We start from the raw sequence: 92073 nt of genomic DNA, 5'->3' as shown, positions 1-92073 counted from the left end.
GCCAGCTCGAGGGCATCAACAACAAGATAAAGGTAATGAAACGGATGGCCTATGGCTATCGCGACTCGGAATTCTTCTTCCTGAAGATCAAAGCAGCGTTTCCCGGCAATCCGTGAAGAACCAAAAAAATGCCCGCTGGGAGGCGGGCAAAATCCAATTCTTTTGAAGAGTTGGAGGAGACAAGTGCAATCATGCGGGAAATTACGCTGCAATGCAAATTTCCATTTGCAATATGCTATATACGCGGAATTAATATCTCGGGGGAGTAGCAGGCGCGATGAGCGTGATGGGGATCGTGATTACCTGGGACGTAATTGGCCGTGCGGCGTGGCGGCGCGACACTGGATCCACTTCAACGCAACACTTACTTCAAAGGAGCACGCCATGAACTCGATCCAGACTTCCCGTTTCCTGAAAAACGCCTTCATCGCCGACGCCGTCGCCAGCGGGGCCATCGGCGCCTTGCACCTGGCCCGCCCGCAAGCGGTCACTGGATTGTTGAACTTGCCGGAAGCGCTGCTGCAAGGCACGGGCCTGTTCATGGTGGTGTACGTGCTGATGCTGGCAGGGCTGGCGGCCAGCCGCACGTTGTGGCGTCCGCTGGCGCTGTTCGTCGTGGTGGGCAATGTGCTGTGGGCGCTGGCCAGCATCGATATTCTCGTGCTGGGCATGGTGGCGCCTTCCGCCCTGGGCGAAGCTTACGTGGTGGTGCAAGCCATCGCGACGTTGGGCTTCGCGTGGCTGCAATATATCGGCGTGAAAAAGTCGCTGCCGGTGGCGGGTGCGGCCGCTTCGATGCGCACAGTGTGAGAATGTGTTACTTTTCTGGCCAAGTTGCCTTGCTACAATCCGCCACCGCAATTCACGAGGATTTCCATGCAAAAGCAACTTGCCGCCATCGCCACCCTTGCCACCGTTGCCGCCGGCCTGGCGGCGATGGGCGCAGCCCAAGCACAACTGCCGGTGGGTAATGCCGGCGCCCAGTATCAAGCCCTGACCGATACGCTGGTCGATCCGGCGGCCGCCGCCGACCAGTATGTCGATGCCGCCCAGCAGACCATGGCGGCCGAATCCGGTTTGCTGGCGGCTGCGGGATTGCAACCGGAAGCGGAAGCCGTCGGGGCTGCCGGGCGTGGCCTGCAACAACTCGCTACACGTGCGGAACTGGAAGAAGCTTTGAAGCGCCAGGCCGACGCCGCCCAGTTGTTGATCCGGCGACTTGGCGGCGCGCAGCCGCTCGCCGCCGACGCCCGCACACGGTTTGGCCAGGATGTGTTTGCGCTGGCGCAGGGGATTGCCACCAGTGCGGAAATTTCGAAAAGCCTGTCGGCCAACCGCAGGAAAATCGACATGTTGAAAGGTCCCGTCGTGATTCGCGCGGCCTACCTGTCCAAGGCATTGCCGGAACATGTCCGCGGTTTGCAGCAGGCATTGAAAGCGGCGGCCAGTTACGCCGCCGCCAATGGCATCGTGCTGCCGCCGGAAGTGGCGGCAGCGGCGGGTTAAGCTTATTTCTGCACGGTCAGCGTGTAGTTGCCGGCGCCGCTGTACGAGTACACGGTGATGCGGTAATACGCGTTGGCCGCCGTATACGTGATCGACTCGGTCGACGTCGGCGTGGTCGATGACGCGACTTGCTGCCATGCGCTGCCATTCCATTTTTCCAGCTTCAGTTCAAAGTCTGCATTCGACGGGCCGGTCAGGTTGATGCGCAGGGTGCCGCCCGCATACAGGAAGTACGGCGACGGCTGGATCACGGACGCGCCGCTGGCCAGGTAACCGGTGTACACATCCCCGGTGGCGCCCACGTCAAACGAAATGGTTTGCGCGGCCGGACTGATATTGGTCACCGACAGGCCCGACGCGTAGCCGTTCCACCATTTCGAATTGGTGCCTTTGCTGGTCAGCGCATTCGGCAGGGTATCGGTGAAGGCGCGCGTGGCGACGCCGTCGTACAGGTCGGTGGCGTCGCTGCGGTTGACCCGGTTTTCCGGATCGCGCCGGCCGTCCGCATGTTCCATCTGGACGTACGGGTGCCATTCGTTGGAATTGTCGCCGGCCGGATCCACGTGCCACACGGCCAGGCCCTGGCCCGGCTGGTACAGGTTCTGGCCGCTCTGGTGGATGGCTTCCAGGTAGAACGCTTCCTGCTGGTTGGCGGGATTGGACCAGCGGTACAGCGCGTGCGAACCGGATGTGTGGCTCAGGCGGCCCTTCGGTGCGGAAGCATTGATGGCGGGATTGAGTTCAGTGACGGTATCCCAGCCGACCAGGTAGCGGAAGAAGCCGACCGGCGGCGTCGGACGGAACTTGCTTTGCGCGCCGATGCCGCCAAAGCCCATCAGGCAATAGCTGGCGACGGAGCCCTCGGACGAGCCATCGTAGTCATACAGGTCGGGCCAGCCCATGATCAGGTGGCCGGACTCGTGCGAGAAGGTGCCGATCGCCATGCTGTTGCCCATGTTGGTGATCTGGTAGCTGCCCGTGCACACATTGTTGGAGCAGAACTGGTTGCTGAGCCAGCCCATGTGCGGCCACAGACCCTTCGACCACGCGCTGTCCGATTCCCCGGCATAAAAGAAGTTCAGGCCGCGGATGCGGTTATTGGCGTCCACGGACAACGTGGAAAAGTCGAAGCCCTGCGTGGTTTTCAGCCAGTTCAGCGCTTCGGAAATCAATTCCTGCGACCGTACGGACGAACTGAGGCTGCTGTCGGCGTAATACGATTTGTTGTATTTCGCGCGGTAGTAGCGGGTGACGGTATTGGTGTAATCGAGCTTGTTGCCGGACACGGTCTGGAAGTAGCCGCGCACCGATTGCGCGTTGCCGAAGCCGGTGTACGGTACGTCGTTGAGGAAGGAATTGACTTGCGCCTGCGTGATGGTGCCAGCCAGGTCGGGGAAGTCGATAATCACGGTCAAGCCTTTGACCGTGCCGGAAACGGCGGCCAGCGCCGGCGCGGCAGCCAGCTTCGACGTCGTCACAGCGGGCGGTTCCGGCGCCTTGCCATGCATTTGCTGGTATTTCTCTTTCGCCTTGCGTGCGCGCGCCTCGGTGCCCAGGCCTTGCTGCTGTTTATTGGCGGTGGCGAAGCTGCGTAATTTCGCGTTGGTGGCCAGCACGCCCGTCGACACCAGGTCGTCGCCTGCCGCGTTTACTTCCGCGTAGCACAGGCCCTTCTTTTTTGCGTCGTAGACCACCAGCGAACCGTCGTCGGTGCGCTGTTCGGCGTAGTAGTCATTGCCGTCCAGGTGCACGCGCAGCTTTTCGCCGTTCGGCTGCTTGTATTCAAAGACGTGGTCCTGGTATGGCATGCCCGCGTGCGCGAACAGGCTGGCCAGCAGCAGGGTGAGGCCGGCCGCGGCGCGGCGGCCTTGCAGTGCGAATGTCATGGGTGTCTCCGGTTGTTGTTGTGTTGGAACCGGAGAGCTTATGCAGCTTTGAACAGGCGGTCTTGATGGATTTGCACAGTGTGCGCCACCAAATCGGCACAACTGCCGCGTGGCTTAAAACTCTTCCCATTCGTCTTCGGGCGCGCCGGCAGCCCTGGCGGCCTTGGCGGGCTTCGCCGTGCCGGGCGCGGCGGCCGGCGCTTTTGCCGCGGGCTTTGCTGCGGGACGGGGCAGGGCGGTGACGGCGCGTGGCGCTTTCAGTTGTGCGGCGGGCTGTGCATCGACTTGTGTCATATCGAGCTTGAATGCCGCCACGGCTTCGGCCAGGCTGGCCGCCTGGTCTTGCAGCGACTGGGCTGCGGCAGCGGCTTGTTCGACCAGCGCCGCGTTTTGCTGCGTGGCGTCGTCCATCTGCGTGATGGCGTCGTTGATTTGGCCGATGCCCTCGCTTTGTTCGCGGCTGGCCTCACTAATCTCACCCATGATATCGGCCACGCGGCGCACGGACGTGACGATGTGCTGCATGGTCTCGCCGGCGCTGTCGACCAGCCTGCCGCCGGCATCGACCTTGGCGACGGAATCATTGATCAATTCCTTGATTTCCTTCGCGGCTGCCGCCGAGCGTTGCGCCAGGGTGCGCACTTCCGACGCCACCACGGCAAAGCCGCGCCCCTGTTCGCCCGCGCGGGCCGCTTCCACGGCCGCGTTCAGCGCCAGGATATTGGTCTGGAACGCGATGCCGTCGATGACGGAAATGATGTCGACAATTTTGCCCGAGCTGTCCTGGATGGCGGCCATGGTCTGCACCACTTCACCCACCACGTTGCCGCCCTGCGTCGCATAGTCGGATGCCGCCGTCACCAGCTGGTTGGCCTGGCGCGCATTGTCCGCGTTCTGGCGCACGGTGGCGGTCAATTCTTCCATGGTGGATGCGGTTTCTTCCAGGCTGCCCGCCTGCGATTCCGTGCGGGCCGACAAATCCATGTTGCCGGACGCGATTTCACTGCTGGCGTGGGCAATGGTGTCGGCGCCGATGCGGATCTTGCCGATGGTCTGGTTCAGCGACGCGGCAAAGCGGTTGAAGGCGGCGGCCAGCGCGCCGATTTCATCGTTGGATTCGACTTTCATGCGGCGCGTCAGGTCGCCGTTGCCGTCGGCGATTTCCCCCAGCATGGCGGCGGCGCGGGCCACGGGCGCGGCAATCGCGCGGCTGACGGCATACACCACCAGCAGGCCGATGGCGACGCCTGCAATGCCGGCCGCCACGGCGGCCAGGGCGGAGCGGCGGATCAGCGCGCCGACGGCTTCCGATTCCGGCACCTCGGCCACCACGTACAAATCCAGCTCCGGCACAAATGACGCCGCCACGATTTGCGTACCGTTCGCTCCTTTGTATGTGGTACTGCTGTACTTGCCGCCTTTCAGCAGGGAGGCGCTGGTTTCCCTGGTAAAGCCGGGCAGGTCGGTCAAGCCATGTTTGCCGTCGACCAGGTCTTTCTGGCGGTGCGCCAGCAGGGTGCCGTCGGGACGGGCCAGGTAGACATAGCCGGACGGGCCGATTTTATAGCTGTTGATGCGTTCGGCCAGCGCATCGACCGATAACGCCAGGCCGGCGATGCCCTGCTTGCCGCCGCCGCCATCGAAGCGCACGTTGATGAACAATTTGTAACTGCCGTCGGTGACGTCGCGGTCGATACGCAAGGTGTAGGGCTTGCCTTCCTTCAGGAAGTCGTTGAACCAGCCGGCCTCCGGGGCGCTGCGGTCCAGCGTGCGTGACAGGCCTGTTTCCGTAAAATACTTGCCGGTGGCGCCGGAGACCCAGAAGATCTTGTTGGCTTTCAGGCGCGCTTTCATTGACCCGGCATATTGTTGCCAGGCTTCGAGCCCGGTGTCCGGCAAGTCCGCCTTTTCCCACGCCAGCACGTAATCGTTGCCGGCGATATCCTGGGCGGACGCCAGCGGCTGCGCGATTTCACGCAGCAGGTCGTTGCGGATTTCCCCCACCACGGCAGGCAATTCCTGCTGCACCACGCGGTCGGCAATGCCGCCGGCCGTGACCCAGGTACTGAGGCCGCAGGCGACCAGCAGGGTAAACACCAGGCACGCGGCCATGCTCAGCATGAGTTTCTTCTGGATGGACAATTGCTGAAAAACGTTCACGATCGATCCTCGCGCATTCGAATGATTTGTCTTGAATTGTTGTGGTCAGAACAGGTGGTGCACACCCAGCCGCAGCGCGTGCTGGCGCTGTCCCGATGCATAGCCAAGGCCATTGATGGCGGCCACCGCGCCGTTGCCATGGGCTTGCTGCATTATCGCCATCGCATAGATTTCCGTGCGCCGCGAAAGCGAATACACATAATTAAGGCCGGCCTGCCGCCAGCGCATGCCGGCCATGTGCGACGATGCCAGCGATGTGTTCAGCGACGCCGCCGCGCCCACGCGCACATTGACGCCCAGTTCCGGCGTCGACATCGCCACTTCGCCGGCCGCCGTCTGGATGCGCGAGCGCAGCCAGGCGCCGTGCACCAGTACCCCGTCCAGCGCATAGCTGGCGCCCAGGCCCGTATTGCGCACGTTGTTTGCCTGCAGCGGTGTGAAAACGGGGACGGACGCCGTGCCGGCGATCAGGGTCTGCCCCAGCAGCGTGCGGATGCCCAGCGACTGCCCGAGGTTCAGCACCTTGTTGTTGGCGCTGGTCCATCCGGCGCCGAGCCGGATCGGGCCGTTGGCATAACTGGCGTTGACACCCCATGCGCGGTTGCGGCTGGCGTCGCCCGGTTGTTCGCCCAGCGCGTAGCCGGCGCCCAGCTTCAGGCCATTGAAATCGGGACTGGTATATTTGATACCATTGTCGAGGCCGCCGACGTTGGCGGTTTCATCGAAGTTCCCAGGGTGGAATGCATTGAAACTGGCAAACAGGACGCCGTTGCTCAGCTTGCCCACGGCGTCGAACATCATGTTGCTGTGGTGGCCCAGCGCTACCGTCCCAAGGCTGCCCGACAAGCCCACAAACGCGAGGCGGTTGAACAGTACGCCGCTGCGCGGTTGCACGCCGGTACTGGTGCCAAAGCCGCCTTCCAGCTGGACGATGGCTTGCATGCCGCCGCCCAGGTCTTCGCTGGCGCGCATGCCGAAACGGTCCGCCTGGTAGATCCCGTCATCGACCAGGGTCACGGCATGGCCCCGCACATTCGAAACGTGGGTGGGGCCGGCGTCGAGGCTGCCATAAACCGTTACAGACGTGTTTTGCGCCGGTGTCTGCGCCTGGGCGCTGCCCAGCAATTGAAACAAGGCCCATCCACCCACGCAAAGTTGTCGCCGCATTGGTCGCTCCGTCACAATTCAACGCGCTAATCTAGCGTGTTTCGGCCGGCGCCGCGTTTCACATTGTTGCGCACGCAGGAAAAAACAACAGTCGGCAGGCCGTGTGCTGCCACATTGGCAAGGACCACGCTGGCACTTTGACCACGGCTGTGGTTGCCGATATATTGAGGCCGTCCCGCACCTGTTTTCATTGCCCACGATGCCGAAGAAATCCGCCCCAGTTTTGCTGGCCGCCATGCTGGCCGCACCCGCCCTGTATGCCGCCGATAGCCCCCATGCCATCCAGGGCATCCGCGTCGGCGACAACAAGTACAAGGTCATCAGCATTTCCAACATGAAGTGTGCGGATGCGCGCAAGCAGACCTTGCCGTATGAACCGCGCAGTGAAGTCGATGCGCTGGTGTGCACGTGGCAGTCGTCCGGCAAGGCGTACATCGTGCTCAACACCATTGCACCGGAAAGCCTGGCCGTGAAGTTCTACGCGCCGGCCGTGCGTGTCGGCGAAATCACCGCCAGTTACGCGCCGGGCGTAACGTACGACCAGTTGCGCAACGAATTCAACGCCAAGCCGTTTTCCGAAGTCAGACCCGGCAAGGGGCAGTTTGGCGAAGCCTACTGGATCGACGGCGAATTGCTGACACGGCTCGCGTGCAGCAAGACCGGGTGCGGCGTCACGTCGGGCAGCAATTACGCGAAAGCCAAATTGATGACGGACGAGCGGCTCAAGGTCGAGAAGGCGGCGAAGGCCGCGAAGGCGGCTGCCGAAGAAAAAGCTGTCGCCGGCACAAAGGCAACGGCGAAATAATCGCGTTACGGGAAGCCGTACCGGCGGCCGTGCATGGCCGTCAAAAACTGTGCTGCATGCCGATGGCGGCCGTGCGCCGCGTATCGGCGCCGTCGGGCGCGTAGGCGGCCTGCGATACTGCGCTGGAACCCCAGTAGCCGCGCCAGCCGCCGGTCCAGTGGTTCCAGTCGATGCTGAAGATCAGTGCGGTGCGGCGCGACAGGTCGTACGACAGCACCGCGTAGGCGGCGCGCTGCGTGCCGCCCTCGCGCGCGGAAAACAGCGTGGCGTCGGGGCTGCGCGCATAAAACACGGCGCTGCGCAGCCGCCATAGCGGCGAGATCGCGGCCAGCGGCAAGGTCAGTCCCAGCAGCGCGAAGCGGACTTCGTGGTTGGCGGGGGCGGGGATGCCGGCAAAGCTGAAATCCATGTTGAACAGCGCCTGGCCGGCCGTGCCGGCCACGAAACCCTTGTCGCGCCGGGCCGCCAGCACAGCCGCGTGGAGCAGCGTGCCGTCCGGTGCGAAGTCCGGCGCCTGCCAGGCGATACCGGCCGTGCAGGCGCTGGCCCGCAAGCCATTGCCGTCGTGGGCCACCTGGCAGGCAGCCATCGCCACGCGCGGCGCGTCCATGTAGCCGGCCGTCACAGCCGTCAAATCTCCCCGGTTGCCGGCGCGCTCGCCCATCGACACCATGGCCCCCGCAAACCAGGGACCGGTTTCATAGCGGTAGCGCACGGCATTGTCGAAGCGGGCGCCGGTCCAGATGCCGGGCCAGACGGTTTCCACCTGGCCCGCGCCTTTCAGCGGATCGACGCGCACCAGCGTTTCCACGGCGCCGCCGATGATTTGCAGCCGTCCCGCATCGATTTTTCCCCAGTGGCCATCGAGGCCCAGCGAGGCTTCGCGCCCGAACAGGCCGCCATGGCGCACGGCGCCCGTGTCGGGAAAGAAGCCGGTGTCCAGCCGGAAGCGCACCTGCATGCCGTCGCCCAGCGCTTCCTGGCCACGGAAGCTGATGAACATGGGCGACATGTTGGTCGGCGTCATTTCCAACTTGCCACGCCCGGCCGGGTCGGTATGGGTGGAACCGCGGATGGCGGCGGCGATGCCGCCCTGCATACTGAGCTGGGCGTGGCTGCTGGCGGCGCACAGCATCAGCGCGGTGCAGGCAACCGGTGAGCGGAGCAGGGTGGATTTCATGGCGCATGAAAAGTTGTCCGGCGTCACACCACTGTAGCACCTGGCTAATGCTGCTCATATGCAAGTCTCGGCACCGCGGGCGGTTTTTCGAGGATCAGTGCGCGCTGGCAACGTTATGTATTGCCGTATATACCGAATTGCCGGCCGTGAATCGCGGCCGGCAAGGCGGGCAGTCCGTTCATCCCCTGGCGGGACGCAGCTTGTAGCCGACGCCCAGCACGGCCAGCCAGGCAGGGATCAGGTAGACGGAAATGCGCAAATCCGGCGTCAGGTACATGATGACGAGGATCGCCGCCAGGAAGGCCAGGCACAGGTAATTGGTCAGCGGGTAGCCCAGGCTGCGGAAGGCTGTCACCTGGCCGGCCGCGGCTTTTTGCTGGCGGAAGCGCAGGTGGATCCAGCTGATCATGCCCCAGTTGATGATCAGCGCGGATACGACCAGGCCCATCAGCAGGCCGAACGCTTCGCCGGGCAGGAAGTAATTGACCACCACGCAAATGCCGGTCGACGCGGCCGACACGCCCAGCGCCGCCAGCGGCACGCCGCGGTGGTTGACTTTCAACAGCGCGCGCGGCGCGTTGCCTTGCCTGGCCAGGCCGAACAGCATGCGGCTGTTGCAATAGACGCCGCTGTTATACACGGACAGCGCCGCCGTCAGCACCACGATATTGAGCAGGTTGGCCACGATGTCGGCATTGAGTGCATGGAAGATCAGCACGAACGGGCTGCCGCCGGTGACGACTTTCTGCCATGGATACAAGGACAGCAGCACGCCCAGCGCGCCCACATAAAAAATCAGGATGCGGTAAATGGCCTGGTTGGTGGCTTTCGGGATCGTCACGGAGGGATTGTCCGCTTCCGCCGCCGTGATGCCGACCAGTTCCAGTCCGCCAAACGAAAACATGATGACGGCCATGGCCATGACCAGGCCGGACACGCCGTTCGGGAAAAAGCCGCCGTGCTGCCACAGGTTGGCCACCGACGCTTCCGGGCCGGCCGTTCCGGACGCCAACAGGTAGCCGCCATAGCCGATCATGCCGACAATGGCCACCACCTTGATGATGGCAAACCAGAATTCCATTTCACCGAACGCTTTCACGTTCAGCAGACTGATGGAATTGATGATGACAAAGAAGGCCAGCGCCGACGCCCACGTCGGCACGCCGGGCCACCAGTACTGGACATAGATGCCGACCGCCGTCAGTTCCGCCATCGACACCAGGATGTACAGCACCCAGTAATTCCATCCCGACATGAAACCGGCCAGGTTGCCGCAATATTTGTCGGCAAAGTACGAGAACGAACCGGCCACCGGCTCATCGACCACCATTTCGCCCAATTGGCGCATGATGAGGAAGGCAATCGCACCCGCCACCGCGTAACCCAGCAGCACGGACGGACCGGCCATCTTGATGGTTTGCGCAATGCCGAGGAACAGCCCGGTGCCGATCGCGCCGCCCAGTGCGATCAGCTGGATATGCCGGGTTTTCAAACCCCGTTTCAATTCATGATTCCCGTCCTGCATCTTCAGTGTTTCCTATCGTTGTCTGTCATTGGTTATTGTTGGTATTGGGCGGTGCCAGCGCCGTGATAATAAAAGAAAAAGCCCACCGGCGGTGGGCTTAGTTGACAGGAATGCAGCGGTCAGCGGGCGGGATCGGGAATCTGTTGTTTGCGCTCCTCCATTTGCCGCCCCAGTGCCACCAGGTCCAGCCTGGATTTACGCACTTTCGGGAACAACTGCTCTTCCTCTTCCTGCACGTGGTGGTCGATCTGTTCGGACAACACGGTGACCTTGGCGTCATACAGGTCGTCGCCCGCATCCATCGACAGCAACTGGGCAATCAATTGTTTGGCGGACGCGTGTTCGACGACGGCTTCATCGATGTCGTCTTCGAATTCCTTGCCCAGCGAACGCACCGCCGGGTAAAACAATTCTTCCTCGACCATCGTGTGCTTGGTCAGTTCGTTGCAGATTTCATCGACCAGCTTCTTTTTACTGACCATGGCGCGGTCGCCCAGGCCGTCGAATTGTTCGAACAAATCCTTCACGTGTTCATGGTCTTCCATCAGCACGGTGATGGCGTCGGTCGGTTGCGGTTCGGTGGCAAGGGCTTTCGGAATGGCTTTATTCTTGCCGGTTTGGGTACGCATGTTGGACTCCTCGGTGGTTGGACGGTGCAGGCATTCAGTTTGGCGGCAGCGGCCGCCGGACTCGGTGCGCCATCTAACGCACTGGCTGTCTTGCTGCGTGCGACAGTTGTCGCATATTCTTATTGCGGGTGTGCGACACGTGTCGTATCATGGCGTCTATCGTCGCAACAGGAGGTTCCATGACACCGTCCGTTACAGAATTGAGTTTATTGAAGTGCCTGTGGAAACAGCAGCCGCTGAGCGCCCGTGAAATCCACGAACGCGTCGAAGAGGAATTGGGCTGGTCGTATTCGTCGACCCGCAAGACCCTGGAGCGCATGCTGGAAAAAGGCATGGTCGCGCAGCAAACGCTGCATGGCGTGCAGGTGTATACGGCCGCGCTGGACAAGGTCGGCACGCTGGCGGCGTTTGCCCATGATTTCGGCAAGCGCGTGATGGAAATGGATGCGCCGTTGCCCGTCAATATGTTCACGGGCAGCAAGCTGGTGGACCAGCGGGAACTGGCGGAACTGGAGCAACTGTTGCAGGACTGGCCTGCGGACAAGGCGTGACCATGTATACGTTCATCGATACGCTGATGCCGTTCGCGCTGGCCTTCCTGCAAGCCAGCCTGACCTGCGTGGCAGCGGCGGCGGTATTGGCGGGCGTGCTGGCGCTGGTGCGGCTCCGCTGGCCCGGCGTGGCGTCGCAGCGCCTCGTGTGGCTGCTGGCTTTGGCGACGGTGGCCGGCGCTTTCGTACTGGCGCTATGGCCGGCCCCGGCCGGGCTGCGCATGCTGCCGTCGATAGAAATTGCGCGCCCGGCGGCCGTGGTGGCCGATACGCTGCCGGATGCCGTGGTTTTCGGCGCGGACGACGGCGGACTGACGCTGGACGCCGTGCCCGCGCCGGGCTGGCTGCTGGCGCTGTCCGCCGTATGGCTGCTGTGCTATGGGACCGGCCTGGGACTGGCGCTGCTGCGCTGGTCGCGTGCGCATGCGGCTTTGCAGGGTTTGCTGGCCACCGCCATGCCGCTCGATGCGCGCGCATTGGCCAGCCATCCGGGCTTCCGGGAGGCCGCAGGCCCTGCGCCTGCCGTGCTGGAGTCGGCCGCGCCGGTGTCTCCCATGCTGGCAGGGCTGGTGCGCCCGGTATTGCTGTTACCGCGCCATTTGCGCACGTTCGATCCGGGCCAGCAGCAACTGATCGTGGCGCACGAACTGGCGCACTGGCAGCGGCGCGACCACTGGTGGCTGCACGCGAGCCTGCTGCTGCAAACCGTGTTCTGGTTTAACCCGGCGCTGAAGGCGCTGGCCGCTGGCTTGTCCCATGCGCAGGAACTGGGGTGCGACCGTCAGGTGCTGGCGTGCCGCCCGGTTGCCGTCCGGCGCGACTATGCGGCCGCGCTGGTGGCGCAACTGAAAGTGCAGCAGGGCGCCACCATGGCCCTGTCCGCACCGTTCGGTGGCGCAGGCGCCGCCGCACTGGCCGAGCGCATCGGGCAATTGCGGCTGCCGGACCTGGGTGGGGCGACCCGGCTGGCAAGCGCGGGCAAGGCCGCGCTGGTGCTGTGCTGCGCGGCGGTGATCGGCGCGGCCCTGCTGTTGCAGCCGGCGTTTGCGTGGCGGGCGCCGGCGCTGTCGGTGGCGGCCGGCACGGCGGCGGCAAGCACGCTGCCCGTATGGCAGGCGCCGCTGTCCCGGATCAAAGTCAACAGCCCGTATGGCGAGCGCCCGGGCAAGCCGACGCCGCAAGCCAGCCCGTTCCACCGTGGCGTGGACTTGTCGGCCCGGCGCGGCACGCCATTGCTGGCGCCGGCCGACGGCATCGTGTCGGAATCCACCGACCTGTACCAGGGGCAGGCCAAGTTCGGCAAGGTCATCGTGATCGACCATGGCGGCGGCTTGCGCTCGATGTATGCGCACCTGGATCAGCGCACCGTCAGCGCGGGCGACGCCGTCACCGCCGGTCAGGCCATCGGCAAGACCGGCAACACCGGCAAGACCACCGGACCGCACCTGCATGTTGAAGTGTCGCAGGATGGCCGCCACATCGATCCGCAGCGGCTGATCGCCGCGCTGCGCGCTCCCTGACTTTCCGGCCCCGGCCTATGCCGGGGCAAACAATCCCAACACAGTGCCAGCCATGCCCGTCCGGGCAGGCCGCCGCACGCCTGATCAAACAAGGACCTCCATGCAATACCGTGCCATGGCGGCGGTGATACTGCTCGCCTTTAACTTTCCCACCGTTGCGCAAGAGGTGCAGCGCATCGAAGTCACCGGTTCCCACGAAGCCCGGCGGCGCGACGATACGGCCGGCGCCAGCATGGTCAGCCGCGAAGAATTGCTGCGCCACGGCGACCGCTCGCTGGCCGATGCGCTGCGCCGGGTGCCTGGCATTACCGTTGCCGACGGCGGCGGCAAGGGCAGCGAGATCCGCATGCGCGGGCTGGGCAAGGGTTATACCAGTGTGTTGCTGAATGGCGCGCCGCTGCCGGCCGGCTTTTCCATCGATGCACTGACGCCGGCCATGATCGAACGGGTGGAAATCATCCGCACGGCATCGGCCGAACTGGCCGCGCAGGGCATCGCCGGCACCGTCAATATCATCTTGCGCAAGCAGGGCGGGCGCGTGCGCAACGATGTCCGGATCGGCGCGGACCGCGTGCATGGCGTCGTGGCGCCGTCCGGCAGCTGGCAATGGGCCGGATCGGAAGAGGGCGTCGACTGGTCGCTGAACGGCGCCATGACGCGCACGGCGCAGCGCGAGGCCGGCGCGGCGGACGATGCCGCAACGGACGAGGCCGGCATGCCGCGCCTGCAGCGGCACGAGTCGACCTTGGCGGACAACCGCACCCGCTCCACCAGCCTCGCGCCGCGCATCACGTGGAAGCGTCCCGGTGGCAGCGTGGCATGGCAGGGCTTTGTCAACCTGGCCCGGCGCACCAACGGCTACCGCGCCGACGAAACCACGGTGCTGGGAACGCCCACCGATTATCCGTCCAGCGGCAGCTGGCTCGATATCCACGGCGTGATGCTGCGCAGCGACACCACGTGGCAGCAGGAGCTGGCCGAAGGGGTGAAGGGGCAGCTGCGCATCGCGTTGCAGCACTACCCGCGCCGCAGCGACTTCGCTTTTTATCCGAGCCGGGACGGCATGCCGCAGGCCGATGTGCGGCGCGTCCGCTCGGATATCCGTGAAAGCACGTTGACGGCCGGCGGCAAGGTGGAAGTGACGGCCGCGCCCGGGCACAGCGTAACGGCGGGCTGGGATGGCGAAACCGTGGTGCGGTCGCAAACGCGGGGCGAAACCGATTTTGCGGCGGGCACCGTCACGGATGACCGCTACCGGGGCCATATCGGCCGCGTGGCCGTGTTCGCGCAGGATGACTGGACGATATCGGATGGGTTGTCGCTGTCGGCCGGGCTGCGGTGGGAAGCGCTGCGTACCGCCGTCACCCCGCGTGGTGGCGTGCCCGTGGTACAGCGCTCCGCCATGGCGAGCCCCTTGCTGCAAAGCCTGTATCAATGGTCAGCCACGCGGCGTGTACGCGCCGGCCTGTCGCGCACGTACAAGTCGCCCGCCATGCTGGACCTGATTCCGCGCCGTTACACGATCGATAACGGCAACAGCCAGACCAATCCCGATACCCAGGGTAACCCCCGCCTGCGGCCGGAACTGGCCTGGGGACTGGACGTGGCGGTGGAACAGGATGTCGGCGGCGACGGCATGGCGTCGGCCAGCGTATACCGGCGCCGTATCGGCCAGGTCAACGTGCCGCTGCTGTTCGAGGACGGTGGGCGCTGGGTGCGCTCGCCCGCTAACCAAGGACGCGCCGATGCCTGGGGCGCGGCGCTGGAATTCAAGGCTGCGCTGTCGCCGCAATGGACGGTGCGCGCCAACGGGGCGGTTGACCGGTCGCGGGTCGCGGCCGTGCCGGGGCCGGACAACCGGCTGGTGCGCCAGACGCCCCGCAGCGCCGGCGCGGGCATCGATTACCGCTATTCGGATGCGGTAACACTGGGCGCGGACCTGGCGTGGCAGGATGGTGGCTGGGCGCGTGAATCCGCTCTGTACGCGGTCGAGACGGCGTCCGTGCGCAAGCTCGATGCCTATGCCGCGTGGCGGCTCGATGCCGATACGCGGCTGAAAATCAGCGGCGCCAACCTGCTGCACCGGGATGCGCTGTCGGGCGCCGCGTACCGCGACGGCGCCGGCGCCCGGCTGCTGTCGGAGCGCACGCGGGGCAGCGCCACCTTGCGTTTCAGCCTGGAACGGCGCTGGTAGTTTATGCCTGCGCCGTATATGAGCGTTATTCGTATGCGCATATCTGTGCAGGGGAAAGCATGCGATGATCTGGCATCGCCATCCCGGTAACAAGGAGACAAGAATGACTACAACCGATCCTCAGTCCAAGCCACGTGCGCTCTTGCGCCGCATGTTCGACGCCGCTGTCGCCGCTGCGCAGCCGTCGCTGTGCCTCCCGCCGCACCTGCCGGCCCCGCCAAAGGGCCGTACGCTGGTGATCGGCGCCGGCAAGGCGTCCGCCGAGATGGCGCGCGTGGTCGAGCAGCACTGGAAGGGCGACCTGACTGGGCTGGTCGTGACGCGCTACGATTACGGCGTCCCGTGCGAGCGCATTGAAATCGTCGAAGCTGCGCACCCGGTGCCGGACCAGGCCGGCCTCGATGCGGCCGAGCGCATGCTGAAACTGGTGGCGGGCCTGACCGCCGACGACCTGGTGATTTGCCTGATTTCCGGCGGCGGCTCGTCGCTGCTGCCGTTACCGGGCGAAGGCCTGGACCTGGCCACCAAGCAGGACATCAACCGCGCGCTGCTGAAAAGCGGCGCCACGATTTCCGAGATGAATTGCGTGCGCCGCCACCTGTCCGCCATCAAGGGCGGCCGCCTGGCCGCCGCCTGCCACCCGGCCAAGGTGGTGACCCTGCTGATTTCCGACGTGCCGGGCGACGATCCTGCCGATATCGCGTCGGGCCCGACCTGCGCCGACGTCACGACCTGCGCCGATGCGCTGGCGATCCTGCGCCGTTATGAAATCGCCGTACCGGAAGGCGTGCTGCACCTGTTGGAAAGCGGCCGTGGCGAAACCGTCAAGCCGGGCGACCCGCGCCTGGAAGGCAACGATATCCGCATGATCACGGCGCCGCAAATCGCGCTGGAAGCGGCCGCCGCCGTGGCGCGCGACGCCGGCGTGGCCGTACACATCCTGGGCGATTCGATCGAAGGCGAAGCGCGCGACGTCGGCATCGTCCACGCGGGCATCGCACGCCAGGTGGCGCTGCGCGGCCAGCCGTTCGCCACGCCGTGCGTGCTGCTGTCCGGCGGCGAAACCACGGTGACGGTGCGCGGCAACGGCCGTGGCGGCCGTAACGTGGAATTCCTGCTGTCCCTCGCAGTTTCGCTGAACGGCCACAAGGGCATTCACGCGATTGCCTGCGACACGGACGGCGTCGACGGCCTGGAGGAAATCGCCGGGGGCATCATGGCGCCCGATACGCTGGCCCGCGCCTGGGACAAGGGCATCAAGGCCCGCGACAGCCTGGCCAACAACGATGGCCACGGCTTCTTCCAGGCGCTGGGCGATTCCGTCATTTGCGGCCCGACCCTGACCAACGTGAACGACTTCCGCGCGATCTATATCGAGTAAGCGCTGCGTCGCTTATCCGCTGCCGGCCGCGCTTATCCGCATACAGGCGCGCCGGTCGCATCCTCCCCGCAAGGCATTCCCCGTTTGGCAAAGTGGCCTGCATGACAATTTCGTCATGCCATGGGAAAATCGCCTTATGAAACCGCACTTCGTCGTTCTGGCCGCTTTGGCCGCCTCTTCCTTGCTGGCGCTGGCCCAGCCCAATACCAATCTTCCCGCACCCTGGATCACCTCGGGTGACGCCCCCGGCCAATACGAGTCGGGCCGCGATGCCGACGGCAGCCTGAGTGGTTCGCCGGGCGCCATTTACTTCCGCCATGCGCGCGGCAGTGGTGACAGCTGGGGCAGCCTGATGCAGCAATTTTCCGCCGAAGCGTACAAGGGCAAGCGTGTGCGCTTCGAAGCCGACGTGATGACGCGCGATGTGAGCGGCTGGAGCGGCTTGTGGATGCGGGTGGACAGTTCCGGCGGCTACGGCAGTGCGTTCTATAACAGCCAGGACAAGCCGATCAAGGGCACCACGGGATGGCAGCACCGCAGCGTGGTGCTGGACGTGGGCGAGGGCGGAAAAGCCATCAGCATCGGCCTGATTGGCGGCGGCACCGGGGAAACCTGGCTGCGCAACGTGAAATTCGACGTCGTCGGCAATGACGTGCCGGTCGACCGCCTGCCCGAGGCCGACATGCCGAAGGCACCCGTCCTGTGACGGGATTTGCCGCGAAACCCGCGGTGTCCGCGCCGGGTGCGGACGCGGTGCTGGAGCGCCTCGCCGGCGCCACACGGAAGCAGTCTGCTATCACCGCGCTGCAAGTGCTGGGTGTGACGGCGATTGCCTGGTGTGCCGGCCGCCTGGGGTGGCTTTGCCTGTTTGCCGCGTTCGTGGTTGTCTGCCTGTGCGGCGTGGCCAGCCTGGCGCTGGTGCGCCGGCTGGCGCGCCGCGATGGCCACGCGTCGTGGCGTTGGGCATGGCTGGCGCTGGCGTCCGGCTTGCTGGCGGGCGCCTGCGCCGGCTACGCGGTGGCGCGGGCGGCCGCCGATGCGCTGCATATCGAGACCGTCGATGGCGCCCGCCTGTTTGGCAGCCTGCTGGCCTTCGGCGCGCTGGTGCTGGCGCTGCCGCTGGCGTACGCCCAACGCCAGGCCCGCGCGCTGCACCTTCTGGCGCTGGAACAGGCGGCATTGGCGGCCGAACTGAAATCGCTGCAAGCGCAAGTCGAACCGCACTTCCTGTATAACACACTGGCCAACACCCGCTACCTGGCGCGCCACGACCCGGCGCAGGCGGTGCGCATGCTGGACCATTTGATCGGCTACCTGCGGACATCATTACCGGACTTGCGCACGCCGATGTCGACGCTGGGACGGGAATTCGAGCTGGCCGAACACTACCTGGCGCTGATGCGTATCCGGTTCGGCGAGCGGCTGTCATTCGACGCCGCCTGCCCGCCCACGTTGCAGCACTTGCCTGTGCCGCCGCTGATGCTGATATCGCTGGTGGAAAACGCGGTGCGGCACGGTGTCGAACCGCAGCCGGGCGCTGTCTCGGTGCGGCTCGGCGCCGAAGTGGCCGATGGCAAGGTGGTTGCAACCGTGGCGGACAATGGGGCGGGATTGACCGATGCGGTGCTGGGCAGCGGCGTCGGCTTGCGCAATATCCGCCAGCGGCTGTCGGCGCTGTATGGCGGCGCCGCGTCCGTGGAATTGCGTGCCTCGGGCGCCGGCTGGACCGAATCCGTGCTGTCGCTGCCATTGCAGGGAGCATTGCCATGAGCGGCGAGATGCCACGGCCACGCGTCCTGATTGCCGACGACGAGCCGCTGCTGCGGGCGGAACTGTCCGAAGCCCTGCGCAGGCTGTGGCCGGAAGCGGACATCATCGGCGAAGCCGGCGACGGGATCGAGGCGCTGCGGCTGCTGCGCGTCGACGAGCCGGACGTGGCGTTCCTCGATATCCGCATGCCGGGACTGAATGGATTGGAAGTGGCGCGGACCTGCGCCGGACGCACGCACGTGGTGTTCGTCACGGCCTATCATGAACACGCGGTGGCGGCGTTCGACGAAGGCGCCCTCGATTACGTGCTGAAACCGTTCGACGCGCTGCGACTCGACCGCTGCCTGTCGCGGGTGCGCGAACGCCTGCGCACGGTGCCCCCGGACTTGAGCCGGCTGGCGCAGCGGCTCGATGCCAGGCCCGTTGCACCATCGTGGTTGCAGGCGTCCGCCGGCAATACCATCCACTTCATCGATCTTGCCGACGTCGTCTATTTCACGGCGGAAGCCAAGTACGTGCGGGTGGTGACCGATACGCTGGAGGCCCACATCCGCACACCGCTCAGGGAATTGGCGGAGTCGCTGGAGCAGGCGGGTTTCTGGCAGGTGCACCGCGCGCACGTGGTGGCGGTCAAGCGCATCGCATCGGCGACGCGCGATGGCGATGGCGCGTTGTGGCTGTCCCTGCGAGGACACCCCGTGAAATTACCGGTGAGCCAGCGTTTTCAATTCCGGTTCAAGGGCATGTAACACCAGCCGCGCTTCCAGCCCACCACCCTCGGCATTGCGCAACAGCAGTTCGCCATCCATGGCCAGTGTCAATTGCCGCGCAATCGCCAGTCCCAGGCCCGTGCCGCCGGTTTCGCGGTTGCGCGATGCTTCCAGCCGGTGAAACGGCTGGAACACCGCCTCCAGTGCCTCCGGCGGGATGCCAGGCCCATGGTCGCGCACCGTAATGACGATGCGGCCGTCCGCTTGCAGGTTCGCCGTGATGTCGGCCGAACCGCCGAATTTCAGCGCATTGTCCGTCAGGTTGCCCAGCACCCGTTTCAGTGCCTGCGGGCGCAGCAGGCATTCGCGGCCGATGGCGCCGGTCAGCGTCACGCGCTGGCCGGCATCCGTGTAGTCGCACACGAGACTGTCCAGCAGCGCATCCGGGTCCGCGCGGCGCGGCTGTTCCTCGATGCCGTGCAAGGTGCGGGCATACGCCAGGCCTTCGCGCACCAGCGATTCCATGGCCTGTAAATCCTGCCGCAGCTTGCCTTGCTGGGATTCGTCGTCCATCAGGTCGACGCGCAGGCGCATGCGCGTGATCGGCGTCTGCAAATCGTGGGAGATGGCTGCCAGGATCTGGATGCGTTCGGCCAGGTAGCCGGCGATGCGGTCTTGCATGGCATTGAACGCGCGGGCCGCGCGCGACACTTCCGACGGGCCGTCTTCCGGCACGCGCTGCGGCTTCAAGTCGGGACCCAGTGCATCGGCCGCCTGCGCCAGCTGGTGCAGCGGACGCGTGACCAGCCGTACGGCCAGCCAGCTGCAGGCGCCCAGTACCGCCAATTGGCCCAGCATGGCCAGCGGGAACCAGGGCGATACGGGGATGCGGGGTGGCGGGCGGTAATCGATGGTCAGCGGCATGCCGTCCATCAGCTTCAAATGCACCTGGATATGTTCCGGCTCGCCCGGCACGGCGTTGGCAGCCACGTCGTAGCGCGCACCGATCCCTTCCAGCATCGACGCCGCCACGCGTGCCGACAGGACGGAGTCCGGCGGCGCCCCCTTGACGCCTTCATCGAGCATGAAGGTATAGCTGCGACGGGCCAGGCGGGGCAGCCACGCGGGACGCTCGGCGGGCGACAGTCGGTCCAGCAATGCGACGGAACTGGCCACTTCCCGTTCGATATAGCCCATCATGACATTGGTATTGGCTTCATTCCGCTCCGTCATCGTGAACCAAAACGACAAGCCCTGCGCCAGCGCCAGCCCCACGCACAGGATCAGCGCCAGCCGCGCAAACAGGCTGCGCGGCAGTATCACGGCGCCGCTCCCAGCGCCGTGACGCCGGACGAAAACACATAACCTTCGCTGCGCAAGGTCTTGATGTAGCGCGGTTCGCGCGCATCGTCGCGCAGCCGCTGGCGCAGGCGGCTGACCAGCAAGTCGATCGAACGGTCGAACTGGTCGGCGTCGCGGCCCTGGGTCAGGTTCAGCAACTGGTCGCGCGTCAGCACGCGCTGTGGATGGTCGAGGAATACGCGCAGCAGCCGGTATTCGGCGCCGCTGAGCGCCACCATGGTGCCGGCAGCGTCGAGCAGGTGGCGCGCCGTCGTGTCCAGGCGCCAGTCGCCGAAGCCCAGCATGTCGGCGCTTTCCGTGACCTGGATATTGGGCGGCAGCATGCGTGTGCGGCGCAGCACGGCGCGAATACGTGCCAGCAGTTCGCGCACGGCAAATGGCTTCGGCATGTAATCGTCGGCCCCCATTTCCAGGCCGATGATGCGGTCCACTTCTTCGCCGCGCGCCGTCAGCATCAGCACGGGTACGGTGCGGAACTTGCCGGCCCGCAGTTCGCGGCACAAGGTCAGCCCGTCTTCTCCGGGCAGCATCAAATCCAGCACGATCAAATCCGGCACGGCCGTATCGAGCGCGGCGCGCAATTGCCGGCCATTGGCCGCCAGTGTTGTGCGCATGCCGTTCTTTTCAAGGTAGGCGGCGATCAGTTCGCGGATATCGCGGTCGTCGTCGACGATCAATACGTGGTCTGTGGTTTCCATGACGGCATCTTACCCCGGGGGCGGGGGAGTTTTGTATCCCAGTGTATCTGGCTCCGTACAGATACAAAACATTGCATGGCCGGGCCGCCGCTGACACAAGCCCGATACGTGCGGACGGTGTAATGGCACCCATCGAAACCCGACTAACAACACAACTCATCGGAGGACATCACCATGCTGGACCCAAGCCCGAATTTGCTGGAACTGCCGCTGGCGCTGCTGGCGGGCGTCTTCACCGTGGCGTCGCCCTGCATCCTGCCCATCATGCCCATCGTGCTGGGCAGCGCGGTGGGGCCGCAGGGCCGCCGCCCGCTGTTTATCGTCGCCGGTTTTGTCGCCGCGTTCGCATCGTTCGCCATGCTGCTGGGCGCCGCGTCGTCGCTGGCCGGGCTGGCGCAGGACGCGCTGCGCAACCTGGCCATTGCGTCGCTGGCGCTGGCGGGCTTGCTGCGCATCTGGCCGCAGCCGTATGACTGGCTGGTCGGCAAGGCGCGCGCCGTGCTGCCGGCGCGGGACGGCGCGGCGGTCAAAGACCGCGGCGGCAACCTGGGCGGGCTGTTGCTGGGGATGTCGCTGGGCGCCGTGTGGACGCCGTGCGCCGGCCCCGTGCTGGCGGCCATCCTGGCGCTGGTGGTCAAGGCGCAGCAGCCGGGTTGGTCGGCTGCGCTCTTGACGGCCTACGCGTTGGGCGCCGGCGTGCCGATGCTGGCGATTATCTACGGCGGCCAGGCCGCCACCACCCGCGTGCGGCTGCTGTCGCGCCATGCGCCGCGCCTGCAGCAAGTGTTTGGCGCGCTGGTGGTGGCCACCGCCGTGGCGATCTATCTGCAGTACGACGTCCTGGCTTATGCCTGGGCTTCCGCTTATTTCCCCACCCTGAAAGGACTGTAATCATGACGACGTTTTATGCAAAACTGGCTGCCGCCTGTGCATTGGCCGCAACGGTCGGCTCGGCTTCCGCCGCCAGCCTGACTTTCGGCATGGCCGCCCCCGAATTCACGGGCATCGAAAAATGGCTCAACAGCGATCCGCTGACGATGCAGCAATTGAAAGGCAAGGTGGTGCTGGTCGATTTCTGGACGTATACCTGCATCAATTGCGTCAATACGCTGCCGTACGTGAAGGCGTGGCACCAGAAATACCAGCAGCAGGGCCTGGCCGTGATCGGCGTGCATACGCCGGAATTTCCCCACGAGCGCAGTACCGACAATGTGCGCATGGCGCTCAAGCGCTTCGATATCCGCTACCCGGTGGCGCAGGATAACCGGTACGCCACGTGGGATGCGTACAGCAACCGCTACTGGCCGGCGGTGTACCTGTTCGACAAGAATGGCAAGCTGGCCTACACCCATACCGGGGAGGGCGCATATGGGGAAACCGAGGCGAAAATCCAGCAATTGCTGGCCGCCCCGGCGCAGCCGTGACGGATGCTACGGCGAGCGGCGGCTGTAGCCGCCATAGGGTTCGTGCGGCGTGCTGCGGTATTTGCGTTTGCGCTGGATGGGGTGGCGCATGTACATTGCCAGGCCCAGGAACAGGGCGACACCCACGCCGGGCAAGGCTTGCCACCAGTGTTCGCTGAAAATCGGTTCGTCGTTCTGCAGGTTGTAGCGCAGGATGGCGGAATCGTTGGCGGTCAAGTCCATGTCTTCACGCTGGCGGCCGATATGGGCGCCGTGGCTGGCGACCAGCGAGGCTGGCGCTGCAAGATTGACTGCCGGCATGGCGAGGCTGGCATCCTGCTCTCCCTGCACAGGCTGCTCCAGCCAGCTGAGATTTGTCTTCGGTTGCTCCGCCGGCAAGACGCTTTCCAGCGCCACTGGCGCAAATGCTTCGGTCACGTTGAGTCCGGCGCTGGCGGGAGATGCGGCGCACAGCAGGATCACTGCCGGCAGCAGTCCCATTCGGATGGTGCGGTTTGCGGTATCCATGTCCACTCCCGTTGGAACTTGACTATCTCATCCACAGCAAGTTCCATGCCGTATATCATAAAATTGTGACAATACAGTGACTTACAGGATCCATAATATGGGAGTCGACTTGGAGTGTAAAGAAAAGCGACAATTGGTGATAATTGTTGACAGGAAAGTGTGGTTGCGTCACGACAATGGCGGCGTGGCGGACAACTGGTGGCCCCACTCCAGTACCGCGCGCACCCGCGGTCCCAGCAGGACGCGGGCCGCATCGACGTCGACCCAGCGGAACTCGTCGTGCTCGGGGTGGCCCAGTTCTTCGCTGTAGCCCAGCACCACGTCCTGCGTGGCGCTGACCGCCAGGTAATACCGTGCCACCTTGCCGTCGCCATAGGGCGCGGTTTCCGTGAACGCTTCGCCCCACGGGAACGACAAGTCCGTCAAACTGGCTTCTTCCGCAATTTCCCGCTGCGCCGTGACAAACGGCGCTTCGCCGGGCTCCACCATCCCCTTGGGGAAATCCCAGTACTGGAAACAACGCATCAGCAAGTAGTGGCGCTGGTCTCCCCAGCCATGGATCACCACGGCGCCGGCGGACAGGGATTTCTGTTTCATGATAATTACAAGAACCGGTCGAGGATTTTTTTGCTGTGCTTGTCGAGTTCGAACTGGTTGCGGATCAGGAAATGGATGCCGTGCGTGTCCGACACCAGCAGTGCATCGGTGCCGATGCGGCGGATGTCTTCTTCGCCCCGCAACACGAAATCCGTCGCGCCCCGGTTGGTTTCCACCGTCCACGTGCACGGCGTGGCAAAGCTGGTCACGGCAATGATGCGGGAGATTTCCGGCATGAATTCGCGGCTCTGCAATTCCTCGCGCACCAGCGCGGCGTTGGCGGCACTGAGTTGATCGAGGCTGTCGATCCAGCCCACTTCCTTGCCATCGGTGTTGACCAGTGAAATGCCGGACAACGGCGCCTGGATCGGGAAAGCGCGCACCGGCGACACGTTCTCGTGCAGTTCGCCGGCAGCGTCCACCAGGTTCAGCTTGCCGAAAGCGTCGCGCGACAGCGTAAATTCAGTCTTGATAAGGTCAGTCATGGCTCAGTTTTAAATGCGTCAGTCGTCGTGGCGTTTGCGGGTGGCGTCGTCGAGGTCGGTGTCGACGTTGCGGGCCTGGGCCTGGTACAGGCGGTAATACGCGCCTTCCTGGGCCATCAATTCATCGTGGCCGCCTTCTTCCACGACTTTGCCGCGGTCCAGCACCACCAGCCGGTCGGCTTTCTGCAGGGTCGACAGGCGGTGCGCAATGGCGATCGTGGTGCGGCCCGTCACCAGGTTGTCCAGCGCTTTCTGGATTTCCTTTTCGGTTTCCGAATCGACCGACGCCGTTGCCTCGTCCAGGATCAGGATCGGCGGATCGATCAGCAGCGCGCGGGCAATCGAGATGCGCTGGCGTTCGCCGCCGGACAATCCCTGGCCCCGTTCCCCGACCATCGAGTCGTAGCCCTGCGGCAGGCGCAGGATGAATTCATGGGCGTGGGCGGCGCGCGCGGCCGCGATGATCTGCTCGCGCGTGGCGTCCGGACGGCCATACGCGATGTTTTCCGCGATGGTGCCGAAGAACAGGAACGGTTCCTGCAACACCAGGCCGATATTGCGGCGGTAATCCGACACGGCCAGCGTGCGGATATCGACGCCGTCGAGCAGGATCGCGCCTTCCGACACGTCGTAGAAGCGGCAGATCAGGTTGACCAGCGTGGATTTGCCGGAACCGGAATGGCCCACCAGGCCCACCATTTCACCGGCCTTGATATTGATGTTGATGCCGCGGTTGACGGCGCGGTTGCCATAGCGGAAGCCCACTTCGCGCAGCGCGATGTGGCCCTGCACCTTGGCCAGCTTGACCGGGTTGGCCGGTTCCGGCACGGACGACACGTGGTCGAGGATGTCGAAAATGCGCTTGGCGGCCGACGCGGACTTCTGCGTGACGGACACGATGCGGCTCATGGAATCCAGGCGCCCATAGAAGCGGCTGGAATAGGTCACGAACGCGGTCAGCACGCCGACCGTGATGTGCTGTTTCGATACCTGCCAGATGCCGAACACCCAGATCACCAGCAACCCCAGTTCGGTCAGGAACGACACGGTCGGCGAGAACAGCGACCAGACCTTGTTCAACTTATCGTTGACGGCCAGGTTGTGTTTATTTGCCACGCGGAAGCGGTTGGCTTCGCGCGACTCCTGCGCAAACGCCTTCACCACGCGGATGCCGGGAATGGTGTCGGCCAGCACGTTGGTGACTTCGCCCCATACGCGGTCGATTTTTTCAAAGCCGGTGCGCAGCTTGTCCCGCACCAGGTGGATCATCCACGCGATGAACGGCAGCGGCAACAGTGAAATCGCGGCCAGCATCGGGTCGATCGACACCAGGATCACGCCCGTCATGACGATCATCAGCACGTCGGACGCAAAGTCCAGCAAGTGCAGCGACAGGAATACGCAGATGCGGTCCGACTCGGAACCGATACGCGACATCAGGTCGCCCGTGCGCTTGCCGCCGAAGTATTCCAGCGACAGTTTCAGCAAGTGCTCATACGTGTTGGTGCGCAAGTCGGCGCCGATGCGCTCGGACACCAGCGCCAGCACGTACGTCTTGCCCCAGCCCAGTATCCATGCCAGCAGCGCGGAGCCGAACAGGCCGGACATGTACAGCCACACCAGTTCCGTGTTCACCGGCGCGCCGTTCTGGTACGGGATCAGCACATTGTCCATCAGCGGCATGGTCAGGTACGGCGGAATCATGTGTGCGCCGGTCGACAGCAGCATCAGCGAAAATCCGGCCAGCAGCGGCCAGCGGTACGGCTTGGCGAAGCGCCACAGGCGGAACAGCGTCCAGGTGGACGGCGGTGTATGGACCACCTTGGTGCAGATCGGGCATTCATCCTGGTCCGGCTCCAGCGGCGCCTTGCAGGTGGGGCAGATGTGGTCGTCGTGTTGCGCCATCGGCCGGCCGGTGACGCAACTGTCGCGCAGTGCGACGAATTTTTCGGACAGGCGGATCGCCAGCAGGTTCTGGCCCAGCGTGAAACGCCAGGATGCGACGCGTTGTTGGTGATTTACTAATTCCAGGTGGCCGACACCCGCGTGGTCGTGCAATTTCAGCGTCAAATCGTGGGTGTAAGGCCAAGATTGCCATACCGTTTCCCCCGGTGCGCGTGCCATAATGCGGCGCTCGGTCAGCAGGACGAGCCCTTTGGCAAAATGTAATCTGGCGTCGAGGTCAACCTCCAGGGCGCTTAAAACGTTTTCCCCGGTGGCAAGTTGAAGTTGCACCTCTGGCCGCCATACTTCGGGTAGTTCTGTATGGCTGAGTTCAGAGGAAAGTTGTGTTGTTATCATTGTGCAACAGACTCCAGTACGGGTTTGCCACGTGGCAAGGAAGTAAAAACAGTGGGAAAATAGCATGACCGCCTACCGGTGGCCAGAGACGTTTGGAAGCTGTACGCGGCAACCATTTACGGTATTCTGTCAGCTATACATCATTTGACGTTATAAAGAAGAGGGCGGCCAGCTTTCGCGGAGTATACCCCGCGAGAGATACAAGAGCAAAAACATGACAAAGAAGAAAGACATAGAATTTCTCCGTGTAACACACCTGCGCGGACCCAATATCTGGACGTACCGCCCGGTCATCGAAGCCTGGCTGGATATCGGCGAGCTTGAAAACTTCCCCTCTGACAAAATCCCCGGTCTCTACGAGCGCCTGACGGCCATGTTGCCGCACCTGATCGAACACCGTTGCGGTGTCGGCGAACGGGGCGGCTTCCACGAACGCCTGCGCGAAGGCACGTATGCGGGCCACATCCTCGAGCACGTGGTGCTGGAATTGCAAAACCTGGCCGGCATGCGGACCGGTTTCGGCAAGACCCGCCAGACGTCCGAAGCGGGCGTCATCTACAAAATGGCTTTCCGCACCCGCCAGGAACAGGTGGGCCGCGCCGCGCTGACCGCCGGCCGCGAATTGCTGATGGCCGCCATCGAAGACCGCCCGTATGACGTGGCTGGCACGGTGGCCAAACTGACGGAACTGGTCGAGCGCCTGTGCCTGGGCCCGTCGACCAGCAATATCGTGGACGCGGCCACCGACCGCCGCATCCCGTCGATCCGCCTGACGGACGGCAACCTGGTGCAGCTGGGCCATGGCGCCCGCCAGCGCCGCATCTGGACGGCCGAAACGGACGCCACCAGCGCGATTGCCGAAGGCATCGCCAGCGACAAGGATTTGACCAAGTCGCTGCTGGCGTCGGCCGGCGTGCCGGTGCCGGAAGGTGAACTGGTCACCAGCGAAGACGCCGCGTGGGAAGCCGCCGAAGATATCGGCGTGCCGGTCGTGGTGAAACCGTATGACGGCAACCATGGCCGTGGCGTGACGCTGAACCTGGTCGACGAACAGGATGTGCGCGCGGCCTACAATTTGGCCGTGCAGCGCGGCGGCAGCCGCAACGTCATCGTCGAGCGCTTCGTGCCGGGCAATGAGCACCGCCTGCTGGTCGTGGGCAAGCGCATGATCGCCGCCGCCATGGGCGAGTCGCTGTGGGTGACGGGCGACGGCAAGCAAAGCGTGCTGGAACTGTGCAATACGCAAATCAATACCGATCCGCGCCGCGGCACCACGGAAGACAAGCCGCTGGGCCTGGTGCAGCCGGACATTTCCGGTGAAATCATCCTGGAATTGCAGCGCCAGAACATGACGCACGAATCCGTGCCGCACGCGGGCCAGCAAGTGCTGATCCAGCCGAACGGCAATGTCGCGGTCGACGTGACGGACCTGGTGCACCCGGACGTGGCGGAAATGGCGACGCTGGCTGCCCGCGTGGTGGGCCTGGATATCGCCGGCATCGACCTGGTGGCGCAGGATATCGCCAAACCGCTGGAAGCGCAGGGCGGCGCGATCATCGAAGTCAACGCCAGCCCGGGCTTGCTGGCGCACCTGAATCCGGCCGAAGGTTCGCAGCCCCGTCCTGTGGGCGCCGCCATCGTCGACCAGCTGTTCGCGCATGATGAAACCGGCCGCATTCCTGTGGTCGGCGTGGCCGGCGAACGCCATTCCGTGCTGATCGCGAAACTGACGGCATGGCTGCTGCAAGTGTCCGGCAAGATGACGGGCCTGGGCTGCGAAGAGGGTATTTACCTGAACGGCCGCAAAGTGCCGCGCGGCCCGCTGTCGGCCTGGGAATCGGGCCAGCGCCTGCTGTTGAACCGTAACGTCGAGGCGGCGGTCTTCCATAACGGCAACCGCATGATCCTGACCGAAGGCCTGGCGTACGACAAGTGCCTGGTGGGCATCGTCACCGACAGCAGCGGCCACGAAGACCTGGCTGAATTCTTTATCCGCGACGAGGACGACATGTACAGCGTGTTGCGCACGCAGGTCGACGTGGTGCTGCCGGAAGGCGCCGCCGTGCTGAACGCAAGCGATCCGCGCGTGGTGGAAATGGCCGACCTGTCGGACGGCTTCGTGATCTTCTATGGCCTGGATGAACACAGCCCGGCCATCGTCGAACACCGCCAGGATGGCGAACGCGCCGTCTTCATGCGCAACAATGGTTTTGTACTGGCGGCGGGCGCCAACGAAGTGGCGGTGCTGCCGCTGTCGTGCATGCCGGCCGGCCAGAAGGGCAACGAAGAAGCCGTGCTGGCCGCCATCGGCGCCGGCTGGGCGCTGGGCCTGGAACCCGGCCTGATTGCCGCCGCGCTGCGCACGTTCAAGGCCAACTGATAAGACACCCCCACACAGGACAAGGTAATGGAAGTTATTCGCATCCGCGCGCTGCGCGGTCCTAATCTTTGGAGTCACCATACGGCAATCGAAGCCATCGTCTCCTGCTCGACGGAAGAAGAGAACATCGATTTGCTGCCGGGCTTCGAAGTCCGCCTGCGTGCGCGTTTCGCCGGTATCGCCGCGTTGCAACCGATCGGCCACAATGATGCCGTGCCGATGGCGCACGTGCTGGAAATGACGGCGCTGGCGCTGCAAGCCGAAGCGGGCTGCCCTGTCACCTTCAGCCGCACCACGCAGACGCTGGAAAAGGGTATCTACCAGATGGTGGTGGAATACACCGAGGAAGAAGTGGGCCGCCTGGCGGTGGAACTGGCCGAACAGCTGATCAAATCCGCGCTGGACGACACGCCGTTCGACCTGGCCGACGCGCTGCACCGCCTGCGCGACCTGGACGAAGATGAGCGCCTGGGTCCGAGCACGGGCGCCATCGTGCACGCCGCCGTCGTGCGCAACATCCCGTTCAAGCGCATGACCAAGGGCAGCATGGTGATGTTCGGCTGGGGCTCGCGCCAGCGCCGCATCCAGGCCGCCGAGATGGATTCCACCGGCGCGATCGCCGAAACCATCGCGCAAGACAAGGAATTGACGAAGAAATTGCTGGACGCCGCCGGCGTGCCGGTGCCGCATGGCCGCTCCGTGGAAAGCGCGGACGACGCGTGGCAAGCCGCGTGCGAAATCGGCGCGCCGGATGTGCCTGTTGTGGTCAAGCCGAAGGATGGCAACCAGGGCAAGGGCGTGACGGTCAACGTCACGACGCGCGAGCAGATCGACAAGGCGTTCGCGGCTGCCCGCGAATTCCGTGACGACATCCTGGTCGAACGCTTCCTGCCGGGCCACGATTTCCGCCTGCTGGTGATCGGCAACAAGCTGATCGCCGCTGCGCGCCGCGATCCGCCCCATGTCGTGGGCGATGGTGTGCATTCGGTGCGCCAACTGGTGGAAACCGTCAATGCCGATCCGCGCCGCGGTTCCGGCCACGCCACGTCGCTGACGAAAATCCGTTTCGATGACATCGCGCTGGAGCGCCTGTCGCTGCAAGGCTTGAACGCGGACTCGGTGCCGCCGCACGGCCAGCGCGTCATCCTGCGCAACAACGCCAACCTGTCGACCGGCGGTTCCGCCACCGACGTGACCGATGACGTGCATCCGGAAGTGGCGGCGCGCGCGGTGGAAGCGGCGCAAATGATCGGCCTCGATATCTGCGGCGTGGACGTGGTGTGCGACAGCGTGCTGCAACCGATCGAAGCGCAGGGTGGCGGCGTGGTGGAAGTCAACGCGGCGCCCGGCCTGCGCATGCACCTGACGCCGTCGTACGGCAAGGGCCGTCCGGTCGGCGAAGCCATCATTTCCGCCATGTTCCCCGAGGGCGACGATGGCCGCATCCCGGTGGTGGCGGTGACCGGCACCAACGGCAAGACCACGACGGTCCGCCTGACGGCGCACCTGATGGCGGCGTCCGGCCTGCGCGTGGGCATGACTAATACCGACGGCGTCTACATCAATGGCCGCCGCACCGACAGCGGCGACTGTTCCGGCCCGCGCAGCGCGCGCAACGTGCTGCAGCACCCGGACGTCGACGCGGCCGTGTTCGAAACGGCGCGCGGCGGCATCCTGCGTGAAGGCCTGGCGTTCGACCGCTGCAAGGTGGCGGTGGTGACCAATATCGGCGCGGGCGACCACCTGGGCCTGAACTACATCACCACGGTGGAAGACCTGGCCGTGCTGAAGCGCGTGATCGTGCAAAACGTCGACAAGAATGGCGTCGCGGTACTGAACGCGATCGATCCGATCGTGGCCGGCATGGCGGCAACCTGCCGCGGCAAGGTGACGTTCTTCGGCGCCGACCGCGAACACCCGGTGATCGCCACCCATATCGCACAGGGCCGCCGCACCGTGTACGTCGACGATGGCTGCCTGGTGGCGGTGGAAGGCAAGCGCGAAGAGCGCATCGCGTTGCGTGACGTGCCGATCACAAAAAACGGTGCGATCGGCTTCCAGGTGGAAAACGTGATGGCGTCGGTGGCGGCAGCCTGGGGCGCCGGGATCGACTGGGCGTCGATCCGCGCGGGCCTGGCGACCTTCGACAACGACTCGGCCAATGCGCCGGGCCGTTTCAACATGTTCGACTTCCGGGGCGCGACCGTGATCGCCGATTACGGCCACAACCCGGACGCCATGCTGGCGCTGGTGCAGGCGGTCGATGCGCTGCCGGGCAAGCGCCGCTCGGTGGTGATTTCCGGCGCGGGCGACCGCCGCGACGAAGACATCCGCCAGCAGACGGAAATCCTCGGCCGCGCGTTCGACGACGTGGTGCTGTACCAGGACGCGTGCCAGCGCGGCCGTGAAGACGGCGAAGTCGTGCGCCTGCTGCGCGAAGGCTTGAACGGCGCCGCGCGCACCACCCACATCGACGAAATCAATGGCGAGTTCATCGCCATCGACACGGCGCTGGACCGCTTGCAGCCGGGCGATCTGTGCCTGGTGCTGGTGGACCAGGTGGAAGAGTCGCTGGCGCACATTGCCAAGCGGGTGGCGGTGGGCTGATTGCCGTCGTCCCGTATCCCAAGGCGCCTTGACCGGCGCCTTTTTTCTGTCCGGTCCCCAATGAATACCGAAGCGCTGAAAACCTGGCTACGTGCATTTCCCGGTGCGGTGGAAACCCTGCACGGAGCGCCAAGCAATATCCTGACCTACAAGGTCGGCGACAAGACCTTTGCCTATTTCAAGACCAGCGAACCGGAACGGTGGCGCTTCAGCTTCCGCGCCACGCCGGACCGTTTCCTGGAGCTGACCGGCATGCCGGGTGTGAAGCCGGCCCGCTACATGGGGCGGTATCACTGGGTGACGGTGGTGCGCGTGGCGCAATTCCAGGAGGATTATTTGCGCGAGCTGGTGCAGTGGTCGTATGAAAAAGCCCGGTCGCAGCTGAGCAAGGCCAGGCAGCGCGCGCTGGACGCGGTCCGATGAATTGTTGAGTCGTTTGTTGGAAACACGGCAAGCTTATTTAATTTGCCATTTGTATGTCGCCGGAACTATCCTCGATATCCTGTACATGGCGCCAGGGAGGAAAGCGTATGAAAATCAAGGTGATCGTGGCGACGCACAAGCCGGCAGGATTCGCGGCACTGCTGCTCATGGAGAAGACCGTCCTTAAGTGGAGTGGTGTGCAAGGCGGCATCGAGTATTTCGACCGCACCCCGTCAGACGCTTCGCCTCAGACGGTACAAGATCTGCTGCGGAAAAAACTCACCCAGCTTGACAGTGACGAAGTGGCGTTTTGCGTGCTCGAGACGAATTATCCCGCGAGCAAAGAGACTTACGTATGGGAGGGTTTCGACTTCGCCGCGTATAGAGGTAAAGCCTTCTTTGTTTTCTTTGACGCGACGGCAGCGATGGGAGAAAAGGCAGGCGTCCAACAGGCGGTGGTGAACGAGAACGTCATCCGTTGCGGCAAGAACGGACAGTTGAACGTAGTGGACTTGAACAGCGCCCACCAGAAGCTCCATGCCCAGTACGTGACGAGGAACGGACATGAGTGACCATCTGCGGCGCCGGACGGGAATCCTGCAGGCTGTGCCGGCGCTCAGGCAGCCAGCGACACGCTCGGCAGCGTCGTCAGCCGCGCCGTGGCGCCCTCGATGAACTGCGACGCAAACATCCGCTTTTCCACTTCGCCTTCACCCAGCTCGATCAGGTTGTGCAGCAATTCCGCCGCTGCCGACGCCATTTTCTGGATCGGCTGGCGCAACGTGGTGAGGTTGTAGCTGAGCCAGTTCGACGGCTCGACGGCGTCGAAACCCGCCACCGACAGTTGCGCCGGCACCGATAATCCCAGTTCGTGGCGGGCGTAATCGAGGCAGCCGATCGCCATCACGTCGCTGCCGCAAATCACGGCGTCCGGCACGTGGCCCAGGCGGGAAATAATGTCGCGCAAGCCGCGCGCGCCGCTGGCGTAATCAAAGTGGCCGCGCACGATGACGGGCGGCGGCAAACCCAGTTCCGCCAGCTTGTCGGCCGCGCCGCGCCGGCGTTCGCTGCCGACAATGTTGTCTTCCGGACCGTCGATGATGGCGATGATGCGGTGGCCGGCCGTGGCCAGCTTGGCCACCAGCATGTGGCCCGCTTCGTAGTGGTCGCACGCGACGGTGTTGACGGCCTGGCCGCGCAAGCCGCGGTTGAACACGACCAAGGGCATGCGGCGGCGTTCGAATTCCGCGACCTGTTCATCGGTCAGCGTGGCGGCGGCGATCACGCCGTCGACCTGGTATTGCCACACGTCGTTCAGCACGGCGCCGATATCGGTTTCGCGCTGCAACGTGAACAGCAGCACGCGCTTGCCGCGCCGGCCGATGTGCTGGCTCAGTTCAGACAGGGCTTCCGGATAGGCCAGGTTGGCCAGGTTGGAAATGATGACCGCGACCATGTTGGTGCGGCGGGTAATCAGGCTGCGGGCGGCGGCATTCGGAATGTAATCCAGCGCGGCGGCGGCTTTCATGACGCGCGCATAGGTGGCCTTCGAGACGCTGGCGCCCGGCTTGAAACAGCGGGATACGGCCGATTGCGACACGCCCGCGACCAGCGCCACGTCGTACGACGTGACCCGGCGGTTTTCTTTCTGGATTGCTGCTTTATGCTCTGCAAGACTCAACGCAGGCGCGGATTGCTTTGTTCTCATCGTCTTTGTAGGGCCATGCCAGCAAGCATGTATATAGTTGTCCTCGAGGATAGCTTACGCTCTTACTCAAAGGCAATAGTTTGCACGTAAATGAACTAAAATTGTAGCTAATTGACGCGTGGAAACTACTAACCGGCAAGTGGCGTTATTTCCGGTCAATTCTGTTATAATTCCGCCCCTTTTATCGGAGGTAGGCATGGCCACAGCATGCGGCGTTGATTTCGGCACGTCCAATTCCACAGTAGGCTGGGTGCGTCCAGGCCATCCCACCATGCTGACACTGGAAGACGGCAAAGTGACGCTGCCTTCCGTCGTGTTTTTCAATGCCGATGACGATACTACCAGCTATGGCAGAGCCGCGCTGACGGAGTACCTGGCCGGTTATGAAGGCCGCCTGATGCGGTCCATGAAGAGCTTGCTGGGCACGTCGCTGATCGATGGCCAGACCGAAGTGGCGGGCCGCGCGCTGCCATTCCGCGTATTGCTGCAGCAATTCATCGGCGAACTGAAACGCCGGGCCGAGCGCGAAGCAGGGCGGCCGCTGACGTCCGCCGTGTTTGGCCGCCCCGTGTATTTCATCGATGACAACGCGGACAACGACAAACTGGCCGAGCAGACGCTGGCCGACGTGGCGCGCGCCGTCGGCTTCAAGGACATCGCGTTCCAGTACGAACCGATTGCCGCGGCCTTCGACTATGAATCGCAGATCGGCCGCGAAGAACTGGTGCTGATCGCCGACATCGGCGGCGGCACGTCGGACTTTTCGCTGGTACGGCTGGCGCCGGAGCGGATTGCCAAATCCGACCGGCGTGACGACATCCTCGCCACGGGTGGTGTGCACATCGGCGGCACGGATTTCGATAAATACCTGAGCCTGTCCAGCGTGATGCCGCTGCTGGGCCTGGGCACGCAATTGAATGGCGGCGCCGAAGTGCCGTCCAGCTATTACTTCAACCTGGCCACGTGGCACACCATCAACCAGGCGTACACCAAGAAAATGCATGCGCAACTGGTGGAATTGCTGCGCGATGCGCGCGAACCGGAAAAACTGGGCCGCCTGCAAAACCTGATCGAGGAACGCGCCGGCCACTGGCTGGCCATGCAGGTGGAAGAGGGCAAGATCGCACTGTCCGGTGCGGCCGACGTGCAACTGCACCTGGACCGCCTGATTCCGCCCGTGCACGTCGACCTGACGCGCGACGGTTTCAATAGCGCCATCGGCCACCTGGTGGGCTCCGTCGAGCAAACCGTGCAAGCGATGCTGCGCGACGCGGGCGTGGCCGCCGATGCGGTTGACACCGTGTTCTTCACCGGCGGTTCGTCCGGCGTGCAATCGCTGCGCGAACGCATTGCCGCCGTAGTGCCATCCGCGCGCCGCGTCGAAGGCGATCTGTTCGGCAGCATCGGCGCCGGCCTGGCGCTGGACGCCGTGCGCAAATTCGGGGGCGCATGATGGCCGTCTACAGCAAACCGATTGTCATGCTGGACTTCGAGACCACCGGCCTGTCGCCGGACAATGGTGACCGCATCACGGAAGTGGCGGCGCTGCGCATCGAAGACGGCCGCATCACGGACCGCTACGTGTCGCTGGTCAATTGCGGCGTGCGCATTCCTGCGTTCATTACCGGCCTGACAGGCATCACGCAGCAGATGGTGGACAGTGCGCCGCCGGCCAGCGAAGTGGTGCCGCAATTGGTGGAGTTTATCGGCGGCGATACGCTGTCGGCCCACAACGCCAGCTTCGATGAAAAATTCCTGCACGCGGAAAGCGCCCGTTGCGGCCTTGCCGCACGCCACCTGGGACCGGTGTGTTCGCTGAAACTGGCGCGCCGCGTGTTCCCCGAACTGGGCAGCTACAAGCTGGGCACCTTGTCCGGCAGCCTGGGCATCCGCTTCAAAGGCACGGCCCACCGGGCCGAAGCCGATGCGGAAGTGGCGGCGCAAGTGCTGCTGCACATCGCGCAACACCTGGGGCGCCGTTATGGCTACGCGGAAGTGGCGCCGGAATTGCTGATGTCGGTGAACAAGCTGGCGGCGGCCAAAGTCCATGCGTTCCTCAGCAAGGCAGCGGCCTAGCGCGTTACCTGGTAGCGGGTTTGTTACAGTACGATACGCACTCCGTTAAAAAATGCTTGGAAAAATTGACGGACTGATTACAATACGCCCATTCATCTATACAAGCTTCGTGCTGTGATACTGAAACGCCATATCGCTTATGCCTTGCTGTCGCTGCTGCTGGTACTGTCCCAGCAGCTGGGGATCACGCACGCGATATCGCACTTGTCGGATGTCAGCCAGAGCCGGCAACAGGTAGTTGAACGCGACGCCGCCGGACAAAACTTCGGCGCGTCGAAAAACCTGGCGCTGGACCAGAATTGCGACCAGTGCCTGGCCTTCGCGCAAATCGCCCACGCGCTCGATACCCCGTCTTACACCTTCCCGGTCGTCGAACACGCGGCGCCCCTGGTCCTGGTCACTGACACGCCTGTCGCGTGCCAGCGCACCGTCTGCGTCTTCCAGTCCCGCGCTCCTCCTTCCATCGCCTGATTCCGTATTGCCATCCGGGCCGCTGCGCTTTGTTCCGCACACGCGCCGGCTCGCCTATACCTATACAAAAACAGGATTCAAGATGTTGAAGAAAAGTGTCATCGTTGCGGCGCTGGCCGCTGCATTTGTTGCGCCCATGGCGCAGGCCAAAGAAACCAAGGAACTGGCGGAAATCCGCGAACAGATCCGCCAGATGAAGGAAGCGTACGAGGCGCGCCTGGCCGCGCTGGAGCAGCGGCTGGCCCAGGCGCAAGCCCAGGCCACGGCCGCTCAAAGTGAGGCGAAAGCCGCCGTGGCGACGGCGCAGCAGGCCGACAGCAACGCCAGCGCGGCGCAGGCGCAAAACTCTGCGCCGGCGCCGGCGCAGGGCGCACCGGCGGCACCGGTGCAGGCATCCAGTAATGCGTTCAACCCGGACATTTCCGCCATCCTCGGCGGCTCGTTCCAGCGCCTGAAGCAGGACCCGGAACAATACAAGGTGCAAGGCATGCTGCCGCCGGGCGGTGAAACCGGTCCCGGTGCGAAAGGCTTCAGCCTGGGCGAATCGGAAATCACGCTGCGCGCCAATATCGACCCGATGTTTGCCGGCCAGCTGACCTTCGCGCTGACGCCGGAAAACGAAGCGGAAGTGGAAGAAGCGTTCATCCAGACCCGTGACCTGGGCGGTGGCTTCAACGTCAAGGCCGGGCGCTTCCTGTCGGCCATCGGTTACCTGAACAGCCAGCACAGCCACACGTGGGACTTTGCCGATGCGCCGCTGGCGTACCAGGTGTTCCTCGGCGGCCAATTCAAGTCCGACGGCGTGCAGGCCAAATGGCTGGCGCCGCTGGACCAGTTCGTCGAATTGGGCGTGGAACTGGGCAACGGCGCCAACTTCCCGGGCACGGCCCGCAACCGTAATGGCGCCAATTCCGTGGCGGCGTTTGCCCGCGTGGGTGACGATATCGGCGCCTCGTCCAGCTACCGCGCCGGCTTGTCGCTGCTGCGCACCCACGCGGAACAGCGCGGCTGGGAAGAGGATGGCCTGGCCCATGCCTTCAGCGGCAAGAGCACAACCTTCATCGCCGATGCGATTTATAAGTGGGCGCCGAACGGCAATTCGTCCATCACGAATTTCAAATTGCAGGGCGAGTATTTCCGCAGCAAGGATGACGGCACGCTGGACTACGACACGGCGCCGGCCGATGGTCCGCTGGGCCGCGTCTACAGCAGCGCCTATACGGGCAAGCAATCCGGCTGGTATCTGCAAGGCGTCTATCAGTTCATGCCAAACTGGCGCGCGGGCTTGCGCTACGACCGCCTGAATCCGGGCGCGCGCCACATCGCGCTGGTCGACGACGGCACGCTGGCGGCCGACAGCTTCGCCATCCTGCAACCGTACTCGCCGCGCAAGACCAGCATCATGTTCGATTACAGTCCCTCCGAATTCTCGCGCCTGCGCCTGCAATTCGCACAAGACAAATCCCGTCCTGGCGCCACCGACAACCAGGTCATCCTGCAATACATCATGAGCCTCGGTACGCACGCGGCCCACGCTTTCTGAGGAGTCCCGTCATGAAACTGTCTACACCAATTTGCTCCGCCCTGATCGCCGCCGCCACGTTGTGGGCGGCCCCCGCCAGCGCCGCGCTGAACGTGCTGGCCTGTGAACCGGAATGGGAAGCGCTGGTCAAGGAACTGGGCGGCGATAAAGTCAAGGTATCGTCGGCCACCACGGCGCTGCAGGACCCGCACCGCGTGGAAGCGCGCCCCAGCCTGATTGCCCGCACGCGCAATGCTAATTTGCTGGTGTGCACCGGCCTGGAACTGGAAGTGGGCTGGCTGCCGGTGCTGATCCAGCAATCGGGCAACAGCAAGATCGCCGACGGCCAGCCTGGCCAATTCCTGGCGGGCCCGCTGGTGCCGCGCCTCGACGTGCCGACGAAACTGGACCGCGCGGAAGGCGACGTGCATGCGGCCGGCAATCCGCACATCCAGCAGAATCCGAAAAATATCGGCCTGGTGGCGACGGCGCTGGCCAGGCGGCTGGGTGAACTCGACGCCGCCAACGCCGCGTATTACGATGGCCGCTACAAGGACTTCGCCGCGCGCTGGACCGCCGCAACGGCCAGGTGGGAACAGCAGGCCGCGCCCCTGAAAGGCGTGGCGCTGGTGGAGCACCATAAAAACATGGAGTACCTGATGGCGTGGCTGGGCATGCGCCAGGTCGGGACGCTGGAACCCAAGCCCGGCGTGGAACCGTCGGCCGCGCACTTGAACGGCTTGCTGGCGCAACTGCAAAAGCAGCCGGCAAAAATGGTGGTGCGCGCCGGCTACCAGGATGCCCGCGCATCGCAATGGCTGTCCGAACACGCGAAAATCCCCGCCGTGACCTTGCCATTCACTGTCGGCGGCGACGACAAGAGCAAAGACTTGTTCTCGTTCTTCGACAGCACCGTGCAAAAGCTGCTGGAGGCGAACAAGTAATGGACGGCGGCCTCGACCTGACCATCATTGCGCCGGCCCTGGCCGCCGGCTTGCTGGTGTTGCTGACCCACGTCCCGCTCGGCTCACAAGTGCTGAAGCGGGGCATTGTCTTCATTGACCTTGCCATTGCACAGATTGCCGCGCTGGGTGTCATCATTGCCGGCGTGGGCGATCTCGATCCGCAGGGATGGGCAGTGCAGGGCGCGGCCGCCTGCGCCGCGGTGCTGGGCGCGCTGTTGCTGACGTGGACGGAAAAACAGTGGCCGGACGTGCAGGAAGCGCAGATCGGCGTGCTGTTCATCCTGGCCGCCACCGCCGGCTTGCTGCTGGTGGCGCACGATCCCCATGGCGGCGAACATTTGCAGGACTTACTGGCGGGGCAAATCCTGTGGGTGCGCTACAGCCAGCTGGTGTTACCGGCCATTGTCACGGGCGTGATTGGGCTGGCGCTGTATTTCCTGCACGGCCAGCTGGGGCGCCTGCCGTTTTACCTGCTGTTCGCGCTGGCCGTGACGGCGTCGGTGCAACTGGTGGGCGTGTACCTGGTGTTCACCAGCCTGATCGTGCCGGCGCTGGCGGTACGCCACTATGCCAAACGCCAGTTGCTGCTGGCGTACCTGATCGGCGCGGGCGGCTATGCGTCCGGGCTGGTGCTGTCGACGTTGTATGACTTGCCGTCCGGCGCGCTGATCGTCTGGTGCCTGACGGGGATTGCCGTGGGCGTCTATGCGGCGGGACCCAGGCCGCTGCATCCGCCAAGGTCCGCGCATTGATCACGCATGCTGGCGGCTTTGTAAAAGCCGCCCTGCCGGGACGCCGTTCAGGCGGTCCGCCGGTCCACGAACAAGCTGTTGCCGTGGATTTTCTTCGCCTGCTTCTTCGCATCGGACGCCAGCGCCGCGATCTGGTGGTGCGAATAATACTGCAGCGGCTCGACCCGGATCGAGCCCAGCGATAAACTCATCAGCGAATAAAACACTTTCTTGCCCTGCCGGTCTTCGCTGATGTAGCCGCCCCGTTCGCGGTCTTCCAGGCTGTAAAAATCCAGCACGCAGTGGGCGAAATCGGCCAGGATGCCGCGGCAGCGGCTTTCCCAGTCTTCGCTCTGGAACAGGATCATGAAATCGTCGCCGCCGATGTGGCCGACGAAATCGCGGTCCGGGTCGCAGTGGGCGGACAGGATGCGGCCCGTCATCTGGATCACGTCGTCGCCGCGGCGGTAGCCATAGACGTCGTTGAACGGCTTGAAGTGATCGAGGTCGCAATAGCAGACCCAGAAGCGCGTGCCGCTTTCCAGCAGGCGGTCGATGTGTTCGTTGATGGGCACATTGCCCGGCAATTGCGTCAGCGGGTTTGCATAGCGGGCCGCGTTGATCTGCATTTGCGTGATTTCGCGCATCAGGTCGTGGCCCGTGCCCATGCCGGCATAGCGGCCCTGGTCCGTGATGATGAAGCCGTTGAACAGGTGGTGCGCATCGGATTCGGCCATGCGGCACGACAGTTCCTGCAAACTCGTGTCCTTGTCGGCGATCAGCGGTTTGCCGTCCATGAACTGGCGGCATGACTTACGGCCATACAATTCGCGCTGGTACGGGCGGGCAAAGTGGTCGATCATGGCAAAGCGCGTGATCAGGCCGAGCGGCACACCGTCATCCACCACGGGAATGATCATCAGCTTCGGGTCTTGCATGAACAGGTCGTACACCTCGTTGTTGTTCATGCTGGAGGGGATGGCCGCCACTTCCGTCAGCAGCTTTTCAATCGTCACGTTGTGGTGCTCCGTACTCCGCTGCGGATAGACCGCCACGCCATTGCGCGACAATGCTTTCGCCACTTCGGCCGGCAACGCCCGCGCCGGCGTTGCGTGCGGCCGTCCCAGGTGGTAGCCCTGGCCATAGACGACGCCCAGGTCGCGCAGCACCAGCAATTCCGCCTGCGCTTCAATGCCTTCGGCAATCACCAGCGTGTCCGACTTGTCGGCGATTTCCTGGATCGAGCGGACGAACTGCAGCTTCACGGGATCCTGGTTGATGCCCTGGATGAAGTGCATGTCGATTTTCACGTACTCGGGACGCAGTTCGGACCACAGCCGCAGGCTGGAAAAGCCTTCACCCAGGTCGTCGATCGCGATCTGGAAACCGAGGTTGCGGTAGTGCAGCACCGCTTCCCGCATCAGATCATAGTTATAGGTGGGCTGGTTTTCCGTGAGCTCGATGATGACGCGCTCGGGATTGATGCCGATGCTTTCGATGTATTGCAGCGTTTCGCCGCGTGCATCGTCGCGCTGCAGTAACAGGCATTCCGGGCTGACATTGAGGAACAATTTGCCCGGCAGGTTCAGTTCCGCGAACCGTTCCAGCACCACGCGGCGGCACAGGTGTTCGACTTCCAGCGCCAGGTTGCAGGCGCGGGCTGCCTTGAACAGGTTCAGCGGCGAGTGCAGCGGGCTGTCGGACGGGCCCCGGATCAAGCCTTCGTAGGCCATGATGGCGCCGCCCTGTAAATGGGCAATCGGTTGGAACAGCGCCGTCAGCTGGCGGCGTTCGATGATATCGAGTAACTGGGCGCGCAGCATGGGATCGGCTTCAGGAGGAAGGGCCGGCGGTGCCGGGCGGCGCAGGTAGGCCACATTGTTCACTATATTGCAACTATTGAATTGACAGGCTTTCCATATTAGGGTGCGAATGTGACAGGATGATGAATCTGGGAAACAAACAAGGGCAAATGCGGGGCAAAACTGGTGCTCTGCGGCTACAATAGAACGTCCCCATTCTTGTCCTGGTCACGCATGTCCATGTTCCGATTCCGACACCCCGCCGTCTTCACGCTACTGGCAGCATGGGCCGCCGCTAGCCAGGCATCCGGGGTGGCGGTGCAAGTGTCGGACCAGGCCGGCAACCCGCTGCAGGATACCGTGGTGTATGTCGAAGCGGAGGCGGGCGCCGCGCTGCCGAAACCGCTGAAAGGCGCGGAAATCGAGCAAAAGGGCTTGAAGTTCCTGCCGCTGGTCACCGTGGTGCAGGTCGGCAGCAAGATCGAGTTTCCCAATAATGACCGGGTGCGCCACCATATCTATTCGTTTTCGCCCGCGCACAAGTTCGACCAGAAACTGTACTCGGGCACCAGCGCGTCGCCCCAGTATTTTGAAAAACCCGGGGTCGTGGTCCTGGGCTGTAACATCCACGACAAAATGGTCGCCTACGTGCGCGTGGTCGAGACGCCATACTATGGCAAGACCGATGGCGCCGGCGTGGTGCGCATCGACGTGCCGGCGGGCGGCAGATACGTATTGAAAGCATGGCACTACAACATGGCCGGCGGCCAGCCGCAGGAACAGCCGCTTGCGGTCAAGGCGGGCGATGCGCTGTCCAGCGCCACCTTTAAACTGTCCATGAAACCGCCGTCGGCGGAACCGGCGCTGTAGGAACCGCCATGCGCGCACGCCTGCACTTCCGCAGTCTGGAAAGCCGCATCCTGACGCTGTTCATGCTGCTGATCGTGGTGGTGCAGGTGGTGGGACTGCTGGTAATCCAGGGCGGCATCGAATCGAATGCGCGCGCGTCGATCGCGCAGGAACTCACCAACGGCGGTAAGGTGTTCCGCCGTTTGATGGAGCAGAATGCCCAGAACCTGCGGTTCGGCGCCCGGCTGCTGGCACGCGACACGGCTTTTGTCGCCGCCATCGGCAATAACGATGAATCGGACCGCGCCACCATTGAATCGGCGCTGGCCAACCACGGCCGGCGCATCAAGGCATCCGCATCGATGCTGGTCAGCGCCGAGCGCGAGATCAGCGCCACCACCAGCGATGTGCATGCGGCAGGCCTGAAGAAACTCGTGCTGGGCATGCTGGACCAGGCCGAAGCGTCGGATGGCGCCAACGGCATCGGCATCGTCAACCGCTATCCGTACCAGGTGGTGGTCATGCCGGTCAAGGCGCCCATCGTGATCGGCTGGATTGTCATGACGTTCCCCATCGATAACCAGGTGGTGGCGGAAATGCGCAATATCAGCGCCTTGCAGACGTCGATCGTCACGCATGACGGCAAGGGCGCATGGTTGCCGGTGGCATCCACGTTGCCGCTCCCGCTGGCGACGGCGCTGGTGCAGCATATGGAGGCCGCCAGGCCGGCCGCGGACGGCGCCTTCGAAGCGCAGCTGGAACATGACCGCTACAGCGCCCGTCGCCTGGAGCTGGGTGAGGACGCGGGGCAGGGTGTGTCCGTCGTGCTGGCGCGTTCGTTCGATGAAGCGATTTCCGAATATGCGCGGCTGGAACGCTGGCTGCTTGGGCTGACGGTGGCGGGGATCATTGTTTCGGCCGCTGTCAGCGTGGTGACGGCCAAGCGCATTGCGCAGCCGATCCGGGAACTGGTGACGGTGGCCAGGCGGCTGGAAAAGGGCGATTACAAGGGCCAGATCGAATTCGTGCGCGAAGATGAAATCGGTACGCTGGCCCATGCGTTCGACAGCATGCGCGACGGGATCGCGCGGCGCGAACAGGAAATCCGCCGCCTCGCTTACTGGGATACGCTGACCAATTTGCCGAACCGCGCGCAATTCGTGCTGCACCTGCAGGATTCGATCGCCGAGGCGCGCAAGCACGAATCGTCGGTATTCGTGCTGATGATGGACCTGGACCGCTTCAAGCACGTCAACGACGTCATGGGCCACAGCTTCGGCGATGCGTTGCTGCGCCAGGTGGCCGGGCGCCTGCAACTGACGCTGGCGAACCGCCGCAACACGTCGGCGCAGGTGGCGCGGCTGGGCGGCGACGAGTTTGCCGTGTTGCTGCCGGATTGCAGCCTGGACCTGGCGCAAATGGTGGCGCGCGCGTTGCTGGAATCGCTGGAAACGCCGCTGTCGCTGGACGACCAGATGGTCGATATCGGCGCCGGCATGGGCATCGCCGGCTATCCGCTGCACGGCGACGACCCGGAACTGCTGATGAGCCTGGCCGAGGTCGCGATGTACACGGCCAAGCAGCGCACCGAAGGCGCCGTGGTGTACGACGCCGCGTTCGACCAGTCCAGCGCGCAAAGCCTGTCGCTGTTGACGGAATTGCGCAACGCCATCGAACGTAATGAATTCCGGCTGTTCGTGCAGCCCAAGATATCGCTGGCCACCGGCAAGGCGGTGGGCGCCGAAGCGCTGGTGCGCTGGGTGCACCCGGAGCGGGGCAACGTGTTCCCTGACCAGTTCATTCCATTCGCCGAGCAGACCGGCTTTATCCGCGTGCTGACGCGGTGGATGATGGAACAGTCGGCCATGCTGTCGCAGCAACTGGCCAGCCAGGGTATCGACCTGAAAATATCGGTGAACCTGTCCACCCGCGACTTGATGGACCAGGACTTGCCGGCCAAGTTCGCCGACCTGCTGGCCCGCCACCAATTGGCGCCATCGGCGTTTTGCCTGGAAATCACGGAAAGCGCCATCATGGACGACCCGGTGCGCGCGCAGCAAACGCTGGAACGGCTGCACCTGATGGGCATGGATTTGTCGATCGACGATTTCGGCACCGGCTATTCGTCGCTGGCTTACCTGAAGCGCTTGCCGGTCAACGAATTGAAGATCGATAAATCGTTCGTGCTGAACATGGAACACGACACGGGCGACGCCAAGATCGTCCGCTCCACCATCGACCTGGGTCACAACATGGGTTTGCGCGTGGTGGCCGAAGGCATCGAGAGCGAAGCCGTATGGCGGCTGCTGGTGCTGATGGGATGCGACCAGGCGCAGGGGTATTTCATGAGCCGGCCGATCCCGGGTGGCGACCTCGCAAAGTGGGTCACGCAATGGCAGGCGCCGGAAGGATTGGGCGAGGCCGCGGCCGCGCCGGGCGCATCCGTGGCGTCGGTCGCCAAATAATCCTCGCTCTACCGCCGTTGAGATCGTAACTTATTTGCCACAGTTACGGATATCATCATACACAGTGCGGCGATCCCGTCACTTTCCCGGCATTTCCCTCAAAAATACACGACCACGAGACCAACCCGTTATGCAATTGAAACGCGCCTCCCTGATCCTGGCCCTGGCTGCGGCCTTCGGCGGTTCCGCCTTTGCGCAAACCTGCCCGGCCACCGGCCCCGCCGTCAGCTACCCCGTCACGAAGAAAGTCGACCAGCAGGACAATTATCACGGCACCGCCGTGGCGGACCCGTACCGCTGGCTGGAAGACGCCAACAGCGCGGAGACCAAGGAGTGGGTGGACGCGCAAAACAAGGTGACGCAGGCGTACCTGGCGCAAATCCCGAACCGCGACGCGATCAAGCAGCGCCTGACCAAGCTGTGGAATTACGAGCGCTACAGCGTGACGTACAAGGAAGGCGGCCGCTACTTCTACAGCCGTAACGACGGCCTGCAAAACCAGTCCGTGCTGTACACGATGAAATCGCTGTCCGATACGCCGCGCGTGCTGCTGGACCCGAACACGCTGGCGGCCGATGGCACGGTGGCGCTGGCCGGCACCGCAGTCAGCCCGAACGGCAAATACCTGGCGTACAGCACGGCCGCTTCCGGTTCGGACTGGAATGAAATCCGCGTGCGCCACATCGACAGCGGCAAGGATACGGAAGACCACATCAAGTGGGTGAAGTTCTCCAGCACGGCCTGGGCCCACGACGGTTCCGGCTTCTACTACAGCCGCTACGACGAACCGGACGAAAAGACCAAGCTGGCCGGCGTCAACTATTTCCAGAAGCTGTACTTCCATAAACTGGGCACGCCGCAAAGCGCGGATACGCTGGTGTATGACCGTCCCGACCAGAAGGAATGGGGCTTTGCCGGCGAAGTCACGGACGATGGCCGCTACCTGATCATCTCGTCGTCGCAAGGCACGGAGCGCAAGGCGCGCATCTTCTACAAGGACTTGAAACAGAAAGATGGCAAAGTCACGGGCCTGATGGAAGCGTTCGATGCGGCCTACGACTTCATTGACAACGATGGTCCCGTGTTCTACTTCCGCACCGACAAGAATGCACCGCGTTCGCGCATCATCGCGGTCGACGTGCGCCATCCGGAGCCGTCGCAGTGGAAAGAAATCGTGCCGGAAGCGCAGCAAACGCTGGTGTCGGCCAACATCATCAACAACCAGCTGGTGGTCGATTACCTGAGCGATGCGCACAGCGCCGTCAAGGTGTTCGACTTGAAGGGCAAGTTCGTGCGCGACGTGGAATTGCCTGGCATCGGTTCGGCCGGTGGCTTCAACGGCAAGCGCGGCGACAAGGAAACCTTCTATTCGTACACCAGTTTCACCAACCCGACCACGATTTACCGCTACGACATGAAGTCGGGCAAGAGCACCGTGTACCGCCAGCCTAAGGTGGATTTCGACCCGTCGCAATTCGAAACGCGCCAGGTGTTCTACACCAGCAAGGATGGCACCAGGGTGCCGATGTTCATCGTCTCGAAGAAGGGTATCAAACTCGATGGCTCGAATCCGACTTACCTGTACGGCTATGGCGGCTTCAACATCCCGCTGACGCCATCGTTCTCGGTGGCGAACCTGGCGTGGGTGGAAATGGGCGGCGTGTACGCGATGGCCAACCTGCGCGGCGGCGGCGAATATGGCGAAGCATGGCACAAGGCCGGCACCAAGCTGCAAAAACAGAACGTGTTCGATGACTTCATCGGCGCGGCGGAATGGCTGGTGGCGAATAAAGTGTCGTCGCCCGCCAAGCTGTCGATCGGCGGCGGCAGCAATGGCGGCCTGCTGGTGGGCGCGACCATGACGCAGCGCCCCGACCTGTTCGCGGCGGCGATTCCCGCCGTGGGCGTGCTCGACATGCTGCGCTTCCAGAAATTCACGATCGGCTGGGCATGGACGTCGGATTACGGTTCGTCCGACAACCCGGATGAATTCCAGGCGCTGTACAAGTATTCGCCGCTGCACAACCTGAAGCCGGGTTCGTGCTATCCGGCCACGATGGTGGTGACGGCCGACCACGACGACCGCGTGGTGCCGGCGCACAGCTTCAAGTTCGCCGCCGCCGCGCAAGCGGCGCAGGGCAGCGCGAATCCGATCCTGATCCGCATCGATACCAAGGCCGGCCACGGCGCGGGCAAGCCCACGTCCAAGCAGATCGATGAAGTGACGGACCGCTGGGGCTTCCTGTCGAAAGCGCTGAACATGAACGTGCAGGGCGCTGCCGCCACCACCGGCGGCGCGCAGTAAGTTGTAACCCGGGGCGGACCCAGGCGCCGCCCCGTCATCCCCGCCGTGCGCGGGGATCCATGCTGCGCGGGCAGTCTCCGCATGGCGCAGGTCCCCGCGCCGGGCACTCATTGATCCCAGCTCGACCCAGGTTCGACCCGATATGACCCCGACCCGCTCCGCTTCTTATCTGCTGGCCACGCTGCTGTTGACGGCCATCCCCGCCAATTCCGCTTTTTCCGCCACGTCGGCGGCCCCCGCTAAAACCTTGCAGGAACAAACCCAGGGCCTGGCATCGCAGCCCGGCTTTATCGACCTGTGGCGCGATACCGCGCAAGGCCGCGTGCTGCTGGGGGTGTCCGCGCTGGACCAGCCGTTTCTCCTGATGAGTTCCTTGCCGTATGCGCTGGGTTCCAACGACGTGGGCCTGGACCGGCGCCAGTCCGGCGAAGTCAAGCTGGTGCGGTTCCAGAAGCATGGCAACCGCCTGTTCCTGGTGCAGGACAATACCCGTTTCATTGCCGGTTCGAAGGACCACGATGAACGGGCCGCCGTGGCGGAATCGTTTGCCGGCGCGGTGCTGTGGGCGGGCGACATCCTCGCCACCGATGGCGGGCGGCACCTGGTGGACTTTTCCACGTTCCTGCTGGCCGACCAGCATGGCGTGGCGGCGCGGCTGGCGGAGACCAAACAGGGCGGCTATGCGGTGGATGCGAAACGCAGCGCCGTGCTGGCGGCCGACGCCCGGGCCTTCCCCGACAATATCGAGCTGGAAGCGCTGCTGACGTTCCAGGGTCCGGGGCAGGGCGAATGGGTGAAACAGGTGGCGGCCGATCCGGCCAGCCTGACCATGCGCCAGCACATCAGCATGGTGCGGCTGCCGGACGACGGGTACCGTCCGCGCACCTATCATCCGCAATCGGGCGGCTTCGATACCGGGTACGTCGATTTCGCCACGCCGCTGGCGTCCAGCCTGGACGTGCGCTGGCAAGTGCGGCACCGGCTGGAAAAGACCGATCCCGGCGCGGCGCTCAGCCCGGTGAAGAAACCGATCGTGTATTACGTCGACCGGGGCGCGCCGGAACCGGTGCGCACGGCGTTGCTGGAAGGTGCGCGCTGGTGGGGCAGCGCATTTGAAAAGGCTGGCTTCAAGGATGCGTACCGCGTGGAACTGCTGCCGGAAGGAGCGGACCCGATGGATGTGCGCTACAACATCATCACGTGGACACACCGCGCCACGCGGGGCTGGTCCTATGGCAATGCGCTGGCCAACCCGCTGACGGGCGAGATCATCCGTGGCGCCGTGACATTGGGTTCGCAGCGTGTGCGGCAGGACATCCTGATTGCTGAAAGCCTGCTGGCGCCTTATGGAAAATCCGGCGGCAGGGAAAAGCTGGCGGAGCAGATGGCGCTGGCGCGCCTGCGCCAGTTGTCGGCGCACGAAGTGGGGCATACGCTGGGCTTTGCCCACAACTTTGCCGCCAGCCGCCAAGGCAATGGTTCGGTCATGGATTATCCGCATCCGGTATTGAAACTGAATGCGCAGGGCGAAGTCGACCTGGCCGATGCCTATGGCGTGGGTGTGGGGCCGTGGGACGACTACATCGTCAAGCACGTGTACGGCCAGTTCGCGGGCGACGAGCAGGCCGCGCTGGCGCAATTGCGGCGCGAAGCGCAGGCGGCGGGGCTGACTTACGTGGGCGACACGGATGCGCGCTCGCCCGGCGCCGCCCATCCGCATGGCTTGCTATGGGATTTCGGCCCGGACATCCTGAAAACCTGGGACAGCCTGTCGGCCGTGCGCAAGCGTGCGCTGGATCAGTTCAGTTTCAATGTGTTGCCGGACGGGCGGCAAGCCGGTGAAATCGAAGCGCGGCTGGTGCCGGTCTACCTGCTGCAACGCTACCAGGCGGAAGGGCTGGCGCGGCTGGTGGCCGGCGGCGAATTCGAATATGCCGCAGTGGGCGATATCCGTGCCGGCGCCGCGCGCGGCGGTGTGCGGCCGGTATCTGCCGCCACGCAGCGCGAAGCATTGAATAAGCTGGCGTCCACGTTGCAGGCGGAATACCTGGCGCTGCCGGCCCACGTGCTGGATGTGCTGACGCCGCCGTCGCAGGGCTATGAGCGCAACCGCGAATATTTCGAGACGCGCATGGGCGGCGTGTTCGATGCCTTGTCGGCGGCGGAGGCGGGTGCGGCGCAGTCGGCGTCATTCCTGCTCGATGCGGGACGGCTGAACCGCCTCGCATGGCAACACGCGCGCGACGCGAAGCAGCCGGGCGTGGCCGAAGTGCTGGACTTGTTGTTGCAGCGTACGTGGCGCCGCGACGCGATTCCGGCGACACTGGCGGGCGGTGAAACCGTGCAACTGGCGGCCAACTGGGTGGTGCTCGATACGGTCTTGCAGACGCTCAATGGCGGCAAATTGCACGCGGGCGTGGCGGCGGAAGTGCGGACGGCGCTGGCCGACCTGGCATCCTGGCTGGGCCGTAATCCCGGCAAGGGCGTGACGGCCGCCAGCCGCAAGGAGGCGGCCACGCTGGTCAAGGCGTACCTGCAAGACCCGCGCAGCGTGACGTTGCGTCCGCTGCCGCCCATCCCGCCGGGCGCGCCGATCTGATGCATTGATGTGGTGCGCAAGGCTGCCGTGCCGCGCACCATCATGGCGCTCAAATGATGCCCATTATTGGTGCAAGCCACTTGACGCACCAAGATAGTGTATTTCAACAAATTCAGTCGAATCATGCACTTAGCAAATCGCACCAATTTGGTACGAAAATTGCTTGAATGCACACTCCTAGTTCAATTTTGCATTATTTTGGGGAGTGGTTTGAATGGCTGGTACTAATTATGGCGCGGATGCGTTGTTCATCCTGCTGGGCGCCATCATGATTTTGGCGATGCACGCGGGGTTTGCTTTCCTTGAGCTGGGCACGGTGCGCAAGAAAAACCAGGTCAATGCGCTGGTGAAGATCCTGGTGGACTTTTGCGTCTCGACCATCGCGTATTTCTTTGTCGGCTACAGCATCGCCTATGGCGTCAATTTCTTTGCGGGCGCCGACGTGCTGGCGGCAAAAAATGGCGTCGAGCTGGTGAAATTCTTTTTCCTGCTGACGTTCGCGGCGGCCATTCCCGCGATCATTTCCGGCGGCATTGCGGAGCGGGCCCGCTTCCATCCGCAAACCGCCGCCACGTTTGTGCTGGTGGGGCTGGTCTATCCCTTCTTTGAGGGCATGGTGTGGAACCAGCGCTTCGGTTTCCAGGCCTGGCTGCTGTCCGCATTCGGCGCCGAATTCCATGACTTCGCCGGTTCCGTCGTGGTGCACGCGATGGGCGGTTGGATCGCGCTGCCGGCCGTGCTGCTGCTGGGCGCGCGCCGTGGCCGCTACATGAAAAACGGCGCGATTTCCGCGCACCCGCCGTCGTCGATTCCTTTCCTGGCGCTGGGCGCGTGGATCCTGATCGTCGGCTGGTTCGGCTTTAACGTCATGAGCGCGCAGTCGATGGAAAAAATGAGCGGCCTGGTGGCGGTCAATTCGCTGATGGCCATGGTGGGCGGCACCCTGGTGGCGGTGTTCATGGGCCGCAACGACCCGGGGTTCGTGCACAATGGCCCGCTGGCGGGACTGGTGGCGGTGTGTGCGGGTTCGGATTTGATGCACCCGCTGGGCGCGCTGGTCACCGGGGGCATCGCGGGCGCGATTTTCGTCTGGATGTTCACGCTGGCGCAAAACAAGTGGAAGATCGACGACGTGTTGGGCGTGTGGCCCCTGCATGGCCTGTGCGGCGCGTGGGGCGGGATTGCCGCCGGCATTTTTGGCGCGAAGGCACTGGGCGGCATCGGCGGCGTGGCCTTCGCTTCGCAACTGGTGGGAACGGTGTCGGGCGTGGCGATTGCCGGCGTGGGCGGCTTCATCGTCTATGGCGTGCTGAAAGCGACCGTGGGGTTGCGGCTGGACCCGGAGCAGGAATTCCAGGGCGCGGATTTGTCGATCCACAAAATCTCGTCGACGCCGGAACGCGAGTCGAATTGGTAATGTTATCGAAATATTTATTTATTTTGTAACCGACGTTTGCGAAATAAGTAGGTCGTCGATTTCAATCACCGTTTTCTTTGGCAAAACCCTTGCTGAATTGTTACTTTTCGTCGTCAAGGAGCTAAACTCTAGATTGATGCATCGTGATTTTTAGTGTGCAAGCGCGTTACGAAAAGCGCTATAGGCACAGGCAAGGTGGATGGGTCTTTAGGAGTGACGGTCGGAGTTACAGGGGGGGGCAGGACGGTTAGTTTCATTTGCCATGCTCGGTGGCCATCGCAGATCGTACGCGGCGGCGCGATTGCTGAAATATTTCGGCGTCAAGCCGGGAACTTTCTCGCCCCAATCCGGTCGAACGTTGAGGTGATCGAGGATAGTGGTGACAGACGCAGCGTCAACGGCAAGGAGAAGCGCAGCGTTGCAACTGGAGGGCCGCGATGGAATTGGCGCACCGGATTGAGCTGAAACCGACTGGCACGCAAGCCGATTATTTCGTGCGCGCCTGTGGTACCGTGCGCTTTGTCTGGAACTGGGCGCTCGATGAATGGAATAAACAATATGCCAAGGGCGGCAAACCGAACGCCCTCAGGCTCAAAAAACAGTTCAACGCCATCAAGTACATCCAATTCCCGTGGCTGAAGGAAATGCACCGCGACGCTCATGCGCAACCGTTTCGCAACTTGGGCCGGGCGTGGGAGAGGTTCTTCAACGATGTCAAAGCCGGCAAACGCCGCGCCCCCGATGACCGGCATGCACGACGGCGGCTCAAGGCGCAGGGCATTGCGCTGGCCTATCCGCCGCAACCCAAGCGCAAAGGCGCATGTTCGGACAGTTTTTACGTCGCCAATGACAAGTTCGAGGTCGCAGGCCATAGGATCAGACTGCCCAAGCTAGGCTGGGTTGGCATGACCGAGGCGCTGCGCTTCGACGGCAAAATACTGGGGGCGGTGGTGTCACGCACCGCCGATCGCTGGTATGTTGCGGTGCAAGTCGATGTCCCTGGGCGGCAGGCGACCTGCCGGCGCACGGCCGATGGCGAAATCGGCGTTGACTTGGGCATCAAAACGGCGGTGTCGTTGTCGAACGGAGAAAAAATCGACGCGCCCATGCCGCTGGGCAGCGCGCTGCGGCGTTTGCGGATACGTGGCCGCCGCCACAGCCGCAAAGTTGAGGCGGCCAAACGGTTCAAACGGGAATTCATCGGCCCCTTGCAAGAACCGACGCGGATGCCGCGCGGCCGCAACCAGGTCAAATCGGCGCGCAGGCTGGCCCGGATGTGCGCCCGTATCGCCCGCCTGCGCCGCGACTTTACGCACAAATTGACCACAAGGCTGTGTCGCGAAAACCAAGCGATCGGCATCGAGGACTTAAACGTGGCGGGCATGCTCAGGAACGAATGTCTGGCACGGCCGATGGTCGACGTCGGTATGGCGGAATTTTCCCGCCAGCTTGCCTACAAAGCGCAACGTTATGGCACCCGGCTGGTCATCGCCAGCCGCTGGTATCCATCGAGTCGGTTGTGTTCCTGCTGCGGCTGGAAAAACATCACGCTTACCTTGAAGGATCGCGCATGGAACTGTGCGCAATGTGGTGCGCAGCATGACCGCGACCTGAATGCGGCCATCAATTTGCTGCCAGACCGGATAGCTCAATGGAATGCAAGACAAGTTGAACGGTTCGCAACCGTGGCGCAAGCCAAAACTGCGCTACCCGTGGCGAGTTCGGCGGTGACGCCGGGCACGGGCGCCGGCATGGGGCCGGCGAACGGCGGGAAAGTGACGTCTGTCAGTGATGAATTCGGTCTGCAAGACGGTTCAGGGCAGAAATCAAACCGTGTTCACTTTTGAGCACATTTGAGAAAGCAGTGACAAGCATGTGGCAATCCAAGTTCGCAGCACTGATTGCAGCGACATCCCTGTCGCTGAACGCATCCTTCGGCATGGTGCATTGCGATTTTTCCGGCATGTTCGGTGATGGCACAACACTTTGCGGCATCGCGCATTATGGATAACGCGCTTGCGGCGTTCACGCATTTCACCGGTGCGGGTCCGGCCACCTTCACCATATTTGACGACCAAGATGTATCGATGCATAACGTGGTGCTGGAATTTTATTAGGCTGTGCCGCAGCCTTCCGCTGAAGAGGTCATGTCGCCGGCTGCGACGCGACGATGACTTCCACGCCCGCCTTGTCAAATGCCTCCGCCGCTTCCGGCGGCAATGGCAAATCCGTGAAGAATTTGTCGATCTGCGCAACGCTGCCCAGGCGCACCATGGCGTGGCGGCCGAACTTCGTGTGGTCGGCCACCAGCCACACTTCGCGCGACTGTTCCATGATGGCTTGCGTGACACGCACTTCGCGATAGTCGTAATCGAGCAGGGTGCCGTCATGCTCGATGCCGGACACGCCGATGATGCCGATGTCCACCTTGAACTGGCGCATGAAGTCGATCGTGGCTTCGCCAATCACGCCGCGGTCGCGGTTGCGTACCAGGCCGCCCGCAATGATGATTTCCGTGTCGTCATTGTTGGACAGGATGGTCGCCACGTTGAGGTTGTTGGTGATCACGCGCAGCCCCCGGTGCTGCCGCAGGGCTTTCGCCACCTCTTCGCTGGTGGTGCCGATATTGATGATCAATGAGCGGCCGTTTTCCACGCGGGCCGCCGCCAGTTGCGCGATGCGGCACTTGGCTTCGCTGTCCATCTCGCGGCGCTGGTCGTAATCGATGTTTTGCACGGTCGACGGGATGCCCACGCCGCCATGGTAGCGGGCCAGCAGCCGCGCATCTTCCAGTTCGCGGATGTCGCGCCGGATGGTCTGTGTCGTCACGCCCAGCAGGCGCGCCAGTTCGTCGACGGACGTGTCGCCGTGCTGGCGGATATGGTCGAGCAGGTGGCGGTGGCGTGGCGTCATGGGCTTCTCAAATGAACGAAAACGAACAAGGCGAATTTTCCGGTATGCAATGCCATCTAGCGGCACAGGGCATTATAGAACACACCGGCAACGTCGCGAAGCCAACATAAGCGAACATAAACGAACATATTCTTGTTGTCTTCGATCAAAAAAACCGTACAATGACGGCACGCCCCGGAGATTTTAGCGGTGCGTGCTGGCAAAACGAACCGACGAGGAAATGAATATGAACATAAACAAACATTTTGCAGGCAACCCGGCGCGCCGGGCAACCTGATGATTTCGCCCACGAGCGCCGCGCGGCGGCTTGAGTGCGATCTGCTGATTGTCGGCGGCGGCATCAACGGCGCCGGCATCGCGCGCGATGCTGCCGGGCGCGGCTTGCGCGTGGTGCTGTGCGAGCAGCACGACCTGGCCCAGCACACGTCGTCCGCCAGCACCAAGCTGATTCACGGCGGCTTGCGCTACCTGGAATACTACGAGTTCAAGCTGGTGCGCAAGGCGCTGCAGGAACGGGAAGTGCTGCTGCGCGCCGCGCCCCACATCATGCGGCCGCTGCGTTTCGTGATGCCGCACGACGCGGCGCAGCGCCCCGCCTGGATGATCAGGGCAGGCCTGTTCCTGTACGACCACCTGGCCAGGCGTGAATTCCTGCCCGGTTCCGAAGGCGTGGCGCTGGACCGCCATCCGGCCGGCGCGCCCTTGCAGGGCAGCTACCGCAAGGGCTTTGTGTATTCGGACGGCTGGGTCGACGATGCGCGGCTGGTGGTGCTGAACGCGATGGACGCCCACGAGCGGGGCGCCACCATCCTCACGCGCACGCCGTGCACCGGCGTGCGGCAAGAGGGCGATGGCTGGCACGCCACCCTGGACAGCATCGAGCAGGGGCGCATCGACGTGCGGGCGCGCGCCATCGTCAATGCCGCCGGTCCGTGGACCGGGCGCTTTGCCGCCGGCGCGCTGGGCGGCGGCTACAGCCATGGCCTGCGCCTGATCAAGGGCAGCCACATCATCGTGCCGCGCCTGTTCGACCATGACTATGCGTACATTTTCCAGAATCCGGACAAGCGCATCATCTTCGCGATTCCATACCAGGATGAATTCACGCTGATCGGCACCACCGACCTCGAATACACGGGGGAGCCGGGGAAAGTCACCATCAGTCCCGAGGAAATCGAGTACCTGTGCGGGATGGCGAACCGCTATTTCAGCCGGCGCATCTCCAGCGCCGACGTGGTCGGCACTTATTCCGGCGTGCGTCCGCTGCTCGACGACAGCGCCAGCCAGGCGTCCGCCATTACCCGCGACTACGTCCTCGAATGCAATGAAGCGTTGCCGCCGTTCCTCAATATCTGGGGTGGCAAGATCACCACGTACCGCAAGCTGGCGGAAGAGGCGCTGGACATCCTGCAACGCCGCCTGGGACGCCGCGCGCCTGGCTGGACCGGCGAGGCGCCGCTGCCGGGCGGCGATTTGCAAGCGCCCGGGGAACTGGTGGCGGATTATGACTTCGACGGCTTTCTGTACAACTTCCGCCACCGCTATCCGTGGCTGCCGCAACCACTCGCGCAGCGCTACGCGCGCAATTACGGCAGCCGCGCCATCGCCATGCTTGGCAATGCGGCGGGCCTGTGCGACCTGGGCTCGGAACTGGCGCCCGGCTTGCATGAGCGGGAAGTGCGCTACCTGATGGATGTTGAATGGGCGCGCAGCGCCGAGGACATCCTGTGGCGGCGCACCAAGTGCGGCTTGCATGCGAAGCCGCAGGACGTCGAGCGGTTGCAGCGATGGATGCGGCAGGATGGGTTGCGGCGGCGCGCATAGCCGTTACGGATAACTAATTTCACGCAGGATTTGACATGGCATATTTACTGGCAATGGACCAGGGGACGTCCAGTTCGCGCAGCATTATTTTCCGAGATGGCGCCGTGGTCGCCACGGCGCAGCAGGAATTCCGCCAGATTTTCCCCCAGCCGGGGTGGGTTGAACACGATGCGCGGGAATTGTGGGACAGCCAGTTGGCGACGTCGCGCGCGGTGCTGGCCAAAGCCGGTTTACGGGCCGCAGACATTGCCGCGCTGGGCATCACCAACCAGCGCGAAACCACCATCGTGTGGGAACGGTCCACCGGCCGCCCGATCTTCAATGCCATCGTGTGGCAAGACCGCCGCACCGAAGCGCTGTGCCGGCAATTACGCGGCGATGGCCTGGCGGACGCGATCCGGCGCAAGACCGGGCTGGTGCTGGATCCGTATTTTTCCGCCACCAAGCTGAAATGGATACTCGATAACGTGGACGGCGCGCGGGGCCGCGCGGAACGGGGCGAATTGGCGTTCGGCACGGTGGACAGCTGGCTGGCCTGGAATCTGACGGGCGGCAAGTTGCACGTGACGGATGTCAGCAACGCCGCGCGCACCATGCTGTGGAACATCCATGACGGATGCTGGGACCCCGAACTGCTGGACTGGCTCGATATCCCGGCCGCGCTGCTGCCGGACGTGCAACCGTCGAGTCACCTGTTCGGCCACACGGATGCCGCGTGGCTGGGCGGCGCGGTGCCGATCGGCGGCATTGCCGGCGACCAGCAGGCCGCCCTGTTCGGCCAGGCGTGTTTTAAAGCCGGCATGGCGAAAAACACCTATGGCACCGGCTGTTTCATGCTGTTGCATACCGGGGAAAGCAGTGCGGAATCCCATAACGGTCTGATTAGCACGGCCGCGTGCCAGGCGGGGCCGCGGCGCCAGTATGCGCTGGAAGGCAGCGTGTTCATTGGCGGCGCCGTGGTGCAGTGGCTGCGCGACGGCTTGCAGGCCATCGAACAGGCAGCCGACATCGAAGCGCTGGCGGCCTCGGTGCCCGATGCGGGCGGTGTGGTGTTCGTGCCGTCGTTCACGGGCCTGGGGGCGCCATACTGGGTGCCGTCGGCCAAGGGCGCGATTTTCGGGCTGTCGCGCGGCACGACCGTGGCGCACATCGCGCGCGCCGCCCTGGAATCGATTGCCTTCCAGAGCGCGGCCTTGTTGCAGGCGATGCAGCGCGATGCCGCTTCCCCCATCACGGAATTGCGCGTCGATGGCGGCGCCTGCGCCAATTCGCTGTTGTTGCAATTCCAGGCGGATTTGCTGGGGATCCCCGTGGTGCGCCCGCAAGTCACGGAAACCACGGCGCTGGGCGCGGCGGCGCTGGCGGGCCTGGCCACCGGCGTGTATGGCAGCGCGGATGATCTGGCGGCGCAGTGGCGGGTGGACCGGGTGTTTGAGCCGCTGATCGGGCGCGATGAGGCCGGGCGGCGCATGCGCGACTGGGAGCAGGCCATTGCGCGGATAGGCGCCCCCTGAGCGTCCGGCAGGCGGTGCGGGTGGATGTAAAGTTTGCTTGACATGCCTGGCTGTCATCCCTAATATGTAAAGCACACTTTACATACGAGGAGGACTTACCATGCAACAGGATCGCCAGGTTTCTCAGCATGAACGCCGTATCGCCCGCCGCTACATGATCGAACTCGGTGGCAGCCTCGCCATCTACGTGGCGCTGATGGCGCCTTCGATGTTGTGGGGTGACGCCTTGCCGGACGGCGCGCTGAAAACCGCCGTGGCGGTGGCGCCGATGGGTGGTTTCCTGCTGATGATCTGGGCCATTGCACGGCAGGTGCAGCGGATGGATGAATATGTGCGCCGCCAGTTGCTGGAAACCATCGGCATCGCGGCCGCCATCACGGCCGGCGCCACTTTCACCTACGGTTTCCTGGAGACAGCGGGTTATCCGCGCCTCAGCATGTTCACGGTATGGGGCGTGATGGGAACATCGTGGGCCGCGGTCTGCGCCGCGCGCTGCCTGATGGCGAAGCGATGAAAAACACGATACGGGAATTGCGCGCCGAGCGGGGCTGGAGCCAGGCTTACCTGGCCGACCAGCTGGCCGTTTCGCGGCAGACAGTCAACGCCATCGAGACGGGGCGCTACGACCCGAGCCTGCCGCTGGCGTTTGCCATTGCCCGGTTGTTCGGCGCGCCCATCGAAGCGATTTTTTCCGAACCTTAGCGGTGAATCACCACCAATAGCGCCTTCGCTTCACTCTTGCCGGGATTGCGGATCGCGTGATCCTGGTCTCCCGCATAGCGGGCCGTACCGCCCAGTTTCACCTTGCGCCGCGAACCGGCCACTTCCAGTTCCACGGAACCGTGCAAGATCGTCAAGTGTTCCGTCGTACCCGGGTCATGCGCCTGCGACACCAGTTCGCCGCCCGGCGCCAAGGTCAATTCATACCATTCATATTTGCCCGCCAGCTCCATCGGACCGAGGATGCGCAGCAGGTAGCCCGCGTGGGCGCCGGGCAGCGTGGGCGTTTCGTGGGCCTCCAGCACGCGGATGGTTTCCACGGCTTTTTCCGCATCCGACAGCAATTCACCTATCGCCACCCCCAGCGCATTGGCCAGCCGCCACGTGATGGCGATGGTGGGGTTGGCTTTCTCCCGCTCGATCTGCGACAGCATGGATTTCGATACCCCGGCAATGCGGGACAAGTCTTCCAGGGTCAGGCCGCGCGCCAGACGCAGGCGCTGCAAGGCGGCGCCGACTTCCGGCGGGGCGTTATTTGATACGGCTTTCATGAGTTTTCAGTATTTCTATATCTTCTAAACATTGCAAAGTTCAATAGCCTTCGGTAAGATTCAATATATTGAACTTAAGTTCGATATCGAGAATCCGGCAAAGGTGGCGGAAGCGTTAAATAAATAAGAGTAAACTTTGACGCAAGTTCACTGAGATTCACGGTACAGCATAGGACGACACAAGGTCAAGCGCGGACCCGGTTACGCCGGGGAATCCGCAGCACGCAACCCCACCACGGAGAAGAAGCCATGAGCAAGCAAGCCGCGTTTTACAGCCAACTGCAGCAAACCCTGTCCACCCTGCGCGATGAGGGTCTGTTCAAGCCGGAGCGTGTGATTGCTTCCCGCCAGGGTTCTGAAGTGACGGGTGCGGACGGGCGAATGCTGATCAATATGTGCGCCAATAATTACCTGGGCCTGTCCGGCCAGGAATGGGTGGCGCAGGCTGCCATTGCCGCAACGGAAAAATATGGTTATGGCCTGTCGTCCGTGCGTTTCATCTGCGGCACGCAAACCGTGCACAAGGAACTGGAACAGGCGTTGTCGGCCTTCCTGGGCACCGAAGACACGATCCTGTACGCGGCAGCCTTCGACGCCAACGGCGGCGTGTTCGAGCCGCTGTTCGATGAAAATGACGCGATCATTTCCGACGCGCTGAACCACGCGTCGATCATCGATGGCATCCGCCTGTGCAAGGCGGCCCGTTTCCGCTATGCGCACAACGACATGGCCGACCTGGAAAAGCAATTGCAGGCGGCAAGCGACAAGCGCCACAAGATCATCGTCACCGACGGCGTGTTCTCGATGGACGGCACCATCGCCCAGCTGGACAAGATCGTCGCACTGGCCGAGAAATATGGCGCGTTGACCATGATCGACGAATGCCACGCGTCCGGCTTCATGGGCAAGACGGGCCGCGGCACGCACGAGCACCACAATGTGCTGGGCAAGATCGACATCATCACCGGCACCTTGGGCAAGGCGCTGGGCGGCGCCATGGGCGGTTTCACGTCCGGCCGCAAGGAAGTCATCGAGATGCTGCGCCAGAAATCGCGTCCTTACCTGTTCTCCAACACGCTGGCGCCATCGATTGCCGGCGCGTCGCTGGAAGTGCTGAAACGCCTGTCCGCCTCGACGGAATTGCGCGACCGCCTGCACGAGAACACCGCGTATTTCCGCCAGGAGATCGAGCGCATCGGCTTCACCATCAAGCCGGGCACGCACCCGGTGGTGCCGGTGATGCTGTTCGATGCGCAAGTGGCGCAAAAGTTTGCCGCGCGGATGTATGAGCTGGGCGTGCTGCTGTCGGGTTTCTTCTACCCGGTGGTGCCGATGGGCCAGGCGCGCGTGCGCGTGCAACTGTCGGCGGCGCACACCCGCGAACAACTCGACACGGTACTCAAGGCATTCGAACAGGCCGGCCACGAGCTGGGCCTGTTGAAAAAATAAATCATCGACAAGCGCACAACGCTGAACGGATACGACATGGAAAAGATTTTAGTTATTGGCGCCAATGGACAGATTGGCAGCGAACTGGTGGAAGCGCTGGCCAGGCAGCACGGCGCGCAGAATGTGATCGCCACCGACATCGGTGAAAAGAACGTCTACGGCGCGGCCCGTTACCAGACACTGAACGTGCTGGACAAGGCGGCGCTGGACAAGCTGGTGGCGGACGAAAACATCACGCAGGTGTACCAGCTGGCCGCGATGCTGTCGGCCACCGGCGAAGCGGCGCCGCTGCGCGCGTGGACCCTGAACATGGATGGTCTGCTGAACTTGCTGGAAACCGCCCGCGTGCGGGGCGAGCAGGGCAAGCCGCTGCGCATTTTCTGGCCGTCTTCGATTGCCGCGTTCGGCCCGAACACGCCGCAACACGAGACGCCGCAGCTGACCACGATGGACCCGACGACGATTTACGGCATCAGCAAGCTGGCCGGCGAGCGCCTGTGCGAGTACTACTTCCTGAAATACGGCGTGGACGTGCGTAGCATCCGCTACCCGGGCATCATCAGCTTCAAATCGCCCCCTGGCGGCGGCACCACCGATTATGCGATCGCGATTTTCCACGCGGCGCTGCGCGGTGAAACCTATGAATGCTTCCTCGGACCGAAAACCACGTTGCCGATGATTTACATGCCGGATGCGATCCGCGCCACGATTGAATTGATGGACGCGCCGGCGGAACAAATTAAAGTGCGTTCCTCCTATAATGTGGCGGGCGTATCGTTCAATCCCGCGCAACTGGCCGAGGCGATCACTCGCGCCGTGCCGGGCTTCAGGATCGAATACAAGCCGGACAGCCGGCAGGCAATCGCGGACACGTGGCCGCATAGCCTGGACGACTGTCATGCGACTGCCGACTGGGGCTGGAGAGCCCGCATCGGTGTCGAGGAAATGGTCAAGGACATGCTGGCGAACATCGACGTCGGTTTGGGCCAGGCCGCTTAAGCTACCTATCCGGTAGCGCAACCTAACGACAAGAAAGCAGGGACATCCGATGGACATGAGCGTTTTCGACCTATTCAAGATAGGCATAGGCCCCTCCAGCTCGCACACGGTGGGGCCAATGGTGGCGGCGCGCCGCTTCCTGGCCGATGCGGGTCCGTTGGATGATGTGGTGCGCGTCGACGTGGCGCTGTACGGTTCGCTGGCGCTGACCGGCGTCGGCCACGGCACCGACAAGGCCGTGATTCTTGGCCTGATGGGGGAAACCCCGCAGCACGTGAATCCGGACCAGGTCGACGCGATGCTGGCGGCTGCCGAGGCAAGGAAGGAATTGTGCTTGCTGGGAACGCACACGGTGCCGTTTTCCAGCGCCGCCAACCTGCAGTACCACAAGACTGAAAACCTGCCGGAACACCCGAACGGCATGCGCTGCACGCTGCGCCGCGCGGACGGTTCCACATTGTCGAAAGTGTATTACTCGATCGGCGGCGGCTTTATCCGTGAAGAGGGCGAAACGGCCGGCGGCAACGACAAGGCGCCGGTGGCATTGCCGTATCCGTTCGGCACCATGGCGGAATTGCTGCAGCACGGCAGCGACAGCGGCCTGACGATCCCGCAAATGTTGCGCGCCAATGAACTGGCGCGTATCGGCGAAGACGAGTTGAACGCGGGCATCGACCGCATCTGGCGCGTGATGCGCGACTGCATTGCCCATGGCCTGGAAACCGAAGGCAAGTTGCCCGGCGGCTTGAATGTCAAGCGCCGCGCGGCGGGGTTGTGGCGGCAAGCCCGCGGCGTGGAACGCGCCAATGAATTGCCGCACGACGCGCTGCACCAGGTCAGCCTGTATGCGATGGCCGTTAACGAGGAAAACGCGGCGGGCGGCCGCGTGGTGACGGCGCCCACCAATGGCGCGGCAGGCATCATTCCCGCCGTGCTGCGCTATTACGCGGAAGATTGCCACCCCAGCGATCCGGTGGCCGGCGTGCGCAATTTCATGCTGACGGCGGCCGCGATCGGCATGCTGTGCAAGCGCAATGCGTCGATTTCCGGCGCCGAAATCGGTTGCCAGGGCGAGGTGGGTGTGGCGTGCGCGATGGCGGCGGCCGGACTGGTGGCGGCGCTGGGCGGCAGTAACGCGCAGATTGAAAATGCGGCGGAAATCGGCATCGAACACCACCTGGGCATGACCTGCGATCCGATCGGCGGGCTGGTGCAAATCCCATGCATCGAACGCAACGGCATGGGCGCTGTGAAGGCCATCACGGCCGCGTCGCTGGCGCTGAAGGGGGACGGCACGCACTTTGTGTCGCTCGATGAAGTGATCGAGACCATGCGCCAGACGGGCGCGGACATGCAGGCCAAGTACAAGGAAACGTCGCTGGGCGGGCTGGCGATCCACGTGGTGACGGTGAATCACGCGGCTTGCTGAACGCCGCCATATGCAAGCCGGATGACGTTGTCGTTATCCGGCTTGCAACCCCTCTTGTCAACGGAGATACAAAACAGCAGAATATTCCAAATATGTGCGCAATGTACATATAAAGTCTGGCCGGACTATAATACCCGTTCGAATACGCATGCCAACCGGACTTTCATACCTATGCAATACGTGTCTACCCGCGCCATCGGCGCAGCTTCTTCCCAATCTCCTCAACAATTCTGCGACATTTTGCTGGGCGGCCTGGCCCCGGACGGCGGCCTGTACCTGCCGACCGAATACCCGCAAGTGACGGGCGCCGAACTGGATGCCTGGCGCAAACTGTCGTATGCCGACCTGGCGTTCGAGATCCTGAAGAAGTTTGCCACCGATATTCCGGAAGCGGACTTGAAAGCCCTGGCGGAAAAAACGTATACGGCCGACGTGTACCGTAATGCCCGCGCGGGCGAAGCCGCCGCGGACATCACGCCGCTGCGCGTGCTGGAAGAGGGCAACGGCAAGAAGCTGGTGTTGCAGGCGCTGTCGAACGGCCCGACCCTGGCGTTCAAGGACATGGCCATGCAATTGCTGGGCAACCTGTTCGAATACGCGCTGGCCCGCAAGGATGCGCAACTGAACATTTTCGGCGCTACGTCCGGCGACACCGGCAGCGCGGCCGAATACGCGATGCGCGGCAAGAAAGGCATCAAGGTGTTCATGCTGTCGCCGCACAAGAAAATGAGCGCGTTCCAGACGGCACAGATGTTCAGCCTGCAAGACCCGAACATTTTCAATATCGCCGTCGAAGGCGTGTTCGACGATTGCCAGGACATGGTCAAGGCCGTGTCGAACGACTTGCCGTTCAAGGCCAAACAAAAAATCGGCACCGTCAATTCCATCAACTGGGCCCGCGTCGTGGCGCAGGTCGTGTATTACTTCCGCGGCTACCTGGCGGCCACCACGTCGAACGACCAGAAGGTGTCGTTCACGGTCCCGTCGGGCAATTTCGGCAACATCTGCGCCGGCCATATCGCCCGCATGATGGGCCTGCCGATCGACAAGCTGGTGGTGGCCACCAATGAAAACGACGTGCTGGACGAATTCTTCCGCACCGGCATTTACCGCGTGCGCAAATCGGCCGAAACGTACCACACCAGCAGCCCGTCGATGGACATTTCCAAGGCATCGAACTTCGAGCGCTTCATCTTCGACCTGGTGGGCCGCGATTCGGAACGCACCCGCGCGCTGTTCACGAAAGTGGAAACCCATGGCGGCTTCGACCTGTCCGGCTATCCGGGCAGCGATGGCGACGAATTCACCAAGGTCGCGCAATACGGCTTCAAGTCCGGCAAGTCCACGCACGACGACCGCCTGAACACGATCCGCGACGTGGCCGACGATTACGGCATCGTGATCGACACGCACACGGCGGATGGCATCAAGGTCGCCAAGGAAAACCTGGAACCGGGCGTGACGATGATCGTGCTGGAAACCGCGCTGGCCGCCAAGTTCAATGAAACCATCCTCGAAGCGCTGGGCCAGGACGCGGAGCGCCCGGCCGGCTTTGAAAACATCGAAGCGCTGCCACAGCGTTTCGTGGTGATGCAAGCCGACGTGGAAAAAATGAAAGACTACATCGCATCCAATACGGGGCTGTAATGGCAGGAGCTGCAAACAAGCCGCCGATGCTGATGGTGCGGGAAGCGCTGGATTTCTTGCTGGCCGCCGCGCGTCCCGTGCCGGACATGGAAACCGTGCCGACGCTGGAAGCGAACGGCCGCGTGCTGGCGCAGGCGCAGGTGTCGGGCATGAACGTGCCTTCCGCCGACAATACGCAGATGGATGGCTATGCCGTGCGCGCGGAAGATTGCGCCAGCGGCGCCGCCACGCTGACGGTGTCGCAGCGGATTCCCGCCGGCCACGTGGGCCAGCCGCTGCTGCCCGGCACTGCCGCCCGCATTTTCACCGGCGCGATGATACCGGAAGGGGCGGATGCCGTCGTCATGCAGGAACAGTGCGAACTGGCCGGCAATGTGGTGACGGTCAACCATGCGCCGAAATCCGGCGAATGGATCCGCCGCGCCGGCGAAGACATCACGCACGGCAGCGTGATCCTGGCGGAAGGCACGCGCTTGCGCAGCCCGGAACTGGGCCTGGCCGCGTCGGTCGGCCTGGCGCAATTGCCGGTGCGCCGCCGTTTGCGCGTGGCTGTGTTCTTCACGGGCGACGAATTGACGATGCCGGGAGAGCCTCTGGCGCCGGGCGCCATCTACAATTCGAACCGCTTTACGTTGCGCGCGCTGCTGCAAAACCTGGGCTGCGAATTGACGGACTTCGGTATCGTGCCCGATTCGCTGGACGCCACGCGCGCCGTGCTGCGAAAGGCCGCCGCCGGCAATGACTTGATCATCACGTCGGGCGGCGTGTCCGTCGGCGAGGAAGACCATGTCAAACCGGCGGTGGAAGCGGAAGGCAAGCTGACCATGTGGCAAATCGCCATGAAGCCAGGCAAGCCGCTGGCCTTTGGCGAAGTGCTGAATGAGAACAATGCGGCGTTCTTCATGGGCTTGCCTGGCAATCCCGTGTCCAGCTTTGTCACGTTCCTGATATTCGTGCGGCCATTCATCCTGAAACTGCAGGGTGTGCATGACGCCGCCGCGCTGGCCCCCAAGGCGTACCAGCTGCGCGCGGACTTCGACTGGCCGAAGGCGGACCGCCGCAATGAATTCCTGCGCGCGCGGCTGAACGACCAAGGCGGGCTGGAATTGTTCGCGAACCAGGGTTCCGGCGTGCTGACGTCGACCGTGTGGGCCGATGGCCTGATCGACAATCCGCCGGGCCAGGCCATCCGCCGTGGCGACGTGGTGCGCTTTATTCCATTTTCCGAGGTGATGCCGTGAAACTGACGTTGCGTTTTTTTGCCAGCGTGCGCGAAGCGCTCGGCATGCCGGCGGACACCGTGGAGTTTCCCGACTCGATCGCCACGGTGGCGGAGGTACGCGCCGCGCTGGTGGCGCGTGGCGGGGCCTGGGCCACGGCCCTCGGCGAAGGCCGGTCGCTGCGCATGGCCTGCAACCAGATCATGTGCAAGCCGGATGCGCCGGTCAAGGAGGGCGACGAAGTGGCGTTCTTCCCGCCGGTCACCGGCGGGTAAGTTGGGCTGTTTATTGTTCGACCAATAGCCCCAGCAATACCAGCGACTGCTGCCACCCCAGGTAGCATGATGTGGCCGGAATCACCGCCGGCACGCCTTCCTGCACGATGTGCACTTCCGTTCCGCATTCGACCGCCGTCAGGGTGACGGTGGTCTGCATTTCGCCCGGCAGGTTCGGGTCGTCGAACGTGGCCGTGTAGCGCAGCAGCGCACCCGGTTTCAGCTCGCGGTAGACGCCGCCAAACGAATGGCCATGGCCGGTGCCGATGTCGGTGAACGACATGCGGTAGCTGCCGCCTTCTTTCGCATCCATTTCATGGACAGTGCACGTATAGCCGTTCGGTGGCAGCCATTTGGACATGGCGGCCGGGGTCAGGAAGGCGTTGTAAATGCGTTCAGGGCTGGAGCGCAGCACGCGGTGCAGGCGGATGGTGTTCGTGTTCATGGTGATCTCCTGTGTGATTGAAGGGGCTTACATGGCAACGACGGATGACGGTGGACAGAATCGACAGCGAATCGACATCGTACGCAATAAAATTCCGTAACGCTCCGGCATGATTGCTGTTTTGCCCAGGTATCGCTTGTTTGTGTTGCAGTTGAGAATGAATGGTTTCATGCTGGGAATTGTCGTATATACTGTCTTCATTACCTCTCCGGCCACCTAATCCCGCGGCCGGAGCACCAATTTGCGTCGCCTTCCCCCTGCGGCCAGTATTTCAGGAGGAACCATGCGCGCCTATTTTGAACGGCTCCCTTTCCGTACCCAGCTCATCGTCGGCTTCGGCATCATCGCCGGACTGATTTTTTTCAGCGACATGCTGAAAATGGTGGACAGTGCACGCAGCATGGCGGCCATCGAACACTATTTCAAAACGGAAGACCGCATCGCCAACCTCGCCGCCGACAGTGTCGCGGCGCTGGAGAAGGCGCGCCGGCTGGAACAGGAATGCCTGCAGCGCTGGCACACGACAGGTGGCGACGCGGGCACCACCAATTGCGCACGCCCCGTGTTCGATCAGCTGGCCGTGGTGCGGAGCATGATGGCGGAAGCGCGCGCGTTGAAAGAGGATTTGTCGACGGCGCGCCGCACGCGGGCGGTGGAAACGTACACCTTGTTGTATGAGCACCACTTCCTGCGCGTGGTGCACCTGTACGGCGAGTCGGCGCACTTTGCGGCGGCGTCCCGCGCATTCGACACGGCGCTGTCCGGCCTGCCGCAGTTTCAGCCTGACCTGCGCGCGGTCCATCTGGCCGAGCAGCAGGTGCTGCGGGGCGGTTCCGCACGCGATGCGGCGGCCACGGAAGACGCGGTGGCCCGGTTGCAGCAGCATATCGTACAAGCCCCGTTGCCTGACGAACGCCGCCGTGCCGCGCTGGAAGCGGTCCGGCGCTTTGGCGACGCCTTTTCCGCCTATGTGCAGTTGAAGCTGGAAATCGACAGCGCCAGCGCGGAGTACATGGCGGCGGCGCGGGAAATCGAACCGGCATTGTCGCAATTGCGGGAACAAGCTGCCGCCGCGCAGGACAGCGCGCGTGGCAAGCTGGCGGGCGCCACCAGTGTGCTGAGCGTGCTGGGCGGGCTGGTCTGGCTGGTCAACCTGGTGGCGGCGCTGGCGCTGGCCGCCTGGATGGGGCGGGGCTTGCGGCGCTGGTGCGGTGAAGCGCTGGCATTTTGCCGGGGACTGGCGGCCCGTGACTGGTCGGTGCGCATGCTGGAAGCCGGTGGCAACCACGATCTCGGCCAATTGGCGCAAGCCATGAACGGCATGGCGGACAGTTTGCAGCAGGTTGACGCGCAACAGGCGCGGCAAGTGGCCTCGCTGGAAAAGGCGAACCGCGCGCTGCGCATGCTGTTCCGCTGTAACGAGGGCATGATGCGCGGCGCCAGCGAACCGGAATTACTGGACGCCGCCTGCCAGCAACTGGTGGCCGAGGGAGGCTATCCGCTGGTGTGGATCGGCATGCCTTGCCACGATGACTTGTCGAGCATCCGTCCCGCTTCGGTGGCCGGCGCGACGGCGGGAAGCGCAACGGACATCCAGTCCTTGCATTTCTGCTGGGGCGGGGCGCCGGAGCAGCGCGGCCTGGCCGGCGAAGCCATCGTACGCGAGCAAGCCGTGGTGGCGCGGGCCGGGGACGGCTCGCCCGGTGAACTGGGGTTTGCCTGTGGTGCGGGATTGCCCCTGCTGTGGCGCGGCGAAGTGCTGGGCGTGCTGGTGTTGTATGGCCGCGATGAACAGGCGTTCGACCGCGACGAACTGCAATTGCTGCAAGACCTGGCCTGCGACTTGTCGGCAAAACTGGCCGGCATGCGCGACGCGTTGCGCCGGCGCCTGGCCGAACAAGCCATCGATTACCAGACCCGGCATGATCTGCTGACGGGCTTGCCGAACCGTGCGTTGCTGGGCGAGCGACTGCAGCAGGCCACCATCCGCGCCGTGCGCGACTCGCAACGGGTGGCCGTGCTGGTGCTGGGACTGGACCGTTTCCGCGCCATCAGCGCCCAGTATGGAACGGAAGCCGGCAACGCCATGCTGAAACACGCGGCGCAGGTGCTGACGGCCGGGCTGCGCGATGGCGATACGGTGGCGCGTTTGCTGGGCGATGAATTTGCCGTGGTGGTGGGCGGCCTCGCGGTGCAGGAAGACGCGATGACGGTGGCGTCGAAACTGATGGCGGCGTTGCAGCAGCCGGTGCTGGTCAACGGTATCGCGCTGACGACGACGGCCAGTGTGGGGATCAGTCTGCACTTGCGCGATGGCGTCGATACGGCCACCTTGCTGTGCTGTGCCAATGCGGCCATGGTCAGCGCCCAGGCCATGGGCGGCAACCGCATGCGCTACTACGCGCCGGAATTGAATGAGCGGGCGATGCGCCTGGCCGCGCTGGAAACGGACTTGTTGCGCGCGCTGGCGCAGGGCGAGTTGGCCGTGCATTACCTGCCGCGCGCCACGGTGGCGACCGGCGGTATCGTGGCGGCCGAAGCGCTGCTGCGCTGGCGGCATCCGCAATGGGGCATGGTGCCGTCCTGCGAATTCATCGCCGCGGCCGAACGCTCCGGGTTGATTATTGAACTGGGCCGCTGGCTGCTGCGCGATGTGTGCCGCCAACTGCGCGCGTGGCAAGACCAGGGCCGCCAGCCGCCCGTGGTGGCTGTCAACCTGACGGCGCGCCAGTTCCGCTATGACCGGCTGGAAGCGGATATCCGCTCCGCGCTGGCGGAATTCAATGTGGCGCCGGACCGGCTGGAATGCGATATCGCGGAATCGACCGTCATGCACCGGCTCGACGAAGCCATCGCCCGCTTGCATGCGCTCCGCGCGATCGGCGTGCGGCTGTCGCTGGAAGACTTCGGTGTCGGCCATTCGTCGCTGGGCCGCTTGCGCGAAATGCCGGTGCAATCGCTGAAAATCGGCCAGTCCTATGTGCGGCACCTGGATGAGAATGCCGCCGATGCCGCAGTCTGCGGCTCCATCATCGCGCTGGCGCACAACCTGCACTTGACGGTGGTGGCGGAGGGCGTGGAATCCGAGGGTTCCGCGCGTTACCTGCGCGAACAGCATTGCGATGAAATCCAGGGGCAGTATGTGGCCCATGCGCTGCCGGCCGACGATTTCGCGGGGCTGATGGAGCGCCAGCCGGTATTGGCATAAAGGATGGCGGGACGGCGTGTACAATGCTGTCCCTTATGGACAATCCCACCCACCTTCACACCACGCGCGTCGCCATCATCGGCGGCGGCCCGGCCGGCCTGATGGCGGCCCAGGCCCTGGCGGAAGCCGGCGTTGCCGCCGACGTCTACGACGCAATGCCGTCCGTCGGCCGAAAATTCCTGCTGGCGGGACGCGGCGGCATGAACATCACGCATGCCGAAGACTATCCAACCTTCGTGAGGCGCTACGGCAAGCGCTCGGCCGCGCTGCGCCCGATGCTCGACGCTTTCACACCGCAGCAGGTGCGGGACTGGATACACGGCCTGGGCATCGCCACCTTTGTCGGCACGTCCGGGCGTGTCTTCCCCACGGATATGAAAGCAGCGCCGTTGCTGCGGGCCTGGCTGCACCGGCTGAAAGAGCAGGGTGTGCGCTTCCACCAGCGGCACCGGTGGATAGGCTGGTCCGGTGACGGCGCGTTGCGGCTGGCGTCGCCGGACGGCGAGGTGCTGGTGCGGGCCGATGCCGTGGTGCTGGCGCTGGGTGGCGGCAGCTGGGCCAGGCTGGGTTCCGACGGCGCCTGGGTGCCGTTGCTGCAACAGGCGGGTGTCGACACGGCGCCGCTGGCGCCGTCGAATTGCGGCTTCGACGTGGGCTGGAGCGAACATTTCAGTGCGCGCCATGCGGGCGAACCGCTGACGACGGTCGCCATCGGTTATGACGGTGCTGATGGGGTAACCGTGTGGAAGAAGGGCCAGTTCGTCGTGACGGCCACCGGTATCGAGGGCAGCCTGGTGTACGCGCTGTCCGCGCCACTGCGCGACCGTATCGCCAGCGACGGCAGCGCCACGATTTATCTGGACCTGTTGCCGGACTTGCCGGCCGAGCGGGTGCTGGATGATGTCAGCAAGCCGCGTGGGTCCCGTTCCATGTCCAGCCATTTGCAGAGCCGTCTTGGTATCAAAGGCGTCAAGGCGGGACTATTGCGCGAGCGCGCCAGCAAAGAGGAATGCGCGGACCCGGAGCAACTGGCCCGCGTATTGAAACGCTTGCCGGTCGTGCTGCGTGCGCCCCGTCCCATCGATGAAGCCATCAGCAGCGCGGGCGGCGTGCGCTTCGAGGCGCTGGAGGGCACGATGGTGAAGGCACTGCCCGGTGTGTTCGTGGCGGGGGAGATGATGGATTGGGAAGCGCCGACCGGTGGGTATCTGTTGACGGCGTGCTTTGCCACGGGGATTCAGGCGGCCAACGATGTGGTGGCCTGGCTGGGGCGCGGTGCGGGTTAACCGGAATAGCACTGATAGGTCACCCTGGTAATCAAGCCCGCCTGAGTACGGAACTGAACGCCGTCGGCGTCGCCGCCATATACCCGCGTCAAATCCTTGTCGTCCTTCGCCGCCTCCCCAAGCAACTTGCGCGCGGCCGCTGCCGGCTCACCGATCTTGACGGGCAACAGGTGATTCCACCTCGGGCTGCTCACGTCGGCATGCGTCACCATCAATGTTGAAGGATCGTTGGACAGCTCGATGATGCCCAGGTCCAGGCCGTCGAAGACGAGGGTTTTCCTCGTGGCCGTATAGCCGTCCCAGTGCTCGACTTCTGCAACCGCTTCACTCCGGAGACGGCCCATGGAGCGGATTTTTCGCGCGTCGCGGGGCAATTGCAGCCCGAACGGACCACCGATGCAATGCACGGGTTCGACGTAGGCGTATTCCTGGGCGGGGGCGCCGGTGCAAGCCAGTGTGGCTGCCAGTGCGGCAAGTATCTGCTTCAACTTATGCATGGATCTCTACGACTTCGTTTGCAGGATTTCTTTCAATGTCGCGCGCCCGTCGCCGTATGCAATATCCGCGATGCGCCAGCCGCGGGTGGTTTGAATGAGAGTGTAGGTAAGCCGGGACGACGTGCCGGCGAAGCGCAAGGACGCGATGACGGATGTCGGCGATGCACCTTGCCCGACCTGGACGGACGCGCCATCGGGATCCTGGTTTCCCCACAGCGGGAGAAAATCGAGGCGGCAAATCTCCCGCGTCTTGGCCACGCAAGCGCGGTCCCGCAGCAATAATTCGGCGAGTTCCGGTGTGAAGTAGCGGAGGAGTACTGCTCGCGGTTGATCGATCATGCCCCGGGCGTCCGGGGCTTCCAGTACTGCCTCGTATGCGAATGTCTGGTAGAGATTGCTTACCAGGGCGACTTGCGGCGGCCTCACTTCAGCCGGGCGGGCCGGAATCGCAATGGCCAAGGCCGCGATGAGGAATATGCTGTGGAGACTGCTTAGCATGGCGCGTTCACCTATTTGCGCGCTTCGTTGCCTGACTTTTTGCCACGCTACGCCATGTTTCGTCATCGGGCTCCAGTTCCGGATATGCCCTCACCGACGGCATGATGGTGGCATCGATGACTTCGCCCATGGCGTGCGCGAAAGCCTGCTTCATGGCAGTTTGCTGTTCCAGGGATAGCCCGCCAATCGCATCCGCAAGGGCGGCATTCAGCGCTGCAATCGCATCGATTCCGCCGTCGCGGATGATGCGGGCGCATTCGAGGGTTGGTGGAGTCATGAGAAAACCTCGTCTGTAGTGGCCGGGCGTGGCCTCCGGTTAGCGTACCGCATCATTTCTTGATGCCTATCTCAGCAATGACACTCGCCGCTTGCTTTGCAGGAGCAGAATTTCCGCAGCTATCAACGAAGTAAGTATGGCCATCTCTGCTTAGAAAAAGCAGATAATCTTCACCCAATTCCATCGGAAAACGTGTCGACGTATTGTCGGATCGGAGTTGGATGAAATGGTCAACGGTACCTTTTAGCCGGCGCCGTACCTCAACCCGGTAAAGTATGGCGCTTACCCCGTTCGGGTCCGCCGCATCTTCCTGCAGTTCACTTTGCTTAGAGACGCGGCCGACAATAACCGCGGCACTTGACATGAATTCGTCACGGGCGCCTGGATGTCTGCCATCGAGACACATCGCCGGCGCATCCGTCATCGGCGCAAGTAAAGCCAAACAAACAGCGAACCGCCGAAAGGCCATTTTTATCCTTCGTTGCTTACTTTGGATCACTCTGCGCCTTCCTGAACCATTTTCGTAGTAAAGCGACGGAGGATACAAGGAACACAGCACCGCAAGCGAGGAAGAGCCCGCCCCAAAAACGAAGATTCAATTCTGCCCTGGTTCCGGTATACAGGCTCCCGGCCTGAACCAGAGCAAGCGCGCAATATAGTGCTCCAATAATGCTCAGGGATAGCATCAGTATGGTAAATCGGTGTTTCATTGTCGATTGACTCAGTAGCCCCACAGGAAAACGACGAATTAAACAGGATTCACTATTGTCACATATGCAATGATATCCAGCCACTCAGTGGGCAATCAAAACAATTCGGCCTGCGGCGAAGGCGCCGCTTCCCGTGGCGCCGCCAGCGCCGTCATCCATTCCGCCGGATACGCTTGCAAAAATGCTCGTGCCTGCTCAGGATCCTTGCACCCCAGCCAGGCATCGTAATCTTCCTTCCGGATCACCACCAGGCTGCGCTTTTCATCCTCAGGACGGTGGAAGCGGCGCATCAGTGGATGGTCGTCCGCGTTGATGGTCAATTGCGTGAATGAGCGGCTGCGCGTGCCGTCCGGCGCCAGCCACGTGCGGTACAGGCCGGCCACGGCAAACGGTTCCTGGTCCGCCATGGAAATCGCCCAGCGTTGCGCGCGGCCGCTTTCGTAATTCGGTTCGAAGAAGGCCTGCATCGGCACCAGGCACAGACGGCAGTTTTGCCAGGCGCCGCGATAGGTGCGCAAGTCGCCCACGGTTTCCGCGCGCGCGTTCATCGTCGTCATGCGCTGGCCGGGTTCGAGTTCGGATTGGGGAATGAAACCGTAGGAGGCCACCACCAGACGGCGGCGGCCGTAAATGTCGTGCACGATGATGGGACCGCGATAGTCCTGGTACAGTTCTTCGCGCCAGTCTTCGCCGGTTTCCAGCGGGGTGCGGAAAAAGTCAAAGCACAGTTGGCGCGATACGGTGATGTAGTTGACACACATCCCGTTATTGTAACGTCACTGGTTCCAGCTGACTTCGCCCGAGCCGGTGCGGCTGACGTTGCGGGTATCCGGATTGCCGTACACCTTGATGTCGCCGCTGCCGCGCAGCGTCAGTTCGGCGGAACGGCGGGCAAACACGTTGGTGGTGCCGGAACCTTTCAGGTTCACGGTCACCTGGTCGGACGCCATGTGCTGCGCGTCGAGGTCGCCGGAACCATTCAAGTCCGCGTTCAGCGTCTTGCAGCTGCCGCTGGTCTTGATCTGGCCGGAACCGACCATTTCCAGCGCGACGGCGTCGCTGTTGCCGGTATTGAGGTTCAGGTCGCCGCTGCCGTGCACGCCGGCTTCCACCTGCTTGAAGCGGCCATTGAATTTCACGTTGCCGGAGCCGAACAGTTGCACTTTCAGGCGTTCGCCGGAAAAGCCGTCGACGTTGCTGTCGCCCGTGCCGTGCACTTCCAGCGTGCTCAGCGACGGCAGCACCAGTTCCACTTGCAGCGGACGGCGGTGGTGGAACAGCATGCCCTTGGTGCCGATATGCAGCACGTTGCCGTCCTGTTCGGTGGCGACATTGGCCAGCAGGCGCTGTTCGCCGCGCACTTTCAAGGATGGCTTGTCGCCCTGGATCAGGGTCAGGTCGATCGGGCCGGACAGTTCCACGGACGTGATGCCGGGCGCCACGGGGCGGGTTTCACTGCCGACCGTGCGGCCGGCGGCGCTGGTGGGATTGCTCTGGCCGTGGGTGCGCAGCATGGTATAGGCGAAGGCGATCAGCACGAAGGACAACAGCAACAGGCTGACGCCGATTTTAATCAAAGCACGCATGGTGTCTCCTGTCCGCCTCAGCGGCCCCGCAGCAGGGAAAAGTTCATCTGGATATAGCGCTTGATGCCGGCGATCGTGTATTTCGTGACGACCAGGCTCAGCAGACACAGCATGATGCCGAGGATGACCATGGCCATGCCGAACGCCGCTTGCGTCACGCGCGATTCGCTATCGAGTTCGGTGGAAATCTTCACGCTGCCGTTGGCAACGCGTTCGGCTTTTTCAATGATGCGCTCGGACGCGGTCTCGCGCTCGTCGTCTTCGTCCCCGCCGGCGTCATCATCATGACCGGAGCGGCTGCGGTCGCGGTCCTGGAACACTTCGATGCCGGTCTGGCCGATCGATACGCGGGTTTGCGTGCCGCGTTCATCGTCGCCGAAGTGGACGAATTCGCGCAGCGGGCCGTCCAGCACCAGTTCGTTGGTGCCGGCCAGGCCGCTGGCCGTGATGGCCACGCCGGACAGGTAAAAGGCGAATGCGCACGCATAGACAGCGGTCAGCAGCGACGCGAACACCATCGCGGGCACCACCATGAACAGGTTGAACACGGCCAGGCCGATGAACGAAACCGCCATGCGCGCCCAGTTCATCGGGCTTTTGGTCTGCTGGTAAGCATCCATGTGCACGTTGGCGCGTAACGTCATGGCGATCTTGCGTGGTTCGCCCAGTTCTTCGGCGATTTCCTCTTCGCTGCGCCCGGCGACCATGCCATCAATGAAACGCTGCTCGTAGTACGCCATGGTCCTGGCCACGGTTTCCGGCGGCAGTCCCGCCAGGGCTTTTTGCAGCGCGTCCAGGTATGCCTGCTTATTCATACAAATCCTCGTCAACCTTCAATTTGGCAAGCGGGGTCAGCTCAGTTCAACACCGTCTGATATTGCAGCGGCAGTGCCGCCGCGCCATGTTCGCCCACCACGATCACCGCCGTGGCGGCTGCAACCAGTGCCAGAATTGCCAGGGTTTTCAGTGTCAGTACCAGGTCCATCGCCATGCTCCATGTTGTGCATTTATCGATGATGTGACTGTACGCAAACCCACCGGTACAAGCCACTGATGTGCGACAAGATGCAAATTTGGCGGGGCAGACGGCTGAATGCGGGGATAGTCCGGGCGCCATACACGGGCTAATGCTTGCTTTTGAGAAATTCCGCAGCCGCCGCGAGGCCGCTGCGGACGGCCCACTCCAGCGTGGCCGGGTACTCGCCCGCAGTATAGTCGCCCGCAAGCAGCAGTCCCGCCATGCCGCTGGCGTTGGCGGGGCGGTCCAGCGCCGGGGCGCAGGCGAACGTCGCGCGTTTTTCCGTGATGACGCGCGCCCATTGCGGCTGCGCCAGTTCCGGGCGTTTCAGCACCTGGGCCATCTGGCCGGCGCAGGCCGCGGTCAAATCGTGTTGGGGTAGCGCGGCCGCATCGCCGGATGCGCTGATCACCACCGCCAGCAGACCGGCCTGGCGCGCATCGAGCTGGCCACGGTCGAACACGAACTGGCCCCAGTGGCCGGCTTCCGGCGCATCGACCAGCGCGATAAACGGCAGGTCGAGCCGGACGGCGGGGGCGTATTGCAGGTAGACGGTGGTAATGGCTTCGTGGCTGAAGGCGCGCAGGCGCGCGGCCAGTGCGGCGGGCACGGCGGGTTCGGCCTGCCACGGGGTGGCATCGAGCAGCGCCGCCGCGTGCGGCGCGCCACAGGCGAGGATCACGGCATCGTAGCGCTGTTCCCAGTGTTCGCCCAGTGCCGCGCCGGTCGCCTGCACGCGCCAGCCGCCGTCCGGCTGGGGCAGCAGGGCGGTGCCCTTGGCGCCGGTGTGGACTACGCCGCCGTGTTGCACGACGTATTGCGCCGCCAGGTCGGGCAGCAGCGCGGACAGGTCCGCCTTCGGCACCAGCATGTCGGAAGCGCTGCGCTTCGCGCCCAGGCTGTCGCGCAGCACGGCGAGGAACACGTTGGCGGACGCGCGTTCCGGCGGCGTGTTCAGCGCGGCCAGGCACAGCGGGCGCCACATCAGTTTAATTAAGCGCGGGGTCTGGTCGAAGCGCTGCAGCAATTCCGAAACGGTGCAATCGGTGTCGAATTGCCAGCCCATCCAGCGCGCCGTGGTGGAAAAGCGCGCCAGGCTCAGCTTGTCTTCGCGGTCCAGGCCGGTGGCGCGCAGCAGGGCGCCCAGCAAGTGGAACGGGGCGGGCAGGCGGGGCGCGATGAAATCCATGCCACCGGAATCGGGCGCGTAGCGCATTTGCAGCGGGACGTTCAGCAGCGCCGCATCGATGTCCGCGCCCAGCTTGCGCATCAGTTTCAGGGTGTCGCGGTAGGCGCCCAGCATGATGTGCTGGCCGTTATCCACCGTGCGGCCATCGATCTCCACGCGGCGCGCGCGGCCGCCCAGGGTGCGGGCCGATTCCAGCAGGGTGACGTGAACACCACGTCCGGCCAGCTCCACTGCGGCGGCGCAGCCGGCCCAGCCGGCGCCAATTACCGCGACCCGGCGAACGCTCATACGGCGTTTGCTCCGTGGGGCGGTTTTGCGGAGCAAAGCCGCCGTGCTGGTGTTTCGCTTACATTGAACGTCGCCGGGGTGCGGGCATGGCGGCTTCCGCTGCGCGGGAACCGCCCTACGGGGGAAATGTCCAAGGTCAGCATGCTGCGGGAATCAGCCACGGATATAGGTTTTCCACGCCAGCCACAGCTTGCGGATCGGCGTCAGCGAGATGCGCTGGGTCAGCACGTGGAAACCGTCCTGCTGGATTTCCGTCAGCAAGGTGCGGTAGATGGCAGCCATGATCAGGCCCGGGCGCTGGGCGCGGCGGTCCTCGGCAGGCAGCAGCGCGAAAGCTTCGTCATACATTTGCTGCGCGCGTTCGGCCTGGAAGCGCATCAGTTTTTCGAAGTTGTCGCTGTGGCGGGCATTCAGCAAATCGGCGGCCGTGACATTAAATTGCTGTAATTCGTTAACCGGCAAATAAATGCGGCCTTTGCGGGCATCTTCGCCCACGTCGCGGATGATATTCGTCAGCTGGAATGCCAGGCCCAGCTTTTCCGCGTATTGCAGGGTTTCCGGCTTGGTCGCGCCGAATATGCTGGCCGATAAAATGCCGACCACGCTGGCCACGTGCCAGCAATATTTTTTCAGGCCCGGATAATCGAGGTAACGGGTCTGGTTTAAATCCATTTCCATGCCATCGATAATGGCCTGTAAATGTTCCTGTTTCAGCTGGTAGGTTTGCAAATGGGGCGCCAGCGCCTGTGTGACAGGGTGATTCATGGTACCCAGGTACATGCCGGCAATCTCCTTGCGCCACCATTCGAGCTTTACCCGGGCCACGCCTTCGTCCGTGCATTCATCGACGGTGTCGTCCACTTCGCGGCAAAAAGCATACAGCGCCATGATGGCGCGGCGCCGTTCCACGGGCAGGAACAGGAAGCTGTAATAAAAGCTGGACCCGCTGGCGGCGGCTTTCTGCTGGCAGTATTCGTCGGGAGACATATCTAAAAGGCAATGGTGGTGCTAAGGAAAGGCGCTATTCTAAGCGATGCGAGGCTGCGGCGAGCTTTTTCAACTGGTTGCGCATGGTCAGCGCGCGCCAAACCACCTTGATCCAGTCCCATTTGCCCAGCTTGGGCCGGTGCCGGAACACGTCGTATTCGACTTCTTCGATCGCTTCCAGGATGCGCAAGCCCCCTTGCACCACCAGCCGTAATTCCAGCCCGATGCGCCCCGGCAGGCGCAGCGCCAGCGGCGCGCCGGACAGCATCAGCGCGCGCGCCCGCGCCACTTCGAATTTCATCAGGTTGCGCCATTTGGCCTGGCCGTCCGCGTGGCCCAGTTGCGCGGGCGACACGGCAAACCGGGTCAGGTCTTCCAGCGGTAAATAAATACGTTCCTTGTGCAGGTCGATCGCCACGTCTTGCAGGAAATTGATGATTTGCAGCGCCGAACAGATCGCATCGGAATCGCGCACATTGGTTTCGTCGGCGGCCTTGTACAGCGACAGCATCAGCAATCCCACCGGATTGGCGGAACGCGCGCAGTAATCCAGCAAATCGGCGTAAGTGCGGTAGCGCTGCACGACGACGTCCTGTTTAAAGGCGGACAGCAAATCGTGGAACGGCGCCATCGGCAAGTCGAATTCGCGGATGACGCCAGCCAGGCGGGCGAACATCGGCGGTAGCCCTTCTTCCTGGCGGCCGATGCGCTGCAGTTGCAATTCATACAGGTTCAGCGCGGCCAGGCGTTCGTCCGGCGTCGCGTCGCCTTCATCGGCAAGGTCGTCGGCGCTGCGGGCAAAGGCATAAATGGCTTCCACGGCCGGCACCAGGCGGCGTGGCAGCAGGACGGAAGCGACAGGGAAATTCTCGTAATGGTCGACGGGCATAGAGGCTAACAACTAAATGACGCGAAAGTCATTTGCATTCGGAACGACTCGGCATATAATTTTTTGATTGACGGAAAGTCATTCTCTTGACCGGCATCATAGTGCCTGGACGGCAATGCCGCAATGAAGCTGTCCAAGTCCGGGCATCACAATAAAGGAAAATACCGTGTCTCCTTTGCATTCTCTCCGCCCATCCTCCGATTCCCGCAGCCTGCCGCGCACCGCCGTGGCCGCTGTCGGCGTGGCCGCGTTGCTGGCGCTGACCGCCTGCCACAAGACGGAAGAAAAAACCGAAGACATCCGTCCGGTGCGTGTGCAGCAAGTGCGCGCCAGCGATACCGATCTGCTGTCGGAATTTGCCGGCGACGTGCGGGCGCGCGTCGAATCGCGGCTGGGATTCCGCGTGGGCGGCAAGATCGTCGCGCGGCTGGTGGACGCGGGCGCGGTGGTAAAAAAGGGCCAGGCGCTGATGCGGCTCGATCCGCAGGATTTGCAGCTGGCCAAGGCGCAAGCCCAGGCGGGATTGCGGGCGGCGGAGACGTCGCGCGATTTCGCCAAAGCGGAATTGAAGCGTTACCAGGAACTGAAAGCCCAGAATTTCGTCAGCCAGACCATCCTGGACAGCAAGGATGCGGCCTACAAGGCGGCGCAAGCCAATGTGGAAGCGGCGCAGGCGGCGTTCCGCGGCCAGGCCAACCAGGCCGGCTATGCGACCCTGGTGTCGGATGTCGATGGCGTGGTCACTGCCGTCAACGCGGACGTGGGCCAGGTGGTGGCGCCCGGCACGCCGGTGGTGCAGGTGGCCAAGAGCGGCGACAAGGAAATCGTCATCGGCGTCCCGGAAGACAAGGTCGATGCGCTGCGCGGCGTGTCCGACGTCCGCGTGCGGCTGTGGGCGCATCCGGACCAGGTGGCGCAAGGCAAGGTGCGCGAAGTGTCGCCGGCGGCCGATCCGGTGACCCGCACCTATCCATTCAAGGTGACGATTCCCGCCAGCATGGCCGACGCGAAGCTGGGCATGACGGCCTACGTGGCGTTTGCGTCGAAGATGCCGGAAGCGGAAATCCATGTGCCATTGTCGGCGATGTTTTATGAGCGGGGCGCGTCGTCGGTGTGGGTGGTGGAAAACGGCGCCGTGCGCCTGGTGAAGGTGCAGGTGGGCGGCGTGGCGGGCAACGACATGGTGTTGAAAGGCGGATTGAAACCGGGCCAGGTGATCGTCACGGCCGGTGTCAATCAATTAAAACCGGGCCAGAAAGTCACGATCTTGGGCGGTGAGAAGGCTGCATCGGCCCCGGCGGCGGCCTCCGCCACCGCGTCCGCCAGCGGGGTAGCAAAATGAAGGGCGGCTTCAACCTGTCGCGGTGGGCGCTGGAACACATCCCGCTCACGCGCTACCTGATGGCCGTGCTGCTGATCGGCGGCATGCTCAGTTATATGAACCTGGGCCAGGACGAAGACCCGCCGTTCACGTTCCGCGGCATGGTGGTGCGGGCGATCTGGCCGGGCGCCACGGCGCTGCAAATGGCGGAGCAGGTCACGGACAAGCTGGAAAAAAAGCTGCAGGAAACGCCGTACGTCGATGAAATCAGCAGCTATTCGAAGCCCGGCGAAACCACGATCATCCTGCGCCTGCGCGAGTCGTCGCCGCCCAAAGAGACGGCGGCGGCCTGGTACCAGGTGCGCAAGAAACTGGGCGATATCCGCTACACCCTGCCGCAGGGCGTGCTCGGGCCCTTCTTCAACGATGAATTCGGCGATACGTTCGGCTCGATCTTCGCGCTGTCGGCCGACGGTTTCACCTATGCGGAACTGAAGGATTACGCGGACTTCGTGCGCCAGCGCCTGCTGGCCGTGCCGCAAGTGTCGAAAGTCGACTTGCTGGGCGTGCAGGATGAAAAGATCAACATCATCTTCTCGCACAAGAAATTCGCCACCCTGGGTGTACCGTTCGAAGCCATTGTCGGCCAGATCGCCGCGCAAAACACGGTGGAATCGGCCGGCGTGCTGGTGACGCCGACGGAAAACCTGCAAGTGCGGGTCAGCGGCGCGCTGAAAACCGTCAAAGACCTGGAAATGATGGAGTTGCACGCGAATGGCACCACGTTCCGGCTGGGCGACTTCGCCACCATCGAGCGCGCCTACCAGGATCCGCCGCAGGACAAGATGCGCTACAACGGCAAGGAAGTCATCGGCCTGGCCATCTCGATGGAAAAGGGCGGCAACATCATCAAGATGGGCAAGGCAATGGAGCTGGCGGCCGACGAGTTGCGCGGCAAGCTGCCGGTGGGCATCAACCTGGAGCGCGTCGCCAACCAGCCGGCTGCGGTGTCGGCGTCCGTGGGCGAGTTCGTGCGCACGCTGGTGGAAGCGATCCTGATCGTGCTGGCCGTGAGTTTCGTGTCGCTGGGCTTGCACACCAAGCCGAAACTGCGCCTTGATGCCCGTCCGGGCCTGGTGGTGGCGCTGACCATTCCGCTGGTGCTGGCGGTGACGTTCCTGTTCATGCACATCCTGGACATCGACTTGCACAAGATTTCGCTGGGCGCGCTGATCATCGCGCTGGGCTTGCTGGTGGACGACGCCATCATTGCCGTGGAAATGATGGTGCGCAAGATGGAAGAAGGGCAGTCGCGCTTCGACGCCGCCATTGCCGCCTACACCTCGACAGCCATGCCGATGCTGACGGGCACGCTGATTACCGTGGCGGGTTTCCTGCCGATCGGCATGGCGAAATCCATGGCGGGCGAATACACGTTCACGCTGTTTTCCGTCAATGCGCTGGCGCTGGTGATTTCATGGTTCGTCGCCGTGATTTTCACCCCGTATATCGGCTACGTGCTGTTGCGCGTGCAGCCGCACGCGGACGGCCACCACGAATTGTTCGACACGCCCGGCTACCGCAAATTCCGCAAGCTGGTGAACTGGTGCGTCGAATGGCGCATGCTGACCATTGCCGCCACTTTGGGCATCTTTGCGCTGGGTATTTATGGCTTCAAGTTCATTGAAAAACAATTCTTCCCCGATTCCAGCCGCCCGGAATTGATGGTGGAGATGTGGACGCCGGAAGGCTCGTCGTTCCAGCTCAATGAAGGGCTGGTGAAGAAATTCGAAGGCATTGTCGGCAAATATGACGGCGTGGCCAGCATCACCAGCTATGTCGGCACCGGCAGTCCCCGTTTCTACTTGCCGCTGGACCAGATTTTCCCGCAATCGAACGTGTCGCAAATGGTGGTGCTGGCCAAGGATTTGAAGGCAAGGGAAGCGATCCGGAAAAAAATCATCACGCTGTTCAAATCGGATTTCCCGGAAGTGCGGGGCAGGGTGAAACTGTTGCCGAACGGTCCGCCGGTGCCGTATCCGGTGATGTTCCGCGTCTCCGGTACGGAAGTGGCGCCGTTGCGCGCGCTGGCTGACGACGTCAAGGATATCCTGCGCGCCAATCCGAACACGCTGGGCGTCAACGATAACTGGAACGAGTCGGTCAAGGCGGTGCGCCTCGAGTTGGACCAGGACAAGATGCGCGCGCTGGGCGTCACCACGCAGTCGGTGATGCGGGCCGCCAATACCATCCTGACCGGCACGCCGATCGGCCAATTCCGCGAAGGCAACCGCCTGATCGATATCGTCGTGCGCCAGCCGGTCGAGGAACGCAGCACCATGCAGGCCTTGCAGGACACGTATCTGCCGACGGCGTCGGGCCGCTCGATTCCCGTCAGCCAGGTGGCGCGCGCGCACTTCGTGTGGGAGCCGGGCGTCGTATGGCGCGAAGGGCGCGAGTGGGCCATTACCGTGCAGTCGGACGTGGTCGATGGCATCCAGGGACCGACGGTGACGTCGCAAATCCTGCCCAAGCTGGAAGAACTGAAAAAACGCCTGCCGGCCGGCTACCGCATCACGGTCAAGGGCGCGGCGGCCGATACCGGCGCGGCGGAAGCGTCGATTGCCGCCAACCTGCCGCTGGCCGTGTTCATTATCTTCACGCTGCTGATGTTGCAATTGCACAGTTTTAAGCGGTCGCTGATGGTGTTCCTGACCGGTCCGCTGGGGATTGCCGGTGCGGCGGGGGCGTTATTGATCATGGACCGGCCACTGGGCTTTGTCGCCAACCTGGGCGTGATCGCGCTGTTCGGCATGATCATTCGAAATTCGGTGATCCTGGTCGACCAGATCGAGCAGGACATTGCCGGCGGGGCCGAGCCGTGGGATGCCGTGGTGGAAGCGGCCGTGCGGCGCTGCCGTCCGATTGTTTTGACGGCGGCGGCAGCGGCGCTGGCCATGATTCCGTTGTCGCGTTCGGTATTCTGGGGGCCGATGGCGGTGGCGATTATGGGCGGTTTGATATTGGCGACGGTGCTGACTTTACTGTTCCTGCCGGCGCTGTATGCGGCATGGTTCCGGGTGAAGAAACCATCCGGTATGAGTTAGGAATGCATGCCGGATAAAAATTTCAAGCAATTGCTGTGTAAATGTTGTGGTAAAGCTAAAAAAGCCCTTCCACACTCCGGAAAAAACAGTAGAATACCGCGTTGAAGTTGAAAGCCCCCGTGCAAACGGGGTAAAGGGCGACCCGTTGCTTCACTTAATGGTCGCCCTTTGCTTTTGTACAAATACGCCGCGAGGATGGCGAAATTGGTAGACGCACCAGGTTTAGGTCCTGACGCCAGCAATGGTGTGGGGGTTCGAGTCCCCCTCCTCGCACCACAGTATTCTTTACATTTTTTGGACGATTTTTACATGGCAACTGCAGTCGAAAACCTGGGCAAACTCGAACGTCGTATCACGATCTCCTTCCCGCTGACCGACGTCCGCACGGAAGTGGAGAAGCGCCTGAAAGTGCAAGCCAAGTCGGCTAAAGCACCAGGCTTCCGTCCTGGCAAAGTGCCCCTGAAAATGGTCGCAGCACAATACGGTTATCAGATCGAAACCGAAGTGCTGAACGATAAAGTCGGCCGCGCATTCAACGATGCCGCCAATGAAAACAACCTGCGCGTGGCAGGCTTCCCACGTATCGAGCCAAAGAACGAAGCGCCTGAAGGCCTGCTGGCGTTCGACGCGACTTTCGAAGTGTATCCGGAAGTTGAAATCGGCGACCTGTCCGCCGTGGAAATCGAGACCGTCAAAGCCGACGTGACCGACGTTGAAATCGACAAGACCATCGAAATCCTGCGCAAGCAGCGCGTGCACTTCCACACCAAGGGCGAAGCCGGTGAACACGGCGACGGCGGTGAAGCGATCGCCGCCAATGGCGACCGCGTGACCGTGGACTTCGTTGGTTCGATCGACGGCGTGGAATTTGCCGGCGGCAAAGCCGACGACTTCGTGTTCGTACTGGGCGAAGGCCGCATGCTGCCGGAATTCGAAGCAGCGACCGTGGGCCTGAAAGTGGGCGAAGCCAAGACCTTCGACCTGGCATTCCCTGAGGACTACCACGGCAAGGACGTGGCAGGCAAAACCGCGCAATTCACCATCACGCTGAAAAAGCTGGAATGGGCGCACCTGCCGGAAATCGACGCTGAATTCGCGAAATCGCTGGGCGTTGCCGATGGCGACCTGGCAAAAATGCGCGAAGACATCAAGGTCAACCTGGAGCGCGAAGTGCGCGGCCGTGTGAAAGCACGCAACAAGGAAGCCGTGATGGAAGCGCTGGTGAAAAACGCCACGCTGGAAGTGCCTAACGCACTGATCGAGCAAGACACCCAGCGCCTGGCTGAAATGACCCGCCAGGACATGGCGCAGCGCGGCATGAACGTCAAGGACGTGCCATTCCCGCCAGAACTGTTCAAGGACAAGGCTGAACAGCGCGTCCGCCTGGGCCTGATCCTGAACGCCCTGGTTGCACAAAACAACCTGCAAGCGCTGCCAGAGCAAGTCAAGGCACAGATCGAAGACTTCGCACAATCGTACGAAGATCCACGTGAAGTGCTGAAGTACTACTACAGCGATCGCCGCCGCATCGCTGAAGTCGAAGCCCTTGTATTGGAAGAAAACGTCGTTAACTTCGTTCTGGGCCTGTCGAAAAACACGTCGAAGCAAGTTGCCTTCGACGAGTTGATGGGAAGCAACGCGCAAGCGTAATCCAGCTGAGGCGCCTGGCCCTTGGAAAAGGGCGGGGCGCCGGCTGCTTCACAAGGAAAACATTGAATGATGAACCGTAATCCGGCACTCGACACTGAAATGCTCGGCCTGGTGCCGATGGTGATTGAACAAAGCGGCCGCGGCGAGCGTTCGTACGACATTTACTCGCGCCTGTTGAAGGAGCGTGTGATTTTCATGGTGGGCCCGGTCAACGACCAGATGGCCAACCTGATCGTCGCCCAGTTGCTGTTCCTGGAGAGTGAAAATCCGGACAAGGATATTTCCCTCTACATCAATTCGCCGGGCGGTTCCGTTTCCGCCGGCCTGGCGATCTACGATACGATGCAGTTCATCAAGCCTGATGTGTCCACGCTGTGCACCGGCATGGCTGCGTCGATGGGCGCCTTCCTGCTGGCGGCAGGCGCGAAAGGCAAGCGTTTCTCGCTGCCGAATTCGCGCATCATGATTCACCAGCCGTCGGGCGGCTCGCAAGGCATGGCGTCGGACATCGAAATCCAGGCCAAGGAAATCCTGTACCTGCGCCACCGTCTGAACCAGATCATGTCGGAGCGCACGGGCCAGACGATCGAACAGATCGCCAAGGATACCGACCGCGACCGCTTCCTGTCGGCGGAAGACGCTGCCGAATACGGGCTGATCGACAAAGTGCTGACCAGCCGCGCTTGATGCCGTATTTGATGCGTTTTTAGCAGCAAAGTGACGCCCGAAACTCATATGGTTCGGGCGTTTCTTTTTTATTTCAGGTAGCATGTGTCCTGTACGCTCTTCACTTGTACGGCAGCACCCTACCTTGTAACTACATAAACAAGTCCCATGTCCGAGAAAAAATCCTCCAGCGGCGAAAAACTTCTGTATTGCTCGTTTTGCGGTAAAAGCCAGCACGAGGTGAAGAAGCTCATCGCCGGTCCATCCGTCTTCATTTGCGACGAATGCATCGACTTGTGCAATGACATTATTCGCGACGAAACGGCAAGCATTGAATCGGTCGCGGGCGCCAAGTCTGATTTGCCGACTCCCCATGAAATCAAAGACTTGCTGGACCAGTACGTGATTGGCCAGCAGACCGCCAAGCGCATCCTGTCGGTCGCGGTCTACAACCACTACAAGCGCCTGAAGCACCTGGGCAAGAAGGATGACGTCGAACTGGCGAAGTCCAACATCCTGCTGGTCGGCCCGACGGGTTCCGGCAAGACGCTGCTGGCGCAAACGCTGGCGCGCATGTTGAACGTGCCGTTCGTGATTGCCGACGCCACCACCTTGACCGAAGCCGGTTACGTGGGTGAAGACGTAGAGAATATCATCCAGAAACTGTTGCAGAGCTGCAACTATGATGTGGAAAAAGCGCAACGCGGCATCGTCTACATCGACGAGATCGACAAGATCTCGCGCAAGTCCGACAACCCGTCGATCACCCGCGACGTGTCGGGCGAGGGCGTGCAGCAGGCGCTGTTGAAACTGATCGAAGGCACGATGGCTTCGGTGCCGCCACAAGGCGGCCGCAAGCATCCGAACCAGGACTTCGTGCAGATCGACACCACCAACATCATGTTCATTTGCGGTGGCGCGTTCGACGGCCTGGCCAAGATCATTTCCAACCGTTCGGAAAAGTCCGGCATCGGTTTCTCGGCTGAAGTGAAGAGCAAGGAGCAGCGCGCCACCAGCGACCTGCTGATGGAAGCGGAGCCGGAAGACTTGATCAAGTTCGGCCTGATCCCTGAACTGGTGGGCCGTCTGCCGGTGGTGGCGACCCTGGCCGAGTTGACGGAAGAAGCGCTGATCCAGATCCTGGTCGAGCCGAAGAATGCGCTGGTCAAGCAGTATTCGAAGCTGCTGGAAATGGAAGGCGCGGAACTGGAAATCCGTCCGGCCGCGTTGCACGCCATTGCCAAGAAAGCCCTGGCGCGTAAAACCGGCGCCCGCGGCCTGCGTTCGATTCTGGAACACGCATTGTTGGATGTAATGTATGAATTGCCGAATGAATCGAATGTCGGCAAAGTCGTCATTGATGAAAATACGATCACCAGCGGCGCCAAGCCATTGCTGATTTATCAGGAATCGGCAAAAGCTTCCGGTGAAAATTAAGTGGTAAGAATATAAGCACCGCACACGGGAGCAAAATTCGTTTTGCATCCGTGTGGCAAGGCGGTAAAATAAAATCCAATAAGCAGGCTTCATCCGAAAAGCCACCGCGCCTGTATAGACGTGTGTGGCTTTTTTATATGGAGAATTAATAACTGCTTATTTTTAAAGCACGGCAGAATCAAAAGACTAACGGCAATATCGCTTTTTAGAATTATTTATTGCCGTTGGATCTTGTGATCTGGCAAAACACCGCCATCATCAGGTACACGCTTTCACATAAGGTACGCCATGACAACTTCCAAATTAACTGAGCAAACTCAGCTGCCGTTATTGCCGCTGCGGGACGTCGTCGTTTTCCCGCATATGGTGATACCGCTGTTCGTAGGTCGCCCAAAATCGATCAAGGCGCTGGAAGCGGCTATGGAACAGGGCAAGAGCATCATGCTCGCTGCACAGAAAGCCGCTGCCAAGGACGAGCCATCCGCCTCCGACATTTACGAGATCGGTTGCGTGGCCAATATTCTGCAAATGCTGAAGCTGCCCGACGGGACCGTCAAGGTGCTGGTGGAAGGCGCGCAGCGTGCCCGTATCCGCAAGATCACGGACGCGCCGACCCACTTCGTGGCCGACCTGACCCCGCTGGATTCGGAAGAGGGCGACGATTCGGAAATCGAAGCAATGCGCCGCGCCATCGTTCAGCAATTTGACCAGTACGTCAAACTCAACAAGAAAATTCCGCCGGAAATCCTGGCGTCGCTGTCCGGCATCGATGACGCCGGCCGCCTGGCTGACACCGTGGCAGCCCACCTGCCGCTGAAGCTCGAGCAAAAGCAAGTCATCCTGGAAATCTTCAACGTCGGCAAGCGCCTGGAGCATTTGCTCGGCCAGCTGGAAGGCGAACTCGATATCCTGCAGGTGGAAAAGCGCATCCGTGGCCGCGTCAAGCGCCAGATGGAAAAGTCGCAGCGCGAGTACTACCTGAACGAACAGGTCAAGGCCATCCAGAAGGAGCTGGGCGAGGGCGAGGACGGCGCCGACCTGGACGAGCTGGAAAAGAAAGTGGCTGCCGCCAAGATGCCGAAAGAGGCGCTGGACAAGGCCAATGCCGAACTGAAAAAACTCAAGCTGATGTCGCCGATGTCGGCCGAAGCGACCGTGGTGCGCAACTACATCGATACCTTGGTGTCGCTGCCATGGAAGAAAAAATCCAAGGTCAACAATGACCTGTCCAACGCCGAGAAGACGCTGGAAACGGACCACTACGGCCTCGAGAAGGTCAAGGAACGCATCCTTGAGTACCTCGCGGTGCAGCAGCGCGTCGACAAGCTGAAAGCGCCGATCCTGTGCTTCGTGGGTCCTCCAGGCGTGGGTAAGACGTCGCTGGGCCAGTCCATCGCCCGCGCCACGAACCGCAAGTTCGTGCGCATGGCGCTGGGCGGCGTGCGCGACGAAGCCGAGATCCGCGGCCACCGCCGTACCTACATCGGTTCGATGCCGGGCAAGGTGCTGCAATCGCTGGCGAAAGTCGGCGTGCGCAACCCGCTGTTCCTGCTGGACGAAATCGACAAGATGGGTGCGGACTTCCGTGGCGATCCGTCTTCGGCCCTGCTGGAAGTGCTGGATCCGGAACAGAACCACACGTTCTCGGACCACTATATCGAGGTGGACTTCGACCTGTCCGACGTGATGTTCGTGGCGACGTCGAACTCGTACAACATCCCGCCGGCGCTGCTGGACCGGATGGAAGTGATCCGCCTGTCCGGTTACACGGAAGATGAAAAGACGTCGATCGCGCAGCGCTACCTGTTGCCGAAGCAGATCAAGAACAATGGCTTGAAGGACGGTGAAATCACCGTGTCGGAAGCGGCCATCCGCGACGTGATCCGCTACTACACCCGTGAAGCCGGCGTGCGTTCGCTGGAACGCGAAGTGTCGAAGATCTGCCGCAAGGTGGTCAAGATGCTGCTGCTGAAGAAGACCGAGAAGAAGGTCGCCGTGACGCCGAAAAACCTGGACAAGTTCCTGGGCGTGCGCCGTTACGACTTCGGCGTGGCCGAGAAGCAGAACCAGGTGGGCCAGGTGGTCGGTCTGGCATGGACCGAAGTGGGCGGCGATTTGCTGACCATCGAAGCGGTCACCATGCCGGGCAAGGGCAACGTGATACGCACCGGTACGCTGGGCGATGTGATGAAGGAGTCGATCGAAGCGGCACGCACCGTGGTGCGCAGCCGTGCCAACCGCCTCGGCATCAAGGCCGAAGTGTTTGAAAAGAGCGATATCCACATCCACGTGCCGGAAGGCGCGACGCCGAAGGATGGTCCTTCGGCCGGTATCGGCATGACGACGGCGCTGGTGTCCGTGTTCACGGGCATCCCGGTGCGCGCCGACGTGGCGATGACGGGTGAAATCACGTTGCGCGGCGAAGTGCTGCCGATCGGCGGTTTGAAGGAAAAACTGCTGGCGGCGCACCGTGGCGGCATCAAGACCGTGTTGATTCCCGAGCAGAACGTGAAAGACCTGGCCGAGATTCCGGACAATGTGAAAAACAAGCTGGAAATCGTGCCGGTGCGCTGGATCGACAAGGTGCTGGAAATCGCGCTGGAACGCCAGCCTGAACCGGTGGTGGAGACGCCGCCGGTGGAGGCGGTGGCGGCTGCGCAGGCCAAGGTGGACGGGCAGGGCGACGTCGTCAAGCACTAAAACCGGGCTGGCTTTGAGCCGTTAAGCTACAAACAGGCGCCAAATCGGCGCCTGTTTTTATTTTTACTGGTGTTTTCGCCAGTGTTTCCCTTGACACAAGCCTTTCCCCGCTTGTCTAATACCGCCTGAGATTTTTCTCTGCTGCCGTAAAGCCGCATTCTTGCTGGCTTAAAACGGTATAAATGATATAAACCTTTGTGACGGGGACTTTTGTGAACAAGACTGAACTGATCGACCATATCGCTGCTTCCGCTGACATTTCGAAAGCGGCAGCCGCCCGCGCCCTGGACGCGATGATCGATGGCGTAACCACCACCCTGGCCAAGAACGACAGCGTCACCCTGGTCGGCTTTGGCACCTTCTCCGTGAGCGAGCGCGCTGCCCGTACCGGCCGCAATCCGCGCACGAAAGAGGAAATCGTAATCGATGCAGCCAAAGTACCTAAATTTAAGGCTGGCAAAGCCCTGAAAGATGCTGTAAACTAACGGACTTCGGTGAGCAGCGGTACTTTGTACACTGTTCACTAAAGCAGTCTGATGGGCGGTTAGCTCAGTTGGTAGAGCGGATGCCTTACAAGCATTAGGTCGGGAGTTCGACCCTCTCACCGCCCACCACATCAGATTGATTGTTGTAGCCTTGCACAAGCTGGAGCGGTAGTTCAGTTGGTTAGAATACCGGCCTGTCACGCCGGGGGTCGCGGGTTCGAGCCCCGTCCGCTCCGCCAGCGCCAGCAAGGGTACACACTACCAGGAGTGGTAGTTCAGTTGGTTAGAATACCGGCCTGTCACGCCGGGGGTCGCGGGTTCGAGCCCCGTCCACTCCGCCAAGAACACGAAACCCCAGCAGCTGCGAAGTTGCTGGGGTTTTTTGCCATTTGGCTTTTTATTATTGTTGCTGTCTTGCCCATCATAGAGCGCACACGGTAGAATCGCGTGCGCGGGCGGACCCAGGGTCCGCCTTTGCCATTTCACTCAACATCATTGGCGGACCATGTTTGAATTTATACGCACGCATCAAAAACTGATGCAGATCTTCCTGGCGATCCTGATCGTGCCGTCGTTTGTCTTCGTCGGTGTCAGTGGTTATAAGAGCTTCGGTGACGATGCCAACACGCTGGCCAAGGTCGACGGCCACGCGGTGACGCGCCAGGAATGGGAACAGGCTCAACGCAAGCAGCTGGACAATTACCGCCAGCGCCTGGGCCAGCAATTCGACCAGAAAATGTTCGACACGCCCGAGTTCCGCCAGAGCGTGCTGGACCAGCTGATCACGGAGCGCGCGATCCTCTCCGAAGCGTCCCGCAACCACCTGACGATTTCGCCAGCCAAGCTGCAAAAGCTGATCGTGGAAGCGATCAAGGGTGTGCCGAACATCTTCAAGGCGGACGGCTCGATCGACATGGAAGTGTACCGCGACATCCTGGCCCGTTCGCAAGGCTTGACGCCGGAAGGCTACCAGCAACTGGTGATGAAGAGCGAAACCACGCAACAGGTGGGCGGCTCGGTCGCCATGTCGGGCTTCGTGCCGCGCTCGGTGGCCAAGCTGGTGTCGGACTTCGGCGCGCAGGAGCGTGAAGTGCAGGAACTGGCGCTGCCGGCCCAGCAATTCATGGACAAGGTCAAAGTCACCGACGAGATGGTGAAAGCGTTCTACGACAAGAACACCAAGCTGTTCGAAGTACCGGAGCAGGCGAAAATTGAGTATGTAGTATTTAACTCGGCGGCGGTGTCGTCGCAAGTGTCGGTGACCGATGAGGAAGTGGCGGCCTACTACAACGGCAACACCAAGCGCTTCACGGCGCCGGAAGTGCGCCGCGCCAGCCAGATCATGGTGGCCCTGAAGCCGGGCTCCAGCGCTGCCGACAAGGCCGCCGCGAAAGCCAAGGCGGACGCCATCCTGGCCGAAGTGAAGAAAGCGCCGGCGGACTTCGCGAAGATCGCCAAGGCGAAATCGGAAGATCCGGTCTCCGCGCCACAGGGCGGCGACATGGACGTGCTGGACCGCGCTTCGCTGCCGAAATCGCTGGGCGACGCCGCGTTCGCCGCCAAGCAGGGCGACATCGTCGGTCCGGTGGAAACCGAATTCGGCTACCACATCGTGACGATCACGTCTCTGAAGCCGGAAGCCGTGAAGCCGCTGGCGGAAGTGAAGGAAGAAATCGCCGCCGACCTGAAGAACCAGAAAGCCGGCAAGAAGTATACGGAAATGGCGGAAGCCTTCACCAACACCGTGTACGAACAGGCTGACAGCCTGAAACCGGTGATCGACAAGCTGAAGCTGCAAGTGCAGACGGCGGACAACGTGACGCGTACGCCATCGCCGGCCGCCGGCCAGGCGCCGTACAACAACGCCAAGTTCCTGACGGCGCTGTTCACCGATGAAGTGCTGAAGAACAAGCGCAACACGGAAGCCGTGGAAGTCGCGCCGAGCACGCTGGTGTCGGGCCGTATCGTCGAGTACAAGGCCGCCTCCAAGCGTCCGCTGGCCGAAGTGGAGCCGATGATCCGCCAGCGCGTGCAGGTCGAGGAAGCCATCAAGCTGGCGAAGAAGGAAGGCGAAACCAAGCTGGCTGCCGCCAAGGCCAGCGGTTCGGCTGACGGCTTCTCGCCGGCCAAGCTGGTGTCGCGCGCCAATCCGAACGGCTTGAACAACGCGGCCGCGGCGGAAATCATGAAGGCCGATGTGTCCAAGCTGCCGGCTTACGTCGGCGTGGAAATTCCGGGCATGGGTTACGGCGTGTACCGCATCGGCAAAGTGCAGCAGCCTGCCCAGCAGGACGCCGCGCAGCGCCAGGCGGAAGAACAGCAGATCGGCAACATGCTGTCGCAGCAGGAACTGTTCATGTACGTGGAAGCCCTGAAGCAGAAGTCGAAAGTCAAAATGCTGGGCAGCGTGACGGCGCCGGCCAAGACGGAAGCCGCCAACTAAGCTGATGTTGGGTTGAAATGAAAAGCCGCTGAAGTTCAGCGGCTTTTTTTTGGTTCTTCACGGATTGCCGGGATGAGCATGCCGTAAACGCAAGAGAGCAGTAAGGAAGAGTTATTGTGTTTGTGCGACCAAACCCAAAAACTAAACCACTGCTCTCATGGCAAATC

Annotated in this window: 78 protein-coding genes and 4 tRNA genes; 54 read left to right on the top strand and 28 right to left on the bottom strand. The window is 62.9% G+C overall.

Translation table 11 applies throughout. From position 1 onward, the window contains the following. The 3 genes from GJ700_RS31275 to GJ700_RS31265 form a co-directional block, all read left to right on the top strand. Positions 1 to 116: transposase (locus GJ700_RS31275; protein WP_154376719.1), on the top strand; the 116-nt coding region annotated here is incomplete at its 5' end. 268 nt (positions 117 to 384) lie between these two features. Continuing rightward, positions 385 to 810, top strand: coding sequence for a hypothetical protein (locus tag GJ700_RS31270; protein ID WP_154381465.1), 426 nt, complete (start codon positions 385 to 387; stop codon positions 808 to 810). 66 nt (positions 811 to 876) lie between these two features. After that, complete coding sequence (locus GJ700_RS31265; RefSeq protein ID WP_154381463.1) at positions 877 to 1506, top strand: hypothetical protein; 630 nt, start codon at positions 877 to 879, stop codon at positions 1504 to 1506. A 2-nt stretch (positions 1507 to 1508) separates the two neighbouring features. Here the strand turns inward: GJ700_RS31265 and GJ700_RS31260 are convergent, their stop codons facing one another. From GJ700_RS31260 to GJ700_RS31250, 3 genes are all read right to left on the bottom strand, one after another. Beyond that, positions 1509 to 3392: a M6 family metalloprotease domain-containing protein gene (locus GJ700_RS31260; protein ID WP_154381461.1), complete on the bottom strand. Its 1884-nt coding sequence runs from the start codon at positions 3390 to 3392 to the stop codon at positions 1509 to 1511. A 114-nt stretch (positions 3393 to 3506) separates the two neighbouring features. Further along, entirely contained in the window at positions 3507 to 5513 is a 2007-nt protein-coding gene (locus GJ700_RS31255; protein WP_154381486.1) for a methyl-accepting chemotaxis protein, read from the bottom strand. Between the two features lie 84 nt (positions 5514 to 5597). Beyond that, complete coding sequence (locus GJ700_RS31250; protein ID WP_154381459.1) at positions 5598 to 6719, bottom strand: porin; 1122 nt, start codon at positions 6717 to 6719, stop codon at positions 5598 to 5600. 199 nt (positions 6720 to 6918) lie between these two features. Here GJ700_RS31250 and GJ700_RS31245 point away from each other — a divergent pair, with 199 nt between their 5' ends. Then, the gene (locus GJ700_RS31245) at positions 6919 to 7524 is read left to right on the top strand and encodes a hypothetical protein (RefSeq protein ID WP_154381457.1); all 606 of its coding nucleotides are present in this window, start codon (positions 6919 to 6921) and stop codon (positions 7522 to 7524) included. A gap of 40 nt (positions 7525 to 7564) precedes the next feature. On the opposite strand, the gene GJ700_RS31240 is transcribed toward GJ700_RS31245, so the two are convergent. The 3 genes from GJ700_RS31240 to GJ700_RS31230 form a co-directional block, all read right to left on the bottom strand. After that, on the bottom strand, positions 7565 to 8704 hold the full coding sequence (locus tag GJ700_RS31240) for a porin (protein WP_154381455.1): 1140 nt from the start codon (positions 8702 to 8704) through the stop codon (positions 7565 to 7567). Between the two features lie 178 nt (positions 8705 to 8882). Next, positions 8883 to 10229, bottom strand: a complete 1347-nt coding sequence (locus GJ700_RS31235; protein WP_154381453.1) for an amino acid permease — start codon at positions 10227 to 10229, stop codon at positions 8883 to 8885. Positions 10230 to 10348: 119 nt separating this feature from the next. Further along, on the bottom strand, positions 10349 to 10858 hold the full coding sequence (locus GJ700_RS31230; RefSeq protein ID WP_154381451.1) for a hemerythrin domain-containing protein: 510 nt from the start codon (positions 10856 to 10858) through the stop codon (positions 10349 to 10351). Between the two features lie 179 nt (positions 10859 to 11037). Between GJ700_RS31230 and GJ700_RS31225 the strand changes: the two genes are divergently transcribed. The 7 genes from GJ700_RS31225 to GJ700_RS31195 all read left to right on the top strand — a co-directional run bounded on the left by GJ700_RS31225 (position 11038) and on the right by GJ700_RS31195 (position 19023). Further along, positions 11038 to 11409, top strand: a complete 372-nt coding sequence (locus tag GJ700_RS31225; protein WP_154381449.1) for a BlaI/MecI/CopY family transcriptional regulator — start codon at positions 11038 to 11040, stop codon at positions 11407 to 11409. A gap of 2 nt (positions 11410 to 11411) precedes the next feature. Further along, positions 11412 to 12929 carry a M23/M56 family metallopeptidase gene (locus tag GJ700_RS31220; protein ID WP_154381447.1) on the top strand — a complete coding sequence of 506 codons (1518 nt, stop codon included), beginning with the start codon at positions 11412 to 11414 and terminating at the stop codon, positions 12927 to 12929. 100 nt (positions 12930 to 13029) lie between these two features. After that, on the top strand, positions 13030 to 15123 hold the full coding sequence (locus tag GJ700_RS31215; protein ID WP_195764067.1) for a TonB-dependent receptor plug domain-containing protein: 2094 nt from the start codon (positions 13030 to 13032) through the stop codon (positions 15121 to 15123). Between the two features lie 103 nt (positions 15124 to 15226). Then, positions 15227 to 16504, top strand: coding sequence for a glycerate kinase type-2 family protein (locus tag GJ700_RS31210; RefSeq protein ID WP_154381443.1), 1278 nt, complete (start codon positions 15227 to 15229; stop codon positions 16502 to 16504). Positions 16505 to 16640: 136 nt separating this feature from the next. Continuing rightward, positions 16641 to 17210 (top strand): transcriptional regulator, encoded by a 570-nt coding sequence (locus GJ700_RS31205; protein ID WP_154381441.1) that lies wholly within the window; start codon positions 16641 to 16643, stop codon positions 17208 to 17210. Then, positions 17207 to 18274 (top strand): sensor histidine kinase, encoded by a 1068-nt coding sequence (locus GJ700_RS35765; RefSeq protein ID WP_154381439.1) that lies wholly within the window; start codon positions 17207 to 17209, stop codon positions 18272 to 18274. Before GJ700_RS31205 ends, GJ700_RS35765 begins: the two co-directional genes overlap by 4 nt. Then, entirely contained in the window at positions 18271 to 19023 is a 753-nt protein-coding gene (locus GJ700_RS31195) for a LytR/AlgR family response regulator transcription factor (RefSeq protein WP_229507345.1), read from the top strand. The genes GJ700_RS35765 and GJ700_RS31195 overlap by 4 nt, the downstream gene beginning before the upstream one ends. Here the strand turns inward: GJ700_RS31195 and GJ700_RS31190 are convergent. Both GJ700_RS31190 and GJ700_RS31185 read right to left on the bottom strand, forming a co-directional pair. Next, the gene (locus GJ700_RS31190; RefSeq protein WP_371868215.1) at positions 18979 to 20307 is read right to left on the bottom strand and encodes an ATP-binding protein; all 1329 of its coding nucleotides are present in this window, start codon (positions 20305 to 20307) and stop codon (positions 18979 to 18981) included. The genes GJ700_RS31195 and GJ700_RS31190 overlap by 45 nt on opposite strands. After that, on the bottom strand, positions 20304 to 21044 hold the full coding sequence (locus GJ700_RS31185) for a response regulator (protein ID WP_154381437.1): 741 nt from the start codon (positions 21042 to 21044) through the stop codon (positions 20304 to 20306). Before GJ700_RS31185 ends, GJ700_RS31190 begins: the two co-directional genes overlap by 4 nt. 174 nt (positions 21045 to 21218) lie before the next feature. On the opposite strand from GJ700_RS31185, the gene GJ700_RS31180 reads away from it, so the two are divergent. Then, positions 21219 to 21935, top strand: a complete 717-nt coding sequence (locus tag GJ700_RS31180; RefSeq protein ID WP_154381435.1) for a cytochrome c biogenesis CcdA family protein — start codon at positions 21219 to 21221, stop codon at positions 21933 to 21935. A gap of 2 nt (positions 21936 to 21937) precedes the next feature. After that, positions 21938 to 22468, top strand: a complete 531-nt coding sequence (locus GJ700_RS31175; protein WP_154381433.1) for a thioredoxin family protein — start codon at positions 21938 to 21940, stop codon at positions 22466 to 22468. 6 nt (positions 22469 to 22474) lie between these two features. Here GJ700_RS31175 and GJ700_RS31170 read toward each other — a convergent pair whose 3' ends face one another. The 4 genes from GJ700_RS31170 to GJ700_RS31155 all read right to left on the bottom strand — a co-directional run bounded on the left by GJ700_RS31170 (position 22475) and on the right by GJ700_RS31155 (position 26358). Continuing rightward, positions 22475 to 22975 carry a hypothetical protein gene (locus tag GJ700_RS31170; RefSeq protein WP_154381431.1) on the bottom strand — a complete coding sequence of 167 codons (501 nt, stop codon included), beginning with the start codon at positions 22973 to 22975 and terminating at the stop codon, positions 22475 to 22477. 168 nt (positions 22976 to 23143) lie between these two features. After that, positions 23144 to 23572, bottom strand: coding sequence for an NUDIX domain-containing protein (locus GJ700_RS31165; protein WP_154381429.1), 429 nt, complete (start codon positions 23570 to 23572; stop codon positions 23144 to 23146). 5 nt (positions 23573 to 23577) lie between these two features. Further along, positions 23578 to 24057 carry a cyanophycin metabolism-associated DUF1854 family protein gene (locus GJ700_RS31160; RefSeq protein ID WP_154381427.1) on the bottom strand — a complete coding sequence of 160 codons (480 nt, stop codon included), beginning with the start codon at positions 24055 to 24057 and terminating at the stop codon, positions 23578 to 23580. Positions 24058 to 24075: 18 nt separating this feature from the next. Then, on the bottom strand, positions 24076 to 26358 hold the full coding sequence (locus tag GJ700_RS31155) for a cyanophycin metabolism-associated ABC transporter (RefSeq protein WP_154381425.1): 2283 nt from the start codon (positions 26356 to 26358) through the stop codon (positions 24076 to 24078). A 214-nt stretch (positions 26359 to 26572) separates the two neighbouring features. Between GJ700_RS31155 and GJ700_RS31150 the strand changes: the two genes are divergently transcribed. The 4 genes from GJ700_RS31150 to GJ700_RS31135 all read left to right on the top strand — a co-directional run bounded on the left by GJ700_RS31150 (position 26573) and on the right by GJ700_RS31135 (position 32340). Further along, complete coding sequence (locus GJ700_RS31150) at positions 26573 to 28738, top strand: cyanophycin synthetase (protein WP_154381423.1); 2166 nt, start codon at positions 26573 to 26575, stop codon at positions 28736 to 28738. Positions 28739 to 28765: 27 nt separating this feature from the next. Continuing rightward, positions 28766 to 31345: a cyanophycin synthetase gene (gene cphA, locus GJ700_RS31145; RefSeq protein ID WP_154381421.1), complete on the top strand. Its 2580-nt coding sequence runs from the start codon at positions 28766 to 28768 to the stop codon at positions 31343 to 31345. A gap of 60 nt (positions 31346 to 31405) precedes the next feature. Continuing rightward, positions 31406 to 31768: an MmcQ/YjbR family DNA-binding protein gene (locus GJ700_RS31140; RefSeq protein ID WP_154381419.1), complete on the top strand. Its 363-nt coding sequence runs from the start codon at positions 31406 to 31408 to the stop codon at positions 31766 to 31768. Positions 31769 to 31875: 107 nt separating this feature from the next. Beyond that, complete coding sequence (locus GJ700_RS31135) at positions 31876 to 32340, top strand: hypothetical protein (RefSeq protein WP_154381417.1); 465 nt, start codon at positions 31876 to 31878, stop codon at positions 32338 to 32340. 44 nt (positions 32341 to 32384) lie between these two features. On the opposite strand, the gene GJ700_RS31130 is transcribed toward GJ700_RS31135, so the two are convergent. Beyond that, entirely contained in the window at positions 32385 to 33476 is a 1092-nt protein-coding gene (locus tag GJ700_RS31130; RefSeq protein ID WP_154381415.1) for a LacI family DNA-binding transcriptional regulator, read from the bottom strand. A gap of 196 nt (positions 33477 to 33672) precedes the next feature. On the opposite strand from GJ700_RS31130, the gene GJ700_RS31125 reads away from it, so the two are divergent. The 6 genes from GJ700_RS31125 to GJ700_RS31100 all read left to right on the top strand — a co-directional run bounded on the left by GJ700_RS31125 (position 33673) and on the right by GJ700_RS31100 (position 39262). Further along, positions 33673 to 34929 (top strand): Hsp70 family protein, encoded by a 1257-nt coding sequence (locus tag GJ700_RS31125; RefSeq protein WP_154381413.1) that lies wholly within the window; start codon positions 33673 to 33675, stop codon positions 34927 to 34929. Then, the gene (locus GJ700_RS31120) at positions 34929 to 35552 is read left to right on the top strand and encodes a 3'-5' exonuclease (protein WP_154381480.1); all 624 of its coding nucleotides are present in this window, start codon (positions 34929 to 34931) and stop codon (positions 35550 to 35552) included. Before GJ700_RS31125 ends, GJ700_RS31120 begins: the two co-directional genes overlap by 1 nt. A 114-nt stretch (positions 35553 to 35666) precedes the next feature. Then, entirely contained in the window at positions 35667 to 36023 is a 357-nt protein-coding gene (locus GJ700_RS31115; RefSeq protein ID WP_154381411.1) for a hypothetical protein, read from the top strand. Positions 36024 to 36105: 82 nt separating this feature from the next. Next, positions 36106 to 37566 carry a porin family protein gene (locus GJ700_RS31110; RefSeq protein ID WP_154381409.1) on the top strand — a complete coding sequence of 487 codons (1461 nt, stop codon included), beginning with the start codon at positions 36106 to 36108 and terminating at the stop codon, positions 37564 to 37566. 11 nt (positions 37567 to 37577) lie between these two features. Continuing rightward, a complete protein-coding gene (locus tag GJ700_RS31105) occupies positions 37578 to 38489 on the top strand; it encodes a metal ABC transporter substrate-binding protein (protein ID WP_154381407.1) in 912 nt (303 codons plus the stop codon). Beyond that, positions 38489 to 39262, top strand: a complete 774-nt coding sequence (locus tag GJ700_RS31100) for a metal ABC transporter permease (protein ID WP_154381405.1) — start codon at positions 38489 to 38491, stop codon at positions 39260 to 39262. The genes GJ700_RS31105 and GJ700_RS31100 overlap by 1 nt, the downstream gene beginning before the upstream one ends. A 47-nt stretch (positions 39263 to 39309) precedes the next feature. On the opposite strand, the gene GJ700_RS31095 is transcribed toward GJ700_RS31100, so the two are convergent. Further along, positions 39310 to 41064, bottom strand: a complete 1755-nt coding sequence (locus GJ700_RS31095; protein ID WP_154381478.1) for a GGDEF domain-containing protein — start codon at positions 41062 to 41064, stop codon at positions 39310 to 39312. 219 nt (positions 41065 to 41283) lie between these two features. On the opposite strand from GJ700_RS31095, the gene GJ700_RS31090 reads away from it, so the two are divergent. The 7 genes from GJ700_RS31090 (at position 41284) to GJ700_RS31060 (ending at position 52689) form a co-directional block, all read left to right on the top strand. After that, the gene (locus tag GJ700_RS31090) at positions 41284 to 41913 is read left to right on the top strand and encodes a methylamine utilization protein (protein ID WP_154381404.1); all 630 of its coding nucleotides are present in this window, start codon (positions 41284 to 41286) and stop codon (positions 41911 to 41913) included. Positions 41914 to 41921: 8 nt separating this feature from the next. Further along, entirely contained in the window at positions 41922 to 44357 is a 2436-nt protein-coding gene (locus GJ700_RS31085; protein ID WP_154381402.1) for a bifunctional diguanylate cyclase/phosphodiesterase, read from the top strand. Positions 44358 to 44487: 130 nt separating this feature from the next. Further along, positions 44488 to 46662: a prolyl oligopeptidase family serine peptidase gene (locus GJ700_RS31080; protein WP_154381400.1), complete on the top strand. Its 2175-nt coding sequence runs from the start codon at positions 44488 to 44490 to the stop codon at positions 46660 to 46662. A gap of 142 nt (positions 46663 to 46804) precedes the next feature. Continuing rightward, a complete protein-coding gene (locus GJ700_RS31075; protein WP_154381398.1) occupies positions 46805 to 49261 on the top strand; it encodes a zinc-dependent metalloprotease in 2457 nt (818 codons plus the stop codon). Between the two features lie 214 nt (positions 49262 to 49475). After that, positions 49476 to 50678: an ammonium transporter gene (locus tag GJ700_RS31070; RefSeq protein WP_154381396.1), complete on the top strand. Its 1203-nt coding sequence runs from the start codon at positions 49476 to 49478 to the stop codon at positions 50676 to 50678. Positions 50679 to 51115: 437 nt separating this feature from the next. Then, positions 51116 to 52525, top strand: coding sequence for an RNA-guided endonuclease InsQ/TnpB family protein (locus GJ700_RS31065; RefSeq protein WP_154381394.1), 1410 nt, complete (start codon positions 51116 to 51118; stop codon positions 52523 to 52525). Positions 52526 to 52551: 26 nt separating this feature from the next. Next, positions 52552 to 52689: a hypothetical protein gene (locus GJ700_RS31060; protein ID WP_154381392.1), complete on the top strand. Its 138-nt coding sequence runs from the start codon at positions 52552 to 52554 to the stop codon at positions 52687 to 52689. A 134-nt stretch (positions 52690 to 52823) separates the two neighbouring features. Here GJ700_RS31060 and GJ700_RS31055 read toward each other — a convergent pair whose 3' ends face one another. Continuing rightward, positions 52824 to 53591, bottom strand: coding sequence for a DeoR/GlpR family DNA-binding transcription regulator (locus GJ700_RS31055; protein ID WP_154381390.1), 768 nt, complete (start codon positions 53589 to 53591; stop codon positions 52824 to 52826). A 276-nt stretch (positions 53592 to 53867) separates the two neighbouring features. Here GJ700_RS31055 and glpD point away from each other — a divergent pair, with 276 nt between their 5' ends. From glpD to GJ700_RS31035, 4 genes are all read left to right on the top strand, one after another. Continuing rightward, complete coding sequence (gene glpD / locus GJ700_RS31050) at positions 53868 to 55415, top strand: glycerol-3-phosphate dehydrogenase (RefSeq protein ID WP_154381388.1); 1548 nt, start codon at positions 53868 to 53870, stop codon at positions 55413 to 55415. 35 nt (positions 55416 to 55450) lie between these two features. Beyond that, the gene (glpK, locus tag GJ700_RS31045; protein WP_154381386.1) at positions 55451 to 56929 is read left to right on the top strand and encodes a glycerol kinase GlpK; all 1479 of its coding nucleotides are present in this window, start codon (positions 55451 to 55453) and stop codon (positions 56927 to 56929) included. Between the two features lie 100 nt (positions 56930 to 57029). Continuing rightward, positions 57030 to 57443 carry a hypothetical protein gene (locus tag GJ700_RS31040; RefSeq protein ID WP_154381384.1) on the top strand — a complete coding sequence of 138 codons (414 nt, stop codon included), beginning with the start codon at positions 57030 to 57032 and terminating at the stop codon, positions 57441 to 57443. Then, positions 57440 to 57631, top strand: a complete 192-nt coding sequence (locus GJ700_RS31035) for a helix-turn-helix transcriptional regulator (protein ID WP_154381382.1) — start codon at positions 57440 to 57442, stop codon at positions 57629 to 57631. Before GJ700_RS31040 ends, GJ700_RS31035 begins: the two co-directional genes overlap by 4 nt. On the opposite strand, the gene GJ700_RS31030 is transcribed toward GJ700_RS31035, so the two are convergent. Further along, a complete protein-coding gene (locus GJ700_RS31030; protein ID WP_154381380.1) occupies positions 57628 to 58200 on the bottom strand; it encodes a helix-turn-helix domain-containing protein in 573 nt (190 codons plus the stop codon). The two genes, GJ700_RS31035 and GJ700_RS31030, sit on opposite strands and share 4 nt — an antisense overlap. Before the next feature lie 249 nt (positions 58201 to 58449). Here GJ700_RS31030 and kbl point away from each other — a divergent pair, with 249 nt between their 5' ends. The 6 genes from kbl to moaD all read left to right on the top strand — a co-directional run bounded on the left by kbl (position 58450) and on the right by moaD (position 65219). Beyond that, a complete protein-coding gene (gene kbl, locus GJ700_RS31025) occupies positions 58450 to 59649 on the top strand; it encodes a glycine C-acetyltransferase (RefSeq protein ID WP_154381378.1) in 1200 nt (399 codons plus the stop codon). Between the two features lie 36 nt (positions 59650 to 59685). Next, positions 59686 to 60648 carry an NAD-dependent epimerase/dehydratase family protein gene (locus tag GJ700_RS31020; protein WP_154381376.1) on the top strand — a complete coding sequence of 321 codons (963 nt, stop codon included), beginning with the start codon at positions 59686 to 59688 and terminating at the stop codon, positions 60646 to 60648. A 49-nt stretch (positions 60649 to 60697) separates the two neighbouring features. Next, positions 60698 to 62077, top strand: coding sequence for an L-serine ammonia-lyase (locus GJ700_RS31015; protein WP_154381374.1), 1380 nt, complete (start codon positions 60698 to 60700; stop codon positions 62075 to 62077). 171 nt (positions 62078 to 62248) lie between these two features. Next, a complete protein-coding gene (thrC, locus tag GJ700_RS31010) occupies positions 62249 to 63724 on the top strand; it encodes a threonine synthase (protein WP_154381372.1) in 1476 nt (491 codons plus the stop codon). After that, the gene (locus GJ700_RS31005) at positions 63724 to 64965 is read left to right on the top strand and encodes a molybdopterin molybdotransferase MoeA (RefSeq protein WP_229507343.1); all 1242 of its coding nucleotides are present in this window, start codon (positions 63724 to 63726) and stop codon (positions 64963 to 64965) included. Before thrC ends, GJ700_RS31005 begins: the two co-directional genes overlap by 1 nt. Then, positions 64962 to 65219: a molybdopterin converting factor subunit 1 gene (gene moaD / locus GJ700_RS31000; protein WP_371868214.1), complete on the top strand. Its 258-nt coding sequence runs from the start codon at positions 64962 to 64964 to the stop codon at positions 65217 to 65219. The genes GJ700_RS31005 and moaD overlap by 4 nt, the downstream gene beginning before the upstream one ends. Before the next feature lie 10 nt (positions 65220 to 65229). Here the strand turns inward: moaD and GJ700_RS30995 are convergent, their stop codons facing one another. Continuing rightward, entirely contained in the window at positions 65230 to 65664 is a 435-nt protein-coding gene (locus tag GJ700_RS30995) for an SRPBCC family protein (protein WP_154381370.1), read from the bottom strand. Between the two features lie 283 nt (positions 65665 to 65947). Here GJ700_RS30995 and GJ700_RS30990 point away from each other — a divergent pair, with 283 nt between their 5' ends. Then, entirely contained in the window at positions 65948 to 68872 is a 2925-nt protein-coding gene (locus GJ700_RS30990; protein WP_154381368.1) for a bifunctional diguanylate cyclase/phosphodiesterase, read from the top strand. A 23-nt stretch (positions 68873 to 68895) separates the two neighbouring features. Then, positions 68896 to 70158 (top strand): TIGR03862 family flavoprotein, encoded by a 1263-nt coding sequence (locus tag GJ700_RS30985; protein WP_229507342.1) that lies wholly within the window; start codon positions 68896 to 68898, stop codon positions 70156 to 70158. Here GJ700_RS30985 and GJ700_RS30980 read toward each other — a convergent pair. From GJ700_RS30980 to hpnC, 11 genes are all read right to left on the bottom strand, one after another. Continuing rightward, on the bottom strand, positions 70155 to 70655 hold the full coding sequence (locus GJ700_RS30980) for a hypothetical protein (protein WP_154381366.1): 501 nt from the start codon (positions 70653 to 70655) through the stop codon (positions 70155 to 70157). The genes GJ700_RS30985 and GJ700_RS30980 overlap by 4 nt on opposite strands. Before the next feature lie 6 nt (positions 70656 to 70661). Beyond that, entirely contained in the window at positions 70662 to 71153 is a 492-nt protein-coding gene (locus GJ700_RS30975) for a hypothetical protein (protein ID WP_154381364.1), read from the bottom strand. A gap of 7 nt (positions 71154 to 71160) precedes the next feature. Beyond that, on the bottom strand, positions 71161 to 71430 hold the full coding sequence (locus GJ700_RS30970) for a hypothetical protein (protein WP_154381362.1): 270 nt from the start codon (positions 71428 to 71430) through the stop codon (positions 71161 to 71163). A gap of 52 nt (positions 71431 to 71482) precedes the next feature. After that, positions 71483 to 71929 (bottom strand): hypothetical protein, encoded by a 447-nt coding sequence (locus GJ700_RS30965; protein ID WP_154381359.1) that lies wholly within the window; start codon positions 71927 to 71929, stop codon positions 71483 to 71485. Between the two features lie 306 nt (positions 71930 to 72235). Next, positions 72236 to 72901: an SOS response-associated peptidase gene (locus tag GJ700_RS30960; RefSeq protein ID WP_154381357.1), complete on the bottom strand. Its 666-nt coding sequence runs from the start codon at positions 72899 to 72901 to the stop codon at positions 72236 to 72238. A gap of 15 nt (positions 72902 to 72916) precedes the next feature. Beyond that, on the bottom strand, positions 72917 to 73726 hold the full coding sequence (locus tag GJ700_RS30955; RefSeq protein ID WP_154381355.1) for a head GIN domain-containing protein: 810 nt from the start codon (positions 73724 to 73726) through the stop codon (positions 72917 to 72919). Positions 73727 to 73743: 17 nt separating this feature from the next. Continuing rightward, positions 73744 to 74541 (bottom strand): DUF1700 domain-containing protein, encoded by a 798-nt coding sequence (locus tag GJ700_RS30950; RefSeq protein WP_154381353.1) that lies wholly within the window; start codon positions 74539 to 74541, stop codon positions 73744 to 73746. Between the two features lie 41 nt (positions 74542 to 74582). Beyond that, entirely contained in the window at positions 74583 to 74711 is a 129-nt protein-coding gene (locus tag GJ700_RS35955) for a hypothetical protein (RefSeq protein WP_260117399.1), read from the bottom strand. Between the two features lie 139 nt (positions 74712 to 74850). Beyond that, a complete protein-coding gene (hpnE, locus tag GJ700_RS30945) occupies positions 74851 to 76221 on the bottom strand; it encodes a hydroxysqualene dehydroxylase HpnE (RefSeq protein ID WP_154381351.1) in 1371 nt (456 codons plus the stop codon). Positions 76222 to 76374: 153 nt separating this feature from the next. After that, positions 76375 to 77208, bottom strand: coding sequence for a presqualene diphosphate synthase HpnD (gene hpnD, locus GJ700_RS30940; protein ID WP_154381349.1), 834 nt, complete (start codon positions 77206 to 77208; stop codon positions 76375 to 76377). Positions 77209 to 77242: 34 nt separating this feature from the next. Then, positions 77243 to 78097 carry a squalene synthase HpnC gene (gene hpnC, locus GJ700_RS30935; RefSeq protein ID WP_154381347.1) on the bottom strand — a complete coding sequence of 285 codons (855 nt, stop codon included), beginning with the start codon at positions 78095 to 78097 and terminating at the stop codon, positions 77243 to 77245. Positions 78098 to 78263: 166 nt separating this feature from the next. On the opposite strand from hpnC, the gene GJ700_RS30930 reads away from it, so the two are divergent. From GJ700_RS30930 to GJ700_RS30875, 12 genes are all read left to right on the top strand, one after another. Further along, on the top strand, positions 78264 to 79439 hold the full coding sequence (locus tag GJ700_RS30930; protein WP_371868213.1) for an efflux RND transporter periplasmic adaptor subunit: 1176 nt from the start codon (positions 78264 to 78266) through the stop codon (positions 79437 to 79439). Continuing rightward, complete coding sequence (locus tag GJ700_RS30925; RefSeq protein ID WP_154381345.1) at positions 79436 to 82525, top strand: efflux RND transporter permease subunit; 3090 nt, start codon at positions 79436 to 79438, stop codon at positions 82523 to 82525. Before GJ700_RS30930 ends, GJ700_RS30925 begins: the two co-directional genes overlap by 4 nt. Positions 82526 to 82714: 189 nt before the next feature. Beyond that, positions 82715 to 82801: transfer RNA gene (locus GJ700_RS30920), tRNA-Leu, on the top strand. A 33-nt stretch (positions 82802 to 82834) separates the two neighbouring features. After that, the gene (tig, locus tag GJ700_RS30915) at positions 82835 to 84175 is read left to right on the top strand and encodes a trigger factor (RefSeq protein ID WP_154381342.1); all 1341 of its coding nucleotides are present in this window, start codon (positions 82835 to 82837) and stop codon (positions 84173 to 84175) included. Between the two features lie 69 nt (positions 84176 to 84244). Then, on the top strand, positions 84245 to 84862 hold the full coding sequence (clpP, locus tag GJ700_RS30910; protein WP_154381469.1) for an ATP-dependent Clp endopeptidase proteolytic subunit ClpP: 618 nt from the start codon (positions 84245 to 84247) through the stop codon (positions 84860 to 84862). A gap of 147 nt (positions 84863 to 85009) precedes the next feature. Continuing rightward, entirely contained in the window at positions 85010 to 86278 is a 1269-nt protein-coding gene (clpX, locus tag GJ700_RS30905) for an ATP-dependent Clp protease ATP-binding subunit ClpX (protein ID WP_154381340.1), read from the top strand. A gap of 288 nt (positions 86279 to 86566) precedes the next feature. Further along, positions 86567 to 88978 carry an endopeptidase La gene (lon, locus tag GJ700_RS30900; protein ID WP_154381338.1) on the top strand — a complete coding sequence of 804 codons (2412 nt, stop codon included), beginning with the start codon at positions 86567 to 86569 and terminating at the stop codon, positions 88976 to 88978. Positions 88979 to 89190: 212 nt separating this feature from the next. Next, on the top strand, positions 89191 to 89463 hold the full coding sequence (locus GJ700_RS30895) for an HU family DNA-binding protein (RefSeq protein WP_371868212.1): 273 nt from the start codon (positions 89191 to 89193) through the stop codon (positions 89461 to 89463). Between the two features lie 53 nt (positions 89464 to 89516). Continuing rightward, positions 89517 to 89592 (top strand) — tRNA-Val (locus GJ700_RS30890). A 33-nt stretch (positions 89593 to 89625) separates the two neighbouring features. Next, a tRNA-Asp gene (locus GJ700_RS30885) sits at positions 89626 to 89702 on the top strand. A gap of 25 nt (positions 89703 to 89727) precedes the next feature. Continuing rightward, positions 89728 to 89804: transfer RNA gene (locus tag GJ700_RS30880), tRNA-Asp, on the top strand. A 164-nt stretch (positions 89805 to 89968) separates the two neighbouring features. Then, on the top strand, positions 89969 to 91906 hold the full coding sequence (locus GJ700_RS30875) for a SurA N-terminal domain-containing protein (protein ID WP_154381336.1): 1938 nt from the start codon (positions 89969 to 89971) through the stop codon (positions 91904 to 91906). Positions 91907 to 92073: the final 167 nt, after the last annotated feature.

The sequence above is a fragment of the Pseudoduganella rivuli genome (assembly GCF_009674485.1).
Classification (GTDB): domain Bacteria; phylum Pseudomonadota; class Gammaproteobacteria; order Burkholderiales; family Burkholderiaceae_D; genus Rugamonas; species Rugamonas rivuli_B.
The sequence above is the reverse complement of the archived record's forward strand: the minus strand, read 5'-3'. Positions and strand labels throughout refer to the sequence as shown.

Coding starts and splice junctions, on each gene's coding strand:
- GJ700_RS30995 (WP_154381370.1), bottom strand. CDS start 65,664: ATGAACACGAACACCATCCGCCTGCACCGCGTGCTGCGCTCCAGCCCT.
- GJ700_RS31030 (WP_154381380.1), bottom strand. CDS start 58,200: ATGAAAGCCGTATCAAATAACGCCCCGCCGGAAGTCGGCGCCGCCTTG.
- GJ700_RS31185 (WP_154381437.1), bottom strand. CDS start 21,044: ATGGAAACCACAGACCACGTATTGATCGTCGACGACGACCGCGATATC.
- GJ700_RS30990 (WP_154381368.1), top strand. CDS start 65,948: ATGCGCGCCTATTTTGAACGGCTCCCTTTCCGTACCCAGCTCATCGTC.
- GJ700_RS31270 (WP_154381465.1), top strand. CDS start 385: ATGAACTCGATCCAGACTTCCCGTTTCCTGAAAAACGCCTTCATCGCC.
- GJ700_RS31180 (WP_154381435.1), top strand. CDS start 21,219: ATGCTGGACCCAAGCCCGAATTTGCTGGAACTGCCGCTGGCGCTGCTG.
- GJ700_RS31220 (WP_154381447.1), top strand. CDS start 11,412: ATGTATACGTTCATCGATACGCTGATGCCGTTCGCGCTGGCCTTCCTG.
- GJ700_RS31125 (WP_154381413.1), top strand. CDS start 33,673: ATGGCCACAGCATGCGGCGTTGATTTCGGCACGTCCAATTCCACAGTA.
- GJ700_RS31140 (WP_154381419.1), top strand. CDS start 31,406: ATGAATACCGAAGCGCTGAAAACCTGGCTACGTGCATTTCCCGGTGCG.
- GJ700_RS31040 (WP_154381384.1), top strand. CDS start 57,030: ATGCAACAGGATCGCCAGGTTTCTCAGCATGAACGCCGTATCGCCCGC.
- GJ700_RS31160 (WP_154381427.1), bottom strand. CDS start 24,057: ATGACTGACCTTATCAAGACTGAATTTACGCTGTCGCGCGACGCTTTC.
- GJ700_RS31100 (WP_154381405.1), top strand. CDS start 38,489: ATGGACGGCGGCCTCGACCTGACCATCATTGCGCCGGCCCTGGCCGCC.
- GJ700_RS31020 (WP_154381376.1), top strand. CDS start 59,686: ATGGAAAAGATTTTAGTTATTGGCGCCAATGGACAGATTGGCAGCGAA.
- GJ700_RS31070 (WP_154381396.1), top strand. CDS start 49,476: ATGGCTGGTACTAATTATGGCGCGGATGCGTTGTTCATCCTGCTGGGC.
- hpnE (WP_154381351.1), bottom strand. CDS start 76,221: ATGAGCGTTCGCCGGGTCGCGGTAATTGGCGCCGGCTGGGCCGGCTGC.
- GJ700_RS30970 (WP_154381362.1), bottom strand. CDS start 71,430: ATGACTCCACCAACCCTCGAATGCGCCCGCATCATCCGCGACGGCGGA.
- GJ700_RS31175 (WP_154381433.1), top strand. CDS start 21,938: ATGACGACGTTTTATGCAAAACTGGCTGCCGCCTGTGCATTGGCCGCA.
- GJ700_RS30925 (WP_154381345.1), top strand. CDS start 79,436: ATGAAGGGCGGCTTCAACCTGTCGCGGTGGGCGCTGGAACACATCCCG.
- cphA (WP_154381421.1), top strand. CDS start 28,766: ATGGAAGTTATTCGCATCCGCGCGCTGCGCGGTCCTAATCTTTGGAGT.
- GJ700_RS31240 (WP_154381455.1), bottom strand. CDS start 8,704: ATGAAATCCACCCTGCTCCGCTCACCGGTTGCCTGCACCGCGCTGATG.
- GJ700_RS30960 (WP_154381357.1), bottom strand. CDS start 72,901: ATGTGTGTCAACTACATCACCGTATCGCGCCAACTGTGCTTTGACTTT.
- GJ700_RS30975 (WP_154381364.1), bottom strand. CDS start 71,153: ATGCTAAGCAGTCTCCACAGCATATTCCTCATCGCGGCCTTGGCCATT.
- GJ700_RS31210 (WP_154381443.1), top strand. CDS start 15,227: ATGACTACAACCGATCCTCAGTCCAAGCCACGTGCGCTCTTGCGCCGC.
- hpnC (WP_154381347.1), bottom strand. CDS start 78,097: ATGCCCGTCGACCATTACGAGAATTTCCCTGTCGCTTCCGTCCTGCTG.
- GJ700_RS31075 (WP_154381398.1), top strand. CDS start 46,805: ATGACCCCGACCCGCTCCGCTTCTTATCTGCTGGCCACGCTGCTGTTG.
- tig (WP_154381342.1), top strand. CDS start 82,835: ATGGCAACTGCAGTCGAAAACCTGGGCAAACTCGAACGTCGTATCACG.
- GJ700_RS31225 (WP_154381449.1), top strand. CDS start 11,038: ATGACACCGTCCGTTACAGAATTGAGTTTATTGAAGTGCCTGTGGAAA.
- GJ700_RS31260 (WP_154381461.1), bottom strand. CDS start 3,392: ATGACATTCGCACTGCAAGGCCGCCGCGCCGCGGCCGGCCTCACCCTG.
- GJ700_RS31215 (WP_195764067.1), top strand. CDS start 13,030: ATGCAATACCGTGCCATGGCGGCGGTGATACTGCTCGCCTTTAACTTT.
- GJ700_RS31110 (WP_154381409.1), top strand. CDS start 36,106: ATGTTGAAGAAAAGTGTCATCGTTGCGGCGCTGGCCGCTGCATTTGTT.
- GJ700_RS31105 (WP_154381407.1), top strand. CDS start 37,578: ATGAAACTGTCTACACCAATTTGCTCCGCCCTGATCGCCGCCGCCACG.
- GJ700_RS31165 (WP_154381429.1), bottom strand. CDS start 23,572: ATGAAACAGAAATCCCTGTCCGCCGGCGCCGTGGTGATCCATGGCTGG.
- GJ700_RS30955 (WP_154381355.1), bottom strand. CDS start 73,726: ATGCGTGCTTTGATTAAAATCGGCGTCAGCCTGTTGCTGTTGTCCTTC.
- GJ700_RS31055 (WP_154381390.1), bottom strand. CDS start 53,591: ATGACGCCACGCCACCGCCACCTGCTCGACCATATCCGCCAGCACGGC.
- GJ700_RS31060 (WP_154381392.1), top strand. CDS start 52,552: ATGTGGCAATCCAAGTTCGCAGCACTGATTGCAGCGACATCCCTGTCG.
- GJ700_RS31065 (WP_154381394.1), top strand. CDS start 51,116: ATGGAATTGGCGCACCGGATTGAGCTGAAACCGACTGGCACGCAAGCC.
- GJ700_RS31195 (WP_229507345.1), top strand. CDS start 18,271: ATGAGCGGCGAGATGCCACGGCCACGCGTCCTGATTGCCGACGACGAG.
- GJ700_RS31265 (WP_154381463.1), top strand. CDS start 877: ATGCAAAAGCAACTTGCCGCCATCGCCACCCTTGCCACCGTTGCCGCC.
- GJ700_RS30875 (WP_154381336.1), top strand. CDS start 89,969: ATGTTTGAATTTATACGCACGCATCAAAAACTGATGCAGATCTTCCTG.
- GJ700_RS31130 (WP_154381415.1), bottom strand. CDS start 33,476: ATGAGAACAAAGCAATCCGCGCCTGCGTTGAGTCTTGCAGAGCATAAA.
- GJ700_RS31135 (WP_154381417.1), top strand. CDS start 31,876: ATGAAAATCAAGGTGATCGTGGCGACGCACAAGCCGGCAGGATTCGCG.
- GJ700_RS35955 (WP_260117399.1), bottom strand. CDS start 74,711: ATGGACCTGGTACTGACACTGAAAACCCTGGCAATTCTGGCACTGGTT.
- GJ700_RS31155 (WP_154381425.1), bottom strand. CDS start 26,358: ATGATAACAACACAACTTTCCTCTGAACTCAGCCATACAGAACTACCC.
- GJ700_RS31080 (WP_154381400.1), top strand. CDS start 44,488: ATGCAATTGAAACGCGCCTCCCTGATCCTGGCCCTGGCTGCGGCCTTC.
- GJ700_RS30950 (WP_154381353.1), bottom strand. CDS start 74,541: ATGAATAAGCAGGCATACCTGGACGCGCTGCAAAAAGCCCTGGCGGGA.
- thrC (WP_154381372.1), top strand. CDS start 62,249: ATGCAATACGTGTCTACCCGCGCCATCGGCGCAGCTTCTTCCCAATCT.
- GJ700_RS30980 (WP_154381366.1), bottom strand. CDS start 70,655: ATGCATAAGTTGAAGCAGATACTTGCCGCACTGGCAGCCACACTGGCT.
- clpX (WP_154381340.1), top strand. CDS start 85,010: ATGTCCGAGAAAAAATCCTCCAGCGGCGAAAAACTTCTGTATTGCTCG.
- GJ700_RS31035 (WP_154381382.1), top strand. CDS start 57,440: ATGAAAAACACGATACGGGAATTGCGCGCCGAGCGGGGCTGGAGCCAG.
- hpnD (WP_154381349.1), bottom strand. CDS start 77,208: ATGTCTCCCGACGAATACTGCCAGCAGAAAGCCGCCGCCAGCGGGTCC.
- lon (WP_154381338.1), top strand. CDS start 86,567: ATGACAACTTCCAAATTAACTGAGCAAACTCAGCTGCCGTTATTGCCG.
- glpD (WP_154381388.1), top strand. CDS start 53,868: ATGATTTCGCCCACGAGCGCCGCGCGGCGGCTTGAGTGCGATCTGCTG.
- GJ700_RS31095 (WP_154381478.1), bottom strand. CDS start 41,064: ATGCTGCGCGCCCAGTTACTCGATATCATCGAACGCCGCCAGCTGACG.
- GJ700_RS31170 (WP_154381431.1), bottom strand. CDS start 22,975: ATGGATACCGCAAACCGCACCATCCGAATGGGACTGCTGCCGGCAGTG.
- kbl (WP_154381378.1), top strand. CDS start 58,450: ATGAGCAAGCAAGCCGCGTTTTACAGCCAACTGCAGCAAACCCTGTCC.
- GJ700_RS31245 (WP_154381457.1), top strand. CDS start 6,919: ATGCCGAAGAAATCCGCCCCAGTTTTGCTGGCCGCCATGCTGGCCGCA.
- GJ700_RS31005 (WP_229507343.1), top strand. CDS start 63,724: ATGGCAGGAGCTGCAAACAAGCCGCCGATGCTGATGGTGCGGGAAGCG.
- GJ700_RS31255 (WP_154381486.1), bottom strand. CDS start 5,513: ATGCTGAGCATGGCCGCGTGCCTGGTGTTTACCCTGCTGGTCGCCTGC.
- GJ700_RS31090 (WP_154381404.1), top strand. CDS start 41,284: ATGTTCCGATTCCGACACCCCGCCGTCTTCACGCTACTGGCAGCATGG.
- GJ700_RS31015 (WP_154381374.1), top strand. CDS start 60,698: ATGGACATGAGCGTTTTCGACCTATTCAAGATAGGCATAGGCCCCTCC.
- GJ700_RS31250 (WP_154381459.1), bottom strand. CDS start 6,719: ATGCGGCGACAACTTTGCGTGGGTGGATGGGCCTTGTTTCAATTGCTG.
- GJ700_RS30985 (WP_229507342.1), top strand. CDS start 68,896: ATGCTGTCCCTTATGGACAATCCCACCCACCTTCACACCACGCGCGTC.
- GJ700_RS31235 (WP_154381453.1), bottom strand. CDS start 10,229: ATGCAGGACGGGAATCATGAATTGAAACGGGGTTTGAAAACCCGGCAT.
- glpK (WP_154381386.1), top strand. CDS start 55,451: ATGGCATATTTACTGGCAATGGACCAGGGGACGTCCAGTTCGCGCAGC.
- GJ700_RS31150 (WP_154381423.1), top strand. CDS start 26,573: ATGACAAAGAAGAAAGACATAGAATTTCTCCGTGTAACACACCTGCGC.
- GJ700_RS31085 (WP_154381402.1), top strand. CDS start 41,922: ATGCGCGCACGCCTGCACTTCCGCAGTCTGGAAAGCCGCATCCTGACG.
- GJ700_RS31120 (WP_154381480.1), top strand. CDS start 34,929: ATGGCCGTCTACAGCAAACCGATTGTCATGCTGGACTTCGAGACCACC.
- clpP (WP_154381469.1), top strand. CDS start 84,245: ATGAACCGTAATCCGGCACTCGACACTGAAATGCTCGGCCTGGTGCCG.
- GJ700_RS31205 (WP_154381441.1), top strand. CDS start 16,641: ATGAAACCGCACTTCGTCGTTCTGGCCGCTTTGGCCGCCTCTTCCTTG.
- GJ700_RS31230 (WP_154381451.1), bottom strand. CDS start 10,858: ATGCGTACCCAAACCGGCAAGAATAAAGCCATTCCGAAAGCCCTTGCC.